The organism is Arsenophonus apicola, assembly GCF_020268605.1.
Lineage (GTDB): Bacteria > Pseudomonadota > Gammaproteobacteria > Enterobacterales > Enterobacteriaceae > Arsenophonus > Arsenophonus apicola.
The window spans coordinates 2,076,175-2,191,517 of the sequence record NZ_CP084222.1; the positions used below are offsets into that span (position 1 = coordinate 2,076,175).

Consider the following 115,343-nt stretch of genomic DNA (forward strand, 5'->3'; position numbering starts at 1 on the left):
TTGCGAGTACGGCTTTCTAGTTGAATGGTTAAGCTTTCAATGCGCTCGGCCATTTCTTTCGTTAATTTGGTTAACTCTGTATTTTGTTGAAGTAATACAAATAATTGCTCAGCGTTATATTCGGCAATAGCTTGCCTTTGCGCCGTTGCTTCAGCTAAATCTTCTCTATGTTGAGCATCAGCTATCGCATGTGCTTGATCACGTTCAGATTGCCGAGTTTGTGCAAGTAATATTAACGGCGCCGCATAGGCTGCTTGCAGACTAAAAGTTAAATTCAGTAAAATAAACGGATAGGGATCAAATTTAGTGATCCCTGTTATATTAAGATAGATCCATACAGCCACAACAACAGTTTGCCCAATTAAAAAACCAGGGGTGCCAAAAAAGCGCGCAAATGCTTCTGCCTTAAGAGCAAACCATTCATCACCAAATGTATGATTATGGCCTTTAAGCGGCTGATAAAAGCGAATTTTTTATGTTCCGACATAAGCACCAACTCCCCTATGATAAAAACCATTCTAATTATCTATTTGCAAATCTAGTTTAAAACTAAAAACAATAAAATTAGCAAATACAATATAAATAAAAAGTATAAACCAATTTTCTGTCATTGCTGAAAACAATGCTAACCCCGCTGATTATTATTTTATTAAAGTAATTTTGTTTATTATCAATTTTTTTAAATACTTTTATCATTATTTCATAAACTTTAATTTAATAATTTCTCTCTCAGAAATGCTATTCACAATTAACATTACATTACCTGATATAAAAGAAATAAAGTTACGAACGTTAATTAAATAAAAAAACATAAAAATTGATATAAAAAAAATAAATTTATTAAAAATATAATCTCATTATATTGTTAATTTTTAGTAACTACGTAAAAATAAAATATAATTTTTTAATTTATATGTTAAATTACAAAGAATAATATTAGTTATAACATAACTTTTTTTAATAAAAATTAATTCGTTAGATAACAAATAAACGAATATCATTCATTTTGTATATACATAGAGTGAAAGTACTTAATTTTTTTACAAAATAATGGAGCAATTTATATGAATCAACAAAATGATATCTGTCTAAATACCGCAGAATGGATCAAAGATGCTGCCTATCAAAATGGTATGCGAGTAAAATGGAATAATGCTATTTGGCAAGCAAAATGGTGGATCAAAGGCACTGAACCAGGATATCCTGAACCAGGCAGCGGTGAATTACCTTGGGAAAAAATAAAAAATTGTGATGCTGATTTATGTTATACAGCCACACCGTGGCTAAAAGAGGCAGCTTACCAGATCGGAGCTCAAGTCAAATGGAATAAAGCTGTTTGGGAAGCAAAATGGTGGAGTAAAGGCACTGAACCAGGCTTCCCAGAGCCAGATAGTGGCGAATTTCCGTGGAAAAAAATAAAAGATTGTTAAAAAAGCATTGTAAAATAAATCACAGTAATCTTCTGTTTTTTATTGGCTAAAATAGACTATTTTTAATCTGATCTAACAGATGTCAAATTATTACAAAACAGCTGTTAGATCAAAGGTAATTTATATTCTTACTATATTAACTTTACTATTTCAAATAACTAACTTGCATTATAATTAAAAATAGTATTTCATAAATTAATGATTGAAAAATTATTCTAATAACAAATAAAATAACTTTTTTATTTAGGCAACTTTGGCCATTTGATATTAGGCGCAATTGATATATCTATACGACTTAATAGCACGCGATAGGTTTTCCACTCCATCAATTTTTTATATTCTTCATCAGTTGCTATATTCAAATCAATGGCATCCTGTAAGGGAGCTATGATCCCCGCTGCATTTTGCATTAATTCAATTTTTGTATTTTCTGCATCTTTAATTAATTCATTTTTAGATTTAGGTGGAATATCAATCCAAATAGGTGCGCCATTTTGATCTGCACCTAACATTTTTCCATCAGGCGGCGCACAAAGTGCATACTCTTTATATATATTAAAAGGAATTTTAGTCGCTTCATCATCCCAAGTCCCAGCACTAATGTAACTATCTTTCAAAGATTCAGATAACCAACATAATTTTGTTGCACTAAAGTAATAAACATTATCTTCTTTCATTGTTACCATCCTATTGCAATCCATCTCATATCAACTAGTGGAGAAGCATTACTGCCATTAGTTACCTTGGTTTGGCGCATGGTAAAGCCACTATTATTGGCATCTAATATATTAGGCGTATACAATTCAGTTAGATTTGAATTAGAGTTGAAATTAGCGACCCCCATACTGGCCAAAGCATTAGGAAAAGTAATAGGAAAGAAATTTCTTGAACTATTTTTTCTAGGAACACGTCCCCATTGAATAATTATGCCCGTGTAAGGCTCTTTCATCCAACCATTTACCGCTTTTTTAGCGCTCCATTTAATACCAACTAATTTAGCATCAATCTGCTGCTTATTATAATTATCCTCTTGAATAGCAAATGTTCCTTGCTTTTCTGGTAAATAGATAACTTGATGGGTATTATTATTGCGGATAAAAAATTTATGGGTATTTCTTGCACAAACTAAGTCATAGTCAGCTTTGTCTGCACCTAATCTGATGACAGCATCGCTGGTAGGATGAATAGCGTTAAAACCATAAGCAGTTATATGATCTAAAGTATTAGTTGCAGCTAATGTACTTGAATAAGTAGGAAATGATATTGAATACTTAATGTTGTTATTACTATTTCTAGCCACTACGTTATAAGCACTATTACCAGAAATATACAAAGATACCTGCTGGACATTATTTTTCATTGACATACCAGCATAATGATCTGTTTTCACTAAATCTAAGGCAGAAAATTGCACAGCCCGACTATCTTTAACTTTAACAAATTGATTATCAATTTCCTTTTTTGTATATGAGTTAACAACAGTTTGTATCCAGGCACCAGCCTTTATCCCACCTGACGATACGGGTGTAGAATTTTCAAAAACCCGTTTTGGTAACTCACCTGCCCAGCGGTAATATCTATTTTCTTTCTCATATTGCAATGCATGATAACGGCTTGTTATTTCAAATCCTTTTTCAAATGAATCGACTAAAATATAATCAGACATGCCTGATTGATTAAGATCAAACAAGGTCGGTTGACCATTTTGATCAAAACCAAGCTGCTTATTTTTACGGTTTTTTGCATCAGGTAATGCAGGTATATCAATGTCATTAACCCGTATCGATCTAATCCATATCTTTTATAGCAGATTGCATTACGCCAAGGTTAACCGCATCATTATCATTTTTAGGTTGACTAATATTAGAAATACGATAATTCTTAGCATCAAAATAATTTGCTAGCTTACTTGGTTGCTGCAGCAGTAGCGACGCATTTTCTAACACTTGTTGAACTAACATCGTGAGATAATCAAATGCATTTTCATGTTGTTTGGCATGAAATTGTTTGCATTTTTCAAATGCTATCTCTTGTTTTGCTGGTAAACGTCTCTCTATCAATAAATGATTTCCATTAAATAAAGGGGATGACAAAATGATTTTGCCTCCTTCGTCACAATTAACACCGATTACTGTATAATCCTTATTTAATGTCTATCTTTGTGCATGATCACCATTGCCATCAGTCATAATGACAACTAAATGATGCTCACTAAATATTTTAAATTTATAATCAAATTCAGTTGTAGCGCAATCGCCAATATATTGGTTGGCACAAACCTCAGTAACTACCGTCATTATTGCTATCCTCCTTTTAACTAATAATGCAATAGCGATAATAAATCCTACACAGAAATAACTAAATGATCCTAAAACTATCACCGATCTATGCCTTTAGCTAACCTCAGTGCTTAGGATCGTTGTTACTATCTTTGTTCTAGTCAATATAGATGATAACCACAATAAATCTTTTAAGAAATAATCAAACCCAGGTGTAATACCGTTATTAATATCTTTATGTTAAATACAGTGATTAACTCATTACTACTATTTTGACTGTATATTGATTAATGAGATAGCAATAATATATTGTTAAAAAATGTTATATTTGATGGTAAAAATAACGACAGTGGTAGTATTATTAGTAACCATCATTTTAATAGCGAATAGCGATTAACATCGCAAAATTCAATGGGTTTGGGTGGTTGGTAGCTTTACAGAAATTTTTGCGATTATGCGTTATTTTATTATTAGGTAACAGCCTTCTTCAGACTGGTTTAGCGGGCTTATAAATAATAATTTTAATATATCAATGTTAACTAGTTCTTTTACTATAATGTTTCGCTAGTACCTGATAAAGACAGAAAATCATTGACGCTTTGTTTTTCCAGTCCAATTTCTTTTATTTCTTTACCTGAAGGAGAAACCAGAACGTAGATATCATAAGAACCACCACCAGATCTATATTTATGTTTATTAGCAATTATATAACCTTGATATTTACCACTTTGAATAATATAAAAAGAATTACCGTTTGTGATAAATTTTATATCATCAATAGTTATAGGAATATTATTAAACATATTGATTATCTTATTCCATGTTATTTTATGTATTGCTCCCGAGGTAGCCCATGCACTGGATAAGAAATAAACATCTTTTTTTATTAAAAAAACATCGACTTGTCTGATACTTTTAATATTTTTTTTGATATCCCTATTTGGCATTTCACCTAAAATTTTCACGACCTCACTCGGCGTTGCCAACATTAAAAATGAACCTGCCTTAGAGTTAGCAGCAAAGATAACTGTTTTATTATCCAATATGCGAAAACTGTTAATATTTAATTGTCGCTCTGATGCCATACTATCAATATAGTTTAACGTTGATAGACATAAATTATTTCCATATAGGTGAAAGCCTTCTTTATTTGACATAGTGCAACTCGCTGCTAATCCAATAGTAGGAAATAATATCATTAATATAAAAACATAAAATTTTTCTTTAAGCATACACCCTCTATTTATGCTTTTTTTGACGGTTTTTTATGGTAATAAATAAACTAAATTGATAAAAATAAGTGATGTATAAAATATATTTAATAATATAGGCTTGAAAAATTAATTAAACAACTCTTAAAGATATTTACTCGCTAATAAGTTTATGAGCAATTCACAGCAAAAATAACTAACTTAAAATGTTAAAAGTTCCAAGCAATTCCTGCCATAAACATATCTTGATCTTTATCATTAAACGAAACAACACGATTAAAGCGAAGATTAGTACTTAAATGACTAACTAATTGATAATTTATCTCTAAGCTAATGACGCCGGCAAAATCTTTTTTGTTCTTTATTTCATGCCTATCATCGTTATAATAAGGACCAATACCCGCACTAATATCCCAATGGGTTAATATCGGCATGACATACCAAATCTGGCCAACAACCCCTTGCCTATTAACTAGACCATTATCCCCTTCATAAAGGTAACTCACTGAATAAGCAGCAGCATCATTGATTAAATGCTTAAACTCTAGTTGGTGACCCATTTTTAATGGTAAATTTGCCCGATTAGTTTGCGAAGTCCCTAACCAATAACTTATCTGCATATCTTTAGTAGGAAACGAAGATGGTAGCTCATTTTGAAAGTTTGCACCAAAACCAACCATGACTGAATCTGTTGTAAAAGAATTAAGCATTTGCACATGATTATATTGGGCTTTAAGAAAGAATCCATCTGGAATAAGGTAATAAATAAACGCGACTGAACCATAAATGCCAACTCGTTTATCATTATATTCTTGTTTATTACGGCGAGTTGTATTCATACTAAAATAGGGACCAACTGAAAAATCTAACTGTATTCGTTGATTGAAATCAACTACGCCAGTGCCTATAACGGCAAAACCGTCGCGATGATTATTATTTGGATGGCCTTCATTGAGATAAACCAATGAAGCGAAAAAATTATCTGCTATTTTTTCACTAAAGCTTACCTGATAGCTTCCCCAATTCATTCCGCCACCTTCACTCGCCCAACCATTTCCATAAGCCAAATTGAAAATAAATTGTCGTGACTTTATATCTTTGTTTTCATTGGAAAGTGCAGAGGAAATAAAAAGAAACAGATGACCGATTAAAGCAATGCAAAAAAACCATACCTGTTTTTTCTTTATCATTTTACCTATCTTATACTTCAAGCAGTTAATTATTATTATAGACAAAATATGCCTGCTAACATTTTTCGCAGCACAAAGTAGCAGTATGCTGGCTTTTATATTTACTGTGATAAGCTATCAATTAAGACATTAATAATATCTGCAATTATTTATTTTGACTTTCACGTTATATCTCTGTGGTAATAACAAATGGCGATATAAAGAACTCATTGTTAATAGTAAAATTTATAAAATGATGACTTTAAGTGGGTAATTAAAAATATAAGAACATTTAACTCTGTCTTGCATTATCAACAAGTACAACACAATAAAATGCAAATATCACAAACATTAATTTTCATTTATTTAACATAAAGTAAATATTATTTTACAAATAAATAATTTTTGACTATCTTTTGTTACTGATAATTTATTCATACAAAAATAGATAAACAAACAACTTAGCATAAGGTAAATTATGAAAACATTATCTAAAGTTTTATTTATTACTGTATTGTTTTCTTTTGCTACTTTTAATAGTTCAGCAAAAGTTGATAATTATGTTCAAAATTATCATGGTAGTCACGTCGGCCATGGTGGTGGTCATAGTGGTCATGCCAGTCATAGTGAGCATACTGGTACACATGGTGAACATGGTCATTCTGAAGGTCATGGCGAACAACAGGAACATGCGGATCTTAGTAGCCCAGATCCCTCTTTTTATCCGCAATTTACTGATACTATAACCCCTTGTCAAAATGCACAACACGATATTTCTCTTTGTGATTCTTAAGATAATTATCAATAGAAGCCTCTATATCTGTTGCTGCCTAAACGGTAGCAACAGCCAGCTTTTGCTAAAAAATAACCATCCAGCAAAAAATGGCGCCAAAATAACACAACACAATATTGCTGAAAATAAAATTATTATCGAATATAGTTTTAACCATTTAAAGAGAACAAATTATGAAACAACTCGTTAAAATATTTACTATTACATCTGTTTTAGCTATCAGCTTGCTGGCTTTTGCTGATAAAAATAATTTATCAGATGCTGATAAAGATAATTCTTCAGATGAAAAAATAGCGACCGAAATGGCATGCGACACTCAGTTTGGAAATGGAGAACCACTAGGTTCAACAACTGAAAATGGTCAAAAAATAAATATTTGCTCTAGATTATAATAGTAAAATTATTTACCTCTTCTTAAATATTAATAAGAGATCAATATATTAATGACAATAAAGTAAAAGAAAAATCTAACTCTACAAAATACAAACAACTTCTTTATATCCATTATGGAATATATTTGGAAGAAGAAAAATGGAGCCATAGGTAGACGGAATAAAAAATATTATAAATCAACTAGTTTTAATAGTAATTGATTATTTAAATTTCATTCATTGCGCTATTTTTGAGTTTAGGGAACTTCAACCAATTGGTTAAAAATAGTAGTAGTAATAGTATGCAATAAAACTCACTGAATTACTGTAGCTCTATCCGTGATCAGCAGAGGTTGCTAAAAGCAGAAATGGCGGAGGAGGAGAGATTCGAACTCTCGGATGGTTTCCCATCGGCGGTTTTCAAGACCGCTGCCTTTAGCCGCTCGGCCACCCCTCCGCAATGTTCAAAACTATAAACACAGCTTGAGTAGTTGTAAAGCCTTATATAATTTAATCGCTTTATATTTATGCTATAAAGTGATTATTTGCTTAATTTATCGGCATTTTACGAATATACTTGGGTAAAAAGCTCAATTTTGCTAAATTAGCTATACATTTTTTTAAGCTTAGAAATATCATATGTTTATATTTGAAGGTAGTGAAATTAAAACTGATGCTGATGGTTACCTTAAAAATAGCCATGAATGGTGTGAATCCATGGTATATCTATTAGCTAAACAAGAGAATATTATATTAACAGAACAACATTGGGAAATTATTCGCTTCATTCGCGAATTTTATTTCGAATTCAATACTTCACCGTCTATTCGTATGTTAGTAAAGGCAATTGCTAAAAAATATGGTGAGGATATTGGCAATAGCCGTTATCTTTATGGCCTTTTTCCAAAAGGACCAGCAAAGCAAGCTACAAAACTTGCCGGTTTACCTAAGCCGGTAAAATGTATTTAACTATTACAATGAGTGTCGAATATGAAAATCGACTACCTCTTTTTCAACATGACACTCTTCACTTTTATAATATTCAATTTTAGCACCTACTGGCCCACCCGCTTTTAACCAATCCTCTAATTGTTGAATTTGCTCTAATGTACCGAAAGCTTTAATGTTGACACTACCATCATAGCGATTATAAACATAACCATATAATCCATGTTTTTTCCCCCAATGTAACGTATGATAGCGAAATCCTACACCTTGAACTCGCCCATATATATAGTAATTTCTACCTATCTTTCGCATTTTAGTGCTCTCTTATAATAAATAATAACTTCAACATATTGTTTTTTATGTAAACAACAGATACTCTCATAGTATAGAGTTTTTAATCTATATGGATTAGAGCTTTTAAGAAACTAGCGTAACAGAGTGACCTGCTTGAAATTTATATTATTACCCACATATCATTACCTATAGAATATGTAAGGCTTCTAGGAGGTAGCTATGATGACTACCAGTAAATTTAGTATTGGGCAACAAGTAAGGCACAAACTCCTAGGTTATCTTGGAGTAATAGTCGACGTTGACGCCGAATACTCGCTGGATAAACCACAGGATGACGATATTGCAGCTAATGCAGCTCTACGCTCTGCTCCCTGGTACCATGTCGTTATGGAAGATGATAATGGTGAACCTATTCACACATATCTGGCTGAAGCTCAGATTACTTATGAAACCTCTGATGAACACCCAGAACAGTCGTCTTTAGATGAGTTGTCGGAATCGATTAAAACTCAACTGAGAGCACCACAATTACGTAATTAACTAATTAAAGCAAATCAATGGAGATGATTAGTCTATCATCTTCCTTGATCTATTTCTCTAAACCTAAGCGAGGTATTTCTATTTTGGGGCATGCGTTCATCACAACTGCTAATCCAGCTCGCTCAGCTATTTTTTTAGCTTCTTCATTAATAACACCTAATTGTAGCCAAAGTACCTTTGCATTAATAGCGATTGCCTGTTGGCTAACTTCTAATGCTGCCGCTGAATTTCTAAAAACATCAACCATATCAATCGGATATGGAATATCAGCTAATTGAGCATAAACTTTTTGTCCAAGTAATTTTTTTCCAGCTAGTTTTGGACTAACAGGAGTCACATTATATCCTTGATTTATAAGATATTGCATAACTTTATAACTTGGACGTTCGACATTATCACTGGCGCCAACTAATGCTATAAATTTTATGTTTGTTAAAATATCTACCAGTTTTTTCTCAAGCATTTATGCCAACTCCATAATTTAAAAATAATAACCTACACTATGATATAAATCGCAACAAAGTGCTACTACACTTGTCGAATCTGTTGAGGTAACTCAATGAATAGTAGATAGTGATTTAGTTGCTATCTTAGCAAACATCTATCAATGTGAGGAGCTTTATGGAATTCGTTATTCGCCGATTAAAAAAAAATAAAAATATTGCGCTAGTTGCCCATGATCACCGTAAATTATCACTATTAGCATGGGTTCAAAAACATATTTCGGTGCTAAAAACACACAAATTATTTGCTACTGGTACCACAGGTAACTTGATCCACCAGCATACCGGATTAAAGATTATTAATATGCTCAGCGGGCCAATGGGAGGAGATCAACAACTTGGTGCGATGATTGCCGAACAAAAAATCGATATTTTGATCTTCTTTTGGGATCCATTAAATGCAGTTCCACATGATCCTGACGTAAAAGCACTTCTTCGTCTCGCTACTGTATGGAATATTCCTGTTGCCACTAATATAGCAAGTGCTGATTTTATTATCACCTCACCAGCTTTTGATCACGACACTGAAATTGAGATCCCTAATTATCAACAATACCTTGAGACACGTATTAACTAATAATTTTAATTTATTAATTACAAATATAAATTCTTCGCAGAAATTTAGTTAAGATAATAAAAAAGTGACAATAAAATAAGAATTATGGTCTTTTCTGTCGTAATACACCTAATTTTTTCAATTGCTCAACAAAAACAGACGGGGTTAATTTGTCATAAAGTAAATAAACTCGTTTTTTAGCTCGAGTCAATGCAACATATAATAATCGTCTATCTTGTCGATCAGGAAAAATAGCAAACTTTGGTAATAATACTTTTTCTATTGCAGACTCAGGTTGACAGATCGGAAAACCATCTATTCCATGCTGTAAGCCAAGGATGATAACATAATCGGCCTGACTCCCTTTTGCCGCTTGGATAGACATAAAATTAATGTTTAATTTTGGCCAACGAATATTAGCTTTTTTAATCACCGCAGGATGTAAATAAAAATAACGCGATAAAACGAAAATTGTCTCTTCTTCTGTAACATAACCACTCATTTTATTAAGTAAATTTTCCAGTTGTTCCTCTGGTAATAAAACTATCGATTTTTTATTTGCTTTAACCAAACTTCTTAATGGTCTAATCTGCTGCTCAGGATCCATTTGTATAAATTGATTAGCAATTTTAGCAGTGTAATCGTTAAAACGGTAAGTAGTATCAAGTGTACAGTAAACTCCGTTACCAAAATAATGTTCAAAAGTAGTCATTAAATTTAATTTTGCTGCCGAAAAACGATAAATTGCTTGTCCATTATCACCAACAGCAAACATGTGCGTTTGTCTATTCTGTTGGCGTAATGACTGCAGTAACTGCATTTCTAATGGCGATAGATCTTGGAATTCATCAATCAGAATATATTTCCATGGGCTTATAAATTTTCCTTTATGTAATAAATTAATTGCTTGATGTATAAGCCCTAAGCTATCAACCGCTCCCTCAGCTTTTAGCGTCGATTTCCATATTTTAACAATAGGTGCTACTAATCGCAGCTCCATTTGCAGTTGCTTGCTCTCTGCTGGCGTTGCTAAATCACTTATAGTTTTCTGGCTTCCGCCATGTCTACGTAGTAAATTAAGCCAATTATCTAAACGAATTACCACTCTTTCTGCTAATTGTTTGTCATGCCAAAACTCACCGCTAGCAATATTCCATCCTAATTCTCGCGTTAAATACTCACGCCAGCCCTTTGCCTGCGATTTTTTTTCATGACACTGCCTTTGCCATTCACTGATCAGCAACTTATATCTTTTTTGTTGGTTAACTTCTAATTCACTAATCGTGATATTTTTATTACTGCTAGTTTGAATAATATGCAGTACCAAGCTATTAAAGGTTTTTGTGTGAAATGCCTGCTGTCCTAAATTAGTCTGAACAAGTCCATCCATTTTTTTTGCGGTTTTATCATCGAAAGCAAGTAATAAAATCTGTTCAGTAATAGCCTGCTGCCTAAGTAAAAGCCAACCCATTTTCGCTATCAAAACAGAGGTTTTACCACTACCTGGCCCGCCCAATACTAAAATATTTTCTTCGCTGTTAACTACACAATTGACTTGAGATAGGTTTAACGGAGTAATGGTAAATCGCTGAAAAAATTCAGAGTACTGCTTAAGCAAACGAGCGACCCAATATTGATTAATATCATACAGTGACTGATGGCTCAAATTAAGCCAATGCTGGCAAACAGCAAAATTTTGGCGACAGTTTACAAATTCATTTAAACGTACAAGCGGTATAGGAAGGCTATTTAATCTGTTATTAATTTGGTTTTGCAACTGACTAAGTTGTGCCTGGGTAAACCAACTATCCTGAATTAAGTATTTTTCAATTTCTTGCACTTGTTCAGATAAAATATCTGCACAAATCAAACTCATTTCTTGGCTCCATTTTTTCCAAATATCCATAAGATAATGAAAAAAATATTCGGTTTCCTTCCATTCAGTACCGTGTAAACGAACCACCTGGTTGTCAGGTAATTCAAATTCAAGCTCTCCCCAAACAATACCTCGCTTACAACGTATATCAATAAGTTGATTAAAAGGAATGAGATACTGATGGTTTTCACCACTCACTTCAACACCAGCATTTAATAGGCGAACTCGATTATAAGGATGTTGAGCTAAACGCTGACCTACATGTGTCGATTTCAATTCCATTACACACTACCTTAGCTAAAATATGTTAGGCCATGGCAAGAAAAAGTTTTTTCTCTTTAATAAACCTTATAGGTTATTATGGATGCTTTATATTATTAATTAGTACGCTGACAAATTAGGGGTTATTGTGCTCACTATGTTCTCTGGCTTTCGCCACATATTTTATAATAGCAATATCCTTTATTATATCCGAATACTAATTGCGCTCTCAGGAACAGCATTAATTCCTTGGATTTTAGGTGAGCAGCTTAAAATAACTATCCCTTTAACACTGGGTGTCGTTGCCGCTGCATTAACAGATCTTGATGATCGATTTATTGGTAAGCTTCGTAATATCGCCATCACGTTATTATCATTTCTGATTGCCTCTATCTCTGTTGAGTTACTGTTTCCCTATCCCTGGTTATTTCTTATTGGATTAGCGATATCGACTTTCAGCTTCACATTCCTTGGTGTTTTGGGACTACCCTATGGAACAATTGCTTTTGGTGCACTTCTGGTCGCAATCTACACCATGCTTGGAACGGCTATTTTTACAATTTGGTATCAACAACCAATATTGTTACTTATAGGTGCCATTTGGTACTATTTATTAACAATTATCAGCCATATTTTTTTTCCTATTCAGCCCTTACATAATAAATTAGCCCAATGTTACCAACAACTTGCTATCTACCTGGCTAATAAAGCCAATCTATTTGATCCTGAGGTTGAAAAAAATTATCAACAATCAATCTTTGATCTTGCTATGGCCAATAGCAAGCTGGTCAATACGCTGAACCAAATGAAAGTAACCTTGCTAAGCCGCTTAAAAAATAATAAAAACCAAACAGGGACTAACAATAGCTTACATTACTATTTTATTGTCCAAGATATACATGAACGAGCTAGTTCATCTCACATTAAATATCAAAACCTAAATCAAGATTTTCCCCATAGTGATATTCTGTTCCGGTTCCAGAAATTACTATCGATGCAAGCTGAAGCATGCCAATTGGTTGCTCACTCCATTTTATCGCACACAAGGTATCAGCATAATACAAAATTTAAAGATGCATTTGCTAACCTAGAAAATTCGTTGCAACACCTTACACAACAATATCCTAACAACAAACAAATAAACACTCTTTATAACCTATTAGTTAATCTCAAAGAGATAGATACTCAACTTAATAGTATTGCTGTCGAGCAAATAGAAATCTCATATAGTCAAACATTGACTGAAACACAACTTTCTGACAATTCGCTATCTAACATTGGCGATTTTTGGCTCACAATTACTAATAACTTAACACTTAATTCAACCCTATTTAGACATGCTATTAGAATGTCAGTAGTATTGTGTACGGGTTATATTATTGTTCAATGCTTTAATCTACCTCAAGGTTATTGGATATTATTAACCAGCTTATTTGTATGCCAACCAAATTATCTTGCAACTAAGAATTGCTTAATATTGCGTATTATTGGAACCATTGCCGCTATTCTAATTGGCTTACCACTACTCTATTTTGTCCTCTCGATAGAAGGGCAACTCTTGCTCATTATTATTAGTGGCGTGCTTTTCTTTACCTGCCGCAATAGTCAATATGCCCAAGCCACCTTATTTATTACTTTGCTGGTTTTGCTTAGTTTTAACTTATTAGGCGAAGGTTTCACCGTTATGCTTCCCCGAGTAACGAATACATTCATTGGCTGTGGCATTGCTTGGATTGCAGTAAATTATATTTGGCCTGATTGGAAATTTCGACAACTGCCTAAAGTACTGCAACAAACATTACACAGTAATTGTCGTTATCTTGCCGCTATTTTATTTCAATATCATCAAGGCAGAGATAACAGTGTCAATTATCGCATTGCTCGTCGCGACGCCCATATTAATGACGCAGAACTGGTTTCTGTGTTATCCGATATGCTTGCCAGAACGAAAACTAACACTCTTTCCCCAGAAAAAATTTTTAGATTACTCTGCCTTAATCACAGTATGTTGAGTTATATTTCAGCCTTGGGGGCACATCGGGAACAACTTAATAACCAGACTGTTTTATCTATTCTTGATAATACAATTGCCTATATTGAATCGGCGTTGAACTTTGCCTTATTGAATAATCAAGTAGTCAAAGAGTTAAATAACCCATTAATTCAACGCTTCCAAACAATACAATTAGGAGAAAATAACAAAGAACAACTTATTGTTGAGCAATTATTATTATTAATTAATCTGTTGCCAGAAATCACCTCTCTAATTGTTTTTATTAACCAACAAGAGCCAGACTAAAATCGTTTTAATTAGTAAATTTTTAAACATAAAACCATAAAATCATTTTCTTGGTGTATTTCTTTACGTTAAGCTATTGTACCAAGTAATTAATTCAATTTTTATTGACTCAGGAAGTACCGCAATATGATAACCTTCGATAGCACCCGCTAATTCAAACAGTAATTTAATACTCAAATTCACTTTCTTCTGTCTTAATTTTAAATAGCAAGCTTTAGCACCTAACATTTTCAAATAGCCTACATCGCTAATGCCTACTTTTCCCAATGCCCTTTCTATCGACATATTCATATTAGGCAAATCTTTGATCCTAATATGTAAAAGCTGTTTTTGAGATAATTCTTCTACTGCTGCTTTATAAGCGAGATCAATGTAATAACATAAAAGTAAATTATCATTCCAAAGCATCTCATTGATAAAAAAATATTTTAATATAAGAGGAACACCTTTCTTGGTATAAACCAATTTTTGCAACCCAGATACTTCAAATTGAAGTTCAGCAAATAAACAACCTCGTAGATAAAACTTGCCATCCAATACCTGCCCAATAATGACATGATTGACTAGAATACGATAACCACCGAAATGCGGTTTCTGTTTTATATGGCCATAATTTTCCATTAGCCTTTGCAAACTAGAAAAACAAGAATCAAATAAAAGCATAATTGCCACTCTCCATGTGAACGCTCACAAATCTAATATTTTTATACTTCTCCATATTTAAATCAGTTAAAATAGCAAGAAAATTTATTAAGTTATTTCTCCCACTTTAAAAACCTCTATGTTATTGCAAAACCTCATATACAAAAGGCGACGAACAAAACCTTAAGCATCGTTTAATATTCAATTAAATATAGCCAAATAAATATCTTACCAATTACAAAACCTAACTTAGCTACTACCGTTTATATTTAATACTTATAATAAATAAATCGTATCCTATATCCACTTAAATCATTAATAGTTAATAAAAATATTCTACTTAAAAGGTAAAATAGAAAAATACGCCATCTTATCCAAACTGCAACAATTAAGTGTTCAATTAAGCGGAAAAGTTAATTTTTTGCGAAGCGCTTTGTAAAAATTGGCTTGATATTGTATGAATATACGATTACTGTATGCATATACAGTGTTAAGCTGAGGTCAATATGAATAACGACACATGCAATTATCCAATAAAAACAAAAAATCAACCTAATAATGTTCAAAATTTACTATTACCAAATTATAGAAATGTGCCAGTTTATTTAAACGGCGCAGTTAATGAATGGGTATATAATGAAAATAATCCTATGGTTGAAGTACTCCTAACATCACTATTACACCGACTTAGCGATGAATCTCGTTGGCTATTATGGCTAAATCCTAAGCGAAAATTAAGCCGCAATTGGTTGTTTAACTCAGAGTTACCATTGAATAAAACCATACAGATAAATTCGCTAAGCCCAGAAATGAGTGTTGTTGCCATGATAAAAGCATTATCTAGCGGCAACTGCAGTATTGTCTTAGGATGGTTACCAACTTTATCACCATCATGTTTACAGCATTTAGAGCATGCAGCACAGATAGGAAACAGCATCGGCTTTGTTATGCGGCCTGAAAATACAAATTGCCAGCGCAGACATCCTAATCAACTAAAAATTCATTCTAATTATTATCACTAGTCTAGATTAGGATTATTCCTAATCTGATTGATGAGTTATAAACCACAATAGACAAAAACAAAAAAACATAATATAAATCATTTGGTTAATTGATTAATCATGGCAATCTAGTTATAAACTATATCTATAATTCACCAATTGCCTTTTAAAAAGTTAATGAGATTAATGTTTCCTCTACTTGTAACTTTTGAAGTTCGTTGTAGACTTTACAACGTTAAGGTAGTGCTTTGATTCTACTTTTTATTTGAATGATTCCTTAGACAGATAAAGTAGAGACGAAGATAGTAGAGCGTAATAACTTAACAAGCATTTTAAACCATACGGCTTATAAAAAAGCTCAAGAAGCTGATGCCTATATTGGATGATAACGAGGCGTAAAATGAAAAAGATAGCTATCGCAGTAGCAGTGGCAGCTTTCGCAACTGCAGCCCAAGCAGCACCCAAAAATAATACCTGGTATACCGGTGCTAAATTAGGTTGGTCACACTTTGAAGATACCGGCTTTCATCCTTACGGTGATAATGTTGGTAGTGGTAAAACTAAGCGCGATCAACTAGGTGCTGGTGCCTATCTTGGTTACCAACATAATCAATATCTCGGTTTCGAATTAGGTTATGACTGGTTTGGCAGAATGAGATATTCGGGTCAACCAAATAACGGTAGTCTGAAATCGATGGGTGTTCAATTAACCGCTCGTCTAAGCTATCCAATCACAGACGAATTAGATGTCTATACTCGTCTTGGTGGTATGGTATGGCGTACTGACGCAAAAGCAAACGTAGAAAATCAACCCTCTTTTAAAGAGCATGACACTGGTGTTTCTCCAGTTTATGCGCTAGGGCTTGAATATGCTATTACCCCAGAATGGGCAACTCGTTTAGATTATCAATGGGTTAGCCATATTGGCGATAAAGATTCACTGTCTGTTCGTCCAGATAACGGAATGTTGAGCGTTGGTGTTGCATATCGATTCAATCAAGAGCCTGCTCCTGTAATTGTACCAGCACCAGCTCCAATCGAAAACAAACGCTTTACTTTACGTTCTGATGTTTTGTTTGAATTCAATAAGCATACATTGAAACCAGCAGGTAAAGCTGAACTTGATAAGTTGTATAGTGAACTGACTAATCTTGATCCAACTCAAGGGCGTGTTATGGTTCTTGGCTATACAGACCGTATTGGTTCACCATCCTACAACAAACCTTTATCTCAAAAACGTGCACATGAAGTTATGAGCTATTTGATTTCTAAAGGTATCCCTGCGAATGCAATTAGTTCACAAGGCCGCGGGGAAGAAAATCCAGTAACCGGTAGTACTTGTAATAACGTAAAACCTCGCGCTGCATTAATTAACTGCTTAGCGCCAGATCGCCGCGTTGAAATCGAGATCCAAGGTTCTACAGAGGTAACTCCGCAACCTTAATATCGCTTTAAGAAATTAATTATTTCCAATAAAATAACCCTTTCTTCTAGGGTTATTTTTTTGCTTAAAATTTTTTGCCAGAAGACTAAAAAATTGCATTTAAAATTATATCTTTTGCTCTAGTCACCCAGTATGTTTTGTAAATCCTGTTTAAATGTTGACATTTGGTTAGCATACTGGTCTTTTCTTTCAGCCTCTTCTATAAGATGCACAATAGTTTCAGATAGTGTACGGCCTTGTTTTCTTGCTAGAATAGAGAGCCTTTGCCACACTAGGAAATCTAAATCGATAGATTTTTTGCAAGAGTGTTGATGCTCGGCATTAAAATGTCGCTTTCTACGAGCTCTAATCGTCTGCTTCATTCGATTAGATAAATCTGGCGACATATGATTTTTTATCCAGTTTATCACTTTTGTTGGAGTGTTTTCTAATTTCAACAGTTGTTCAATCGCATCCTGAGCGGCGCTTTTTTCAATATACTTAGTGATATTTTCACCATCCCGATACTTTTTAACCAGGTAATCCCATTTCCAACCACATTCAAGATTTTCAAGCTGTTGATATTTCATAATCATCTCTGTGACAACGTAACTTATGTAATTATAACCACTTTTAGAAATAAAAACGTTTGGTTTATTTAACCAATTTAGTAAAATCTTAGTAAGAAATCACACTTATATTGAAATGTTAGCAAAAAATATAATTTTTCCTATTTATGCAAGTCAATTAACAAAAAATCATAATTAATGCGATAGAATATAATTATTCTCATTGATAGTTTGTTATTTCCACTGTGTTCTGAATTGAAATGATACATTATATCTACTGTATTAGTGGTTTCAGAGCGTAAGTCATTAGCGTACTACTTGAAAATAAAATTATATTTAAAATATACAAAATTAATAGTGGCATAAATTTAAACAAACGTTAATATAATCATTCATCGTAAAAATTTTATAATGCTGGAAACAGATATCTTGTTTTCATAGTAAGATGTACCCTGTTTCTCTAACTACAAACAATAGCGTGTTTCTAAAATATCTTCTATCTTGACGCTATATAATCAGGATATTGAGGATAATTTATAAACTTTTTATTTAAATTATAAGTTGAAAAATAGCGTGATTAGTAACGAATTAATATGGCAGAATTTAACACCTGATTATGAACCTTATCTTAATCTTTTTGCTTCTGCAGATAAACTAGATAATGCCACTTTGGCCAGCATTCAACCCAGATTGTATAATAGTCTTAAAAGGTTTTTATCAACATCAGCCTATTCCCCCTTTGCTGTCATTAGAGCAGTAGAATGCCATAGCTACTTATCTGAATTAGCAAAATGCATTAAAAATATTAATCCATCCTCAGTGACTATCACTGGCGATTATCAACAATCAAATGGAAGATTTCATTGGCAAGCAGATACTAAAGGAGCATTCACGCCTTGCCACTCAGTCTATTTCTGTAATTGGATAGAAATGCCTCAATTATTTGGTAGCGTCCATCAACATCAAAATAGTGTTCACCTAGAGCCTGGACTATTACATAAAATCAATGGTGGAGTATTATTACTTTCTGTTAGTACATTATTAACGCAGCCATTGATGTGGCAGCGTTTAAAACAGATGGTAATGCAAAAAAGATTTGAGTGGCTTCCAGCCAATGATAATCAATTTTTACCCTATCCAATTGATTCAATGCTACTTGATATTAAACTTATTTTGGTTGGCGATGATTTTAGTCTTGAGCAACTTGAAGTAAAAGAGCCTGAACTTTTTTCGCAAGCTACCTATGGCGAATATGAATTTGAATTGGATTTTGAACATAGTGGTCAATTATCGCTATGGATGCAATTTATTAAACAAATTCTTGCTGATCACCAATTCCCTGCTTTAACTACTGATGCGTGGCCAATCTTTATTACTCAAGCAATTCGATATACTGAAGACAAATCAACCCTACCGCTAGATAGAGTCTGGCTCATTCGTTGTTTAACTGAAGCAAATCAATTTCAACATGATAATCAACTAACAGCAAAATCATTTCAAACAGCAATGCAACAACGCGAGTGGCAACACGGTTACTGCGCAAAACTTAATCTAGATGATATTCTGCAAAGGCAAGTTTTTATCAAAACTGAAGGTGAAATGGTTGGCCAAGTCAATGGATTATCTGTTATGCAGTATCCAGGACATCCAGAGCTTATCGGTGAACCAGCACGAATTACTTGTGTTGCACACTTTGGCGATGGTGAGTTTACCGATGTAGAACGTAAAGCTGAGCTAGGTGGTAATATTCACGCTAAAGGCATGATGATTATGCAAGCTTATCTCAATTACGAATTAAAACTTGAACAGCCTCAACCCTTTTCTGCCTCAATTGTATTTGAGCAGTCTTACCATGAAGTAGATGGTGATAGCGCATCATTAGCTGAGCTTTGTGCATTAATTAGTGCACTTTCTCTTCAGCCTATCGATCAGCAAATTGCTGTTACAGGTGCTGTAGATCAATTCGGCTATGTACAGCCTATTGGTGGTATTAACCAAAAAATTGAAAGCTTTTTTGATGTCTGTTTCCAGCGCGAATTAACCGGCCAGCAAGGTGTTATCATTCCTATGGCTAATATTCGCCATTTATGTTTAAAAGCCGATCTAATTGAAGCAGTCAAATCTGGCGTATTTCATATCTGGCCAGTTGAACACGTTTCTGAAGCAATTTCAATTTTGACAAAGCATGCTTATTATAAGCAACAGTATGATACAAATAATTTACATCTGTTAGCTTTAATACAAGAACGAATTACTCAAGCTAATAATCAAGAAAGACCCAAGTTTATGGGCCTTCTAAAGTGGCTAAATTAAATAAAAAATAGCTGATCGGACTTGTTCAGCTTACAAGCGTACGCTATTCTTTAGCCTTATTATTTATAATAAGGCTATTTAGTATTATGGTTGATAAACACAGCTCCTATAGTAAAGAAGATTTAGATGCTTCCGGTAGAGGCGAACTTTTTGGCGAAAATGGACCGCCATTACCTTCCGGTAATATGCTAATGATGGATCGCATCATAAAAATGACCGAAACCGGCGGCAAGTTTGATAAAGGTTTTATTGAAGCCGAATTTGATATTAAACCTGATTTATGGTTTTTTAGCTGTCACTTTACCAATGATCCCGTTATGCCAGGCTGCTTAGGTTTGGATGCAATGTGGCAACTGGTCGGTTTCTACCTAGGATGGCTGGGTGGTAAAGGTAAAGGGCGAGCACTGGGTGTAGGTGAGGTCAAATTTACTGGGCAAGTTTTACCAACTGCTAAAAAAGTAACTTACCGTATCCATTTAAAACGTGTTATTAATCGAAAGTTAATTATGGGTGTGGCTGATGGTGAAGTCTTGGTTGATGATAAGTGTATTTACACAGCAAAAGATTTGAAAGTCGGTTTATTTCAAGATACTAGCAGCTTTTAAAGCCAAAGCTTTTTCGTCAAAACCCCTTCTGTTATCTAGTTGAAGGGGTAAATATATTATATTTTACTGTCAAGATTTTGGTAATTGGTTGGCAATAGATTGCCCAACCTGCGTCCAACCTCTTGCTAATGTTCTGACTAACGCCGGATAACCATTTTCATCTTGATCAAGTTGCAGATTAAAATCTCGCTTGATAATGCCTTTATCACTTTTATAAATCCAGTCTCCTTGGATAATCACCTTACCGTCATAGCGGCCATGAAAAGCAGTCAAGATGACATTAAGACTATCAGGTCTATTTTCTAATGGTTGAGCCGATACCAATCGATTAGGCAACGTTATCGATAACTCATTGACTAAATTTTGCATCAACTGTTGTTCCAACGGGCTTGCCCAGAGATGATTGGCTGCATTAACATAATTAACATCGCTAGTTTGATAAGTAATACCATTAGCCGCCAATATTCCAGACAGTTGCACTGTCTGTACCCATAACTGTTTTTGCGTTAGCAAATCACTTTTTTTAGTCTTTAAGCTCGGCGTCGTTGGTAATTGATAATAAGATTTTTCAATACCAGTACTACAACCGACAAGTAAAAAACAAACAATCCATGCCAAATATCTCATTATTTAGTCACCTTCTTCGGTTCTGGATCCTTCATCGGTTTTGCTTCAAAAATAAGCGCATTACTCTTATTATTTAATGTCTTAATCACGGGTTGAATATCTCTTAACACCTGATCAAGACGCTGCATATTACCGATCATTCTATTATAAGCTGGAGAACCTGGTTGCATACCTTGCATAACTCGATTCAATTCAAGCAACGTCTGTTGCAGATCAGCAGGAATATTTTGAAAATCTTTGCTAGTCATCAGTTTATTCAATTCAGATAAGGTACGTTGTGCTTCTCGAATAGTTTTCTGACTTTCTGCTAGCGTATTAGTCGCTTGACTTATCATAGGCTCAATCGGCATACGATTGATTTTATCCAATGCCTCAACCACTTTTTGCTGGATCTGTGATAATCCTGCACTAACCGTTGGGATAATATCGTAATCAGCCACTTTTAATGGTCCTTTCCATTGGCCTTTATCGGGATAGAAATCCAAATCGATATATAGTGCTCCGGTGATTAGGTTAGCTGATTTTAAAGCTGCTCTTAATCCTTGTCTTAAAGCCACCGCAAACTCTTTTTCTAGATCAATATCGCTACTGACACGACCTGGCTCAATATGAATTAAAACTGGAATACGAAATTCATTATCCAATTTTTGCCGCAATTTTTCAGAATCAAAGGGCACCTCCATCACTGTTCCTAAGCGAATTCCTCTAAATTCAACCGGCGCTCCAGGTTGTAATCCACGAACTGAATCAGTGAAAAATAGGACAAAATCTTTATGCACAGTATATAAAGAATTCTGAATACTTTTTTGATCTTCATAAAGTCTGAATAGGCTTTTATCTTCTACTCGCTTACCTGGTTGCCAGCCTTCCACAACATCAAAACTAACCCCACCACTAAATAGTGTGGTTAAAGAGCCCATCTCCAAACGAACACCTTGCGCTGACAAATCCAAAGCAATACCGCTATCTCGCCAAAATCGAACATTTTCCGTTACCAGTCCATCGTAAGGCGCATTAATAAAAAGCTGATAATGCATATTGCGGCTTTTAATATCAAACGAACTAGCTTCTACCGAACCAACACGATAACCATGAAACAGTACTGGTGCACCCATATTCAGCCTACCAGCCTGATCGCTGGTTAAAATCACTCGAATACCTTTAGCATCAGGTGAAGCTAATGGCGGCGAACCCAATAAGTCAAATTTATCAGCATGCTCTTCACTATTGCCAGGTTGTACTTCAATAAAAACACCAGAAAATAGCGTGCCTAATCCGGTTATTCCCTCCTTGCCAATAGCGGGTTTAACAATCCAAAATGCGGTATCTTTCTTTAACAGATCCCTCATGCCGTCATTTAAGCGTGCTTTAATAATTACACGCTTAAAGTTCTTATCAAGGGAAACATTCTCCACCAACCCTATATCCACACTACGACTTTTAAGTTTGGTTTTTCCTGCTTCTACGCCTTCTGCATTGTAAGTAATCAATTTGACTTGAGGGCCTAAATGACTAAAATAATAAATTAAGATCCAGGCACCAATAAATATGGTGATAATGGGAATGATCCAAATCGGTGACCAGCTTTTTAGTTTACTGATCTTTGCTTGCACATCAGTGTTATCTTTATTAGCCACCTTGCAACCCCTTTTCTAACCGAATTCTACTTTGCGATACAACATTACAACGATCCCAAGTTAAACGCGGATCAAAAGTCATGGCTGCAAACATAGTTAAAATTACAACAGCAGCAAACAAAATCGCCCCAATTGCTGGTGAAACGCTCATTAACCGACCCATTTGCACCAGTGACGACAATACAGCAATCACAAAAACATCAATCATTGACCAACGTCCAACCCATTCAACAAGTTCATAAATAAAGTGCATCCTCGCCGGATCCCGATTGCCATAACCCTTAGCATCAAGACATAACCAGCCTATAGCTAGTATTTTTAAGCTTGGTACCATAATGCTAGTAATGAAAATAATAATGGCGACCGGATAAGAACCATCACCCCATAATAAAATAACACCAGACATTATAGTAGAGTCTAGTCTACTGCCTAATGTATTGGTGACCATAATAGGTAAAACGTTTGCGGGAACATAGAGAATTAAAGAAGAGATTAATAACGCCACCGTATTTTGTAAACTATTAGGGCGCCTCACATAACCCTTAGCATGGCAACGAGGACAGTATTTGCGTTCGGCTGGTAAAATTGCCATACAGATATGACAGGATCTGACGCCTTGACTAATACCACTTTTACCTTCTTGCAGCGAGATTTCAAGCTTTGGCACTTCTCCTATCTGCTGCCATAACCAATAACGATCTAAACATTGAAATGCCCTAACTTGCAACAAACAAAAAAAACAGTAAGGAACAAAACTGATACCCAAGCTAATATCACCATAGGCCATTAGTTTAACAAAGCTAACCAACACACCGGCTAGTAAAATTTCTACCATGCACCAGGTTTTCATCTGAAATAACGTCCTGGCAAGATTTATTTTTAACCAAAGCGGCAGATTAACTTTTTGACATAATAAAATAATGGCAACCATGCAAAAAGCCGGTACCGCAATAACAAAAAGGATAAAAAACCAGCCAAGACTAGCATAATTTACGTCAAACATGGCATGGGCAATATTCAACAGTAAAATCTGACTTTCAATACCCATGACACTCATTTTAACGTAAGGAAATAAACCAGCAATAACTAACATTACTAATGCACTAATCGCAATTGCTGTTGGTTGATTAGCGGGATACTTCCACTTGGCAGATAAAACCGTATGACAACGTGGACAACTGGCTTTAGTACCTTGTTCTAAAACCGGTAATGCCACCAATAAATCGCATTGTGGGCAGAGTATCTTATTATGACAACTGTCATTAAGATGATTATGAGAGCACAACTTTTCTCTCCTCTATACAGGCATAATGCAAAATTATTGGCTATCCTTGAATGATTCTAATTCTTGCCAACGCTCAAATGTCATTTCCATTTCTGCTTCTTTCTCGGCTAACGTTTTTAATACTGATTCAGTAACAGCATGAGGCTGATTAAAAAATTCAGGGGCACTAACTTGAGATTGCAATATGGCAATTTCAGCTTCTAAGGCTTCTAGCCGTACCGGTAATTCTTCTAGTTCCCGCAATAAATGATAACTAATTTTATTACTTTTTCGTTTTGGCTGTTCTTTAGTTGTTTCTGCGTCCTTGATATTGGTTTTACTAGTAGTTGAATGCTGCGATAAAGAAACTTTTTGTTCACGCTGCGAAGAGGCGTCATAAAAACCCCCTACATAGCGCTCAACTTTACCATGATCTTCAAACATCCAGCACTCGGTTACGGTATTATCAACAAATTGACGATCATGGCTAACCAATAAAACTGTCCCTTTATAACTATCAACGAGCTCTTCCAATAGTTCAAGTGTTTCAATATCCAAATCGTTGGTTGGCTCATCAAGAATCAATAAGTTACTAGGTTTTAAAAACAAACGTGCCAATAATAATCTATTTTTTTCTCCACCGGAAAGGGCTCGTACCGGTGTCATTGCCCGTTTAGGATGAAATAAGAAATCTTGTAAATAGCCAAGGACATGACGCGACTGTCCATTAACCATCACTTCCTGTTTACCTTCAGCTAAATTATCCATCACTGTTTTATCGGGATCTAACGTTAATCTATGTTGATCAAAATAAGCAATCTCAAGTTTGGTACCGCGATAAATATTGCCGCTATCCGCCTCAAGTTGGCCTAACATCAATTTGAGCAATGTCGTCTTGCCACACCCATTGGGCCCGATTAATGCTATTTTATCGCCACGTTGTACTTGCACACTAAAATTATCAATTAACACTTTCTGACCAATACGATAATTGACATTTTCAAGCTCAAACACGAGCTTGCCAGAACGACTGGCATCAGAAACCTGCATCTTTGCTGTGCCAAGTACCTCACGCCGTTGCGAACGTTCCTGCCGTAAAGATTTTAATGCTCTTACTCTGCCTTCATTACGAGTACGGCGTGCTTTTATTCCCTGGCGGATCCAAATTTCTTCCTGCGCCAATTTGCGATCAAACTCAGCATTCTGTTGATCTTCTACTCGTAATGCTTCTTCCTTGTTAGTCAGATAATCGTCATAATCACCGGGCCAGGAAGCTAATTTACCCCGATCAAGATCAATGATGCGCGTTGCCATATGGCGAATAAAAGAGCGATCATGCGAGACAAACACGATACTACCTTGGAAATCTTTAAGAAAATTTTCTAACCACAAAATAGTAGTAATATCCAGATGATTGGTTGGTTCATCAAGAAAAAGCACGCGTGGCCCACAAACTAAGGCACGCGCCAACGCAGCTTTGCGTAACCAACCGCCGGACAAAGCAGATAACGGGCTATCAGCTGGTAGCTGCAATTGCTTAATCACATCATTAATTTGTGTATCGAGTAACCACAAATTATCGCGATCTAATATCTCTTGCAATTCCGCTAACCTATTAAGATTCTTTTCACTGGGATCTTGCTCCACCATTTTGGTTATTTTATGAAAGGACTTAATATAATTTGCCTGCTCTTTAGCACCTTCAGCGACAAAATCAAAAACCGTACCACCGGTATCACGCGGTGGATCTTGTTGTAAACGAGCTACTTGTAGATCCTGTTGATAAACGACCTGTCCATCATCAAGCGGTTGTTCTTTGGTCAATACCCGCATTAGAGTTGATTTGCCAGCACCATTACGACCAACCAGGCAGACCCTTTCATTATCTTCAATATGCAACTCTGTATTATCTAATAATGGTGCATCACTAAAAGCCAGATAGGCAGCTGACATATTAATTAATGACATAAATTACTTTTCCTCATCTGCATGACCAATCAACCAGCAGTTATGGATCTGGCGATTACGTATAAAATCAAGTGAAACAGTTTGCTGAGTGATTTCCTTGGCAGTTAATCCTAATTGAGTAATGCCTGACATATCCATTTTAAAACCACGCTTATTATTAGAAAATACAACTGTACCACCAGGACGCAACAAGCGCTTAATCTGCATCATTAAGTTGATATGATCGCGTTGCACATCAAAGGTAGTATTCATGCGTTTTGAATTGGAGAAAGTGGGTGGATCAATGAAAATCAAATCAAATTTATCTGTCGTCTGTGCTAACCAACCTAAACAATCGGCCTGAATAAGCCGATGTTGCCGTCCGGCTAATTGATTAGTTTGTAAATTTTTTTCTGCCCATTCTAAATAGGTACGCGACATATCAACGCTGGTGGTTGAACTTGCTCCACCAAGACCCGCGTGTACCGACGCTGACGCCGTGTACGCAAACAGATTCAAGAAATCTTTTCCTTTACTCATGTTGGCTAACATTTTACGCACCAAGCGATGATCTAAAAACAATCCTGTATCCAGATAATCGGTCAAATTTACCCATAATTGAGCATTATATTCATGGACTAATAAAAACTTACCCTGTTGGGATAATTTCTCATATTGTTGCTTGCCTGATTGACGCTGACGTGTTTTTAACACCAATTGGGTGGAAGTTAACGCTAATACCTTCATAGTTGCACTAATCACATCATACAGGCGTTGTTTCGCTTTATGGCTATCTATACTCTTTGGTGGAGCATACTCTTGAATAACAATATGTTCGCCATAACGATCAACGGCAACATTGTATTCAGGTAAATCAGCATCATAAATTCGATAACAATCAATTCCTTGTTGCTTCGCCCATTTATTAAGTTTTTTTTCATTTTTTTTCAATCTATTAGCAAAATCTTCGCCAACCATGGCCTGAACGCCAACTAATTTAGCGGATAAACGATAATTTTTTTGCAGGCAATTTAATGGTCCATTTTTAGCTTTAAATTCACGTTCTGCCCGCAGTCCTAAGCAAGCTAATAGTTCAGGCGAACCACTAAATAATGACAAATGCCAACCAGGAAAATGACTTTTTACTACCCTGCCCAATAGACTATAGAGTGCGATTAATGCCGGTTCACTTTGCAAACGCTCGCCATAGGGTGGATTGCTGATGATAAAACCCGTTTGGGCAAATGTTAATGGATTTTCCAACTTCGCCGCATCAGCATGTTGGAAATTTATTAAGGATTGAACACCCGCTTGTTTGGCATTCTTTTTGGCGACGGCTAAAATGTGGCGATCAATATCATAGCCATAAAAAAGTGCAGTAGCTTGCTGGATACCCGTTTGAAAACGTTTTTCCGCTTCAGCAATTACCTTAGCCCAAAGCGTAGCATTATAACCTGACCAATGCTGAAATCCCCAAACTTGACGTGCTAAACCAGGTGCACGATCACAAGCCATCATTGCAGCTTCAATTAAAAGTGTACCCGAACCACACATAGGATCGACCATTGGCGATCCAGGCTGCCAACCTGAGCGTAAGACAATCGCTGCGGCTAAATTCTCTTTGATAGGCGCTTGCCCTGCCAAACTACGATATCCACGGAGATGGAGCGGATCACCACTTAGATCTAACGATATTGTGGCATTATCTTTATTTAATTGGACGTTAATGCGTATATCGGGTTGTTGTTTAGCAATATTAGGCCGTTGATTCATTTTACGCTGGAAGCTATCGACAATAGCATCCTTCACTCGTAGCGCCCCATACTGGCTATTGCGGATAACTTGGTTGGTTCCATTAAAATAAACAGCAAAAGTATCATTAACGGTAAACAAATCTGGCCAAGCAATTGTTTGTGCGGCAAGATAGAGATCAAGATCATTAACAATCTGGCAACGAGCTAAGGGTAATAAAATTCTTGAGGCTAAACGACTCCATAATAGACTCAAATACATACCATGTTCGTCAATTTGAAAATGCACGCCACCGGGTGCAATATGACACTGCTTTGCGCCTAATACTTCTAATTCACTTTTAAGTAATTCTTCCAGTCCAAATGCCGTAGTAGCAAACAGAGCTTTCATATCGCTGTCACCTAAATAAAAAATTGCTGCACATTATAGCTAACCCTGTCGACATATCATAAAGTTACTAGCAAAATTATTGCGCTTAAACAGGAGTTAAGAATGATCCGGTTGTCTCGTCTTTATATCCATCCCGTTAAATCAATGAAAGGCATTCGTATGCCACAGGCCTATGCAGAAAATAGTGGCCTGGTTTTCGATCGCAATTTCATGGTTACCAATGATCAAGGTGGGTTTATTACTGCGCGGCAATATCCACAAATGCTGTTATTTAAGCCAATAATACTTGATAATGGTATCCAAATACAGGCACCTGATAATCAAACAGCAACTATTTTATATAAAGACTTTATTAATGATCCCTTGCCAACAGAAGTATGGGGAAATCATTTTACCTCCTTAGCCGCACCAGCAAAGATAAATCAATGGCTGTCGCAGTATTTTAGTTTTACCGTTCAATTAAGATGGTTAGGTGATATACCCAGCCGCCGAATAAAAAGATTTCCAACCATCCCGCTCTCATTTGCAGATGGCTATCCTTATCTTCTTATTAATCAAGCCTCATTTAAAGCAGTTCAACAATTATGCCCTGCTAAAATCAACATAGAACAATTTAGAGGCAATTTGATCATAATAGGTGCAGAAGCTTTTGCTGAAGATAGCTGGCAAACAATACAAATCGGTGAGGTTATTTTTGAACTGGTCAAACCTTGTAGCCGCTGCATTTTGACGACAGTAAACATTGATAATGGCGCGCAACATCCAACTGGAGAGCCGTTAACCACACTGCAAAATTTCCGCACTGACGAGAACGGAGAAATTGATTTTGGCCAAAATGCTATTGCCCAAAATAGCGGTCTGCTCCGCCTTGGTGATGTGGTAAAAATCTTAACTAAAAAACAGCCGAAGCAATATAAAAGCGTAAGATCAACCAAGTCGCAGATAATCAATCCAGAAAAGGAAACAACAGTATTAATCAATGTTAATGGCACAGAGTATTTAGCTAATAATCAAAGGGTTATTTTGGAGCAATTGGAAAAGCATGGCTTAAAAATTCCTTATTCATGCCGAGCAGGCATTTGTGGTTGTTGTAAAATGAAACTAATAGCAGGTGAAGTGATCCCATTAACAAAAACAGCAATCAAAGATGATGGAGTTATCTTAAGTTGCAGTTGCATTCCTAAAACAAATATTAAATTATTATTATTAAACTAATCCTTATCCATCATTCGTCATCAATGAATGATGGATATTACTATTGGTTAAAAGATGCTTTGTAATTTAGTTATTATATAAACCTTGAATATTGATTAATTCAGGTTATGTTTTATGAAACGGCCCTTTCATATATTAAACTACTGGCTGGTGGTTGATAAATCATTAAGCGATTATTCATAATCTTAATTGGGTCACAAAACCTCATTAACCGATCTTTCAATACTAATCTAGGTTCGATTAGTAAACATAAGCTGGCATATTTGCCTGCTTCTGCCACTAAAAACAACGCTTGCTGTCCACTATCTTCAATATGAACCTGAACAACATCCCCTAACACCAAATCATCATGGCAATTTACTGGCAAAAAATACCAGCTTCTAGGCATCTGCGGCTTTAAAAAACGAAAAGCAACTAATGCATTTAAAATTAATTCCGCACTATGCTCATTAGAAAGTGATAACTTTTGCACCTGTTCTTCAATACAATGGTATAACCCCGCATCATCAATATTGAAAGTCATTTCTCCATAAGCAGATGCAACCAACATTTTTGCTGGAAAACATGAACGAAATAACATTCCATTAGCTAAATCTAACATCATCCTTTCATGTTCATCATCGTAATACCAGCGCCACTGATTATTGGGTTTTATTTTCATTTATCACCCCTCAATCTGATCACTCTATTTACTAGCTTAAAATCCATACTAATTAGAATTAAGATAAAAAAGTATTGCTATAAAATAAATAATAGAAATAATAAAAAAAATTTCGAGTTTTTATGTAAAGATATTCAAAGAAGATCCTGAATTTAATAAATTATCAGATTACAAACAAATATTAATAAATAAAAAAAACTGCTTACTTTTTTATGCTCTAAATAAAGATTAAATATAATTAACAATATTTTTAATTAATTTAGGTCCGTGATAAATAAACCCAGAATAAACTTGTAATAATGATGCTCCTGCAGCCAATTTTTCTCTGGCCGCAACCAAAGAATCAATTCCACCTGCACCAATAATAGGTATCTGCCCTTTTAATTCTTTTGTCAATAAACGAACAATTTCAGTACTTTTTAATTGCACAGGTCGGCCGCTTAAACCGCCCGCTTCCTCTGAATATCTTAATCCTTTCACTAAATTCCGATCTAAAGTCGTATTGGTCGCTACAACACCATCAATCTGGTGACGAATTAAACTATCGCTAATTTGAATAATCTCTTCTTCTGTTAAATCAGGCGCAATTTTTACTACCACAGGAACATACTTTTGCTGTTGTTCGGCTAACAAGTGTTGTTTATTTTTAATTGACCGCAATAGATCATCCAATGCTTCACCATATTGTAATAATCTTAAATCGGGCGTATTCGGTGAAGAAATATTGACCGCAATATAACCTGCATAAGGATAAATTTTTTCCATGCAAATTAAATAATCCTCTTTACCCTGTTCAATCGGCGTATCTTTATTTTTGCCAATGTTAATGCCAATAATGCCGTCGTATTTGGCTTTTTTAACATTCTCAACCAAGTTATCAACACCTAGATTATTAAAACCCATGCGATTGATCAGTCCCTCAGCTTCAACCAGGCGAAATAGCCGAGGCTTTTCATTACCAGGCTGGGGACGAGGTGTGACCGTTCCTATTTCTACGAAACCAAATCCCATTGCACCAAAAGCATCAATACATTCACCATCTTTATCAAGACCGGCCGCTAATCCCAATGGATTTTTAAATGTTAGTCCCATGCAAGTCGTAGGTTTAAAATTGACCGACTGCCGGATCATAAACCGGAGCGGTGAATGCATGATGTATTTAAGCTGTCGGAAGGTGATTTCATGGGCTTGTTCAGGATTTAAACGAAATAGCGCCTTGCGGATAAGGGGATAAAACATTAGTTGTACCTTTTTTTGATAGATAATGTAAATTATTTAGTCGTAGAAACCATTTGCCGCTTTTTACTCTATAAAACAGTCTACTGCTAAATTTATCAGTAAACTCAAATGGTATGTACAGATGATCATGATAATTTAAATATGCCTAATATGACACTGCTTTTTGTCATTTAAGTTTTCAAAAATAATAGGTAAAAGCAAACTGATAGATATCCCCCCCAAATAATCTTGCAAAAGAAGGGATATCTTATTTGACTAATCGTTTTGATTAAGGAAAACGTTAGTAGCTTAGCAAAAAATAAAAGGCTATTGCTTTTCCAACGCCTTAGTAATTTTTTCAAATAGATCAGCACAAAGATCGGTTAATCCTTGCAACTGTTTTAACGCCTGATACATCCGATTTTGCCGTGTTTCGTCATAGCGCTTTAGACGAATCAATGGTTCAATTAAACGCGAAGCAACTTGCGGATTGCTGCTATTTAAAATAGTTAACATTTCCACTAAAAATTGATAGCCAGTGCCGTCTTCGGCATGAAATGCCGAAGGATTTTGTGCAACAAAAGTCCCAATCAGTGCACGTACTCGATTAGGATTTTCCATGCTAAATGTTGGATGAGTCAGCAAAGAACGTACGGTTGTCAGAACATTTTTAGCTGGACTGCTAGCATGCAGCATAAACCATTTATCTATTGTCAAACCATCATGGCGCCAGCGCTGTTCAAACTCTGCCATAAGCTGTTGACTACTTGGTAATTGTGCCGCCACTGCTGCATTTAATGCCGCCATCGCATCAGTCATATTATTAGCCTGATAATACTGCTCGGATACATACTTATCCGCTTGGGGCTTATTATGGCCAAAAGCCAGATAAAATAAGCATCTATTTCGCAAGGAACGTTTGGCAATATCCCCATGATCAATCCGATACTCAGTCACTTTATTAGCATGATAAACGGTAACAAATTCCGCCGTCATTGCAGTGGCAAATTTTTGGCTAATAAAGTTAATAACATCGTGAATGGCTATCGGATCGATGATCTCAAACCACTCGGCGACTTCATTTTCTGAAGGCAAAGTAAATAGTTGTGCTTTTAAAGCCGGATCACAGGCTTTATCAAGTAAAACCGCTCAGAATGCATCAATAATATGCAACGGTAATATTAATTCTTGCCGCTGCTGTAGGCGTGCCACATTTTGTTTAATATAAATTGCTAGTAGCGATTGCGCCGCATCCCAACGAGCAAACTCATTACTAGCATATTGCATCAATAATGCTAATTGCTCATCTGTGTATGAATAATCCAATTTCACCGGTGCGGAAAACTCACGCAGTAATGAAGGTATTGGCCGTGAATTAACTTGATCAAAAATAAAAGTCTGTTGTGCCTTAACTACATTAAGCACTGAGTGTACAGCGTGACCATTATATTGTAATGGAATAACATTACCTTCTGTATCATACAGCTCAATATCTAGTGGTATATGTAAGGGTAATTTTTCTGCTTGATCTGCCGTTGGCGCTGTGGTTTGGCTAATATGCAGTAAATATTGCTGCTTATCCGCTAAATATTCATCTCTGACCGTCACTAAAGGTGTACCCGATTGGCTATACCAACGACAAAATAGCGTCAGAGAGATATTAGAGGCATCTTGCATAGCTTGGACGAAATCATCACAGGTTGCTGCACTACCATCATGACGAGCAGTATAGAGTTTCATACCCGCCTGAAACCGCTCCTCACCTAACAGAGTATGCAACATTCGAATAACTTCCGCCCCTTTTTCATAAACGGTCAAAGTATAGAAATTATTCATTTCAATTACTTTTTCCGGCCGAATAGGATGCGCCATTGGACTGGCATCTTCAGCAAATTGGTGCGCGCGCATCAGCCGAACATTTTCAATCCGATTTACGGAACGAGAACCCATATCCGAACTAAACTCTTGATCACGAAAAACCGTTAAACCTTCCTTAAGACTTAATTGAAACCAATCACGGCAAGTAATACGATTACCCGTCCAATTATGAAAATATTCATGACCGATCACCGCTTCAATATTCAGATAGTCCTTATCCGTTGCCGTTTCTGTTTTTGCTAACACATATTTAGCATTAAAAATATTGAGTCCCTTATTCTCCATGGCTCCCATATTAAAGAAATCAACGGCAACAATCATATAGATGTCTAAATCATATTCGTAACCAAAACGTGTCTCATCCCACCGCATGGCATTTTTCAACGACACCATTGCCCAGTCGGCACGATCAAGATTACCCTTATCGACAAAAAGAGCTAACGTTACATTACGGCCACTTTGACTAACAAAATTATCGTATAGAACGTCAAAATCACCTGCTACCAGGGCGAAAAGATAACTCGGCTTAGGAAACGGATCTTGCCATTTTACCCAATGACGGCCATCTTCCTTTTCTCCTTTATCAATTTGATTGCCATTAGAAAGCAAATAAGGATAACGGCTTTTATCAGCGGTAATAGAAGTAGTAAAACGCGCTAATACATCTGGTCGATCTAAATAATAGGTAATATGACGGAAACCTTCTGCCTCACACTGAGTGCAAAGGACATCAGCTGACACATAAAGCCCCTCTAGCGCGGTATTTTTTACTGGGTTTATTTCATTAACGATCTTAAGAACAAAACTATCTGGCACTGACTCAATAATCAGTTTCCCAGCCTCTTCACGATAGTCGCTCCACGGTTTATCATCAATATGGATCGTGTGCAAAATCAAGTTTTCACCATCGAGTATCAGCCGATTAGCTTGTAAATTTAATCGTTTTACGTGGCTAATAGCGGTAACGATAGTTGTTGCCGGATCAAGCTGAAAATCTAATTCAATATCTGTAATGGTATAATCAGGCGCCTGGTAATCCTGACGATATTTCTCTTGTCGCTGTTGCGTCATAGTAAATTTTTACCTGTATCAATTATTCTAATGTCTCAATGTGGTCAATTATTTGGCAAAAATGATATCTTAAAACTTGTTTCTTTTGATCATAAATCATTTACCTATGATTAATGTTCAAGCTTGCCAGTCCTGTTTAATGGGTTATTTATTGCGGCAAAAAGCGCTGCCAATATAAAAATAAGTTGATAATATCAAATAGATGATTAGAATTTTTTATAACTACGCCAGAAATATATATACAACAGCCTTCACTCTTACTAGCATCAACAGGTATACTCTGGCATATTTTATCTTTAAGTCGAGAGTAATGCTTCCGCGAGGAAAGCTAACGCATTATGAATTTAGATGCACCACCTATCATTACATCACTACTAGATACTGATGCTTATAAACTGCATATGCAACAAGCCGTTTTTCATCGTTATAACCATGTGTCAGTAGTGGCAGAATTTCGTTGCCGTAGTGATGAGCGACTTGGTAACTATGCCCAAGCTGTACGCCAACAAATAGATTTAATGGCACACGTTGCATTAACACCAACTGAATACCACTATCTGCAAGGTCTGCCTTTTTTTAAAACAGATTATCTCGATTGGTTGAAGGATTTTCGCTTCAATCCCACGCAGGTTAACGTTTATACCACACCAGAAAATCAATTAGCACTCAGAATTAGTGGCCCATGGCGTGAAGTCATTCTTTGGGAAGTCCCTCTATTAGCCTTAATCAGCGAACTGGTTCATCGCTCCCGCTCGCCCAATGTAACAGCCGAAGATGCCATTGAACAGTTACATAAATTGATTAAGCATTTTTACCAAGACGCAAAAATGCAAAATATCGATTTAGCAAACTTCAAATTAATGGATTTTGGCACTCGTCGGCGTTTTTCTCGTACAGTGCAATCCGCTATTGTTAATGAACTAAAAAACCATTTTCCTTATTTTTCTGGCACTAGTAATTATAAATTAGCCGAACAACTACAACTCAGACCGGTGGGTACCCAAGCTCATGAGTGGTTTCAAGCTCATCAACAAATTAGTACTGAACTGGCTAATAGCCAACGCGTTGCGCTGCAAAGTTGGCTAAATGAATATCCCGATCAACTAGGCATTGCACTAACAGATTGTATTACGATGGATGCTTTCCTACGTGACTTCGATATTAACTTTGCTAATCGTTATCAAGGATTACGGCATGACTCGGGAGATCCGTTAGAATGGGGTGAAAAAGCAATTCGTCATTATAAAAAATTGGCCATCGATCCGATGAGTAAAACCCTGGTTTTTTCAGATAACCTTGACCTACAAAAAGCGTTGATCCTTTATAAACATTTTTATAAACGTATTAATCTTATTTTTGGTATTGGAACCCGGTTAACCTGCAATATTCCTCGGGTAAAACCACTTAATATTGTGATTAAATTAGTGGAATGTAATGGTAAGCCAGTAGCTAAGTTGTCTGATAGCCCAGGAAAAACTATCTGTGATGACGATGAATTTGTCGATCGCTTGAAAAAAGCCTTTGATATTCCCAATATAACTAAGCAGGTTAATGACAAACCTAACTGATTATTATGGCAAGCTATTTTGTTAATTGGCGCATCAAGCTAAATTAAATTCTTATTACAAAGGTCTTTTCATCTGGTTATTCCCATTTTAAACTTGCTATTTTTACTTGTTTCCTACGTGTGGACAAGTAACATAAGGCCTTTCCCAAACGGGATCAAACAACTTTAAACAACTAAATAACAAAAGAGAGTATTTTATGAACATAGCGCCTGTAGTTGAAGTACTGCAAGGCCGTGTAGCGGTAGGCGAAGAAGTAACCGTTCGTGGCTGGGTACGTACAAGGAGAGATTCAAAAGCCGGTTTCTCATTCCTCGCCATCTATGACGGTTCCTGCTTTAATCCATTACAGGCTATTGTAAATAATCAACTAGATAATTATGAAAACGACGTTTTACACCTGACCACCGGCTGCTCAGTTGAAGTAACCGGCATTGTGAAGCCATCGGAAGGTCAAGGACAAAAATTTGAATTATCTGCCACTCAAGTTGTTGTCGTCGGCATGGTAGAAAATCCTGATAGTTATCCTATGGCTGCCAAGCGTCATAGTGTTGAATATCTACGCGAAGTGGCACACCTGCGTCCGCGCACCAATCTTATCGGCGCTGTTGCCCGTGTTCGTAATACGCTAGCACAAGCTATTCACCGTTTCTTTCATGATGAAGGCTATCTCTGGGTCTCAACACCCATTATCACCGCCTCCGATACCGAGGGAGCCGGTGAGATGTTTCGTGTCTCAACATTAGATTTGCAAATTATTCCTCGCACAGAAAAAGGTGATATTAATTTTGATAAAGACTTTTTTGGCCGAGAAGCATTTCTAACTGTATCCGGTCAGCTAAATGGCGAAGCTTATGCTTGTGCCTTAAGCAAAATTTATACCTTTGGCCCAACGTTTCGGGCAGAAAATTCGAATACCAGCCGCCATTTAGCCGAATTCTGGATGGTTGAACCGGAAGTCGCTTTTGCCGATTTGAACGATATCGCCTCGCTGGCTGAGAAAATGTTAAAATATGTTTTTAAATCGGTTTTGCAAGAACGCCATGATGATTTAACCTTTTTCGCTGACCGGATCGATAAAGAAGTGATCAGCCGGTTGGAAAAATTTATTGCCTCAGATTTTGCCCAAATCGACTATACCGATGCCATCAAAGTGCTGGAGCAATCGGGTCAAACCTTTGAAAACCCAGTGGCTTGGGGTATCGATCTCTCTTCAGAACATGAACGTTATTTAGCTGAGCAACACTTCAAAGCACCCGTAGTGGTTAAAAATTATCCAAAAGATATTAAAGCTTTTTATATGCGTCTGAATGATGATAATAAAACCGTTGCTGCCATGGATGTATTAGCGCCCGGTATTGGCGAAATTATTGGTGGCTCTCAGCGTGAAGAGCGATTGAATAAATTGGATGCTCGCATGGAAGAGATGGGGCTTAACCAACAAGATTATAGTTGGTATCGCGATCTGCGCCGCTATGGTACTGTGCCCCACGCCGGATTTGGGCTCGGATTTGAACGCCTAGTCGCTTATGTCACTGGCGTACAAAATATTCGTGAAACTATTCCCTTCCCGCGTACTCCACGTAATGCGAGCTTTTAAATATTTAATCCCATAAAATGAATAAATATTTTAATCATAACTGGCCAGTATACCGCTGGCCTTTTTATTTCTAATTATGATAAATATTAAAAAGTTCCCCTTTATTTACATTTTGAAACATATTATTTCTTTTTGTTACAAATATTGTATTTTTGTATCATTTTCAGGGTAGATAAAAATTTTTACCAATGGAACACTGGACGCAGAAACGAGACGACACTAAACTCTTAGAGATAGTTCCCAATGGTTGGGAATTTATTTTTGGCAGTGGCAGGTGTCCGAATAACACCAATGAGGGTAATAATAATGATGAAGCGCAATATTCTTGCAATAGTTATCCCGGCGTTGATAGCTGGAGCTGGTACAGCAAACGCAGCTGAAATCTATAACAAAGACGGCAACAAACTGGATCTATACAGTAAAGTTGACGTTCGTCACTTCTTTGGCAAAAGCAGTGGTGGCGATGAAGGCGATGATTCGCGTGTTCGTCTTGGTATTAAAGGTGATACTCAAATCTCTGATCAACTGACTGGTTTTGGTCGTTTCGAGTGGGAAACTAAAACCAACAAAAGTGAAGCTGAGAACGAAAACACAAACCGTCTAGCTTATGCCGGTTTGAAAATTGCTGACTTTGGTTCAATAGATTATGGTCGCAACTACGGTGTTCTGTATGATGTCAACGCATGGACTGACGTTCTGCCTCTTTATGGTGCAGACTCTATGTCTCAAGCTGACAGCTACCTGACTGGCCGTAACCGTAACCTGTTAACTTACCGTAGCACTGATTTCTTTGGTCTGGTCGATGGCTTGAACTTCGCCCTACAGTATCAAGGCAAAAATACGGACAGCAATAAATCAGGCAGCGATAAATTCCTGAAAAATAACGGTGATGGCTTCGGTCTGGCCGCCAACTACGATATCGGCTGGGGCGTGGCGCTGGGCGCTGGTTACGCCAAATCTAATCGTGGCCTGACTGATCAGCAAAAAAATGACAGTGGCGCTGGCGGTAATAGTGCTGAAGGCTGGAACGCAGGTATCAAATATGATGCCAACAACCTCTATCTGGCAGCCATGTACGGTGAAACCCGTAATATGACTCGTTTCGGTAAAGAAACAACTCTTAATACAGATGGCACTCAAGTCGCTAACAAAACTGAAAACTTCGAAATCGTTGGTCAGTATCTGTTTGACGAAATTGGTCTGAAACCATCTATCGCCTATGTGCAGTCTAAAGGTAAAGATTTAACTGATGCTGCCTACTCGCAGAAGCAAGACTTAGTGAAATACGTTTCTTTAGGTGCTTTCTACTATTTCAACAAAAACCTGACCGCAGTTGTTGATTACAAAATTAACCTAATCAATGGCAGCAATGGCTTTGCTGATAAATATGGTATTGGCAGAGACAACCTGGTTGGTTTAGGCTTAGTTTACCAGTTCTAATTATCGCTTAGCGGTGATTTAGCAGTAAAAGTGAAAACGTAAATCTAAAAAGCAGCGCATAAGCGCTGCTTTTTTTAGTAGTCCATGTTAACTGTTAAAATATTGTTACCTATCAGACAATACCAACCTAAACTAATATCACAAGTTTGCCTTATTTTTAGCGCAGAGTGTTGGCAAATCATTTTCATCGCGTTAACCTGAGATCCCTCGATTATCAAATCACAATTGAGTTACTGGAATTATAAATATGTTGGAAAATATTATTGCAGCTCCTGCGGATCCTATTTTAGGCTTGGCAGAGAGTTTTAATGCTGATCCGCGTAAACAAAAAATCAATTTAGGTATTGGTGTTTACAAGGATGAGTCAGGGAAAACCCCCATTCTTACTTCTGTCAAAAAAGCAGAAAAATATCTGTTAGAGCAGGAAGTGACTAAAAATTATCTTGCTATTAGTGGGATAGCGGAATTTGCCACCGTTACGCAAGCATTACTTTTCGGCAACAACCATCCGATTATCGCCGAAGATCGCGCTCGCACGTCACAGGCACCAGGCGGAACCGGTGCATTGCGTATTGCGGCTGAATTTATTGCTAAACAGACCTCTGCCCAACGCGTCTGGATCAGCCAGCCAACCTGGCCAAATCACGAAAATATATTTAAAGCGGCCGGACTGACAAGCTGTTATTACCATTACTATGATGCTAATCAGCATAATCTAGACTTTGCTGGCATGTTAACCAGCTTAGAAGATGCGAAGCCGGGTGATGTCCTATTACTACATGGTTGCTGTCATAACCCTACCGGTATCGATCCAACGCCAGAACAATGGGAAATTCTATCTACCCTGGCAGCAGAGAAAAACTTACTACCGGTTTTTGATTTTGCCTATCAGGGCTTTGCAAAAGGCCTGGATGAAGATGCACAAGGTTTACGTATTTTTACCAACAAAAATCCAGAAATTATCATTGCCAGCTCCTATTCGAAAAATTTTGGTTTATATAATGAGCGGGTTGGTGCCTGTACAATTATTGCCAATAATAGCGAGCAAGCCGAGCGAGCGTTTAGTCAAATAAAATCGATTATTCGCGCAAACTATTCTAATCCCCCTGCCCACGGTGCAGCTATTGTTACCACCATTTTATCTGATGAATTACTAAGGAAAGAGTGGATCGAAGAGTTGACAACCATGCGGCAACGCATCCAACGGATGCGACAATTATTTGTAAATACCTTACAAGAAAAAGGCGCTAAGCAAGATTTTAGTTTTATTAGCAGACAAAACGGCATGTTCTCTTTTAGTGGGCTTAATGAAGAACAGGTAACTCAGCTACGTGAAAAGCATGCAATTTATGCAATTAGTTCAGGTCGAATTAATGTGGCTGGCTTAACGTTAGAGAATATGGTTCCTCTTTGCAAAGCTATCATTGATGTATTATAAAGAAACATATAGTTAATTCAGATAGTTACCGATTAGGACAATGCCCTAATCGGTTTTTTATTAGTCACAGCCAACAGCAAAATGGTCGTAGCCGCATAAAACTACTCTTGTAAGAAGGGGTTAAATTGCCGCTCAGCAGCCAAATTAGACATTGATCCATGGCCAGGAATAAATTGATAATCATCACCGAGGGGCAAAATTTTTGTTTTAATTGAATGGATTAATGTTGCATGATCACCTTGCGGAAAATCAGTGCGCCCAACACTACCCTGGAAAAGCACATCTCCCATCGAAATTAGCTTATCGGCATGATTAACAAAGATAACATGTCCAGGCGTATGCCCCGGGCAATGTAAGACAGACAATTTGATATTAGCAAAACGAATTTCATCTCCTTCTTGCAAGTAGCGATCTGGCGTAAAGTCTGGACATTTTGCGACACCAAACATTTGGCTTTGCACTGCTAATCCTTTGATCAAAAATTCATCTTCTTTTTGCGGGCCATAAATTGGCACCGAAAAATGTGCTGCTATCTCGGCACAACCACCTACATGGTCAAAATGACCATGAGTTAGCAAGATATAGTGTAAATTTAATGAACGCTTTTCAATTTCAGCAATTAATTTTGCTACTTCGCCACCAGGATCAACAATTACGGCATCTAAGCTCTTTTCATCCCAAATTAGCGTACAATTCTGCCTAAAATCGGTTACAGGAATAATTTCAAATTTCATATAGTAGTAAATCCATTATTTAAATAAAAATTTATTTAATATCTAATAGATTACCATCTTCTGACCGGTCCTGTATCAATATGTACAAAATTACTATTAGGATAATAACCTACTCCTCCCGCTCGCATCTTTAATGCAGCTTTGCGGATATGGCTAAGTTCGATCCCTTTAATATGAAAATCCATTGCTCGACCATGGGTATGATAGCTATTTTTAGCAACCCCACTACTTTTACGTCGTAAAGCATTATTGGTTTCAACAGAACGATAACCAGAAACGAGTTGAACAGGTTTATTGGTTCCCATTAACATTTGTAACAAATAAATCTGATCAAATAATTTCGGATCAATGGTTTTAATTTTATTATTACGATGATCACGGAATAGGTGATTCAATCTGGTCAATTCAGCGTTATTATAACGACGACCATCAAAAAACTCAGTTTTAAGAAACTCACCAGTATGAAGATTTTCAAAGCGCAGAATTTTGGGTCGCGGGGTGGTTAATGCCGCAAAGACATAGCTAGGTAATAAGCTAAAACCCAGTGTTATTGCGCCATAACCTAACCATTTTCGTCGATTCTGATCAATATTGTCCATAGCCACTTAACTCAAATAAAAAGAAAAAATAATAATCAATATGTACGATAATTATACCGAATTTATTTCACTACTTTTGTATAATTATGTAAAAAATATCTATCTAACGCTATAGAATATCACTTTTAATACATGTTAATTATAAATACAAATAACATTATTATAACCTATTATGGCAATAAGCACATCAAATTGTTCAATATTTATACAAATCATGCTTAAATTAGGCTAGTTTATCAATCAATCTTATTAGTATCTGCATTTAGTCGATTATATTAAACAAGGCATAATTTATCACAAATAGCGATATTTATGCATCTATACTAAATAGTTAAAAAATAATCCGCGATTGAAAAGTAATATAAAAGAAGTTTTTGCCTCTTTTATATCATTTTATTTATTCATTAAGGGTGGCTCTTATTTCATTTAAATAATTTATCGCCCCATAAATAACTTTGTCATAGCCATAAATGTCATCGCGAAAATTAGCGCTATTCTTGTTATCAACCCAGGCAGTTTGGTAATAAAGATAAATAGGTATCCTACCAGGAATATTAATATAACGTGTCTCACCTTGCTGAAGTGCAGCGTCAATACGCTTTTGATCCCAACTAGCACGCGCAAGTAAAATTGATGCTAATACTGATGCCTTATTCACTCTCACACAACCAGAGCTAATTGAACGATTTTGCCGATTAAATAAACTATGGTTAGGGGTATCATGTAAGTAAATTGCATCAGTACTTGGCATGTTGAATTTATAACGGCCTAAGGCATTGGCTGGCCCTGGTGCCTGGCGTATACGATAGGGAAAGGATGAAGATGAGATGGCATTCCAATTTATCGAGTAAGGATCAATAGGATAGGCATTACGCTCCCAACCAGATAAAACCGTAAAACCTCGGCGAGCAAAAAAGCCCGGATCCCTTCTGGCTTGAGGCAAAATATCTTTACGAACCATGCTAGTAGGAACATTCCAGGGTGGATTAATAACGACATTATTAAGTTCACTACTCATTATTGGGGTTTTACGATCAGGGCGACCCACAATAACTTTAGAATCTATAATTAATTGATTATTTAGATAAAAATGTAAAGTATAAGCAGGAATATTAACTAAGATGTCAGAACCACTTTCATTAGGAATAATTCTTAAACGCTGGATATTAATCGCCAGTAATCCGGCCCGCTCGGTAGGTGAAGTATTTAGCCATTTTAATGTTGCGTTACCAATAATACCATCCGGCTCTAATCCATACATTCTCTGGAATTGTTTAACCGCATCTACTAATAATCCACCATAATTACGAATATCTTCATCCTTTACCGCATCCTGGGTTAACAACCCATTGCGAGTTAAAATTTCACTTAAGGAAACAAGATCGTTGCTTGCTTGCCCTGGCTTTAATAGACTAACCGTATTTATTTTTGGCCATATTTGTTTATCAGCCAAATAAGCCAACATTTTCGTCCTCATTGGTAAATATGAGGCGTGTTGCGGCGCTAATGTTTTGATCCAACTAGCTAATTGTTTAGCGTTAATCGCGCTTTGCCACTGAGAAACACTACCAATCGTTGGCTCACGAAGTGGATAAGGCGTTTTCTGATATAACCAATCTTTACCATTATATTTTACATTACATATAAAATATAAATAACCTAACATCGCATCTGATAAAATAACATCTCGTTCCATCTGATTGAGTTGTTTATTTTTTACTAATAGTGATAGCCATTTACCAAACTGCGGCTGAAAACCGGCCAGCGCCAATTCGGCTAATTGCTGTTTGAATTCTATTACCGCAGCTTCATTATCCCATAAAGGTTGCATATTATTTTCAGCATAGAGCTTCGCTAACCTGTCCATATAGACTAAATTAATACCAGGTGATAACCAGCCCTGCAGTTGCTGACGGCTTTTTTGCATCTCTGGCACAGTTATATTTTTCTGCTCAGTAACCAAATTTGTTAAAGGGACTTGGGTATTTGTGATCGTGTCTATTTGCGCCAACTCAGCACATGCTGGTGTTATTGCCAATATTACACAGCATATTAGTGAAGCACGCAAAGTGTTCACTCTTTTATTCGCCATAATATCACCTTTTTATTTCATTTTTATTGTTTTAATAGCAGAGTAAAAAATTTATCTTTAGCCAGGTTAAAATTAACTAATTTATTGTCTTTTATTTGCTACAAAAATAAATAATTTTTATATTTAAAAAATAATCATGTTTATAAATTAATTTAAACCTGTATTGACAAAGTAAATTTTCATTTAAAATAAAATCCCATAAATTTTAGATTTAATGCTTATTAAAAATTAAATTACCAATCCGCTATATTTAAAATATAATCTTCGATCACTTTATTTTCAATTGCAATACTTAATTTACTTTTAAAACAAACCATTTATAAAAAAACCGCTATCATGAAATAGCGGTTATTAAAATATAAAAATAATTTTTTACTACTTGAGTTTAAGTAACAGCAGATGATAGTTTTAACCGCTCATCTTCTTGACCAAAACCTTTTAAACCAACAACATGCACATGCTCTTGTTGGCCAAATACCTTACGTACCAGCTTATAAGTCGTCCCTTTTTCTGGACTGATATTTTCAGGTGCCGCAATAATTAATTGCATTTTTAATCGTTCACAGAGTTCAAACAGGGTTGCAATCGATTTAGCATCCAATCTAGCCGCTTCATCCAGGAATAAGAACCGACATGGTAAAATATCTTTACCTCTTAATCTTTGTGACTCTTCTTCCCAACTTTGTACAACCATCACTAAAATTGACATGCCTGTACCAATCGCTTCTCCCGTCGATAGCGCACCACTTTCTGCTTTTAGCCAACCATCTGAACCACGATTAACTTCAACATCCAGTTCCAGATAATTACGATAATCGAGTAACTCTTCGCCAATAGTTTGTGGCAAGCGTTGCCCAATATCTAGTTGCGGGTTTAAACGTTGATAAAGTTTTGCCATCGCTTCAGAAAATGTCAGACTTTTATTTTTAAACAGATCTTGGTGATGTTCGTGCTCTTCTGACAAGACATCAAGTAATGATTCATGACTTTGTCGAATATTAACATTGAGTCGAACCCCATTTACCTGGCCAAATGCAACTGACTGTAGCCCTTGATTAAGTAAGCGAATTCGATTTTGCTCACGATGGATCGTTTTACGGATAATATTTGCCACACTCTTAGCACTGATAGCTAATTTTTGTTCCCGGGCGGTCAGTTCTTCTGTTAGACGCGCTAATTCAATTTCCATCTGTTCAATGGCATCAACCGGATCATCAGTGCGAATAATATCTTGTCGAATCCGTTCACGTAAATGTTCATAAACCGCAATAAAGAACGCTATTTTACGCTCTGGCCGTTTAAGATCTTCAGAGGCACGCAATACATCGCGTAAATGTTCATTATCCGCGACCGCTTGTCTAAGCGCTCCTAGCGCTTTATCTGACATCGAACGTAAACTATCACCATCCATATAAGCTAATTCACGTCGATGTAAACGACGCTCGACACCGTTCTCCCTAACCATTTGCATAACAGCACACCAACCGGATTTACCTGACACAACCTGCTCGCGAAGTTGGTAATAGTCCCGCTCCAATTTTCTTAATTTTTTTTGCCAATTGTCCATTTCAGCTTCACAAAATGCGATCTGTTTCTCCAATTGATTGATGCGCGAGCGATTAGCATTTACTGCTTCATAAAGTTGGTCACGGCGTTCACGTGCCCGTTTTTCTGCATTACTATCTGCCTGAACGCCAATCGCTTTTATTTCAGCCTCTAACTCTCTTAGCATATCCTGCTTAGTGTCAAAAGAGCTGCGTAATGATGCTAATAGTTGATTCAATTGTGCAGTTTTAGTTTGTTGCTGTTTTAGTTGTTCTCGTACCTGACTACGCTCTTTTTCAGCCTGTTGTAAACGCTGACGGAGTTTATTATTTAAATCAGTATCTTCTGTCAGCATCTCCGTCGAGTCGCTATAACTAAAATGGGCACGACGTTGTAAAACTTCAATTAAAGCGAAAGTTTGCTGTTTGGATTGTTGCTGTAACTGTTTGACTTGTTCATATTCGTGGCGTAATTGCTCATGTTGTTCAGGATCACTTTGCAAAACGTTAGCTATCGGTTCTAGCTTTGCCAACGATTTTGCATGTTTATGCAAAAAGTGCCCCGCTTCTTCGGCCTCTGCAAGCGCTGCTCGGATCTCTTCGATGCGATCCACTAACGTTTCATCCATTAGCAAATTCACTTGTGGCAACAAACGGTTCAAACTGGATAACCGCGCTTTGATCGTAGTATGTTGCTTTTTTTGTTGTTGTGTCTGAGCTTCAAATTGTGCTAACTGGCGTTCTAGTTCATTTCTACGTTGGTTTAAAGAACGAATCTCAGCCTCTGGATCAGGGTCAAAAACCACCGCAAGATGCTTGCCAATGAAACCACTAAAGGCATGATGAGCTCGTTGTAATTTCTGCATATCAAAAGAGAGGGTTGCATAACGCTCAGCTAAGCTATCTCTCTGCTGGTTCAACATTTCCAGTTGATTTTCACGCGCTGCCCGACCAAATAACGGAACTTCAGGATAACGAGAAAAACGCCATTGACGCTCTGAAGATCGAACTAATACTGCCTGGTCAAATTCTTCCGCATTAAATACACTATCATCAAAAGATTGCGGATCACCTTCAATAAAATAGACATCATCTGGACATTCAGCTATCAATTCACTTAGTTGTGGCTGAATTTTTGCCAGCTCAGGAACCACAATGCCATGTCTTGCTGGACCATAGAGCGCTGAAAAATAGGGCGCATCATCGATAGTAATATCATCATAAATTTCAGATAACAAAACACCACCAAGACGTTCAGCCAAACCAAGTAGCCGATTATCATCTGCGCCGCTCGGTTGACTAAGATGGGCTATCTGTTGCTCTAATTCACGCTTTTGACTGGCGACTTCATCACGTTCAACGGTAATTTCACGTTCTTGTTCTAATAATTGCTGTAGATGCTCGGTAATTTCATGACTCTGGCTAAAACTATCATCAGCCTGTACAGTTAATTGATTAAGTGCATCTTGTGCCGCCAGCCAAATAGGTGCTTTTTGAGTTAGCGTTCGAATTTGCTGTTTGATCTGCTCAAGCTCTTGACGCATTAACATGCGATGCTCACTACTTTCATTAACAGAAACACTTAGTTCTTCTTGCTGTGCTTCTAATTGTTCCAGTAATGTAGTCAGTTGATCTGGCTGATATTGCTGTTCAGAATATTGACAAAATTCAGCTAAAATACGTTCAGCATCCTGCCGGCTATTAAGTTTTTGCTCCAGTTCGGCTAATTGCATTTGTAGCGGCTCAATACGCTGGGCAAGATGTTGCTGGGAAGCCCAGTCGCGCAATAATTCACGAGCTTTTTGATAAGCTTTATCTCCTTTTACCTCACCAGCAATATTTTTAACTAAGCTATAAGCCTGGTCAAATTGGTTAGTGGCCGCATCAATCACACTGATTTTCTGTGCCAATGCAAGCAATTTTTCGGTATGTTGTTGCTCTGTTTCTTCAAATTTGGTCAAAAATTGCTCGACATTATTTGGCGTTAGTTTAGCCAATTGGCAAATTTTCTTTGCTCGTTCTAGTGCTTGCTGAGCTTTTTGATATTGGATTGCGCGCGTCTGCTGAACATCTAACGCTTGCTGGTAATCAGCCAGTTGACTTTTTAGCTCATCAACTTCTAATTCAGCCGCTTCAACGTTGGCTTCAAGCTCAGCTTGCTGTTCTACGGCTTGCTCAACGACTTCAGTCTGTTCTTCCAGACGATAGGTGATCTCTTCAATATCGGCCTGATAGCGATCAATTTTTTCCTGTTGGCGTACCGCTGCTTGTACAAGACCTAAATGATCGCTGGCTGCCTGAAAATCAGCCTCTAAATCTAGCGAAGAACCATTTTGTTCGTCCAGCTCACGTACCATTTCAACATGACGGGTCTGGGCAGCAATCAGTTGTTTACGGCCGTCAAATAATTCAGCCCGAACAGCAAGTGCACTATCTAGATGCACTCGGCGTTCATTCGCATGACGCATATAATCAGCAGAAACGTAATCTGTTGCTTCATTAATTAAACGTCTAAATAAATCACGATCAGACTGAGTGACCCTGATCGCTTCAAGGGTTAATCTATTTTCTCGCAAAGCCGCTTCCATATCCTGAAAGGCTTTTCGAACACCACTATTCTCAGGCAAAAGATAATCACGTAATGAACGCGTAATGGCACTAGAAATTCCACCGTATAAAGAAGCTTCGATTAAGCGATAAAATTTGCTCCTGTCACTGGATGATCTCAATCGTTTAGGAATAATACCCAGATCAAATAACTGGGCATGATAATCAATAATTGAATTAAATTGTTTAAACTGCACACCTTCAATTGCATCGACGTGATCTTTTAAATCATTTAAACCAATCACTCGCGCTTGACGTTCTTCAACTTGCTCAGTCAAGATATGCGTTGGTAATATTGCGCTAGGTAATCCTTGGATTATAAAAGGTTTTATATCGACTTTTTTATCACGACCGGCAATTTGTTGTAAGCGCACACCGACTAAAATACGTTGATGGCGGGAATTGATTACGTCCAAAATTGAATAACAGACCCCTGGACGTAATTTTCCATGTAACCCTTTATCACGTGAGGCTGAAGTTGCACCCGCTTCGGTGGTATTACGAAAATGCAATAAGGTTAAATCAGGGATCATGGCGGTAATAAATGCCGCCATAGTGGTCGATTTGCCGGCGCCGTTACCACCAGATAACGTCGTTACTAACTCATCCAAATCAAACGTTCTGGCAAAAAAGCCGTTCCAATTGATGAGCGTGAGTGAGCGAAACTTGCCTCGTTCTAACATAGCTATTCATCCTCCGCTTCATCTTCAACACTATCATTACTTTCGTTATCGGTTAACCCTAAGTTATCTTTTAACGACATCGCTTCGCCATCACGGATCATGCGTAATTGGGCTTGTTGTGGATCATCGCCACTACGCACATCAGCACCAAAACGAAAGACAGATTCGGCGATCATAAAACGCTGACTGTCATTTTGCAAAAAATGAACCATTCCTAATCGGCGTAGACGATTAAGCGAAGTGCGCAGCTTTTCTTGTAATTTTTGTTTATCCAAATCCGTACCTGTCGAACGCTGATTAACAAACTTAAGTAGTTTGCTTTCATCCGCTAGGGACAATAGCTCTTCAAACAGTTCCTGCGCAGTAAAAATGCCCTGATTAGAAAGTCTTTCCGGACTTAAATAGAGATAACAAAGAATTTTGCCAACCATCATATCTAATTCAGATAAAACTGAGCGAGGAATCAATGTAGTCGAACGTGGACGTAAATAGAAAAAACCTTCTGGCGCACGGATCAACTCAACATTATAGCGAGCATAAAAGGCGGTTAACTCCTGTTCAAAATCCATCAAAAAAGCGTGATTATCCAGATCATCAATGCCAACATGGCGCCCGGCTCGAAGCTGGCTATCCAATTCAGGGAAAAGAGAGCTGACTAAAGCTTGTGCCAATTTTACTGGCATAAATTGTTCAATATTTGTCGATGACATGTGCCTGTACCTTGGCTCCGTAATCATTAATCGCTAACCATTCAGGATGGATACCTGAGAAATCCGCTTCTGCTATACCTAATTTAACAGCTTGATCGACAATAATACGCGCCACATCAAAATGCCGTTTCTGTGGATATTTTGTCAAGTAATCACGCAAAATTAAACCAATATCAAGTGGATGCTGATCTTTCTTATAACCTGCTAATGCCTGCTCCATTATCTCAATCAGTTGTTCATTAATCTGATTAAATTCTTCATATTCCAGTTCAGTTGGCAACTCACCCGTCGCTTCTTCATTACTCAATACCAGATCTTCATCACGCACATCAAATAAACGTTCAGCATTGGCTACCGTTAACGCCCAAGGATCGGTAAAATAATTTTGCACCGATAGACGTAAGCGCTGCGAGAATATCCTATTTTTATCCATATCAATGGCGGTACGAATAAATTTATGCACATGGCGATCATAACCAATCCAGAGATCAATCGATTGTTGACCCCAACTAATAATTCGATCAAGCTTACTTTGTAGATCAAATACTAGCTTATCAACCAATTCTGAACCACCTCCATTCATATTTGCCTCTTGGATACGTAACAAATTGGACTGTAATTTATCACCCGCCGCTTCCAGCGTATCTTGTAATTCACGTAATGTGCCTGAAGTTTCCGTTAATAGTTGTTCACAATTGGCAATCGCTGCTTGCCAATCCTGACTAAGTAATGCGGAGATGTCTTCCTTTACACTATTTTGCTGTTCATCCATTACACGCTGCGACATATCAATACTGTCAAAAATTTCTGCCACTGAATATTTTAATGGTGCAAAGACATGGCGATGCCAGTGAAATTCATCGCCCCCTTCTTCTGCCGCATCCGCCGCTCGACTTAATTCACCAGCTACAATCGAAAGTTGCATCGATAAACGTAGGGAAGAAAATTCCCGCTGGCGAATATAATAATCACTGATCCCAATACCAAGTGGCGTTAAACGGTAAATGGCATTACCTTCAATGATTTCATTAGAAAAACGATTAAATAATTTCTGTCGTACCATATCATTAATTGCATTATTTGCTCTGGCAGTAACGGTTTCGGCGGTCTGCTCGAATCCTTTACTAACTTCACGAAAAGCATCAATTAATTCACCTTCACTCATTTCGCCATCAAACCGCTCGCTATTAAGGACAGCCACCGCCAATAAAAAAGCCAAACGCTCAGCAGGTAATGATATTGAAAAATCATTTTTCCGCGCCCATGATACCAATTCCGGCACAGTCTGGGAAAACTCACTCATAATTCATCCTTTCACATAGACTTGCATGCCATAACATGAATATAGCGCCCCAGATTAATATAGGGTTGTTGTCGACAATAGCGCTGCTCCAAAGCAAGCAACGCCGGAAAATCTTTATGTTGTAACTGACGGCTTTGTAGATAATCATGAAAAACCCGTACACCGGTTTTACCAACTATTTTAAAGTCAAATTCTTCTAACCATTGATATACTGTTTCTGGTAATAACGGATTAAGAGGGGTAAGTGAACGTTTGCGGCGACGCTGAATATTAGGTGTCGCTAAATGGAAGTTACCTAATACAGCATTTCTCATCACCAACCCATTCGCATTATAAAACATGATAGAAAATGCGCCACCTGGGTTAATTATATCCGCTAGGGTTTTTATTGCCGATTTTTGTTCATGGATCCATTCAATCACTGCATGAAACAACACTAAATCAACGGCTCCCGTTGCTGTTAAATATTGGGCTATATCCTGAAAGGTAGCGTGAATAAATTGCATGTTCTGGCTTACTTTTTTTTCATCAGCCAACAATCTGGCGCGTTCAAGCATGGCTGCCGAAATGTCACAAACAATAACTTGATGTCCCATCGCAGCCAATTTGCAAGCAAAAAGGCCTTCTCCTCCACCCGCGTCCAATATCTTTAACGGCTTACTGGGTAATAAATTAAGCAGAGTGTTTAGATCCTGCCACATAACCGCTTCGCGTATTTTTCCCTTAGTTGTGCCATAAATATTCTGTGTAAACTTATCTGCAATGTCATCAAAATTGCGACCTACCATGAAAAAATACCTCGATAACAACTATTATAAAACTTAATCGCCATTGCTGATAAAAAATACCTATTAACCAACAGTTAGATAATAAAAAATAATAGCAATCTTTGTTGAAAATAATTTTTATATTAACAATTCATTAATCTAGTATCTATATGATTGAATATACCACACGCTCGATAAATTCATTAACTAGGGTTGAAATATGTTGTTTATATTGAAAAAATATCTTGGTGCGCTTCTAATGCCATTACCTCTCATCATTTTAATAAGTTTTATCGGATTATTACTACTTTGGTTTACTCACTGGCAAAAAAGCGGCAAATGTTTAGTCTCTGTTAGTTGGTTGGCGTTGTTATTACTTGGCACACAGCCTATCGCCGACAAATTGCTACTGTCAACGGAAGGTAACTTTAGCAAACGCTATGAACTATTACACCCTAAACAAACAATCCAGTATATTGTTGTACTCGGAGGCGGATTTACTTATAACCCTGATTGGCCACCAAGCGCTAACCTTATTAATAATAGCCTTGCAAGAGTGACGGAGGGAATTCGTCTCTATCTTCAACATCCCGGTGCCAAATTAATTTTTACTGGCGGTCGCGGCAAAAATATGATCAGTAATGCGGAAGTGGCTGCGAAAGTCGCACTATCGTTAGGTGTACCTGAAACAGCTATTATTACCTTAACCAAACCCAGAGATACAGAAGAAGAAGCCCTTGAAGTGAAAAAAATCGTTGGCAGGCAACCTTTTCTATTAGTGACGTCAGCAAACCATATGACACGCGCAGAACGTTTCTTTGTTGCTAAAAATTTGCGTCCGATTACAGCACCAGCTAATCAACTTGCCATTACCTCACCATTACAACCTTGGGAAAGATTTTTTCCTTCTGCTTACTATTTTTCCCACTCGGAACGCGCTTGGTACGAATTTCTTGGTTCAATATGGCAAGCAATAAAAATTAACAATAATCAACCTCTAATCCATAGTTTTAATGTAGAGGAATGAACCGTTTCAAATAGCTAATAGCAGTATAATTTTACCCAGGAAAAAATGCTTTCCGAACAGCATCAAGATCCTGCTGATTATCTACTCCCGGCCCTGGTGTTTTAACTGCTAGGGCAACATGAATTTTTTCGCCGTACCATAGTACACGCAACTGCTCGAGCATTTCTATTGTCTCTAACGGACTAATCGGCCATTGAATATAACGACGAATAAAACCAGCCCGATAAGCATAAATACCGATATGACGTAAAAAGTGCTGCCCAATCGCCATTTTGCTAACTGCAAAGCGATCACGTTCCCAGGGAATAGCTGCTCTGGAAAAATATAAGGCATTACTCTGTTTATCCGTCACTACTTTTACTATAGCCGGATCAAATACGTCATCTGGATTATTGATGGCCGTCGCTAAGGTTGCCATACCGACATTATTTAGCATTAAATTACTAGCTAACTGATTAATTATTTCTGGTGGGATTAAAGGTTCATCACCCTGAACATTGATAATGATTTCTTCATCAGAAAATTTATATTTTGCAATAACTTCTGCTAATCTTTCTGTGCCTGATTGATGATTAGCATTAGTCATACAGACTTCACCATTGGCCGCTTTCACCACATCAAATACAGCCTGATGATCAGTCGCCACAATAACACGCTTTGCATCTGACATTCGCGCTCTTTCCATTACTCTAATAATCATAGGTTTTCCATGAATATCAGCTAACGGCTTGCCTGGTAAGCGATTAGAAGCAAAACGCGCTGGAATAATGACTGTGAACATGTTACTTCTCTTCATCTAAAGGCAACTCACGAGCTTCTTCCCTTAATAATACAGGTATGTTATTGCGCACAGGATAAGCAAGATGATCAAATTTACAGATAAGCTCTAGATTTTGTTTATCATAGATTAGTTTGCCATGGCAAATAGGACAAGCAATAATATCAAGTAGGCGGTGATCCATACATTCCTCATCAAAAACATAATTTTAGATGAAACCAGAATAGCACAAGCATGTATCACCGTTAACTTTAATCTCTGCTCTAATAAATATTTGTCAATTTTTTGACAAATTGGCAGCGAATAGTGGTTTAAACTTCATAAACGATAACATCAGCGGCAGAAATACCATAAGCGTTACGCGTAACTGAATATTCAACACACTGGCCTTCTTTAAGCCACTTATTTTTGGTGTTCGCAATAGCTCGACGATTAACATAGATATCTTGACCGCCATTGACAGGGGAGATAAATCCATAGCCCTCTTTTACATCAAACCATTTTACGCGACCCATTTGTAATTGAAATGTCATGATAAAAACTCCTTTTGTTCACTAGGTGACAAAATTTCATTTTGCCTAGTGCTCCCTACTCTTTTATTAAGCCTTCGATAAAAACCTCATTTTTCTTTTACCAAATACCCTTAATGTCAGAGTAGTATTATTATACTAAAAAAACACTAACTCATTAGTGTCTATTGCTATCTAGCATTTATTTAAATGTTAAACAACATTACAATAAGCCAAATTATTCATTACTAAAATTTATCAATCAAACTTGATACTAAATAAAATTAAAGGATTTTGTATTAATGAAATAATAGCTGGCGTGGTATTATTGAAATGATGTCACTACATTCCTAACTAGATTTGACTTATAAATAACATGATAATGTTATCATTTCAAGCATTTTTGCTAAGCTCCGCCAATTCACTGATGGTTGAAAGAATTTTTCCTGCACCAGGTTGTGAAAGATTAGCATTGACCGGCAGATACCACCAATTTGATTGAGCAAAATGAAAACATTTCACTGCGTCCTTTTCAGTCATTAATAATGTTTGATGATCAGTCACTAAGGATATTAGGGTAGAAAATTCATAACACTGGTGATCAGAAAAAGCATGTGTGGCAATTAATGGTACCCCTTTTTGCTCAAGGCTTGAAAAAAAACGTGCTGGGTGCCCAATTCCTGCAATTGCAACAACTTGTCCTAATTCACAGACCGATCTTTTTTCGCCAGTCAACATATTGATAGCAATATCGCCTGTTAACTGCATAGCAATCTCTCCATGCTTAGCTATACCACCATTAAGAATAACAGCATTAACACTATTCAAGCGATATTGACACTCACGTAATGGACCTGCCGGCAGCAAGCAACCATTACCAAAACGACGGATACCGTCAATAACTACGATCTCAAAATCCCTTTGCAGTGCATAATGCTGAAGACCATCATCAGTAATAATAACATCCAGCTCTTGTTGCTTCAGTAGCATTTTAACTGCTGCTACTCGTTTAGGGGCAACCGCCACTGGCACACCGGTTCGCCGATAAATTAAAGCTGGCTCGTCGCCACTTTCCTTTATTGATATATTTTTATTAACCAATAACGGATAAGAAGTTGCTTTACCCCCATAGCCACGAGATACAACTCCAACGCGATAGCCTCGTGATAAAAGCTGTTCAACTAACCAAATGACAACCGGCGTTTTACCATTACCGCCAACCGTCAAATTACCCACAACAATAATAGGTATCGGTGCTTTCCAACTAGGGAAAATTGCCAAATAATAGCAAAGCCGTCTTAAACCAATAATCATGCCATATAAAAATGACAGCGGCAGTAGTAAAAAAGACAACCACGAACAACCTGACCAGATTTTTTCAATCATTATTTAAATTGCATATTATAAAGTTGAGCATATGCACCATCACACTTAAGTAAAGTTTGATGGTTGCCTCGTTCAATAATTTTACCTTCCTGAATGACCAAAATTTCATCTGCATTTTCTATCGTTGAAAGACGATGGGCAATAATAATAGAAGTCCGATTTTTCTGTAATTCATCCAATGCTGCTTGAATGGCTCTTTCTGACTCAGTATCAAGTGCAGATGTAGCTTCATCAAGAATTAATATAGATGAGTTATGTAATAAAGCACGCGCAATGGCAATTCGCTGTCGCTGCCCGCCAGAAAGCATTACACCATTTTCGCCAATAACCGTATCTAGTCCATTATCCAGTTTTTCAATAAAGTCCATTGCATAAGCAGCTTTAGCAGCTTTTTCGATCGCTTTTCGACTAAAACGACCATCGGTTGCATAAGCAATATTATTTGCAATAGTATCGTTAAAAAGATAGACATGCTGCGAAACGAGTGCGACTTGGTTACGTAGAGAGGTTAAAGTGTATTCACGCAAATCACGATCATCAAGCAGTATTTGACCTTCATTAACCTCATAAAAGCGGGTAATTAGATTCGCTATTGTCGATTTTCCTGAACCGGATCGTCCGACTAAAGCAACAGATTTTCCAGCCGGAATTTTAAAACAGATATCCTGTAATGCCGGATGATCTTTTGTTGGATACTTAAAGGTAACATGTTTAAATTCTATTTTACCTTTAGCTTTTTTCAAGGTTAATTTACCCTCGTCTTTTTCCTGCTCCATATCTAAAATGCTAAACAATGTCTGGCAAGCAGCCATACCTCGTTGAAATTGTGCATTAACATTTGTTAATGACTTTAATGGGCGCATTAATGCAAACATGGATGAAAAAACAACACCGATAGTTCCTGCGGTCAATGTTTGCATTACTTCAGGAAAACTCGCAATATAAAGCGTGAATGCTAAAGCAAGAGAGGCAATCAGTTGGATGATAGGATCAGAGATCGAAGATGCGGTTACCATTTTCATCGTTTGCCGACGCATATGGTTACTTACTTTGCTAAAACGCTCTGTTTCAACTTTTTGTCCACCAAAAATCAATACTTCCTTATGGCCTTTTAACATCTGTTCCGCGCTAGCCGTTACTTGCCCCATGCCAGTTTGCATACTTTTACTAATATTCCTAAAGTGTTTGGAAACCGAACGAATGGTTAACGTGACAATAGGAGCAATTACAATTAATATTAGTGAAAGCTGCCAACTATAATAAAACATCAGCCCAAATAGACCGATAATATAGGCAGTTTCTCGAACAATAGTGATTAAAGCGCTAGAAGAGGATGAGGCGACTTGCTCAGAATCATAAGTGATACGAGAAAGTAAGGTTCCTGTTGACTGTTGATCAAAAAAAGCGACCGGCATCCCCATCATATGGCCAAACAAACGCCTACGCATATTCATGACAACTTTACCAGAAACCCACGCAATACAATAATTGGAGATAAAACTCGATATCCCTCTTATCAGCATTAGCCCCAATATAGCAATGGGTAACCATTTTAGTGTGGTGTTATCCGCTTTGCCGAAACCTTCATCAAGCAACGGTTTTAATAAGGAGATCATGAATGCATCACCTGCAGCATTAATGATTAACGCAACAGCAGCTACACTTAATCCCAGTTTAAATGGCAAAATCATTGGCCATAGTCGACGAAATGTTTGCCATGTGGAAAGATCTTTATCATTCATTATCATTGTCTTATTAAATACCTATAAAAATAAGCCTTTTATTCTACTCGGGAAATGTCTAAATACCAAATTGCTGATGATACCAACGAGGATAAAGCTCCTGCCTATAACGCATTATTTCAATTTGATCAGAATAAAACTGCGCTATAATTTGCCCTGATTCCGCCGTATTTAACCAATTTACACCCAGATTCACATATCGTTGTCGTACTTTATCAAAAGGTAAACTCCAACGGCTATAACGAGCAACAGAAGTCAGTGCATATTGCGGTTTAATTGCTTGAATAAACGCCATCGTTGACGAAGTATTGCTACCATGATGAGGAACTTGTAATAAATTAGCCGGCAAATTTGCTATTGCTAAACGCACCAGTTCCTTTTCCGCTGCTTTTTCAATATCGCCAGACAAAATAACTGCATGATGGCCATCACTAACTTTTACTACACACGATTCATTATTGTGTGATTTTTTTTGATCGACTATTGGCCATAATACTTCAAAATGTAATCTCTGCCATTGCCAATGAATACCTCGATGGCAAGGAAAATGGTTTTCTTTATCAAAATGACTTCTGACTACTAATCCAGGATAGGTTAATAATAAACTGGCTACCCCACCTGTGTGATCGATATGATTATGACTAAGTATAACGCCTTCTGGTATTAAACGATGATATCGTAAATAAGGCAAAATAGTACTATTAGCAATACTGTTCTTGTTCCATACAGTACCCGTGTCATAAATTAACACTTTTCCCTGTTGCTCAATAATAATCGCTAATCAATGCCCTACATCTAACATAATCAATCGCCAAAGCACTAAATCGCTCTGTTTCAGGCTGGTCATTGACCAATAGATTAATAATGTTATCAGCAACTTATACTGGACAAACCAACCAAATTGCCAACATACGATAATAAGCCAACTAACCCCGGTTATGATAATTGGCAGATGGCCCGTATCAAGCCAATAACGCTCAATATGAGGTAGGAGCCATAGTACTAAACTAATGCTTTTATCGATTATATCGAATAATAAATTTTGTACTGAGTGCCAAAAAATACAAATATATGAAAGCATAATTAGCGGTACGGTTATAAATGAAATAATTGGTACTGCCCATAAATTAGCCCAAAAACTAGCAATATTAATACCTTGAAATAAAATCAATTGAATAGGAATTAACAAGATAAGCATGCCAAGTTGTAAATGAACCAATTTAGCTAACCAATCAAGCCAACTGTGTTGAAACTGGACACTCAATTTAACAAATGAAAACCAAAATATTAATGCCGCAACCGCAAAACTCGAGAGCCAAAAACTATCAGCCAGTATTGCTAAAGGTTCAACGACTAAAATTAAAGTGATACTCCATAATGCCCACTGCCAGGGAAAACAGACAAAATTTTGTTGACGAATATAAAGCCATAACGACAAGGCAAATACAGCCCGCATTGCAGGTATCGCCCAACCAGATAACCAGGCATAGCCTAAAGCAAAGCACCATCCCACTAACATTGGGATACGAGGCTCGATAAAATAAGTAGGTAATAAAAACTGTACTAAACGAGATAGCCAAAAACCAAAAAAGTAAGCCATGCCAATATGTAAACCAGAGATAGCCATTAAATGCGCGATACCTGTTTGTTGTAATTGCTGCCTAAGTACCGAGTCTAATAATCCACGCTCACCAAACATTAAGGCATAAATGACAGCTTGATTATGATATTTACTGATCACACTAGCCGACATTGCAATTATCTGTTGTCTTAAAGAACAATGTTTACTCAATATAGTAAAGTTTTGAACTTTAAACGTACCTAGTAAACGTTGATTTATTGCATATCGTTGGAAATCAAATCCACCTTCATTTAATAAACTATGAACAGGTTTTAATTGCCCAGAAAAAATGAGTTTTTGCCCGGCACAAAAAAAATTATTTTTTGACAGAGCATTAGGCTTAAACTGAATATAAGCATACAATATAGGAAATGATTGTTTATTATTATTGATTAGCAACCTTACTTTTATGCGGTTATGATTGTCTCTATTCACTAAACTATCTTCAATAACGGCCACATAGCGTTGTTGTTGGCTAAATAATTTCATTTTTTCTAATAAATAATTTCCCTGCCAGCATCCCCACAAAAAGCTTATACCTAAAATAGCAACAAATTTAGTCAAATAGAATGGAATAAACCAAAATAAACAGAATATAACAGACAAGCACAATTGGAGTGATTTATTGGGTAATTGTGCTAAAAAAAGTAAAGGTAATAATCCCAATATAACCGCTACTGATGCTGAATTAATATTTATTTGAACCCGATTTATATTAGCTAACATTTTTTTCATGTAGCGCTTTCCTGACCAAATCGATATCAGGAAATTAGTCATATTATTAATATAATTCAAAAAGATAAATGACATTGCCCATAAAAAGCCGAAAAAATATTTATTTCTTTTTTACTATTTTCATTTTTTTGCGAGATGATTCCCAACTAGTTTTAGTTAAGAAATTTTATTTTTTGATTATAAAATTTTATTATTATTTTTTAATAATGAAAAATTAAGCGTCTTGTAACAACCAAGAGAGGTTTTAATTATGCAAAAAATGGGTATTGGGAAGATTTTCTATCAATAATAAAAATGGTGTCTTAATTAAGACACCATTTTAATAGAATAAATAAATTAAATCTGTTAATTTTTATGCATAAATATTAACGCGATCACGTAATTCTTTACCAGGCTTGAAGTGAGGAACATGTTTTCCTTTCAAATCAACTTTGTCACCCGTTTTCGGATTACGACCGATGCGCGGTGCACGGTAATGAAGAGAAAAACTGCCGAATCCGCGGATCTCAATACGCTCTCCCTTAGCAAGTGTTATTGCCATATGATCAAGCATTTCTTTCACAGCTTCTTCAATAAGTTTTGCTGGTATATGAGCTAATTGGTTAATAAGTCTTTCAATTAATTCAGACCTGGTCATAGTACCTCCCCCTAAACTACCGTTACGAGGCAACAAAATGTTGCCATATGATTAACTTAATTTATTCGCCTTTCGCTGCTTTGAACGCTTCAGCCATAGCATTATTTGCAAAATTGCTATCTTCCTGTTTGTTTACAGAAGCAATAGCATCTTTTTCATCTGCTTCATCTTTTGCACGAACAGACAAGGTAATGATACGGTTTTTACGATCAACGCCAGTATATTTGGCTTCAACAGTATCACCAACGTTCAATACTTGAGTAGTATCTTCCACGCGATCACGTGAAGCTTCCGATGCACGTAAGTGGCCTTCAACACCAGCAGCCAACTCAATTGTTGCTCCTTTGGCATCAACAGCGACTACTTTACCAATAACGATAACACCTTTTTTATGAGCAGACAGATAGTTATTAAATGGATCTTCCGCTAACTGTTTAATACCCAAAGAAATACGTTCACGTTCAGCGTCAACTTGTAATACAACAGCAGCAATTTCATCGCCTTTTTTGTATTCACGAACCGCTTCTTCACCTGCAACATTCCAGGAAATATCAGACAGATGAACTAAGCCATCAATACCACCTTCTAAACCGATGAAGATACCAAAATCAGTAATAGATTTTATTTTACCTTCTACACGATCATTCTTATTGTGCGTTTCTGCAAATTGCTGCCATGGATTTGGTTTACACTGTTTCAAACCTAAGGAGATACGACGACGCTCTTCATCAATATCCAGTACCATAACTTCAACAACATCACCCACATTAACAACTTTAGATGGATGGATATTTTTATTAGTCCAATCCATTTCGGAAACGTGTACTAAACCTTCAACACCTTCCTCAATTTCAACAAAGCAACCATAATCAGTAAGATTAGTGACTTTTCCTGTCAGTTTGGTGCCTTCTGGATAACGCTTAGCAATAGCTACCCATGGATCTTCACCAAGCTGCTTCAGGCCTAAAGAGACACGTGTACGATCACGATCAAACTTCAATACTTTAACATTGATTTCATCACCAACATTTACAATTTCACTTGGGTGTTTAACACGTTTCCAAGCCATGTCAGTAATGTGTAGTAAGCCATCAACACCGCCCAGATCAACGAATGCACCATAGTCAGTTAAGTTCTTAACAATACCCTTAACTTCCATGCCTTCCTGCAAGTTTTCCAGTAAGTGATCACGTTCTGCACTGCTTTCAGATTCAATAACGGCACGACGCGAAACAACAACATTATTGCGTTTCTGATCCAGTTTGATAACTTTGAACTCAAGCTCTTTACCTTCCAAGTGAGTTGTGTCACGAACTGGGCGAACATCAACCAGTGAACCGGGTAAAAATGCACGAATACCTTTCAATTCTACTGTGAAACCACCTTTCACTTTGCCATTGATAATACCCATAACTGTTTCGGCATCTTCATAGGCTTTTTCTAGCATCAACCAAGCTTCATGGCGTTTCGCTTTTTCGCGCGACAGGATAGTTTCACCGAAACCATCTTCTACTGCGTCTAAAGCAACATCAATTTCGTCACCAACCTGAATTTCTAGCTCACCTTGCACATTTTTAAATTGTTCTACTGGGATCGCTGATTCTGATTTCAGACCGGCATCAACTAACACGACATCTTTGTCGATAGCAACAACAACACCACGAACAATAGCCCCTGGACGGGTTTCGATACTCTGTAAAGATTCTTCAAAGAGTTGAGCAAAAGATTCTGTCATAGTAAGATCTTCAAAAATTTTAATTTTAACTTCCATTCAACATCCTGCCAAATGGGATTATTTTACATACCTCGCAACACTCCTTGTTACAAAGCTTTACTTAACTGAACAAAAATTCAGCTACACCAAATAGGTGTATTCACTTATTATATGTCAAGATTAAGCATATTATATAGATAATATTTGCTTTTTTTTCACATAAGCAAGTGCCTGCTCAATGACTCCTTCAATAGATAACTTTGTTGAATCCAGAATCAACGCATCTTTTGCAGGCACCAATGGCGCAATCAGCCGATTACGATCACGATAATCACGCTCTTTAATATCAGCTAAAAGATCGCTTAATTTAACATCAAAGCCCTTTTTCTGCAACTGCTGCATCCGCCTTTGAGCGCGCTCTTCCGGCGTGGCATCGAGAAAAATCTTTACCGGTGCATCTGGAAAAACCACCGTTCCCATGTCACGACCATCAGCAATCAGACCCGGTTTAGTGCGAAATGCCCTTTGCCGACGTAATAATGCTTCTCTCACCCGAGGAAAAGTTGCAGTAAGAGATGCCGTATTACCAACAACTTCACTACGTATTTCATTACTAACATCCTCCCCCTCAAGCATAACAGCTAATTCTTTTTCTCTTGGTTCAAAACGGACATCAAGATTAGCCGCTAATGGAACTAATGCTTCTTCTGACTCAATATCAACACGATGATGTAATGCCGCTAAAGCCAGAACTCGGTAAATTGCACCAGAATCAAGTAACTGCCAACCCAACTTATTTGCCAATGCTTGGCATAATGTACCTTTACCTGCACCACTTGGACCATCAACTGTGATAACGGGGGGTAAAACCGCCATTATACTCCTCCTTTTTGATAGAATTGCATTTTTTGCAAATACTCTCTATCAGGCTAATAAGTACCCTATTATACTCAATTCATTCTATTAAGGAAAACAATGAGATATTTAGACCAAATTTAGTCCAATAAGCATGATACTGGTCGTTCAGTATTATGCTAATGTTGCTGTTACATGCTAGTCGCGATAACTTAATTTTTCTAGCTGATTAAAATAGTCGGGAAAAGTCTTGGCGGTACATTTGGGATCCAAAATGGTGACCGGAGTATCTGATAAAGCGACCAGTGAGAAACACATCGCCATACGATGATCATTGTAAGTTTCAATTTCCGCATGCTGCAATAATTTAGGCGGTATAATACGTATATAGTCACGTCCTTCTTCCACTTTAGCACCAACTTTTGCTAATTCGGTCGCCATCGCAGTTAATCTGTCAGTTTCTTTAACCCGCCAGTTATAGATATTGCGAATAATCGTTTCACCTTGTGCAAAGAGTGCTAAAGTAGCAACCGTCATCGCCGCATCTGGAAGCGCATTCATATCCATATCAATACCAATTAACTCACCCCGTTGACATTCGATAAAATCTTTCCCCCAACGTATTTTGGCGCCCATTTTTTCAAGTACCGCAGCAAATTGGGTATCACCTTGCAAGCTATCTTTGCCAATACCCGTTACCCTAACGGTACCGCCTTTGATTGCCGCTGCAGCTAAAAAATAAGAGGCCGAGGAGGCATCACCTTCAATAAGATAATTGCCTGGTGAAATATATTGTTGTCCAGCTTTAATATGAAATTGACAATAGTGCTGATTGTCCACCTCAACGCCAAAATTACGCATCAGTGCTAGAGTAATGTCAATATACGGTTTAGAGACAAGTTGGCCTTTTATTTGTATTGTCGTATCATTGGCTGCCAACGGTGCGGCCATTAAAAGAGCGGTTAAAAATTGGCTAGAGACACGTCCATCTACCGTGATATTGCCACCTCGAAAGCCACCTTTTATCCTTATCGGCGGATAACCAGGTTGTTCAAGATAGTCAATAATTGCTCCGCCTTGCTGTAGTGCATCAATCAGATGACCGATAGGCCGCTCCTTCATTCTAGGCTCGCCGGTTAAAACAATATCATTGTCCGCCAACGCTAAAACCGCACTTAAGGGGCGCATAGCGGTACCCGCATTACCGAGAAAAATCTCTAAACCCTGTTTATGGCTAAAATAATGCCCACCGCCTTTTACAATACAGGTAGTAAGATCTTGGGATAATTGATATTCAACCCCTAATGCTGTCAGAGCATTTAGCATATGACGAATATCATCACTAGCAAGAAGATTAGTTAATACGGTTTGGCCTTGCGCTAATGCAGCTAACAATAGTACCCGGTTAGAAATACTTTTTGAGCCACGAAGATTGATAGTACCTTCAATGTAAGAAATGGGTTGTATGGTTAGGGCTTGCATTAACAGTAGACTCTCCAATAACAAAGTTGGATATATTATTTAAATCACATTTATATTCATTTGATAGGGTTAAACGATATCGTTACCAATCTAACCATACAGGATTATTTAAATTATTTATTCCGCTGTTCAAAATCAATCATAAAATCAACTAGCTTCTGCACCCCAGCCAAGGGCATCGCATTATAAATTGAAGCACGCATACCACCTGCCGCTTTATGTCCTTTCAGAAAAAGCAGTCCTTGCTGCTCTGCCGCTTGGATAAATTCACTATCTAAGTGAGGTTTTTCCATTTGGAATGGAACATTCATTAGCGAACGATTAATTGAATCGACTCGATTAATATAAAACTGACTATTATCTATAACATCATACACTAAGCGAGCTTTTTCTTGATTGCGTCTTGCTATTTCTTGTAACCCACCCTGTTGTTTTAACCATTTAAACACCATACCAGATAGATACCAGGCAAAAGTCGGTGGTGTATTGTACATTGAGTCATTTTTAGCCAAGATCGTGTAATCAAGGATAGAAGGCGTTGTTTTTCTCGCTTGGCCTAATAAATCTTCCCGAATGATAACCAATGTGATACCGGCTGGACCAATATTTTTTTGCGCACCCGCATAAATAACACCAAATCGGCTAACATCAAGTGGTTGAGATAAGATCGCTGAAGAGTAATCAGCAATCACGATTTTATCGGCGGCAAAATCAGGTAGTGTGTGGATTGCAATTCCGTCAATCGTCTCATTGGGGCAATAATGCAGATATTTGGCCTGGGTCGTTAATGGCCATTCTTCCATCGGTAGCATGCTCAAATAAGCTGATTTTTCAAGCCGAATATCAATCTCATTAACGGTACAATATTTTGCTGCTTCTTGCGCAGCAGATTTTGCCCAATAGCCACCAACAATATAGTCAACGGTTTCATCAGCCTGAAATAAATTCAATGGTAATGCAGCAAATTGACCTCTGGCACCACCATGACAAAAAAGGATTTTATAATTATCAGGTATTTTGAGAAGTTCACGTAGATTTTGTTCAGCCTGTTTAACTATCTCCATAAATGCGTCACTACGATGGCTTATTTCCATCACCGAAATACCGAGACTATTCCAATTACAAAGTTCTTGCTGTGCCTGCTGCAAAACGTCTACCGGTAACATGGCCGGACCAGCGCTAAAATTATATATCTGACTCATTACCCACCCTTATTGACCTAATTAAACTTTTACTATTATTTAATCTCTGGTTAGGTTTTAACATTACCGTAAAACAGCTGCAATCATTTAATTTTTAATTGCATAAATAAAAAATCTGGCCGGCAAACAGCATCTTTAGATAACGACTTAATACTTATCAAACATCGCTTGAATTTTTATTGGATCATCGGTTTGGGTCAAGGCTAATTGGAGTAAAACCCGCGCCTTCTGTGGATTCAAACGTTCAGCCGCGACAAATCCATATTTACTATCATCAACTTCTGCATCACGCGTTATAAAACCGGTCGGCACACGACTCGCGCGAACCACTCCTATTCCCTGTTTTACTGCATCAGCCAGAACAGTAAAAATCTTATTATACATGTTACCGTTACCCACCCCCGCACTGACAATGCCTTGATAGCCATGATAGATAAATGACTTGGCTGGCAGTGCCGATGCATTTGAATAATTATAAACAATGCCAACTTTAGGTAATTTATCTAACTGACTAATATCAAAAATAGCCTTATCTGCTCTTGGTTGCGCCGCGCCTAAATAGTGCACCTTGCCATTGTAGATAAAACCTTCCGGGCCCGCATTAACCGCTTCGAATGCTTCAACAAAGTTGGTATTCATTTTAACCACATTACGACCGCTAATCACTTTATCGTCCATGGCTAATAAAACTCCTCGTTTGCCTGCCTCTTTGTCAGTGGCAACAATAACCGCGTTATAGAGATTTAACGGCCCATCAGTCCCTAATGCTGTGGCCGGCTTCATCGCTCCAACCATTACAATAGGTTTATGACAATGAGTGGTTAAATCTAAAAAATAAGCGGTTTCCTCCAGTGTATCAGTGCCATGGGTAATAATAAAACCTGCTGTTTTGTCACAATCAGCATTAATTTTCTTTGCCAAAGTCAGCCATACCTGATCATTCATATCTTGTGAACCCATATTAACAATTTGTTCACCATTAAGATGGGCAATTTTCTTTATTTCAGGTACCGCATTAATTAATGCATTAATACTAACTTTACCGGCTGTATATTGGGATTGCGTTGCTGAATCACCGTCACCAGCAATGGTACCTCCCGTCGCCAGTACCGTAATGCTTGGTAAGGCAGAAACTGCACTGTTAGTTAACAACATAGCGCCAGCTAATAAAGAAATATTTAACTTCTTCATAATAAAATCCCATTTTAAAATTTTGTAAAATTATATAAATTACAAAATATATTTCTGTGATTACCAGCAAAAACAGCTATTAATTTCAATATTGCATTTTACTACTGTGGCTTAGTGAATAGAGAAGTAAACAAAAATGCCGTATTATTGCCTTTTAGTTATTAAACACAAATAAGTAACCTAATTTATGAGCCAAACTTTTATTCCTGGCAAAGATGCCGCATTAGAAGATTCTATTAACACTTTTCAACAACAACTTAAAAAACTCGGTTTTCATATTGAAGAAGCTTCGTGGTTAAACCCAGTGCCGAATGTTTGGTCAGTTCATATCCGCGATAAAGACTGCCCTTTATGTTTTACTAACGGTAAAGGCGCCAGCAAAAAAGCGGCCTTAGCCTCTGCATTGGGCGAATATTTTGAACGTTTAGCCACCAACTACTTTTTCGCTGATTTTTATCTGGGCGCTAAAATTGCTAGTGGCAAGTTTGTCCACTATCCCAATGAAAAGTGGTTTGCATTAACGCCTGACGATCATTTACCTGATGGGATTTTGGACGAAAAATTACGTACTTTTTACGATCCTGATAATAGTCTGTCTGCTAGCATGCTGATTGATTTACAATCAAGTAATAAACAACGCGGGATTTGTTCATTACCTTTTATCCGCCAATCTGATCAGCAAATTGTTTACATTCCGATGAATATTATTGGTAATCTGTATGTATCGAATGGCATGTCAGCCGGTAATACACAACATGAAGCGCGAGTTCAGGCCTTGTCAGAGATCTTTGAGCGTCATATCAAAAATCGTATTATTGCTGAGCGAATTAGTTTGCCTGTTATTCCTGAGCCTGTTATGCAGCGCTATCCTGGCGTTGTTGAGGCAATCGCTAAATTAGCAGAAGAAGGTTTTCTTATTTTCTGTTTTGATGCTTCTCTCGGTGGCAAATACCCGGTTATCTGTGTGGTACTTTTCAATCCCAATAATGGCACTTGTTTTGCTTCTTTTGGTGCCCATCCTGATTTTGGTATCGCCCTCGAACGAACAGTCACCGAATTACTGCAAGGCCGCAGTTTAAAAGATTTGGATGTGTTCAATATGCCAACATTCGATGATGATGAAGTTGCAGAGCATACGAATCTAGAGACCCATTTTATTGATTCCAGCGGTTTAATTAGTTGGGATCTCTTTAAGCAGGATGCCGATTATCCTTTTGTCGATTGGAACTTCAAAGGCACGACCAGCGAAGAATTTGCTACGTTGATGGCGATTTTCAATCAGATGAAGGCGGAAGTTTATATTGCCGATTATCAACATCTAGGTGTCTATGTCTGCCGTATAATTGTGCCGGGGATCTCAGATATTTATTCCGTTGACGATCTGCATATAGCCAATAACGCCATGGCGATAGATTTACGCGATACCATTATGTCGCTAGCCGATAGTCAATGGCCAAAAGAGGACTATCTGCGATTGTTAGCGCGGCTTGATGATGAAGGTTTTGATGATTTTACTCGCATCCGTGAATTATTAGGCATTGCGGTCGGTAGCGGCAATGGTTGGAGTCACCTGCGGATCGGTGAATTAAAATCGATGCTAGCGCTAGCCGGTGGTGATTTTGCCCAAGCACTGCTGTGGGTTGAATGGACGCTAGAGTTTAATTCTTCGCTATTTACTGCTGAACGAGCCAATTATTATCGTTGTCTACAAACATTACTGCAATTAACGCAACAAGCTGAGCGTCAGCCTGATCAATACTATGAAGCTTTCAATAAAATGTATGGCCAACAAGCGGTTACTGCCGCATCAAGTGCCATTGCTGGCGAAAATTGTTTTTATGGCCTATGGTCAATTGATTCTGAGTTAAAAACGCTACCGACTCATCAAGCGTTACTCAATGTTTATCATAAACTGCAAACCGCTAAACAAGCTCATTTTAGTTAATGGATCACTACTAAAAAATAAATATCAGGTTAATCTTTATTAGACAAAAACCCTATTTCAACGATAATTTAACCTGATTATTTATTGCTTAATTATTTTTATAAAATTTTTTTATAAAAATTAAAAAAAATTTTCCAATATAAATCAAATGGTTATTATAATTTGTTAGTTTTATAGCTATTTGTTAACCAAATAATAATGATCTATATCAAATTTATTTGATGTCCCCTTTGTTAATATTGTTGGCGCTATAATTCCTTAACTTCATAAGAGCATGTTGGTTATGAAAGCTAACAACTTGTCCAATTTATTATCACCAGCTGCAATGGCGCAACTTGCGGATAATACCGGGGCATATAAAGTTAACAAGCATCCTCGAATTACTTATTTATCTGCTATTACGGCGGGTATCTTTATTTCAATTGCTTTTGTTTTTTATATTACTGTCACCACAGGCATTGCAACCGTTCCTTTCGGACTGGCTAAACTTGCAGGTGACCTGTGTTTTTCATTAGGACTTATGCTGGTGATTGTCTGTGGGGCTGATCTTTTCACTTCTACAGTATTAACCATTGTGGCCAAAGCAACCGGTAAAGTCTCCTGGAAACAGATGTTTATTAATTGGTTTAATGTTTATATTGGCAACCTTATTGGTGCCCTGTTCTTCGTTGCATTAATCTGGTTTGCCGGACAATATATGGTGGCCAATGGCCAATGGGGGCTTAATGTTTTACAAACGGCGACCCATAAACTTGATCACACTTTTCTCGAAGCCATTTGCTTAGGTATTTTAGCCAATTTAATGGTTTGCTTGGGTGTCTGGATGAGTTATTCAGGCCGTAGCTTGCTAGATAAAATTTTTGTATTAATTTTACCAATAGGCATGTTTGTTGCCAGTGGTTTTGAACATAGCATTGCCAACATGTTTATGATCCCGTTAGGCATCGTGATCAAAAATTTTGCATCACCGGACTTCTGGCTGATGACCGGAGTAAATGAAAACCAGTTTTCTCATTTAATTGTGGCCAATTTTATTACAGATAATCTTATACCTGTCACTATTGGTAATATCATCGGCGGCGCTTTGTTAGTCGGTATGACATATTGGTTAATATATTTACGCGATGGCTGTCAACATTGATCCATTGCGTACAGATTGTCAGCATTTTATTATTTAAAAAATAAAGGTAAAAATATGATGTCCAAGTTAAATGAAAAATTCTCTGCTGCATGGCAAGGATTTACTCAGGGGAACTGGCAAAAAGACGTTGATGTACGTGATTTCATTCAAACCAACTATACACCTTATGAAGGTGATGAATCATTTTTAGCAGGTGCAACCAAAGCGACTGATAGCTTGTGGGAAAAAGTGATGCAAGGGATCAAGATCGAAAATCGTACCCATGCGCCTGTAGACTTTGATACTGATGTTGCCGCTACCATTACTTCCCATGATGCCGGTTATATTGAAAAAGAGTTAGAGCAGATTGTCGGTCTACAAACTGACGCGCCACTTAAGCGCGCGCTGATCCCCTTTGGCGGCATTAAAATGGTTGAAGGCTCATGTAAAGCCTACAATCGTGAACTGGATCCGGCTCTGAAAAAAATCTTTACCGAATACCGTAAGACCCACAATCAAGGGGTATTCGATGTTTATACCCCAGACATTATGAAATGCCGCAAATCAGGTATTTTGACCGGACTGCCAGATGCCTACGGTCGGGGCCGGATAATTGGTGATTATCGTCGAGTAGCGCTTTACGGTATTGATTTCTTGCGTGATGACAAGCTAGCACAGTTCAATTCTTTGCAAAGTAAGCTAGAGCAAGGTGAAGAGCTGGAAATGACCATTCAATTACGCGAAGAAATTGCCGAACAACACCGCGCGTTAGGTCAAATGAAAGAGATGGCAGCAAAATATGGCTATGATATTTCAGGTCCGGCAACCAATGCGAAAGAAGCGGTTCAATGGACCTATTTTGCCTATTTAGCCGCGGTTAAATCGCAAAATGGCGCCGCTATGTCTTTTGGCCGTGTTTCTACTTTCCTTGATATTTATATCGAACGCGATCTAAAAGCCGGTCACTTAACCGAGCAACAAGCACAAGAACTGATCGACCATTTAGTCATGAAACTGCGTATGGTGCGTTTCCTGCGTACTCCTGAATATGACGAGTTATTCTCAGGTGATCCTATTTGGGCAACCGAGTCACTCGCCGGTATGGGCGTCGATGGACGAACCCTAGTGACGAAAAATACTTATCGTTTCCTCAATACGCTATATACTATGGGCCCTTCGCCTGAGCCCAATATGACAATTCTTTGGTCAGAGAAGCTGCCACTGAATTTCAAAAAATTTGCCGCCAAAGTTTCTATTGATACTTCTTCGATTCAGAATGAAAACGATGATTTGATGCGGTCCGATTTTGATAATGATGACTATGCTATTGCCTGCTGTGTCAGCCCGATGATCGTCGGTAAACAGATGCAGTTTTTTGGCGCGCGTGCAAACTTAGCCAAAACGTTGCTATATACCATCAACGGCGGTATCGATGAAAAATCTAAGCTACAAGTTGGCCCTAAAATGCCAGCGATTAGCGATGATGTGCTCAATTTTGATGTCGTGATGGACAGAATGGATCACTTCATGGATTGGTTGGCTACCCAATATGTTACCGCTTTGAATATCATTCACTATATGCATGATAAATATAGCTATGAAGCCGCCTTGATGGCGCTGCATGATCGTGATGTTTATCGTACCATGGCGTGTGGTATTGCGGGACTTTCCGTTGCTGCTGACTCACTATCAGCAATTAAATATGCCAAAGTTTCGCCGGTTCGTGATGAAGATGGTATTGCCATTGATTTCAAAATTAAAGGTGAATATCCACAATTTGGTAATAATGATAACCGTGTCGACGATATTGCTTGCGATTTAGTTGAGCGCTTCATGAAAAAGATCCAGCAATTGCGCACTTACCGCAATGCGGTGCCAACTCAATCAATTCTGACCATTACCTCCAATGTGGTCTACGGCAAAAAAACCGGTAATACTCCTGATGGTCGTCGCGCTGGTGCACCTTTTGGCCCAGGCGCTAACCCAATGCATGGCCGTGATCAGAAAGGAGCAGTAGCCTCGCTGACTTCGGTTGCCAAATTGCCGTTCGCTTACGCCAAAGATGGTATCTCTTATACTTTCTCAATTGTGCCTAATGCATTGGGTAAAGATGATGAGGTACGTAAAACCAATCTGGCAGGATTGATGGATGGTTATTTCCACCATGAGGCCAATATTGAAGGTGGTCAACATCTAAACGTTAATGTTATGAATCGTGAAATGCTCTTAGATGCGATGGAAAATCCAGAAAAATATCCTCAACTGACGATTCGTGTTTCCGGTTATGCGGTGCGTTTTAATTCTTTGACCAAAGAACAACAGCAAGATGTTATTACCCGTACATTTACGGCAACTATGTAACAATTTGCCGTTGAACTAAAATAGCAGTAGATAAAAGCCCCGCTTAAGATGGGGCTTTTTAACTGCCATTAATTTTGGAGATGTTATGTCGCTAGTTGGGCGAATTCACTCTTTTGAATCTTGTGGTACGGTAGATGGGCCGGGGATTCGCTTTATCGTTTTTTTTCAGGGATGCCTGATGCGTTGTCTGTACTGCCATAACCGCGACACCTGGGATACCCATGGTGGTAAGGAAATTACCGTCGAAGAATTGATGAAAGAAGTGGTTAGTTATCGCCATTTTATGAATGCTTCGGGCGGTGGCGTGACAGCTTCCGGCGGTGAAGCCATTTTGCAGGCTGAATTTGTCCGTGATTGGTTTCGTGCCTGTCAGCAACAAGGCATTCATACTTGTCTTGATACTAATGGTTTTGTCCGCCGTTATGATAAGGTGATTGATGAATTATTAGATGTCACCGATTTAGTGATGCTAGATTTAAAACAACTAGACGACAGTATTCATAAAAATCTGGTTGGTGTTTCTAATCACCGAACGCTTGAATTTGCCCGTTATCTGGCTAAACGTGGGCAGAAAACCTGGATCCGTTATGTGGTAGTACCCAGCTGGTCAGATGATGACCAATCCGCCCATCTATTAGGCCAATTTACCCGTGATATGCACAATATTGAAAAGATAGAGTTGCTACCCTACCATGAGTTAGGCAAGCATAAATGGCTAGCGATGGGTGAAGAGTACCAGCTAGCCGATATCAGACCACCAACCACCGAAACCATGGAGCGGGTAAAACATATTCTGCAAGGTTATGGCCATAAAGTGGTTTATTAAATTTTGCTATGGTTTATCTGGCTTTTAGTTAATTTATCGATTTGAATTAAGTGGGCTTTTCTGCCGATGTTACTGACAGAAAAATCCACTATTTAAAATATAATACGCTACTTATTAATCAATTCGGTTAAGTTTATTAAACTCAGCAACCGGCTTTGGTTTGCTGTTTTTCCTCCATTACTATCCAAGCGGCCTGAGATTTTATTTTTTAATAACGGTTACTGACCATGGACTTAAATTGCTCTTGGCGGCTACTTTTTTTAGACGCTGAATAGGCTAATAATTGAGTAGCATATGCAAAGGAATCTGCATTGTTATATGGCAGCTCGTAATAATCCTCAAATTTTAAATGCTTCAAACTACTCTTGCTGCTAATAAATTTGTCAAAACTATAAACTAATGCACTTGTATTATTGAAAGTTTTATCAGTTGCTAAAATCTGAAGCGCATGTATATTTTGATGAGCACTGCCACCTGTACTTGAATAAGCAATATCAAGAGTACCTAATACTATATGGGAAAATTCGTGAATCAAAGTTATCTCTACTACATCCTCCGCTCCGCGATTTTGATATTTAAACCATGTTTTCTCAAAAACCTCTTAATATTTCTCATTCTTAAAAAAATCAGATGCTTCTTTAAAAATTTTTGCCTTAGAAATTTGATTTTCGCCAGCAGACATAGCTTTATTGTAATTTAATTTTTTCTTCTCAGGAAAAAAATATGCTGTTTGTGCTATTACATCTGTATCACTTTCAGGACCAACGTGTTCAATTATATTTTTATTAACATCAAATGATTTCATCAGGTTCTGAATTGCGGTTAAATCCTGACGCCAAGTTTCTTTAAGTTCGTCAGAAGCATGACCAAAAAAAGTACTCATTACTTGATTAACCGCATTATTATTACTCTGTAGTACATTTAGCGCCTTATCAATAGTTTTTATCGTGTGCTTAACCGTTTTATCGACATTTTTCTGCAACGCTGACGGCGCCATTCCTTTTTCATCCACTAAGGTAACTGGGTTATTTCTACACATGCGATAGAGGTTCAATCCATCAACGGTTCCAGCTGGATCAGCACTTAGCCAACGTCCCACCCATGGTTGGTAATAGCGATAACCGTAATAGTAGAGACCACTAGCATCCAGTTCTTTGCCTGAATAACGAATGGTTTTATAATTGACTTCTAATTGACTGATAGCCAGCAATACCGAGGTGCCACCATAGGGATAATACTCTTCCTGACTAATCAGCAGGCCATTCGCATCGACCTCTAACCGACTACTACCTAGCTGGTCATCATAACTATAGCGTAACTGATCATTAATGATCTGCGCCGGCCTGCCCATTTCCCAATGCAGCGCCCGTACCTGAGCCCGTCCGGCCTCACCAATCAGCGTGATCTCCAGCAATTCTTTCACTGTATTATCATTACTGCTGGTACGCAGCTCAGCACCGGCCAGATAAATTACTTGCTGAGTTTGGCTACTATTGCCATTTTGTCTATCGGTGGTTTTTACTACTCGTTGACTATTGCTATCGTAACGGTACCATTCAATGTCCGCCGGTTGATCACTGTGGCCTGCTAATGTGACTGTTAACAATTCCCCCCGTGGCGTCCAGGTCAGCCCTTGCCCAGATAATAATTGCTGTTGCTGCCCACCTGCGGTAAACAGACTGTCTACCTGGGTGGGATCTTCAGTTAATGTACTTAACACCGCCCGATTGCTGCGATTGGATACGGTAATATTAACGGTGTAATTATTGTTACTTGCTGGCGCACTATGGCGTATTTGCGATAAATTACCGCCAAAATCGTAAGTGTAATTTCGAGTATAATTGGTATAGGTATTGCTATCGAGAGGGGATGCTGGCGGTAATTGCTGTGTTTGCTGACCAATATTGGCCATTTCTCGCCCGGTGGCTTGAACCAGACGGTAGAGACTATCATAGTAATAGTGATTTTCAGGTACAATTTTTTGATTACGCCAGAAGCGCGTTGCCTCAGCATCATTGCTAATGCGTAGCACATTGCCGACCGGATCATACTCATAACGCAAATCTTGTAATATTTTTGCCCCTGCCGGGTGGCTAGCTGGACGTTCGGTTTTTATATTGATTAACCGCTGCGTCTGGGGTTCATAAATATATGAAGTCACTATTCCATTGCCATGCTCTTCGCGTAATTTCTGCCCATTGGCGGCGTAGGTTAATGACTTGACAATCACCTGTTCACTGCCGGCTTTTAGCGTCAACCAGCTGGCCATCAACATACCGGCAACATCATAGGCCTGCCGCTGCATATTGCCCATCGCATCGGTACTGGTCAATATCGCACCGCTGGCATCAACGCTATAGTGATTAGTATAAACAGCCGGCGATAACAGTGTATCCCAGGCGGACTCATCTTCTCCCTGCCAGTTAGCATCCAGTTCATCTTGTAATAAGCGACGCGAAGTCGATAACATGGTACCGGTTAGCGCGAGACTATGCGTTTGCTCAAGCCCGGCAGTATCATAGTGACGAACACAGGCCCCGACTAAATTCCAATCTTTCTCCGTTTGGCTATTACCCGCCCAGACAAAACGTTCGGTGATCTGCGCTGCTTCGCCTGCCGGCTGTTCCGAAATCGCCAACAACCGCCCAAGTGAAGCCTTATCTTCATACTGCCAGTAACAGGTGTGCGCCGTTGCATTGACAGCGAAATAAGGACGCTGAGCAACATCCTTCATCGTTACTGTCATTCCCGCATCCACACTCTCAACCGACAATACTTCACCACTGAGTGAGGTTAGATAGCTAAAATTGTCTTGAATAGTATCATCGGTTTGCTGTTGTTGATATAACCGTGGATCAATACTGTGCGCTAAAAAACCCAATGCATTATATTGATAGCGGGTAATAAATTCATCACGCTTATCGGGCGTATCCGGATGGCGGAGATATTGAATTTGTCTGACCGTCTGACCGCGATTATCTTGCACTGTTATAGTGGGGGTATTGTTAAATAATGATGTTTGCATACTGCCTCCTTTCGTTGTTGAGTCTTATTTTTACTCAGTAATCAGGAAAACGCATTTATTAAACATATTCAATGGATATTTTTTTATTTACAAAAGCATTATTAAACAAATAACTCATTCTACCCAACTAACGGAAAGTTATTTTCGCTATCATCACAGATAAAGAGCAAATTAACGATCAACTTAACAATAGACTTAATTAGAACTTAACCATTTTTACTAACATCTGTTTATTCATTTATGAAAAAAGATGCTTTGTCTGTTTTTCAACATAATAAATTAATGAATTGCTAGCACTCTAGAGGAAAATAATCAGAATCCGATCAATTTTTTTGATAGGTAATTCAAATTAAATTAACAAAATTAAAAAAAAATAATAAATATATTACAAGATAGAACTTCGACTTATACACCAGCGTTTAATGCTGTTAATTTACCTGTTAAAAACTTAGCCAATTATTATTAAGAATATTTTGATTTGGCAAATTTTTAAAATAAGTTTTTGTGATAGTGGTTATCACATGAGAATTTAACAAAAAATTTTACCCTATTTAACCGTAAATTTTTTAAGAGTTTTTCCAACATATCGTTAACATCAGCCAAGCCGTTCATCTTCTTTTTTTTCATCGCCATCGGTGACATAAAGTCGTTTGATTTTATAAAATTGAGTTATAAAGTATCTTTTTTATTTATATAAATTAATAAGTTAGATGAACTATTGAGATAAATAAATGAAGATATCGAATAATAATTTTAACCATCATTATTATGTTGCAAAAGATAAAAAAAGTGATGACAAAACCGTTGCTGATGAAAAAACTGACAATAATAAACCCCCTGACGATGAAAAAATAGATAACCGTAGTAGCCTTGATTATTTAATAAATAAAGATAGGGATAGAGCCAGAGCGCTGTTGAAACAACAAGACAAGCCAAAGATAAGAAACAAACGTGACAGCAATGACCCCAATATAATAACGGTAATAGCGAATAAACAACCTGAATGGCTTTCTAGCAGAGAAAGTAGTTATGCATCTGATTCGCTCCAGCAGGCAATTCTTGCTAGCAAAAAACAGGCTGAAAGATCAACATCAGCCGCCATAAATGATGATTTAGTTAAGATATTAATCAATGAGCAGCATGCTCGCAGCCTGCTAAAAAAAGCTAACTCACTCGCTATTATTGGCGGTGCAGTAACGCCAGCGGGACAAATGGCGCCAGTGTTCTCTTCATCTGGTGTCGGGAGCCTGGTATTTAACAACAGCACCGGAGTTTCCTTAATTACTCAACTTAACCAGGTGTCACCGATCATGCAAAACTGATCCACTAACGATCATCTAAAACTGATCCACTTGGTATTATTCGCACATTTTTGTACGGGTAATTTATGTTAACCAAGGAGATATTTGTGGATATTCATGTTCGCTTTGCTCAAGGACAAAGCCTTCGAAAAATTGCCAGTGAATTGGGCATTTCGCGTAACACCGTAAAACATCATTTACAACAACAGACAATGCCAACTTACGCTAAAAGAAGTCAACCACCGACTAAATTAGCACCGTTTAAAACTTACTTGCTTCAGCGAATTGAACTGGCTAAACCTGATTGGATCCCTGCAACAGTCTTATTTGATGAGATAGTTGAAAGCGGCTATCAAGGTGGTATTGCTCAATTACGCCGATTTGTTTGTCAATTTAAACCAAACATTATTCCTGAAGCTGTCGTCCGTTTTGAAACACAGCCAGGTCAACAAATGCAAATAGACTTCACCAGCATACGGCGAGGTAAAAAATCTCTGAAAGCGTTTGTTGCAACGCTAGGCTATTCGCGTGCGAGTTATGTAAAGTTCTTTGATAATGAACGAGCAGAATCGTGGCAACAAGGTTTACGAGAAGCTTTCGACTACTTTGGTGGTGTACCACAGGAAGTATTGTGTGATAACGCAAAATCCCTCATCATCGAACGGGATGCTTATGCAGAAGGTGAACATAAATTACATGTTGAAATGCTTCAAATGTCGAAAGATTACGGCTTTAAATTGAAGGCTTGCAAACCCTACAGGGCAAAAACGAAAGGGAAAGTAGAGCGCTTTAACCACTATTTAAAAACAGCTTTATCGTGCCATTAAATACCAACCTTCGTGCTCATAATCTTGAACTGGATATTGAGATAGCTAATGCAAAAGTAGGTCCATGGTTACAACGCGTTGCCCATCAGCGGATTCATGGAACAACGTTAGAGAAGCCAGCAGACAGACTAGCTAAGGAGGTTAAGTATCTTCTACCCTTACCAGCAAGGGTTTGCCAATCTATCCCGCAGACTAATACGCTTAATATCCGTATCGTACCGCCCCTTGAATCTGTCAGTTTGCAGCACTCAATCAGCGTATACGAAGCATTGCTGGGAGGTGAACATGTTATTGCATGAACAAATTGAACACCTGTGTGAGTCATTGAAATTAAATTCTATTCCGACTCATTGGTCATCACTTGCCGAACAATGCATTGCCCAAGACAAAAGCTACGGAGAGTTTTACTGTCCCTATTAAAATGTGAGCAACAACAACGAGATGAACGAACTCGTAATCTTTTGAGTCGGATGGCAGGATTCCCAGCACATAAAGAACTTAATACGTTCGATTTTAAGTTTGCAACGGGGATCCCCAAACAACACATACAGGAATTAAGCGCATTAACTTTTATTGAACGTAATGAAAATATCGTGTTGCTTGGCCCAAGCGGTGTAGGCAAAACCCATTTAGCTATTGGGTTAGGATTAAAAGCAGTACAGGCCAAGAAGAAAACCCGTTTTACCACGGCAGCTGAACTGATGTTGCAACTCTCAACTGCCAAACGACAAAATAAGCTCAAACAATATCTATCACGTTCGGTGACGGCACCAAAATTGTTGATTATCGATGAGATTGGATACCTGCCGTTTGGGCGAGAAGAAGCAAACCTGTTTTTCAATGTGATTGCCAAGCGTTATGAGCATGGCAGTGTCATATTGACGAGTAACCTATCATTTGGGCAATGGCCAAGTGCTTTTGCTGATGACGCAACATTAACTGCCGCTATGCTTGATCGTTTACTTCATCATTCGCATGTACTGCAATTAAGCGGTGAAAGCTACCGATTGAAAGATAAGCGGCGCTCAGGAGCAATAACTGAGTAAAACAGTGGATCAATTTTGATTGATCGGATTTAGCTAAAAAGTGGATCAGTTTTCGGTGATCGTTGACAACCAGGCTGTGAATGCATTAACAAGCATGGCTGCTGAGGTTGCCTTAAAGGCCATTTCTAAAGGTTTTGTCATTGCCTCAATTTTTTATTCACCCAAAGCCGGCGAAGGTAGTGATTTAGCTCAAGGTCGAACCCTTGAGCAATTTCTTTCATTGTCAGTGCCTGCAAAAACCATGGGACTAACCAACAAGCAAGCGTTGCAACAAGCGGCGAATACATCAGGTCAAATTGCCATGCCAATAAGAGGCAAACTTGTGGTAACAGATGATAAAATTAACGTCATGGTGGTTAAGACTGATGAAATCAGACCGGTTAAAGTCATTAATGCCGTACAGGATGCTAAAACCGGATTATATATCCACTCACTACCTAAAAATAGTCATCAAACCTCTACTATTAATGTTGTCACGGCCCCCGCAAAAGAGTTGTTGCTAACAGGGCAGCCCCCCTTAATACCCAAGCTGCCTTCTGTGCCAGTCACCGTCCGTAATAACCCAACCTCGTCGCAGTATGCGCCAATCCCGCTATCCGTAACAACTGAATTCCAGGATGTTATTTTGGTTTATCCTGAAGCGGCAAAAATGGAGCCGGTTTATATAACCTATGGCTCAAAAACTCAGAGCATGGTTGACCAAGCAGCACAACAATTAGATAGCGCCAACAAATCCTTTGCGGCGATTGATAAGCAATATCAAGCTGAATTATTAGTTTTAAATAGCTTATAGACAACGCCAGAAGGGTTAGCTCTCTCTAACCCAGCAAAATATCCATTGATATATCAGCAAACGGTTGAACAACGAAAAATGACAGATAGAGAAATTGCTGTCAGGGATATGTCATTGATTAAGGTTTTACAACAACAAGGAATAAAAGCCTATATCCTTGAAGCACTAAAAAAAGAATCTCAGCAAAAAACAATCCCGGGTTTGGCACCTATATTAGTCGCGGCGCTTTATGAAACATTAGGTCATCGTTTACTTGACGCAGATAAAAAAATAGCCCAACAGCAGAAAAAATTGCAGCCTCTAATGGCGAGCCGCAAAACGGCGGAAGAAAATAAAAAAGCCGCAGCAGGTAAAGTTGAAGCGGAAATCAAACGTCTTTTTGTCTCTGAGCAAAACCTTAAAAACGTCAATAATCATTATTATCCGGCACCTGCAACTAAATTACTGGCAGATTATTTAGGTTTACAGGTAAGTCAGGCAAAAACGCCGGCAGCAGATGGCATAAACCAAAAACCGCGTTGGATGGATGCGAAAGGCGGCCAGTTATATGAATGGAATACTTTTACCGGCAAAATGGAGACTTATAAACCTGGACACTGGGAAACAGAATTAACCCCTAGTGGTAAAGCAGAACCGGTCTGGGTAGTTGAAAGTGTAATCGACCCGGTAACTGGACTTTATGGCATTACCCTACCAGATAAAGACGGTAAACAAGGCAGAACAGTTTTAATCAGTCCGCTAAAAGCACCGGGTGCCGATGGCCTAGGGCATTTACTGCACCCTGAACAACAGCAAATTATTATCCTTAATACTGGCAATAACGAACCGATTATAACACCTATTGTCCGGGTCTACCCCAACCTCATTCCGCCTGATATCGAAACACCGGTAAACGTGCCTCCCCTTGAAAACGGTTATCAACCCCTTTATGTGATGTTTAATTCTCCATTAGATGTCTTCCCATTTACACGAAAACAATTAGATAAAAAATTTAAGCATGCAAGTGATTTTGGTATTAATGATACCCAAAAGAATAGCGAAACCTTAACTAAATATCGTGACGCAATTGCAGCCCATTTAAATGACAAAGATACAATAGAAAAAGGCACTTATCCAAGAGAGAAAAATTCAAAAGTATTTTAATCAAAGAACTCATAATGTTGTAATCCTTGACAAAGATGGGTTATTTGTGTCTGGATGGAAACTTTCAGTTGGTGAGCCACAATTTAATAATTATATTGAAAAAGGGGTTTTGCAATGAGTATGAAACTAATCTCTTTAGCTATACATTTTATTGAATCTAAAATTAGCGAAGATGATTTTGTTGATAAATATATGGAACAATGGAAAAAAGAAAGAGATTCTGGCATTTCAAAAAAAGACCCAGATAAATTATCGGAATGTTGCTCTAGTGTTTTTATTTTAGCTGATTGTTATGATCCCGATCCTGATAGAAGAGAAAGTGAGTTAGATTCCGATGGATTAAAGAGAGAGGTTAAGGAAACATTGGAGAAATTTAATTTCATTTAAATAATTTATATACAATTGAGGCTGAAGTGGCATTTCACAAAGCAGAGTAAAGTAAGTAGTGTTAGATCTTGGAGATATTTATAGCAGGAAATGGGTAGGAGGTAACGGGTAATTGGTTAAATAAAGCAGGAGTAGAACTTGGTGCTCCAATACCCCGTCAGATTGCTGATAAGTTAAGAGGGAAAAAATTTGCCAGTTTCGATCAATTCCGTCAGGCTTTTTGGCAAGAAGTGGCTAAAGATCCTGAAATTAGTAAACAATTTATTCCAGCCAATAAAACCAGAATGAGTCAAGGTTTAGCTCCTCGAGCTAAAAATAAAAATACTATTGGAGGCCGACGCTCATTTGAACTTCATCATAATATATGCATTAGTAATGGTGGTAAAATATACGATATAGATAATCTTAGTGTAACCACTCCAAAGAAACATATCGAAATTCATAGAGGAACATAATAGTGAAACTAAAAAACAATATTAGTGATTACACCGAAGCTGAATTCAAAAAAGTTGTAGAAGCGATAATTAATTGTGAAGGAGATGAAAAAACCCAAGATGATTACTTGGAAAATTTCATTAGCGTTTCAGAACATCCAAGTGGATCAGATTTAATTTATTACCTAGAAAATAATAATGATGGAAGCGTAAATAATATCATAAAAGAAATAAAAGATTGGCGCGCTAAAAACGGTAAACCAGGTTTTAAACCAGAATAACGATAATCTGCATTGCTGTTACTGAAAATCATAAAACTCCAGTAACAGTAATACTTAATTGGCAGTCTAAGCCGGAACTGGTGAAATTTCCGGCTTAGTCCAGACCATGATAAAATTTATTATTTTAAATATAAAAATATTACCAAAATTTATATTACAGATTACAGGCTACTTCAATCTTACAGGTTAATTAATCATCATCTTATAATCCGTGATCCATGCACTTTTAATTGGCGGGCAATCGCCGTTACTCCCATTCCCTAAGAACACAGTTGACGAATTTTTCCCCAATCAATACTGCGCTTGCGTCCAAATTGAACAGCTTTTAAAGCCCGGGTGCCGATGGCCTGGGACATTTACTTGAGTCATAAAAGCAATAAATTGTGGCACTATTGAAAAGTTTGTTAAAAATATCAATGAATTATGAGTTGCAATTTGCAGCCTATGCTTTTGAAAAATTGGCATTGCAACATAAGTACATATATCTGTACTCATGTTGACTATTGGTTTATTATTGTTCAATGATTAGTTCTGACGTAGCAATCAAGGAGTCATAATGAAAACAGTCAATTATACCGATGCAAGACAAAACTTAACCTCTATCATGAATGAAGCGATAGATGATCGGATCCCAATTTTAATCACTAGACAAAAAGGGATCCCTTGCGTTTTGTTATCACATGATGAATACCAATCTTTAGAAGAGACGGCCTACCTGCTGCGCTCGCCAGCTAATGCTCGTCATCTATTGGATTCAATTGATGAACTCAATGCCGGTAAAGGAATTGAAAGAGATATTCAGGAATGAAATTAATTTTTACCGAACAATCTTGGAACGATTACCTTTATTGGCAGCAGATAGATAAAAAGGTAATTAAACGTATTAATGAATTAATTAAAGATATTAAAAGAGAACTTTTTTCTGGTATCGGTAAGCCCGAGCCTTTAAAACATAATTTAACCGGTTTTTGGTCGCGCAGAATAACTGAGGAACACCGTTTAATTTACCGGTTAACAGATAAGAGCTTAGAGATAGCTTCATGTCGTTATCACTATAATTAATACAATCAAGGGAAGTGCTAAGTATTATTTAGCATGCAACCTTGAGCCGCTTTAAACAATTTATTTTTCGCCTTGGACGGATTATCTATTGCCTAAATTAATCCGTTTGCTCCAGCCATCGATTATGTGACGTTTTAGAGTTATCCGTTAAGGAGTCAGGTTTACCTATTTCCAGCCATCGATTATGTGACGTTTTAGGGCACTGTTGCAACAGTGCCTCATGGTCTGTGCTATTGCAAAAATATCTTACCATTGCATTAACCAATATAGGCTAAATCCTTCATATATGGTCGCAAAACTTCAGGCACTTCGATTCGTCCATCAGCTTGCTGATAATTTTCCATAACGGCAACCAAAGTACGACCAACCGCCAAACCTGAGCCATTTAAGGTATGCAGCAACTGCGGTTTTTTATCCTCTTTATGACGGAAACGTGCTTGCATACGACGCGCCTGAAAATCCCAGGTATTTGAGCAAGAAGAGATTTCGCGATAAGTATTTTGTGCCGGCAGCCATACTTCCAAATCATAGGTTTTACAAGCGGCAAATCCCATATCGCCCGTGCACAAAATAATTTTACGATATGGTAATTTTAGTAGTTGCAATACTTTTTCTGCATGGTCGGTTAATTCTTCCAGTGCCGCCATCGATTTGTCTGGCTCTACTATCTGTACTAACTCAACTTTATCAAATTGGTGCATCCGGATCAGACCACGGGTATCGCGGCCATAAGAGCCCGCTTCAGAACGAAAACAGGGAGTATGCGCTGTCAGGCGGATCGGCAACCTTTCCGCCGCTATAATCTCATCGCGGACTAAATTAGTTACTGGCACTTCAGCAGTTGGGATCAACGCATATTGTTGATTTGATGCTTGCTCTGCCAGCGGTTTAGTATGAAAAAGATCTTCGCTAAATTTAGGTAACTGACCAGTACCATAAAGGGTGGCATGATTAACTAGATAGGGAACATAAGTTTCTGTATAACCATGTTGTTCGGTATGTAAATCCAACATGAATTGTGCCAACGCCCGATGTAAACGTGCAATCTGGCCTTTCATGACCACAAAACGGGAACCGGTAATTTTTACCGCAGCGGGGAAATCCAGTCCATCAGTTAATTCACCTAATGCCACATGATCTTTGATGGCAAAATCATACTGGCGCGGTTCACCCCAACGGCTTATTTCAACATTATCGGTTTCATCTTTACCGTCTGGTACACTTTCATCGGGTAAATTGGGTAACGTTAAGGCAATATTGCGGATCTGATCTTGGATTTGCGTTAGCTTATTTTTAGTGTTATCCAGCTCTTCAGCCAACTGGTTAACTTCCTTACGTAAATCGTCAACATCTTCACCACGTGCTTTTGCTGCACCGATAGTTTTCGAGCGGGAGTTTCGTTCTGCCTGCAAGGTTTCCGTTTTAATTTGTAAATCTTTGCGTTCTTGCTCTAGTTTACGCAACTTATCTACATCAAGAATAAATCCCCTACGAGCCAGTTTTTCAGCAACTACGTCTAGCTCATTACGCAGTAAATTTGGATCGAGCATGCTTAACCTGTAAAATTATTATTGTTTAAAAATAAAAACAACCTGTCAGTATTCTCTGATGGTTAATAGTTTCTTAGTCTGATTTGGCTACCTTACTCCATTGAGATTTTTAACGATAGCGTTTTATTGAGCTATTTTGATCCAATTCTGCCAGCCAGGATAATTTTTCGCCAATTTTGCCTTCTAACCCACGATTTGATGGAGAATAATAACGTGTTCCTTGCATCTGTGCTGGAAAGTAATTTTCACCAGCCGCATAAGCATTAGGTTCATCGTGAGCATAGCGATATTCTTGCCCTAAGCCCATCTCTTTCATTAACTTAGTCGGTGCATTGCGTAAATGGCTAGGGACATCGTAATCTGGCTTCTGTTGGGCGTCATTTATGGCGGCCTGGAAAGCATTATAGACCGCATTACTTTTAGCGGCACAAGCTAAATAGACAATTGCTTGGGCAATGGCACGCTCGCCTTCTGCTGGCCCAACACGCGTAAAACAATCCCACGCTGCTATCGCAACTTGCATCGCCCTTGGGTCGGCATTACCGATATCTTCAGAGGCAATGGCCAGCAAGCGACGAGCAACATATAACGGATCGCCACCAGCAGTGATAATTCGGGCATACCAATACAGCGCCGCATCTGGGGCAGAGCCACGGACCGATTTATGTAAGGCTGAAATTAGATCATAATAACGATCACCTTTGTTATCAAAACGCGCACTTCTTTCACCACTTACTTCCTTGAGTAAATTTACGGCTAATATTCGCTGATCTTTATCATCGATTTCAGCCATATCGACCATCATTTCCAGTAAATTTAATGCTCGTCTGGCATCACCATTGACTAACTGAGCGATCATGTCACGGGTATCATCGGGTAAAATAATTTTCTGGCCACCATAACCACGTTGACTATCCGCCATGGCCTGCTGTAAAACCATGGCAATTTCTTCATTCGCCAATGATTTCAACAGATAAACACGAGCACGTGAAAGTAAGGCTGAGTTGAGTTCAAAAGAAGGGTTCTCTGTCGTGGCACCAATAAAAGTTACCGTACCATCTTCTATATGAGGTAAAAAGGCATCTTGTTGACTCTTATTGAAACGATGAACTTCATCAACAAATAAAATCGTTCTGCGCCCTAATTGGCGATTTTGACGAGCGATTTCAATCGACTGACGGATCTCTTTGATACCTGATGTTACTGCTGAAATCTTTTCAATCGCTGCGTCCGCATAGTGACCAATAATTTCAGCCAGGGTCGTTTTACCGGTACCAGGTGGCCCCCACAAAATCATGGAATGCAGTTGACCGGCACGAATAGCACGTGCCAGAGGTTTTTCTTTAGCTAATAAATGTTGCTGACCAATATATTGCTCTAAGTTGATTGGCCGCATTTTTGCGGCCAATGGTTGAAATTCATTCGATGAAAAATCAAGTGGCAAATTACTCACCTCACCTCCTTGATCTCTGATCATCAAGGGTTACACCTTGTGGCGGCACAAATTTAAATTTATCGTCATCAACATGACTATTTTGCTGACCCTTGAGTTGATATGAACTCATCTGGCCATCTTGCTCTACCGCAGTAAACTGTTGAATAGTACCATCAGGCTGGACAGTAATGGAAAAATGTTTCAGATTTCCCTTATTTTTTGTCGCAGTTAACAGGAAATCATCACCATTTTGGCTGATGTGATAACGTTTCCAGTCCTGCGGATCGTTACGGGTGATCAACATAAACGGCGTATCGGTCGTTGCCTCACTCAATAAAGTTACCGTAACCTGCTCAACAAAAGGATTGTAGAACCAAAGATTGGTGCCATCAGAAACTAACCAACTTTCATCCGGTGATACCATATGCCAGTTAAATAAATTTGGCCGCTTGATCCAGAGTTGACCTTCACCTTGCTGTATTAAATCACCATCAACACTGGTTACCTTTTGCGCAAAATTAGCATGAAAACTATTTATTTTATTTAGGCGCATTTGCAATTGTGCAGCCGCATCCGCCCAAACCTGGCTAATATGAAAACTTATTACTAACAAGCCTAACATTATCAGTTTTTTCATCAAGTCATGACCTTTGCATTTATCATATTTATTAGTTTTTGAAAAATATTTTTCCATCAATATTCTGCTGGTGGTGGTGTTAAAACTTCGCGATTACCATTATGGCCCGGCTCACTAACAACCCCCCGAGCCTCCATCTGCTCAACAATTCTAGCCGCTCGATTATAGCCAATACGAAATTGTCGCTGCACGCCCGATATAGAGACACGCTGCTTTTCCGTCACAAACTCAACCGCTTGATCAAATAAGGGATCTAGCTCTTCATCACCATCATAACCATTACTACCTTCACCCTCTTCACCACCCTTAGTGATGTTATCTATATATTCAGGTTTACCTCTCGCTTGCCAATCTTTGACCACATCATGCACTTCCTGATCGCGAACAAAAGCACCGTGAACACGAATTGGAATAGAGGAGTTTGGCGGTAAGTAAAGCATATCGCCCATGCCTAATAAAGATTCGGCGCCACCTTGATCAAGAATGGTGCGAGAATCTATCTTACTTGATACAGTAAACGCAATCCGAGTGGGTATGTTAGCCTTAATTAAACCAGTAATAATATCAACCGATGGCCGCTGGGTCGCCAAGACTAGATGAATACCGGCTGCTCGCGCCTTTTGTGCCAAACGCGCAATTAGCTCTTCCACTTTTTTGCCGGCGGTCATCATCAGATCAGCAAATTCATCGACCATAACAACAATATAAGGCTCTTTCTTCAGTACTGGATGGCTACTATCCATACTATCGCCTGGTTTCCAAAATGGATCAGGTATTGGACGTCCCATGCGCTCAGCGGCATTAATTTTATCGTTATAGCCCGCCAGATTTCTTACGCCTAAAGCTGACATAAGTTTGTAGCGACGTTCCATTTCATTAACACACCAACGCAGTGCATTCGCCGCATCTTTCATATCGGTGACAACTTCGGTCAGCAAATGCGGAATGCCTTCATAAATAGAAAGTTCCAACATCTTAGGATCGATCATAATAAAGCGAACATCCTCAGGTTTTGCTTTATACAAGATACTGAGGATCATGGCATTAACCCCTACCGATTTACCCGAACCGGTGGTACCGGCAACTAACAAATGCGGCATTTTTTCTAAATCAGCAATAACAGGTTCACCTTCAATATCTTTACCTAATACAATGGTTAATGGTGATGAGTTACGGCGAAATTTATCACAATCAAGCACTTCACGTAGATACACCGTCTGGCGCTTTTTATTGGGTAATTCTAAACCTACATAAGGTTTACCCGGTATCACCTCTACAATACGTACCGCAGTTGCCGATAAAGAACGTGCTAAATCTCTAGATAAATTAGAAATACGTGCCGCCTTGACGCCAGGGGCTAAGTCCAACTCAAAGCGCGTAATAACTGGCCCAGGTGAAAAACCAACCACTTCCGCTTTTACCCGATAATCGCTTAAACGTGCTTCAATTAAACGGGATGTTTGTTCCAACGCAAACATATCAACCGGTTCGTTGTGGTTTGGTGGGCTGGCAAGCAGATCTAATGAGGGCATTGGCGTCGTGGGTTTTGGTAATGGTTGATCATTACGTACCAGAAAAGGATGAAAAAGACTTCCCTGCTCAGGTAATGTCTGCGCTACCTTTTGCTTTTTATCCTCAGGCGCTAATGATGTTTGACTACTATCTTGTGCTACTTGCTGCTGCAATATCTCTGCCTCTTCTTCCAATGGCCATTTATGTTCAACTTGTGGTTGGCTGTCAACGAATGCATTTAATTCAGTTTCATCTGCTGCAATGGGCTTGTCATCCACATCAATGTTAGCTGTTGGTTGATTTAGGTTATTAGTTATGTTGGTGTTGTAACGCTCATTTTGCTGTTGCAAAAACTGATCACGTAATTTATCTTCATTCCAATCATCAATAGTAAACTCCGCACTATCAGACTGAGTGGCGGGATTTTGAAAAGCTTTTTGCTCTGCATCCAATTCCTGTTCTTTCTGTGTTGTTAGACGATTACCATAAAGCTCGCGCCGTGTTGGTAAACGAACAGGATTAGGGCGCGGAAATTCGGGACCAATACCTTTTTTAATTTGTGACTTTACCGGTGTAAAAGCAGTACTAGCGTCAGCTTCCGCATCTTTTTTTGTTACTGAGAAAATTGACGGGTCAGCCAAATTTGGGGCTTCTTTTTGATCGCTAACTTGAGTAACCTGATTAGGATCTATCCGTTGATTGAGATCAATCTCATCATCCATTGGAACGGGGATATTTGACGGTTTGCTAAAGATATCTTCATCATATTTGTCTAGTGTTTCTGCCTGAATATCAAGGGCGCCTTTAGCTTCAGCAGGCGTCAAAGACTGTACCTTATCTCGATAAAACTCATCGTTTTTATTATTACTCAATCCTTCTTTCGCTAACTGTTTAATTGGAGCGGTTGAAAAAAGCACATCATCTGGATCGATATAATCTGCTGTATCTGATGTGCCATCGTATAATTTAGCCGGATGAGGTGAGACATAAGCTTTTGTTGCTTGATGCTTGTTATTACTACGACTACGATTAGTGATAAGCGTTATTGTCGCTAACACCAGTGCTCCAATCTTTTCCGCAATCGTTAACCATGACCAACCTGTAAATAAGGTGAAACTAATAACCCAAATACAAAGTAACGCTAATGTGGTTCCTAATATATTAAACCAAGGCAGAATGGCATTACTAAAAACACTACCAATAATACCACCGGAGGAAAAATTAGGTAAATCATCAATATTAAGTGCTGCCAGGGCACACGAGGTAATTATTAACGCTAACCCACCGATCAGGCGTAAGGAAAGAACAAAAAAATCCAGGCAATCCTGATTATCGATATCTTTAAATACATTCCAACACCCTAATAACATGACTAATGGTATAACATAGGCTAAGATGCCAAAAACAGAGAAAAGAATATCGGCTGACCAAGCACCGATGCCGCCAGCTAAATTTTTAATCGGTTCATTCCAAGTCGTCTGTGACCAGCTAGGATCGGAAGGATGAAAGCTTATCAGAGCCACCATTAAAAAAATCGCCCAGATAGTAATTATCAGTAAAATAACCTCTATCAGTATCTTGCCATTACTAATCTTTTTTAACTTAATGTTTTTGTCTTCTGTATATTCCTGGCCCAAAACTAACACTCCAGGTTTTTCCTGTTGATTGAAAGGAACAACGCTGAGTAATGCTCAGCGTTGAAACTGTATGCATAAACAGGAGTGTACCTAACTTTTTCCGGTTTTGCATCTATTTGATTAACGAGTCTTAATGACCAAACGATTACTCTGTTTCACCTCTTCCATTACTACATAAGTCCGCGTGTCATTGACACCAGGGAGACGAAGCAAAGTCTCGCCTAATAATTTACGATAAGCAGACATATCGGGAACCCGTGTTTTAAGTAAATAATCAAAATCCCCAGAGACTAAATGACATTCCTGAATCCCTTCCAGTTTTTGCACAACAGCATTAAACTGTTCAAAAACATCTGCAGCACCACGGTTTAAGGTGATCTCAACAAAAACCAATAAAGATGCATCGAGATAGTGTGGATTTAATAAAGCGGTATAACCTGAAATAAAACCTTGACGCTCCAAACGACGCACACGTTCCAAACAAGGGGTCGGCGATAACCCTACTCTCTTAGAAAGCTCTACATTAGAAATACGACCATCCTTTTGTAATTCATTAAGTATGTTCCTATCGATACGATCAAGATCTTTTCCTGGACGCTTTTTGTTATCAATCATTTCGTTATCTCTCTTTTATCTATTTTTATACCCATTACATTCCCTATTTTCTTTTCTTATTATTGAATTGGAAAAGATGCAATAAGGTTAAACTCCGCCTGACCATTAGTATTTGTAGTATAATTCATCTTGTAGATAAATCATCTGGTTAGTTTTCAATTTGATAATGAAAAGTAGGATATTTATCTATTTGTTTAAATGATGTTCAATTTCAATTAATCAAATGAGGTAATTAATCCTATAAGATGTTTTCTCAAATACACAACCGATTGTCAAAGATTATGAATAAAAATCAGAACATCATAGGGAAATGAATTCATTATTAACTAATTGTCAATAAGACATAAGAAAAATTCTCAATTTAAATCGTTATTTCACCAAAAATAATCTTTTTTCATGACTTGCCTTAATAAATAAAATGTTAAAACAAGTCAACAAAGAATGACTATTCCTTATCATCTTTTCATTCAATTTACTTTTTTTAATTTTACTAATCTCCTACAATCGCCACATTAAATATATATTCTTACAAATGGAGCAATTATGAAAACCAACAATCATAGTAAGGTTATAATTCTGGGATCTGGCCCAGCTGGCTATACAGCAGCTATTTATGCCGCCCGAGCAAATTTAAATCCGGTATTAATTACTGGCATGCAACCAGGGGGGCAATTAACCACCACTACCGAAGTTGAAAATTGGCCAGGAGATCATACCGAGTTAATGGGCCCGGTATTGATGGAACGCATGCTGCAACATACTAAAAAATTTACTGCACAAGAAAATATTATTAATGATCACATTTATGCGGTTGATCTGCAGCAACGGCCGTTCAAGCTCACCGGTGATAACGGAATCTATAGCTGTGATGCGCTTATTATTGCAACTGGCGCCTCAGCTCGCTACCTGGGTTTACCGTCTGAAGAAGCCTTTAAAGGTCGTGGCGTTTCAGCCTGTGCTACCTGCGATGGCTTTTTCTATCGCAACCAAAAAGTGGCGGTAGTGGGTGGTGGAAATACCGCTATTGAAGAAGCACTTTACCTATCAAATATTGCCGCAGAAGTCCATGTCATTCATCGACGTGACACGTTTCGTGCCGAAAAAATTCTCATCCAACGGATGATGGAAAAAGTAAAAACTGGCAATATTGTGTTACATACCAATTTTACCCTTGATGAGGTATTAGGTGACAATAGTGGTGTCACTGGCATCAATTTGCGTTCAACCGAAAATGACAATCTAAAGATGCTTGCTGTGACTGGCGTGTTTATTGCTATTGGCCATACCCCCAATACCAGTATTTTTGCCGATCAGTTAGTGTTAGAAAATGGCTACATTCAAGTGCAATCTGGCACTAAAGGCAATGCAACCCAAACCTCAGTTGAAGGTGTTTTCGCTGCTGGTGATGTCATGGACTATGTCTATCGTCAAGCCATTACCTCAGCAGGTACTGGTTGTATGGCTGCCCTTGACGCCGAACGTTATTTAGACGCGCTATACCGCAAATAAATGTTACAAATTATAATAACCTGATAAATTTCTTTAACAGGCGCGGTCGAAATAGCGCCTTTTTATCTGTAACATACCTATAAAAGTTGATATTTGATAAAATTAAAATCAACACATTGTCATAATTAACTTATCACCGGTATATAAAATCATCATTATGGATAAACAAAAACAAACTGAGTTGGTTAATTGGTTGAAACAACAATCAGCTCCAGCAAAACACTGGCTACGCTTATCCATGTTACTGGGAATTATTAGTGGCTTACTAATCGTTATGCAAGCCTGGCTTTTAGCTTCCCTTTTACAAGCATTGATTGTAGAGAATCTACCTCGAGAACAACTGCTAGTTCAATTTGTTTTACTTATTTGTGTATTTACTTCAAGAGCGATAATTAACTTTATGCGGGAAAGTGTTGGATTCGTTTGTGGCAAAATTGTTCGTCAGCAGATCCGTATCATGGTGCTAAATAAACTTGACCAATTGGGGCCTGTTTGGGTTAAAAATAAACCCGCCGGAAGTTGGGCAACGATCATTTTAGAACAAATTGAAGACATACAGGATTATTATGCTCGCTATTTACCGCAAATGTATTTAGCCGCTATGATCCCGATTATCATTTTGATTGCAATTTTCCCAATTAACTGGGCTGCTGGCTTAATTTTATTTATCACCGCACCTTTAATTCCCTTATTTATGATATTAGTAGGGATGGGTGCCGCTGATGTCAATCGGCGAAATTTTGTGGCGTTAGCCCGATTAAGCGGCAGATTTCTCGATCGTTTACGTGGACTTGATACCTTACGACTTTTTTTGCGGGCTAAAAAAGAAGTAAAAGATATTGAACAAGCAACCGAAGAGTTTCGTCAAAGAACGATGGAAGTCTTACGTATGGCCTTTCTCTCTTCGGCAGTATTAGAATTCTTCGCATCAATTTCTATTGCCATTGTCGCAGTTTATTTTGGTTTCTCTTATTTAGGAGAATTAGATTTCGGAAATTATGGCATACCAGTTACCCTTTTTGCTGGCTTTTTGGCCTTGATACTCGCTCCGGAATTTTTTCAGCCACTACGGGATTTAGGCACTTATTACCATGCTAAAGCGCAAGCAGTAGGTGCAGCAGAATCTTTATTTACATTATTAGCCAGCATAGAACAACCATCGCCACAACCACAAAATAATCAGCTAATTGCGCCGGTTAAACCACTAACGATTACTGCGCATCAGCTAGAAATTTTTTCTCACGATAATGTACGCTTGGCTGGCCCGCTAAATTTTACCCTACTGCCAAACCAGCGGATTGCTTTAGTCGGCCAAAGTGGGGCTGGCAAAAGTTCCTTGTTAAATGTGCTACTCGGTTTTCTACCTTATCGCGGCTCGCTAATGGTTAATGGAATCGAACTTAGGGATCTCGATATGACTGATTGGCGCAAACAACTTAGCTGGGTTGGTCAAAATCCCCATTTACCCGCACAAACCATTATTGACAATATACGTCTCTACTCACCGGAAGCTTCCGCAGCAGCAATCAATACAGCAATGGAAAATGCTTATGTAACTGAGTTTACCGAGCATTTACCCGCGGGTCTTGATACTCAAATTGGCGAAAATGCTGCTCGCTTATCCGTTGGACAAGCGCAACGAATTGCAGTCGCCCGCGCACTATTAAACCCCTGTCATTTGCTTTTACTCGATGAACCTGCTGCTAGCCTTGATATGCAAAGTGAGCAACGTGTGATGACCGCACTTAATATGGCTTCTACTAAACAAACAACTTTGCTGGTTACTCATTTGTTAGAAGAAGCTGCCACATACGACCAAATATGGGTCATGGAAAATGGTTTAATTATTGAACAGGGCACTTATAACAAGCTAAGTCAGACTACAGGGGCTTTTAGCCGCCTGTTAACTTATCGCGCAGAGGAGATATAATATGCGTGTACTACTCCCTTTTCTTGCGCTTTATCGTCGTCATTGGGTACTGCTTAATCTTGGTATTTTGTTAACCATTGTTGCGGTACTGGCGAGTATTAGCCTACTGACTTTATCAGGTTGGTTTTTAGCCGGAACGGCTCTTGCTGGTGCTGCCGGGCTTTATACTTTTAATTATATGCTACCAGCAGCAGGTGTTCGTGGTTCAGCCATTATCCGCACGGCCAGTCGTTACGCCGAACGATTAGTTAACCATGATGCAACTTTTCGTGTTTTAGCCCATTTAAGGATATTTACTTTTCAAAAACTATTCCCACTATCCCCTGGCGCTATCGCACACTATCGCCAAGGAGATATTCTTAATCGTCTGGTCGCTGATGTCGAGAGCCTTGATCATTTGTATCTACGGGTGCTTTCTCCCATATTCGCTGCTTTGGTTATTACTATTTTGCTCACCCTAGCATTAAGTACATTAGACTTACAGCTTGCCCTTACTTTGGGCACAATTATGCTCTGTTTGCTGATTACTTTACCCTTTTTCTTTTATCAAGGGGGAAAATCTATCGGGCACGATATCACTATATTACGTAGCCAATATCGCGCTTGTTTAATCAATATTATCCAGGCACAAGCAGAGCTAACTGTTTTTGGTGCATTACCTCGCTTTCGACAAGTATTGACCAATCTAGAATCCAACTGGTTAAAGCGCCAGCAGCAGCAAGCTAACTTAACCGCGCTATCACAATCTATTATGATTTTTATCTCCGGCTTTACCGCAACCCTACTAATGTGGATGGCAGCAACCGGAGTTGGTGAGCAGCATAAACCTGGTGCACTTATTGCCCTATTCGTTTTCTGTACCTTAGCTGCTTTTGAAGTTCTTGGACCAGTAGCTGTTGCATTTCAATATTTAGGACAAGTTGTTACTTCGGCAAATCGCTTAATGGAGTTAATTAATCAAAAACCAGCAGTGACATTTCCGGCTTCAGGCATATCAACGAGTGATAAAGTTGAGATCAAATTGCAACAAGTGCATTTCAGTTATCCCCAACAACTGCAACCAACATTAGAAAATATCTGTTTGACACTTAATGCAGGTGAACATGTTGCGCTACTAGGTAAAACTGGTTGTGGTAAATCTACACTGTTACAATTATTAACGCGTGCCTGGGATGTTAGTTCAGGCCAGATCTTGATAAATGGTCAGCCAATTAATCACTATAATGAGCATACATTACGTAAATTAATGGCGGTAGTACCACAGCGAACCCATATTTTTAGTGATACCTTGCGTAATAATCTGCTAATAGCAAAAGATGATGCCAGTGATACTTTACTGACAAAAGTATTAAAACAAGTCGGTTTAGATAGCCTGATTAAAAATCAAGGGCTGGATAGTTGGATCGGTGAAGGAGGTCGACAACTCTCAGGTGGTGAACAACGGCGATTAGGTATCGCAAGAGCCCTACTTTATGATGCACCTGTTATTTTATTAGATGAACCTACTGAAGGATTAGATGCAAAAACTGAAAACCAGATCCTGCTTCAGTTGCAGCAACACTGCTGCGACAAAACCTTGTTAGTGATTACCCATCGCTTACAAGGATTGGATAAAATGGATCAAATATATGTAATGGATGATGGAAAAATTATTGAGCAAGCAACGTATAAGGAATTATTACAATTGCGAGGGCGCTATTTTCAATATTATCAAGCCAAAATAGTACTAACATAATTATAAAATTAGCTAATAGGATGGTTATATGTTTCAGCTTGATGAGAGATCTTATATCTTTCCAGCGCCAGAATATGCTCTAAGTGAACCCAACGGCTTACTCGCCATCGGCGGTGATCTGGCGGTCGGTAGATTACAAGCTGCCTATTATGAAGGGATTTTCCCTTGGTTTAATCCAACGGAAATTCCATTGTGGTGGTCGCCAGATCCACGTGCAGTTCTCTTGCCAGCAGAAATACACATTAGTCGAACAACTAAAAAAAGAATGCGAAAAACGCCTTATGTCATTACGTTAAATCATGCCTTTGAGCAAGTTATCGCCGGCTGCGCACAACGACAGGAAGGAACTTGGATCACTCACCAAATAATAGAGGCATATACTGCTTTGCATCAACTAGGTGTTGCGCATTCCGTCGAAGTTTGGCACAACACAAAATTAATTGGTGGACTGTATGGCGTTAATGTTGGTAAAATTTTTTGTGGTGAATCGATGTTTAGCCGTGTTAGTGATGGTTCTAAATATGCACTTATTGCTTTTTATCACCATTTCCTGGGTTTTGGCGGTAAACTGTTTGATTGTCAAATAATTAATGCATATACCGCCTCTTTAGGTGTGAGAGAGATCCCTCGGGTACAATTTTTAAATTATCTCTATCAATATCGCGACCAACCTATTGATAAAGCATGTTGGCTAAAGCAAACTATAAGTTTACCTAGTGCAGAAGAAACTAATCATTTCGGATAATTAACTAGAAAATATTTCTCTGCCTAAACAAAGATATTAGATAGCTGATTAAGCACTAATTTAAAGATATAGGTAGCAGAATGATTCATACTATTGCAAACTAAGTTAGATAGTTTGCTGTGACATTGTTGCATTTTATTTTTTTATCGTTCGCGTTGTTCAAACCGTATACTTGTTGTATATTTTTGTACAATTAAGCTTTAATGCCGTATTTTTCGTATCTTGATAAAAAGTAAAAGTGACTTTAAACTCGACATTCCTTTACATAAGGATGGTTTTTCGGCATTATCTTGCCCGTAAAAAACTTGGTGATTAACTTAGAGGATTAGATGGCCAAAGAAGACAATATTGAAATGCAAGGTACAGTACTAGATACTCTGCCCAATACCATGTTCCGTGTTGAACTAGAAAATGGACACGTAGTTACTGCGCATATTTCTGGTAAAATGCGTAAAAATTATATCCGTATTCTAACGGGCGACAAAGTGACTGTCGAGTTAACACCTTATGATCTGAGTAAAGGCCGCATCATCTTTCGTAGCCGTTGATCGCCTCTTCTCTCAAGCTCTTGCCATAGACGATTGGAATATCGTCTATGGTTATAAACCATCTGTAATTAAATTATTGCATCCTCTGGTTTAGTTTTGTGCATACCTTCAAAATGATAGGTTAATTTTTGCGTTTTCTTATTTAGATCGATCTTAACAGCACCACCACGACTCAACTGGCCAAATAATAGTTCATTAGCTAAAGGTTTCTTTAGATTATCCTGGATAACCCTTGCCATCGGCCTAGCTCCCATCGCCTTATCATAACCTTTAGTACAAAGCCATTGACGTGCCGCATTACTAATTTCAATTGACACACCTTTTTCATCTAGTTGAGCTTGTAACTCAACAATAAACTTATCAACAACTTGAGCAATAACTTCGGTTGTTAAAGCATTAAACCAAATAATACTATCCAATCTATTACGAAATTCCGGCGCGAAAATTCGTTTTATCTCTGATAATGCATCAGTACTATTATCTTGCTCAGTAAAACCAATCGATTTACGTTGTGTCTCTTGTACACCCGCATTGGTAGTCATCACCAAGACAACATTACGAAAATCAGCCTTACGGCCATTATTATCGGTTAATGTTCCATTATCCATCACTTGTAATAAAAGATTGAATACATCGGAATGTGCTTTTTCGATTTCATCTAATAAAACAACTGAATAAGGATGTTTTATAACCGCATCTGTCAATAAACCACCTTGATCAAAGCCGACATATCCTGGTGGGGCACCAATTAGCCGACTAACTGTATGGCGTTCCATATATTCAGACATATCAAAACGCAATAATTTAATATCTAATGCTTTTGCTAACTGTACGGTGACTTCTGTTTTACCAACACCTGTTGGCCCAGCAAATAAAAACGCACCAATAGGTCTATGACTACTACCTAATCCCGCTCGATTCATTTTGATCGCTTCGCTAAGGGTTTCGATGGCTTGCTCTTGACCAAATACTAGCATTTTCAATCTATTATCTAAATTTTTTAATCGCTCTTTATCGCTAGAAGAAATAGTTTTTTCAGGAATACGGGCAATTAGGGAGACGACCGATTCTATCTCTTGTACCCCAATTGTTTTTTTACGTCGGTTTTGTGGCATCAAACGCGTTCTTGCACCGGCCTCATCAATAACGTCGATGGCTTTATCCGGTAAATGGCGATCAGTAATATACTTTACTGATAAATCAACCGCAGCTTTAATCGCTTTTGAACTATAACGAACATTATGGTGAGCTTCATACTTAGCCCGTAATCCGTTAATGATCTGTACCGTTTCGTCAGCAGATGGTTCAACGATATCAATTTTTTGGAATCGTCTAGCCAGTGCCCGATCTTTCTCAAAAATATGACTAAATTCTTGGTAGGTCGTTGAACCCATCACACGGATCCGGCCACTTGATAGTAATGGCTTAATCAAATTAGCCGCATCAACTTGTCCGCCTGATGCCGCACCTGCACCAATAATCGTATGAATTTCATCAATAAAGAGAATACTTTTTTCGTCTTTTTCTAACACATTTAATAATGCTTTAAAGCGCTTTTCGAAATCACCACGATACTTAGTACCGGCTAGTAATGAACCGATATCCAAGGCATAAATAGTGCAATCTTTCATCACTTCCGGGATATCATTTTGTATAATACGCCATGCTAGCCCTTCCGCAATCGCAGTTTTGCCCACTCCAGATTCACCCACTAGTAGTGGATTATTCTTTCGTCGACGACAAAGAACCTGGATCGTTCTCTCCAGCTCAAGCTGACGCCCAATTAAAGGATCAACTTTACCGGCTTTTGATAATTGGTTAAGGTTGGTGGTAAAGCTATCCATCCGTTCTTCAACGCCAACAGCTTCTTCATTCTGATATGCGGCATTAATAGAATCTGACTGACGATTGTCCGCCTCACTACCTTTGATCATGCCATGAGAAATAAAATTAACCACATCAAGCCGACTGACATCATGTTTACGCAATAAATAAGCAGCTTGAGATTCTTGTTCGCTAAATATAGCAACCAATACATTGGCACCCGTAACTTCATTACGTCCTGATGACTGGACATGAAACACAGCACGCTGTAATACGCGTTGAAAGCTCAACGTGGGTTGCGTATCTCGACTATCATCCTCAGGCAATAATGGCGTTGTTTGTGAAATAAAATGCTCCAATTCTTGTCGCAATATCACAAGATCAACTTTGCAAGCTTCTAAAGCTTCCCGGGCGGATGTATTACTGAGCAACGCCAGCAATAGATGCTCAACCGTCATAAATTCATGCCTGTTATCTCTTGCCTTGGCAAAAGCTACATTAAGACTAAGTTCAAGTTCTTGGTTAAGCATAATCACCTCCCTATAAATTAGTCTAATCAGACTTCTTCTATCGTGCAAAGTAATGGATATTCATGTTCTCTTGCATAAATATTAACTTGCGCGGCCTTTGTTTCTGCAACTTCAGCAGTATAAACCCCACAGATCCCTTTTCCATGAAAATGAACATCTAACATAATTTGTGTGGCTTGCTCTTCATCAAGAGAAAAGTATTTCTTTAACACTTGTACTACAAAATCCATTGGTGTGAAATCATCATTATTCAAAATCACCTTATACATCGAAGGTGGTTGTAAAGCGTGTTCCACTTGTTCCTTCAGCCTGACATCCGTCTGATAATCTGATTGGCACTCACTCATTATGTAAAAATCCAGTTAAATATTTTTAATTATACATTCTTCTTGAATATTCTTAGTTTATCACTTTGATCCCCTTTGTGACCAATCATCCTTAAAAAAGTAAATAATAAAAAACAGTGACCTATAGCGTTATCTAAATCAAATTTCAGCAACAGAACTACTTTCTGGGAATATAGTACACTTGACGCCATATATCTTTTTAATACAGTATATTTTATGAACAAGCAATTTTTAGTTCGCTTCAATATGAAATGAGCTGTTCACAGGCACTTGTTTGATAAAACCCTATTATGAAGGATGATGTATGGAGACAGGTACAGTTAAGTGGTTTAATAATGCTAAAGGTTTTGGCTTCATCTGCCCCGAAAATGGTGGCGAAGACATCTTCGCACACTATTCCAGTATCCAGATGGAAGGGTACCGTACATTGAAAGCTGGACAGAAGGTTAATTTTAGTTCAACTAAAGGGCCTAAAGGTAACCATGCCTGCCTTATTATTCCTGTAGAAAATGAATAGGTAGGTTTTCATTGCCTTTAATCATCATTTACAATTTTAATTATTGCTCCCAATCTTCTTTTGGGAGCATATAAATCCTTATTTTTCATTCTCTTGCCAACGCATCAACTGGATTCAATTTTGCCGCATTGCGGGCAGGTAAAAAACCAAAAATGAGGCCAATAACGGTTGAGCAAAGCAAAGCACCTAGTAGTGGCATTAGACTAAAAGTAAACTGCCAATTTGGTAATACCAAGCGGGCTATAATTGCCACTAAATAAGAGAGCAAGATCCCTAAAAAGCCACCAAACAAACAAATAAAAATCGATTCTATCAAAAATTGTTGCATAATATCGCTATTTCGCGCGCCGATCGCGATGCGAATACCAATTTCTTTCGTCCGTTCGGTTACTGAAACCAACATGATATTCATAACACCTATACCACCGACTAGTAGGGAAATAACAGCGACTAATGTTAAAAATAACTGTAGCGTATTGGTCGTTTTTTCAATCGTTTTAATCAAGGTATCGAAATTGTAGGTAAAAATATCTTTTTTTCCATGTAATACCGTCAACAATCGCGTCAATTGTTGTTCTGCTTCTGACGAGCTATAACCCTGTTTGATCCTAATATCAAGATTATCAAAATACGAGCGATTCATCAGACGACTACTCATGGTGGTATAAGGCATCCAGATTTGTAGCATATCGCTATTGCCATAAATAGACTTTTGCTCTGCGGCCACACCAATAATAGTAACCGGTATATTGCCAACTAGCATTATTTCACCAACAACCTGTTTCTGCTGAGGGAAAAACATATTTTTGGTGTTTTGATCAATAACAATAACCTGTGCATGGTGCTTAACCATATCGCTGGTCAGTATTATCCCTTCGCTCATTGGCATAGCATAAACATCAAAATATGACTCTCCAATACCAGATGCTCTTGCAGCAGAATTTTGACTGCCATAACGTAATCGAACATCAGTACTCATTTTACCCGATATGGCAGAAACATATGGCTGCTCCTGTAGCGCATCTACATCGCTTACTTTAAGTGCCCTTCTATCTTGTGGGCTCATGTTACCAAAGCCCTTGCCAGGGAAAACAGTAATAGTATTGGTGGCAATTGACTGAATATCGGCTAATACAAGCCCTTTGGCCGCATTGCCAATAACAAGAATACTAACTACCGAGGCTATACCGATAATGATGCCAAGCATGGTGAGTAATGTACGCATTTTATTAATCAATATCGCTCGCCAGGCCATCAGTAGCGCTTCTCTAAGCTGATTAAGCCATTTGGTCATTGAAATTTGCGATTTTTTAGCAGAAAAAATCGGCGGTAATCGTTTTGCTGACTCACGTTGCACGCAATTACGGATAATTTCGCCATTTTTAATTTCAATTATCCGTTCTGCCTGCTCTGCTATCTGCATATTATGAGTAACCAGAATAACGGTATATCCCTGTTCGCATAACTGTTTAAGAATAGCAATAACTTCATTACCTGAGTGACTATCCAAAGCGCCGGTTGGCTCATCAGCTAAAATAATCTGCCCACCATTCATCAATGCCCGAGCAATACTGACTCTCTGCTGTTGGCCGCCAGACAACTGTGTCGGATAATATTTAATTCGGTCATTTAAACCAAGACGCGTTAATAAGGCAATTGCTCGCTTACGACGTTCTTGTTGGCATGCGCCAGCATAGATAGCTGGAATTTCAACATTCTGTTCGGCCGTCAAATAGGGTAACAAATGATAACGCTGGAAAATGAAACCAAAATATTCGCGACGTAAAACAGAAAGTTGCTCGTTATCTAACTCATCAATATTCTGTCCAGCCAAATAGTATTGGCCATAACTTGGTTTATCTAAACAACCAAGAATATTCATTAAAGTTGATTTCCCAGAGCCTGAAGCGCCAACTATAGCTACCATTTCGCCAGCATTAATGGTCAAAGAAATATTTTTTAGTACCGCTACTTGCTGTTCGCCTGAGCGATAATTACGACCTATATTACATAATTCAAGTAATGCACTCATTCCTTTATCCTTTTGAAGTTTCAGGGTTGGTAATGACCAAATCACCTTCAGCAAGACCGGAAACAATTTCAGCATCGATATAATTTCGTGTAGCAACTTCGACTTTTTTCTCCACCTGGTAGCCATTTTGCAGAATCGCAACAGTATATTGATTACCCGCAATGTTTTCTCTCAATGCAGATAGCGGTAAAAGCAATACATTTTTATGTAATTCAAGTTGAATTTTAATTTGCGCAGTCATTTGTAGTTTTAAAATATGCTGCGGATTGGGTACCTCAAAGCGCGCATAATAAAAAATTGCATTATTAACTTCTTCCGGCGTAGGTAATATATCTTTCAAAACTCCTTTAAAAGTGGTATCCGGTGCACCAAGAATAGTAAAAGAAGCTTTTTGCCCCGGTTTAAGATTAATAATGTCGGCTTCGGAAACTTGCGCTTTTACTAACATTGTATCCAAGTCTGCTAAAGTCATGATGGTTGGCGCTTCTTGGGCAGCAATGACAGTTTGTCCCTGCAAGGTTTTAATGTTGGTAACAATCCCACTCAATGGCGCAGTAAGATGGGTATACTTCAAATTGGTTTTAGCCGTATTTAACGAGGCTTGATTACGATTAATTTGGGCAATATAAATTTTTACCCGCGCTTTTTTAACCTCAACATCGGTTTTAACTCGATCAAACTCTTGCCTTGAAATAGCCTGATGCTTCGCCAAATCAATATGGCGTTGATAAGTCATTTCTGCTAATTTCAATTCTGCACGGGCTAAGGCTAAATTAGCTTGACGTTCACGCAGAATTTCCTCGGATTCTTTCACCACATTTTGCGCGTTTTGGGGATCGATTACCGCTAATAAGTCCCCTTTTTTCACCATATCCCCCTCTTTGACATAAAGAGTTTGTAACTGGCCACTAACCTGAGCACCAACATCTACCTTACTAACTGCGTCCAGCTTGCCAGTTGCCAGTACATACTTTTCGATATTCCCTCTAATAACGGGTACAGTCTGATAAGTTACCTTTTTAGGTAAATTAATTACATACAACATCGCAGCAGTGACGACAATAATTAATAGCAACACGAGAAAAATCAATAACCGCTTTTTTTGATTGCGAAGAAATTTCATACTAAAAATACCTTTTTTAATATGGAATAGGTTAAAAACTGGATAGCGATCTATTATCTGCCTTGACTAAACCGGCAGACAAATGCCGCAATATATTTATTGCTTACCTGTTTACTAAGATTTCCCTCTTGCTAGCCAAGCAACACGTGAAAACATATTGCGTAGTAACGAAGGTATTGAATTAATGCCTTTTTCTGCCGCTCTGTTGGCAACTTCAATTGCTAAGTCAGGTTTAGAAGTTCGATGAATTGCTTTAATAATGACACGGCGCGGTAAAACTTTACCATTATCCGGGATACCTGCAATTTGGTGATAGATCTCCCTGAAACCTTCATGATAAAGAAAATGCTCCATATCTGACGCAGGCAACATGGTTAACCTATCTCGGGCCGTATCATTGTTCTTCTCAGCATAAGCGATGGCTGCTCCTGCATATTGTCTGCCGGCATTATCACCATCGACTAACGTATGCCACTCAATCCCCATACTATTAGCAAACTTCAATAATGGCTTAATACCACATTGCGCAAACTCAATTACTTTAACACCTTCCGACGCAAAATGATAATTATACTGGCGTGCCAATTCATTCATCAACCAAATTTCGGTCTCTCCTTCAACTAATAACCAACAGCGCGCAAATAGTGCTGAAGGACGATTAAAGCGGATATGAAATGAGAGACGTCTCATATCTTCTAGTGATAACTTATTAGTCTTTAGTCGATAAGCAGCTACTCGACTTGAATTACGCACTAAACGGCATACATTTTCCAAAGGAACTTGTGAAAGTAATTCGCCTGAATTAGTTGAACTAATGCGCTGTAATGGAAAAAGATTTAACAGTCGCCAAGCAATCGACAGCATAATAGGGTGTAAACGCGTTTCGGGATCTTCAATAATTAGGATAGGCTTGGCATTGCGAGCTAGTTGCAGATCACCTTGTAATTGCAGAAATGAGGAAAAAATCTGCCAAATAATTAATTTAATATACTGCTGTTCAGGTTTAGCCACGATACGATTGATATCCTCCAGCACCTGCCAGCCTCTTCTATGGGATAAGTTATAGGCAATATTGGCCTGATTTTGTCGATGAGATAAATGGGTGCTGTGTTCGGCAAAGTAATAACCCAGCAACTGCTGCAATACCACAAAACCTTCCTCTGTCTCTTCATGAGACAATTTTCGTGATGCTTGCATTAAGGCTTGAGCCAATTGCTCTAACTGGTTGGCAAATTTAACAGCTAGTTTTTTATAACCAACATCATTAAATTTAGTAGTGGTAGGATAGTAAAATCGGGCATCTCTTAGACGTAGTACTGGATATAGTCGAATAATCTGCTGGATATATTTACTATTATCATTCAATACAAGCTTATTACCCTGCTTATCTAAAAAACATCGTTCCGTCACCACAAGATTATTCTGTTGTTGTGCACTGACCCGATAATAAATACGCCTGTATTCATCATCTCCGTCAATCCATAATGGTGATAAAAGCTTAAAACGAGTTGCTTTATGGCTATTGGGCTGATTTTCACAGAAAACTAAAATTATTTGTAGGTTATTGATTTGTTCATCTGTATCTACCAAGTGATGAAAATCATGCTGATTAAATTGATATAATGGCTGCCTTGGTGATAATAAAATAGTCAAGGCATCTAATAAGCTTGATTTACCCCAAGTATTTTCACCAATTAACACGGTTTCATGATCCAGTGTTAATGAAAGCCGATTTATGCCACGAAAACCGGCAATTTCCACTTGTTGCAAATACATGATTACCCTCTTGTTATGTATATTAGCAATAGCTCCTGAATTATCCTGTGAGCAATGAATTTTGTCTAAATATTATTCTGTAATATTGCGTCTATTTTTAGTCTGTTATAAAATATTTATCATTATTTTGCCTGTCTTTTTCGTATTATTCCCACAAAACCACCGCCATAAAAGCGTTAATTGTAATAAGGATGGACCATGTATTCAGGACTGCTTATCATTCTTTTACCGTTAACAGTAGGCTATTTATTTCGCTTCAAAAATAAGAAGATTTTAGCGTTTACACATCGCCTATTAGGCGCTATGGTTTACATTATCTTATTTTTAATGGGCATCACATTGGCGTTATTAGATAATATTAGTACGCATCTTACGTCAATTTTTATCTATACAATGGTTTTCTTTTGTTGCACCTTTGCCGCTAACCTGATGGCTTTATTCTTATTAGATAAATTCTTGCCGTGGAAAATTGCTAAACGTGAAACCAATAAGCCACTCTCTCGCTTAAAAATGATTTTAAGTTCACTACCACTGTGTGGCGCGTTAATACTTGGTTTCTTGCTAGGATTGACAAAGTGGCCATTTTTATCCTATGCCAAATATGGTACTGAAGTTACACTTATCTGTTTATTATTATTGGTGGGTTGCCATCTGCGAAATAGTGGGATGTATCTGCGGCAAATTTTAATCAATTTCAGAGGGGCGACGATTGCGGTGACTGTTGCCAGCAGCGCGCTGCTTGGTGGTATTTTGGCTGCATTTTTATTAGGTTTACCGACTAAAGTGGGATTAGCGATTGCAGCCGGTTACGGCTGGTATTCACTAACAGGTATATTACTTACCGACGCTTATGGACCGGTCATTGGTAGTACGGCTTTCTTTAACGACCTAATGCGGGAGTTAGTGGCTATTATACTTATTCCCATTATTATCAACCAATTTCGTTCTACTGCGTTGGGGATTTGTGGCTCAACATCAATGGACTTTACACTACCTATATTGCAACGTAGCGGTGGGGTGTCTATTGTACCTGCTGCCATTGTCCACGGTTTTGTACTAAGTCTATTGACGCCATTACTGATAGCCTTCTTCACCTAATAAATAGCTAGATTTTCTGGCCAAACACTCTGGCCTCGATAGGTAACTATATGGGTAAAAAACGGATCCTAGTGCTAGGTGCTAATGGTTATATTGGTCAAAATCTGATCCCAGTGTTAATTAAGCAAGGTCATATGATCACAGCAGCAGCGCGTCGACTTGATTGGCTTGAAGCACAAAATTGGCCAAATACTCAATGTCGTTATGTTGATCTACTTGCACCGAAAACCTTACACAATATTATGACAGATATTGATATCGTCTACTTTCTGGTTCACAGTATGGCAGCTAATAATAATCTTATCGAACAAGAATGCCTGGCTGCTGATAATGTTAAACATGTCCTTGAGCAATCTGAAGTAAAACAAGTTATCTATTTAAGCGCCCTACAACACCCTTCCTGTCATTCACAACATCTGATTGCTCGTAAACTGACCGGAGAAATCTTACGTGAAAGTAAAATTCCGGTGACAGAAATTCGGGCGCCAATTATTATTGGTGCGGGCTCAGTGCCTTATGAAATAATTCGGGATATGACTTACAACTTATTAATTCTTACTCCTCCACACTGGGTAAGGTCAAAATCTTGCCCTATTGCTTTAGAAAATATTCTCTACTATCTGAAGCAATTAATAGCCCATCCAACGAATGAACATCGCATCCTTGATGCGGGTGGGCCTGAATATATTGACTATTAAACACTATTCAAGCGCTTTATGAGTATCAGCGGTAAGTATCGACGAATCATCCCGCTACCTATTCCAATTCGAATAATTTCTATTCATTTCATTAGCCTAATAACTTCAGTATCTCCCTTTATTACCAAAAGTTTAATTCAGGGGCTACAGTACAATCTGCCCGCCAAGGATTAAGCGTTAAGACAGCTTATCCCGCAAAAATTACTTAGTATTGATGAGGCAATCAAACATGCGTTTACGCACTCGCATAATGCCATTAATAAAGCAGATTGGGGGCCAGATCCAACGCTAAAAACACATTGGTGTGCCAAATATAGCTATTATCCAAAAGATGCCGGTTTCACGTTAATAACCACCGCCACTAGCGCTACCATTTGGCAAACCTTACAACAAATTGGTGGCAATAGAGGATATTTCTACGCCAATATTTTATGGCAATTACGCGCCTTTATTGATGATTTAATGCTCAACAAAGTAAAATATGGCCGGCCTAAACGTGAAACATTATATTTAGGTGACATGATTGATAGCTGGAAAGTCATTTGTATTAAACCTAATCATCAATTAACACTCTTATTTGGTATGAAAGCGCCTGGACTGGGCCGTTTAACCTTTACTATCCAGGATTGTGGCACACATCGAACGCTAGATGTCAGAGCGTGGTGGCATCCTGCCGGTTTTTGCGGTCTAGTCTATTGGCTAATTATGACCCCAATTCATCGTTTTATTTTCAAAGGAATGGCCAAAAAAATCAATAAATTCGCATTAAAAATGAATAAAAATGATTGAAATCATTTTGCAAAGCAAAAATATCTCTGAAATATAGCAATTTTAGACTATTTCAAAAACAATATATTGCATAATTATTCTATTAAGATTACCATTACCTCAATCGTTTATTTATTCAGATTTTTAGCATGAGTATTCAATTAAACCAAATTAATTGCTTTTATGGTGAGCAGCAAGCATTACACGATATCAATTTGACATGCGGCACGGGTGAAACAATGGTATTACTTGGTCCAAGTGGTGCTGGCAAAAGCTCATTATTACGGGTATTCAATTTACTTGAGATGCCCCGCTCTGGTCAACTGGACATTGCAGGCTATCATTTCAATTTCTCTCGCCAACCTAAAAGCAATGAAATCCGCGCCCTAAGACAAAAAGTTGGTATGGTATTTCAACAATATAACTTGTGGCCCCATTTAACCGTAATGGAAAATCTGATTGAGGCGCCTTGTTTAGTTTTGGGTTTAACTAAAGTAATAGCCAAAGAAAAAGCAAAAAACTTATTGAGTCGCTTGCATTTAACTGAATTTGCTAATCGCTTCCCGTTACATCTTTCTGGTGGTCAGCAACAACGAGTGGCTATTGCGCGAGCATTAATGATGGAGCCTGAAATCTTATTATTTGATGAACCAACCGCGGCTCTCGATCCTGAAATCACCACTCAAGTGGTTAATATTATACAAGAATTATCAAAAACGGGCATCACTCAACTGATTGTGACTCATGAAATTGATTTTGCCCGTAAAACAGCGAGTAAGATTGTGTATATGGAAAAAGGAACCATTGTGGAACAAGGCGATATTGATCGTTTTGCTAAACCACAAACTAAAGGCTTGGCAAATTATCTATCCCATTCATCTAATTGAGAATACCGTAATGAAAAAATTACTGTCAGTTATTACCTTATGCAGCCTATCCTTACCAGTGCTTGCCGCTGCAAAGGAGACGATACGCTTTGCAACTGAAGCAACTTATGCCACATTCGAATCAATTGATGCCAATAATAACATTGTCGGTTTTGATATTGAACTGGCAAAGGCAATATGTCAAAAACTCAATGCCAACTGTACTTTTACTCATCAATCTTTTGATAGCTTAATCCCCAGTTTAAAAATGCGCCGTTTTGATGCATTGATAGCAGGAATTGATATTACGCCAGAACGGCAAAAGCAGGTTGATTTTACTGATACTTATTACAATAACTCCGCAACATTTATCGCGGTAAAAAATAAAATTAATAAAATATCATTATTAAAAGGTAAAAAAATTGGCGTGCAAAATGGCACCACCCATCAAAAATATATCATGCAACAACATAAAGAGATGCAAGCTGTGCCGTATGACAATTATCAAACGGCTATCCTCGATTTAAAAAATGGCCGGATAGATGCGGTGTTTGGTGATACGGCTGTCACAACGGAATGGCTAAAAACAAAAGGTAACGAAGACCTTGCTGCTGTAGGTGAAAAAGTAACCGATGCTAATTATTTTGGTGTAGGTCTGGGTATTGCGGTACGTAAAGGAAACAAAGTGCTGTTAGATAAATTAAATAAAGCATTGGCACAAGTGAAACAAGATGGCAGTTATGATGTAATCTACCAAAAATGGTTGAAGAAATAGTCGATTATAGCAATGAATAATCTGTTATTTCTAATAAATGCTGCCGGCTTGACACTGACTCTCGCCGGTGCTGCTTTGATACTCGGGCTGTTATTAGCCGTGTTATTCACTGCTTGGGAATCTATTCGCTGGAGGCCTGTGGCCTTACTGGGTTCTTGCTGGGTGACTTTAATTCGCGGATTACCTGAATTGCTCGTTGTCCTGTTCGTTTACTATGGCACATTACAATTTATCATGTTGTTAGGTGATGGCATTAATATTAATTTCATTTTCTGGCAAACAACCTGGCAAATTGATCCTGAATGGTTCTTTCCACAAAATAGTGAATTCGATTTTATTCCTTTTTTTTGTGGTGTTTTTGCCCTTGCTCTACTCTATGCCGCCTATGCATCCCAAACCTTAAGAGGTGCACTAAAAGCAATACCATCCGGCCAATGGCAATCAGGACAAGCCTTGGGTCTCAATCGGAATGTTATTTTTTTGCGGCTGATTATGCCACAAATGTGGCGTCACGCTTTACCTGGCTTAGGCAATCAATGGCTAGTATTGCTAAAAGATACCGCTTTGGTTTCTCTGATCAGCGTAAATGACTTAATGTTGCAAACCAAAAGTATTGTTAATCGTACTCATGAACCTTTCACTTGGTACCTAATTGTGGCTTTGATCTATCTAGCCATCACCCTAGTAAGTCAATTTATCTTACGGCGGATTGAAATACGCACAACCCAGTTTGAACAGGGAGTAACAAAATGATCAATTTAATCATTTCATTACTGCCTGGCCTGCCAACCAGTTTATCACTGACAATATGCGCAATACTTATTGCCTTTTTATTAGCGCTATTTTTGACTATCATTTTATCGTTAAAAACAGCGTTTTTTTCATCCCTAATTCAAGGCTACATTACGCTATTTACTGGCACTCCTTTGCTGGTTCAATTTTTTCTGATTTATTATGGATCCGGTCAATTTCCCGCGCTAAGAGAGTACCCTACTTTATGGGCTTTAATTTCTACTCCATGGATTTGCGCCTTGCTGGCATTAGCACTTAATAGTGCCGCCTATTCCACTCTATTATTTCATGGTGCCGTTAAAGAAATTCCTAAAACTAGCTGGCAAGCATGTCAGGCGCTAGGTATGTCAAATCATCAAACCTTGAGAATTATTTTACCTTATGCGCTTAAACGTGCGCTTTCATCCTATTCCAATGAGGTAATTCTTATATTTAAAAGCACATCACTGGCTAGTACCATAACGCTATTAGAGATTATGGGATATAGCCAACAAATTTTTGGCCAAACTTATAATGTCGATGTTTTTATTGCCGCAGGAATTATATATCTGAGCGTAAATGGCATCTTAACCTTATTGATGCGTTGGCTTGAACAATACGCTTTATCTTTTGAAAAAAACTAACCATATAAATCTCGCTTTCTACTAAAGAAAACGAAATTTATCATGATGTTAACTAATAAAGCTAATGCTATATTGCCTTCAAAAAGGGTTAATCTTTTAATGTCTAAAATCTATGATATATAGATATCAATAACATTGAACACCACTTAATAAACCCGGTTCTATTTAATGTGATATAACCATTGAATGACTATGGGATTTCACAATTATGCTAGCTCCATCTGTAAGATAGTAGCCTGCGTGTGCTGTAAAGAATAAATTATGACAATATTTACGCTTTGTTCATTTCTTAAGTCAGGTGAAGAGATTATTTTTTATACTATACCTCTTCTGTATATTTCATTTGTATTGGACATATTTCAGCCCTTGTTTTTCCTTGAGCTAATTTAGCGTCTAATTTATCTGGATCAGGTAAAAAATCAGGAAAAACTTTTGTTTCAATTCCTTTCTTAGCCGCTTCTTCTAATTCACTTAGGGTAACACTACCGCCACCAAAAGCTAAAAAGCAGCCATTCTTACTTGCCGCATATATCATATAAGAAGCACCTGAATCATCCAAAACTTTCCAGCTGTTATTCGGATCCTTAATTTGAATAACACTGTCACAATTTTTTGCTAAGCAATCTGTTGAAGCGTGTTCTGAAACAATCCCCAAAGTATTTACAGCTAGATTTTTAGCAATATCATAGACACAACCAATACCTTCAGAAGTGGCACCAGCAACGATAAGTAAATTATGGATCCCATACTTATCAATATGTTGTTTTATCTCTTTTTTTATATCGTTTTGTAATTTTTCAGTATCTTTATATCCCATTCCAGAAAACCCACTAAAAACCAATACAAATTTACCATCAATTTTTTTATCAATTTCTGTTTTTATCGGATCATGGTGATGTTCGGAAGTAGCAGAAGATTCAATATTCTTGACACTAGTAGATTGCGATAAACTGAACATATTCTAATTCCTTTTGGAAAGCAGCTATTATTGGAATATTGTTTGGTGGATAAAGTGCAAATGAAGGAGTTAACAAGAATAATAAAAAGAATCCAGCAAAATAGTTATGTTCTGTAAGGTAATAAAAAGACTGAACTTTATTGTTATTCCTGCCATATTTGTAGATAAAAAGCAGGCAACGCATTAACCATTCACATGAATGGTAAATGCCTATTGAATCTATTTTTATAATTTAATGTAACAGAAAGCGGGCAGGCAAAGTTTGCTCAGATAGCTCTTCATCGTCAATATCTTCTTGACCGCTATATAGCAAATCATTGTTATAAACTTCAAAAATAATAGCCGCCATCTGTTCTTCTGCTTGCTGAAGAAAACTGGAGAATTGGTTACAAGTCATTCCTGCCAACAACGGAAAAGATTGACTAACGACTAATTTAGGCAAATTTTCATCATTAATTTCCATAAATGCTTTCGCCGTTAATGAGCTAGCATTAATTTGGCTTAAATTTGCCAATAAGGTAATAATCGATGTCGGTTTCAGTTCAGCCAAAACCGAGAAAACTAATATGTTTTCAACAATATCCACTTTAGCATCAAAAATACCATCAATATTTTGCATATGTGGCAAATGTAATGCCTGGCAATTATCACATTCAAAATACGATGTTTTGAGTTGAACAAGCCACTCTCGTAATTTAGCTATGTCAGGGAAACAAATCGAATCCATTAATTAACCTTATTTGCACAAAACAGCAACAATTTTGCCTATGAAAATTCGCTATCTATCGTCTTAAACCAAAAATAAACCATATTTTATCATGTTAAATCATATTTAACGAGCCATTCTAACTTATAATTTAATCCATCTTACGATAATTACGCAGCTTAGCTTTTATCTTGCGTTGCTTATTTTGCGAACTATTTTTCTGTTGATCAATGCCGAAAAAATTGAGCTTAGGCAGTGCCCGCCAAACAATATTAATGATAGCCGGTATCATACAACCTATTGCTAGCATAATCATAGCAAGCAAAACACCTTTTTTCATAAATAAAGCAGCTAATTCAATATAGTTATTTATCACTAAATAGACCAATAACAATATTAGTATGCCAATAACTTCGAGTATTATCACAATTTTTGGCATATCAGCGAAAGAACGCATAGCTGATAATTTTTTTTGCTCAAAACAATCTATGTTTCCTTTTAAAAACGCTATCCTGTTATATTAGGTCATTATTAACTTCTTAAATAACAATAAGAATAAATTGTGCTTTTTTTTATGCTGACTATAAGCATAGTAATTGATATTGTAGACAATAGATAAAAATTTAATTGAAGGAGATAGGATGTTTACTGTCATTTTCGGTCGCTCTAGTTGCCCCTACTGTGTCCGTGCAAAAGCCTTAGCAGAAAAATTAAAACATCAACGTGATGATTTTGATTATAATTATGTTGATATAGAAGCGGAAGGGATCACTAAAGCTGATTTAGCTAAAAAAGTGGGTAAACCTGTTAAGACAGTTCCTCAAATCTTTATTGATGAACAACATATTGGGGGTTGTACCGAGTTTGAAGCCTACGCCGAAGAACACTTACTTTCTTAACTAGCTGATTTTATTAAAATTATTAATTACTTTAATTTTATATTTTTAAGTTTCAGGCACAAATCATTAAAGCATTTTTTGTCAAAAAATGCTTTTTTTTCTTTTATAAGAACTTTATGAATAATAAATAGTCATAACTTATGCCACTGCTTTTCTTTGAATGTCCCCAAATTATTGAGGAATCCGATAGTTTAAATTATGTCCTATTTAAACTATCGGTTTTTTATTGATCACTATCTAATTGACCATGCAGTGTTACTATAATCTGGCGTTCACCACCATGATTGCGGTGTTCACAGAGATAAATGCCTTGCCAAGTTCCCATATTTAATTGGCCATTGGTAACTGGAATAATTAAACTACTTCCTAGTAAGCTACTCTTCAAATGAGCTGGCATATCATCACTTCCCTCACAAGTATGCTGATAATAATATTCATTTTCTTTAACAATTCGATTAAAATAGCTTTCAAAATCAGCTCGAACACTTGGATCAGCGCTTTCATTGATGGTTAATGATGCAGAAGTATGTTGAATAAAAAGATGTGCAATACCGACTTCTATTCGACTAATATCAGGTAGTTGTCGTATAATTTCTGCTGTTATCAAATGGAATCCTCGAGGACGAGCATACAGTTTAATTTGCTTCTGGTACCACATAGTATCTCCCTAGCAAAAAAGCCGATGACATTATTTATATCTCATAAATGAATAAGTTCTATAAAAAAATTACCAAGCTTACTTTACCCTATATAAAAGACATTTTACCCTTGGCTATCTAATATAAATGATCATGATATCTACTCAATGAGGGCTCTACCTTGCTAAACGATATTAACTTAAGTTTGTTTAGTTTTATCAATGCCACCCCAATTACATCAATTAGTACACTAACACTGGCAATTTTTTTGGCTAAACGACTCATTCTCATATTTCCCTTAATTACTACTGCTTGCTGGTTTTGGGGTAAATCGGAAAATTTAGTCAGCCAAAGAGTCTTTGTCTGTAAAACTGCGCTTGCGCTTATTATAGGTTTAGCTATTTCTGGTTTTATTGGCGTAATTTTTCCCCAAGAGCGACCTTTTATGTTGGGAATAGGTCAACATTTTCTTGCTCATGCGCCGACTCCCTCTTTTCCCAGTAATCATGCTACTATTGCTTTTACTTTTGCTTTTAGCTTTTTATTCTGGTTAAGAAATTGGATTGGATTGTTATTTTTAATACCGGCTTTCGCTATTGCGTGGGCAAGAATTTTTCTCGGAGTACACTGGCCTTTAGATATGGTAGGCGCATTTTTAGTTGCTATTATGGCTTGTGGAATTAGTCAAACAATTTGGGAAATAGTTGGGGATAAATTACTACCATATATCATAAAAGCTTATCAAATCTTATTTGCGCCTTTTATTAAGAAAGGTTGGATTAAAGGTTAAATACAAAAATAATTTAAATAAATCTATAAATAGCCTCTGTTAATTGAAAAACCTGCCAATTTTAAAGAGGCTATTTTATTATTCAATATTTTAAATATCTTAAATCAACAGATAATTATTTATGATAAGTATCACCTAAATAAAATAACATGATCGGATTACACTAAAATAGAATTAAAGATTGCCAGATTTAATATTTATGCCATTTAACATTTAAATTTACGGCATTAATTTATGATAGTTATATCTTAAAAGGAAATTATTTCTTTATGAAATAAAAATAACGCGTTAATAAAAATAAACTATTTTTTGTACAAAAGTAAAAAAATAATAATATGATGTTTAAAATGAAATCAGCAAAGAGCAAACAATAAATCAATTAATAATTTTAAATAAGTGAAACCGCTAAATATTATTAGTAAATTATCCGTTTATTTATATACATTACCAAAATTAATAAAAATTTTTTATCAAA

The 115,343-nt window shown here is 37.8% G+C and carries 94 protein-coding genes, 1 tRNA gene and 6 pseudogenes (1 of these 101 running past the window's edge); 45 read left to right on the forward strand and 56 right to left on the reverse strand.

Features of this window, described 5'->3' with window-relative positions:
• Nucleotides 1–470, reverse strand: the 5' portion of a protein-coding gene (locus tag LDL57_RS09935) for a DUF1003 domain-containing protein (protein ID WP_180561007.1). It extends 4 nt beyond the left edge of the window; the window shows 470 of its 474 coding nt (coding positions 1–470); it begins with the start codon at nucleotides 468–470; its stop codon lies off the left edge, out of view.
• A 594-nt stretch (nucleotides 471–1,064) separates the two neighbouring features.
• Between LDL57_RS09935 and LDL57_RS09940 the strand changes: the two genes are divergently transcribed.
• The gene (locus tag LDL57_RS09940) at nucleotides 1,065–1,430 is read left to right on the forward strand and encodes a hypothetical protein (protein ID WP_225505535.1); all 366 of its coding nucleotides are present in this window, start codon (nucleotides 1,065–1,067) and stop codon (nucleotides 1,428–1,430) included.
• Nucleotides 1,431–1,669: 239 nt separating this feature from the next.
• Here LDL57_RS09940 and LDL57_RS09945 read toward each other — a convergent pair whose 3' ends face one another.
• The 6 genes from LDL57_RS09945 to LDL57_RS09970 form a co-directional block, all read right to left on the reverse strand.
• Nucleotides 1,670–2,107, reverse strand: coding sequence for a tail fiber assembly protein (locus tag LDL57_RS09945; RefSeq protein ID WP_225505536.1), 438 nt, complete (start codon nucleotides 2,105–2,107; stop codon nucleotides 1,670–1,672).
• 2 nt (nucleotides 2,108–2,109) lie between these two features.
• Complete coding sequence (locus LDL57_RS09950; protein ID WP_180560902.1) at nucleotides 2,110–3,120, reverse strand: gp53-like domain-containing protein; 1,011 nt, start codon at nucleotides 3,118–3,120, stop codon at nucleotides 2,110–2,112.
• Between the two features lie 97 nt (nucleotides 3,121–3,217).
• Entirely contained in the window at nucleotides 3,218–3,490 is a 273-nt protein-coding gene (locus LDL57_RS09955) for a hypothetical protein (RefSeq protein WP_180560903.1), read from the reverse strand.
• Between the two features lie 93 nt (nucleotides 3,491–3,583).
• On the reverse strand, nucleotides 3,584–3,727 hold the full coding sequence (locus LDL57_RS09960) for a hypothetical protein (protein ID WP_225505537.1): 144 nt from the start codon (nucleotides 3,725–3,727) through the stop codon (nucleotides 3,584–3,586).
• Nucleotides 3,728–4,260: 533 nt separating this feature from the next.
• Entirely contained in the window at nucleotides 4,261–4,941 is a 681-nt protein-coding gene (locus tag LDL57_RS09965) for a hypothetical protein (protein ID WP_180560905.1), read from the reverse strand.
• Between the two features lie 188 nt (nucleotides 4,942–5,129).
• Entirely contained in the window at nucleotides 5,130–6,110 is a 981-nt protein-coding gene (locus LDL57_RS09970; protein ID WP_225505538.1) for a hypothetical protein, read from the reverse strand.
• Nucleotides 6,111–6,567: 457 nt separating this feature from the next.
• On the opposite strand from LDL57_RS09970, the gene LDL57_RS09975 reads away from it, so the two are divergent.
• Nucleotides 6,568–6,882, forward strand: coding sequence for a hypothetical protein (locus LDL57_RS09975; protein WP_180560907.1), 315 nt, complete (start codon nucleotides 6,568–6,570; stop codon nucleotides 6,880–6,882).
• A 173-nt stretch (nucleotides 6,883–7,055) separates the two neighbouring features.
• Complete coding sequence (locus tag LDL57_RS09980; RefSeq protein WP_180560908.1) at nucleotides 7,056–7,274, forward strand: hypothetical protein; 219 nt, start codon at nucleotides 7,056–7,058, stop codon at nucleotides 7,272–7,274.
• Between the two features lie 348 nt (nucleotides 7,275–7,622).
• On the opposite strand, the gene LDL57_RS09985 is transcribed toward LDL57_RS09980, so the two are convergent.
• Nucleotides 7,623–7,710: transfer RNA gene (locus tag LDL57_RS09985), tRNA-Ser, on the reverse strand.
• Between the two features lie 182 nt (nucleotides 7,711–7,892).
• On the opposite strand from LDL57_RS09985, the gene LDL57_RS09990 reads away from it, so the two are divergent.
• Nucleotides 7,893–8,222, forward strand: coding sequence for a TusE/DsrC/DsvC family sulfur relay protein (locus LDL57_RS09990; RefSeq protein WP_180560909.1), 330 nt, complete (start codon nucleotides 7,893–7,895; stop codon nucleotides 8,220–8,222).
• 3 nt (nucleotides 8,223–8,225) lie between these two features.
• Here LDL57_RS09990 and yccX read toward each other — a convergent pair whose 3' ends face one another.
• On the reverse strand, nucleotides 8,226–8,513 hold the full coding sequence (gene yccX / locus LDL57_RS09995; protein ID WP_180560910.1) for an acylphosphatase: 288 nt from the start codon (nucleotides 8,511–8,513) through the stop codon (nucleotides 8,226–8,228).
• A 201-nt stretch (nucleotides 8,514–8,714) separates the two neighbouring features.
• Between yccX and hspQ the strand changes: the two genes are divergently transcribed.
• Complete coding sequence (hspQ, locus tag LDL57_RS10000; RefSeq protein ID WP_180560911.1) at nucleotides 8,715–9,035, forward strand: heat shock protein HspQ; 321 nt, start codon at nucleotides 8,715–8,717, stop codon at nucleotides 9,033–9,035.
• 49 nt (nucleotides 9,036–9,084) lie between these two features.
• On the opposite strand, the gene LDL57_RS10005 is transcribed toward hspQ, so the two are convergent.
• Nucleotides 9,085–9,498, reverse strand: a complete 414-nt coding sequence (locus tag LDL57_RS10005) for a CoA-binding protein (RefSeq protein WP_180560912.1) — start codon at nucleotides 9,496–9,498, stop codon at nucleotides 9,085–9,087.
• Nucleotides 9,499–9,656: 158 nt separating this feature from the next.
• Here LDL57_RS10005 and LDL57_RS10010 point away from each other — a divergent pair, with 158 nt between their 5' ends.
• Nucleotides 9,657–10,115, forward strand: a complete 459-nt coding sequence (locus tag LDL57_RS10010; RefSeq protein WP_180560913.1) for a methylglyoxal synthase — start codon at nucleotides 9,657–9,659, stop codon at nucleotides 10,113–10,115.
• A gap of 82 nt (nucleotides 10,116–10,197) precedes the next feature.
• Here LDL57_RS10010 and helD read toward each other — a convergent pair whose 3' ends face one another.
• On the reverse strand, nucleotides 10,198–12,252 hold the full coding sequence (gene helD / locus LDL57_RS10015) for a DNA helicase IV (RefSeq protein WP_180560914.1): 2,055 nt from the start codon (nucleotides 12,250–12,252) through the stop codon (nucleotides 10,198–10,200).
• Between the two features lie 127 nt (nucleotides 12,253–12,379).
• On the opposite strand from helD, the gene yccS reads away from it, so the two are divergent.
• A complete protein-coding gene (gene yccS / locus LDL57_RS10020) occupies nucleotides 12,380–14,530 on the forward strand; it encodes a YccS family putative transporter (RefSeq protein ID WP_180560915.1) in 2,151 nt (716 codons plus the stop codon).
• A gap of 63 nt (nucleotides 14,531–14,593) precedes the next feature.
• On the opposite strand, the gene LDL57_RS10025 is transcribed toward yccS, so the two are convergent.
• The gene (locus LDL57_RS10025; RefSeq protein ID WP_180560916.1) at nucleotides 14,594–15,193 is read right to left on the reverse strand and encodes a TfoX/Sxy family DNA transformation protein; all 600 of its coding nucleotides are present in this window, start codon (nucleotides 15,191–15,193) and stop codon (nucleotides 14,594–14,596) included.
• Nucleotides 15,194–15,678: 485 nt separating this feature from the next.
• Between LDL57_RS10025 and sulA the strand changes: the two genes are divergently transcribed.
• Complete coding sequence (gene sulA / locus LDL57_RS10030; RefSeq protein ID WP_180560917.1) at nucleotides 15,679–16,194, forward strand: SOS-induced cell division inhibitor SulA; 516 nt, start codon at nucleotides 15,679–15,681, stop codon at nucleotides 16,192–16,194.
• A 379-nt stretch (nucleotides 16,195–16,573) separates the two neighbouring features.
• Nucleotides 16,574–17,617: a porin OmpA gene (gene ompA, locus LDL57_RS10035; RefSeq protein WP_180560918.1), complete on the forward strand. Its 1,044-nt coding sequence runs from the start codon at nucleotides 16,574–16,576 to the stop codon at nucleotides 17,615–17,617.
• Between the two features lie 119 nt (nucleotides 17,618–17,736).
• On the opposite strand, the gene matP is transcribed toward ompA, so the two are convergent.
• Nucleotides 17,737–18,186, reverse strand: coding sequence for a macrodomain Ter protein MatP (gene matP, locus LDL57_RS10040; RefSeq protein ID WP_180560919.1), 450 nt, complete (start codon nucleotides 18,184–18,186; stop codon nucleotides 17,737–17,739).
• Between the two features lie 552 nt (nucleotides 18,187–18,738).
• On the opposite strand from matP, the gene LDL57_RS10045 reads away from it, so the two are divergent.
• Nucleotides 18,739–20,478 (forward strand): AAA family ATPase, encoded by a 1,740-nt coding sequence (locus tag LDL57_RS10045; protein WP_180560920.1) that lies wholly within the window; start codon nucleotides 18,739–18,741, stop codon nucleotides 20,476–20,478.
• A gap of 86 nt (nucleotides 20,479–20,564) precedes the next feature.
• A complete protein-coding gene (fabA, locus tag LDL57_RS10050; protein WP_180560921.1) occupies nucleotides 20,565–21,083 on the forward strand; it encodes a bifunctional 3-hydroxydecanoyl-ACP dehydratase/trans-2-decenoyl-ACP isomerase in 519 nt (172 codons plus the stop codon).
• A 69-nt stretch (nucleotides 21,084–21,152) separates the two neighbouring features.
• Here the strand turns inward: fabA and pqiC are convergent, their stop codons facing one another.
• Genes pqiC through rlmKL form a run of 5 tightly spaced genes read right to left on the reverse strand, consistent with a single transcriptional unit; the run spans nucleotide 21,153 to nucleotide 28,700 of the window.
• Nucleotides 21,153–21,710, reverse strand: coding sequence for a membrane integrity-associated transporter subunit PqiC (pqiC, locus tag LDL57_RS10055; RefSeq protein WP_180560922.1), 558 nt, complete (start codon nucleotides 21,708–21,710; stop codon nucleotides 21,153–21,155).
• A complete protein-coding gene (pqiB, locus tag LDL57_RS10060) occupies nucleotides 21,710–23,347 on the reverse strand; it encodes an intermembrane transport protein PqiB (protein ID WP_225505545.1) in 1,638 nt (545 codons plus the stop codon). Before pqiB ends, pqiC begins: the two co-directional genes overlap by 1 nt.
• Complete coding sequence (gene pqiA / locus LDL57_RS10065; protein WP_180560924.1) at nucleotides 23,340–24,632, reverse strand: membrane integrity-associated transporter subunit PqiA; 1,293 nt, start codon at nucleotides 24,630–24,632, stop codon at nucleotides 23,340–23,342. The genes pqiB and pqiA overlap by 8 nt, the downstream gene beginning before the upstream one ends.
• Nucleotides 24,633–24,665: 33 nt before the next feature.
• Nucleotides 24,666–26,579, reverse strand: a complete 1,914-nt coding sequence (locus LDL57_RS10070; protein ID WP_180560925.1) for an ABC transporter ATP-binding protein — start codon at nucleotides 26,577–26,579, stop codon at nucleotides 24,666–24,668.
• Nucleotides 26,580–26,582: 3 nt separating this feature from the next.
• Nucleotides 26,583–28,700: a bifunctional 23S rRNA (guanine(2069)-N(7))-methyltransferase RlmK/23S rRNA (guanine(2445)-N(2))-methyltransferase RlmL gene (rlmKL, locus tag LDL57_RS10075; protein ID WP_180560926.1), complete on the reverse strand. Its 2,118-nt coding sequence runs from the start codon at nucleotides 28,698–28,700 to the stop codon at nucleotides 26,583–26,585.
• A 102-nt stretch (nucleotides 28,701–28,802) separates the two neighbouring features.
• Here rlmKL and LDL57_RS10080 point away from each other — a divergent pair, with 102 nt between their 5' ends.
• Nucleotides 28,803–29,915, forward strand: a complete 1,113-nt coding sequence (locus LDL57_RS10080) for a YcbX family protein (RefSeq protein WP_180560927.1) — start codon at nucleotides 28,803–28,805, stop codon at nucleotides 29,913–29,915.
• Nucleotides 29,916–30,027: 112 nt separating this feature from the next.
• On the opposite strand, the gene LDL57_RS10085 is transcribed toward LDL57_RS10080, so the two are convergent.
• The 3 genes and pseudogenes from LDL57_RS10085 to pepN form a co-directional block, all read right to left on the reverse strand.
• Nucleotides 30,028–30,576: a cell division protein ZapC gene (locus LDL57_RS10085; RefSeq protein WP_180560928.1), complete on the reverse strand. Its 549-nt coding sequence runs from the start codon at nucleotides 30,574–30,576 to the stop codon at nucleotides 30,028–30,030.
• Nucleotides 30,577–30,804: 228 nt separating this feature from the next.
• Nucleotides 30,805–31,815, reverse strand: coding sequence for a quinone-dependent dihydroorotate dehydrogenase (gene pyrD / locus LDL57_RS10090; protein WP_180560929.1), 1,011 nt, complete (start codon nucleotides 31,813–31,815; stop codon nucleotides 30,805–30,807).
• 306 nt (nucleotides 31,816–32,121) lie between these two features.
• A pseudogene (pepN, locus tag LDL57_RS10095) lies at nucleotides 32,122–34,743 on the reverse strand (aminopeptidase N).
• A 338-nt stretch (nucleotides 34,744–35,081) separates the two neighbouring features.
• On the opposite strand from pepN, the gene pncB reads away from it, so the two are divergent.
• The 4 genes from pncB (at nucleotide 35,082) to LDL57_RS10115 (ending at nucleotide 40,786) form a co-directional block, all read left to right on the forward strand.
• Nucleotides 35,082–36,311, forward strand: a complete 1,230-nt coding sequence (pncB, locus tag LDL57_RS10100; protein WP_180560930.1) for a nicotinate phosphoribosyltransferase — start codon at nucleotides 35,082–35,084, stop codon at nucleotides 36,309–36,311.
• Nucleotides 36,312–36,507: 196 nt separating this feature from the next.
• Nucleotides 36,508–37,908 carry an asparagine--tRNA ligase gene (gene asnS / locus LDL57_RS10105; RefSeq protein WP_180560931.1) on the forward strand — a complete coding sequence of 467 codons (1,401 nt, stop codon included), beginning with the start codon at nucleotides 36,508–36,510 and terminating at the stop codon, nucleotides 37,906–37,908.
• 306 nt (nucleotides 37,909–38,214) lie between these two features.
• Nucleotides 38,215–39,348: a porin gene (locus LDL57_RS10110; RefSeq protein ID WP_304488599.1), complete on the forward strand. Its 1,134-nt coding sequence runs from the start codon at nucleotides 38,215–38,217 to the stop codon at nucleotides 39,346–39,348.
• Nucleotides 39,349–39,595: 247 nt separating this feature from the next.
• The gene (locus tag LDL57_RS10115; RefSeq protein WP_180560932.1) at nucleotides 39,596–40,786 is read left to right on the forward strand and encodes an amino acid aminotransferase; all 1,191 of its coding nucleotides are present in this window, start codon (nucleotides 39,596–39,598) and stop codon (nucleotides 40,784–40,786) included.
• A 101-nt stretch (nucleotides 40,787–40,887) separates the two neighbouring features.
• On the opposite strand, the gene LDL57_RS10120 is transcribed toward LDL57_RS10115, so the two are convergent.
• The 7 genes from LDL57_RS10120 to cmoM form a co-directional block, all read right to left on the reverse strand.
• Entirely contained in the window at nucleotides 40,888–41,520 is a 633-nt protein-coding gene (locus LDL57_RS10120) for an MBL fold metallo-hydrolase (protein WP_180560933.1), read from the reverse strand.
• A 50-nt stretch (nucleotides 41,521–41,570) separates the two neighbouring features.
• Nucleotides 41,571–42,119 carry a peptidoglycan L,D-endopeptidase MepK gene (gene mepK, locus LDL57_RS10125; RefSeq protein WP_180560934.1) on the reverse strand — a complete coding sequence of 183 codons (549 nt, stop codon included), beginning with the start codon at nucleotides 42,117–42,119 and terminating at the stop codon, nucleotides 41,571–41,573.
• 397 nt (nucleotides 42,120–42,516) lie between these two features.
• Nucleotides 42,517–44,211: a L,D-transpeptidase LdtD gene (ldtD, locus tag LDL57_RS10130; RefSeq protein ID WP_225505547.1), complete on the reverse strand. Its 1,695-nt coding sequence runs from the start codon at nucleotides 44,209–44,211 to the stop codon at nucleotides 42,517–42,519.
• Nucleotides 44,212–44,596: 385 nt separating this feature from the next.
• Complete coding sequence (mukB, locus tag LDL57_RS10135; protein ID WP_180560936.1) at nucleotides 44,597–49,045, reverse strand: chromosome partition protein MukB; 4,449 nt, start codon at nucleotides 49,043–49,045, stop codon at nucleotides 44,597–44,599.
• A 2-nt stretch (nucleotides 49,046–49,047) separates the two neighbouring features.
• A complete protein-coding gene (mukE, locus tag LDL57_RS10140; RefSeq protein ID WP_180560937.1) occupies nucleotides 49,048–49,755 on the reverse strand; it encodes a chromosome partition protein MukE in 708 nt (235 codons plus the stop codon).
• A complete protein-coding gene (gene mukF / locus LDL57_RS10145; protein WP_180560938.1) occupies nucleotides 49,736–51,058 on the reverse strand; it encodes a chromosome partition protein MukF in 1,323 nt (440 codons plus the stop codon). The genes mukE and mukF overlap by 20 nt, the downstream gene beginning before the upstream one ends.
• Before the next feature lie 11 nt (nucleotides 51,059–51,069).
• Nucleotides 51,070–51,846: a tRNA uridine 5-oxyacetic acid(34) methyltransferase CmoM gene (cmoM, locus tag LDL57_RS10150; protein WP_180560939.1), complete on the reverse strand. Its 777-nt coding sequence runs from the start codon at nucleotides 51,844–51,846 to the stop codon at nucleotides 51,070–51,072.
• A gap of 199 nt (nucleotides 51,847–52,045) precedes the next feature.
• Here cmoM and elyC point away from each other — a divergent pair, with 199 nt between their 5' ends.
• Nucleotides 52,046–52,852 carry an envelope biogenesis factor ElyC gene (gene elyC, locus LDL57_RS10155; RefSeq protein ID WP_180560940.1) on the forward strand — a complete coding sequence of 269 codons (807 nt, stop codon included), beginning with the start codon at nucleotides 52,046–52,048 and terminating at the stop codon, nucleotides 52,850–52,852.
• 31 nt (nucleotides 52,853–52,883) lie between these two features.
• Here elyC and kdsB read toward each other — a convergent pair whose 3' ends face one another.
• The 12 genes and pseudogenes from kdsB to ansB form a co-directional block, all read right to left on the reverse strand.
• The gene (kdsB, locus tag LDL57_RS10160) at nucleotides 52,884–53,633 is read right to left on the reverse strand and encodes a 3-deoxy-manno-octulosonate cytidylyltransferase (protein ID WP_180560941.1); all 750 of its coding nucleotides are present in this window, start codon (nucleotides 53,631–53,633) and stop codon (nucleotides 52,884–52,886) included.
• Nucleotide 53,634: 1 nt separating this feature from the next.
• Complete coding sequence (locus LDL57_RS10165; RefSeq protein ID WP_026822372.1) at nucleotides 53,635–53,814, reverse strand: Trm112 family protein; 180 nt, start codon at nucleotides 53,812–53,814, stop codon at nucleotides 53,635–53,637.
• Nucleotides 53,815–53,941: 127 nt separating this feature from the next.
• Nucleotides 53,942–54,163, reverse strand: coding sequence for a cold-shock protein (locus LDL57_RS10170; protein ID WP_180560942.1), 222 nt, complete (start codon nucleotides 54,161–54,163; stop codon nucleotides 53,942–53,944).
• A 369-nt stretch (nucleotides 54,164–54,532) separates the two neighbouring features.
• Nucleotides 54,533–55,525, reverse strand: coding sequence for a tetraacyldisaccharide 4'-kinase (lpxK, locus tag LDL57_RS10175; RefSeq protein WP_180560943.1), 993 nt, complete (start codon nucleotides 55,523–55,525; stop codon nucleotides 54,533–54,535).
• Nucleotides 55,525–57,270 (reverse strand): lipid A ABC transporter ATP-binding protein/permease MsbA, encoded by a 1,746-nt coding sequence (gene msbA / locus LDL57_RS10180; protein ID WP_180561009.1) that lies wholly within the window; start codon nucleotides 57,268–57,270, stop codon nucleotides 55,525–55,527. The genes lpxK and msbA overlap by 1 nt, the downstream gene beginning before the upstream one ends.
• Before the next feature lie 55 nt (nucleotides 57,271–57,325).
• Nucleotides 57,326–59,698, reverse strand: a pseudogene (locus LDL57_RS10185) (DNA internalization-related competence protein ComEC/Rec2).
• 277 nt (nucleotides 59,699–59,975) lie between these two features.
• Nucleotides 59,976–60,260 carry an integration host factor subunit beta gene (gene ihfB / locus LDL57_RS10190; RefSeq protein ID WP_026822377.1) on the reverse strand — a complete coding sequence of 95 codons (285 nt, stop codon included), beginning with the start codon at nucleotides 60,258–60,260 and terminating at the stop codon, nucleotides 59,976–59,978.
• A gap of 61 nt (nucleotides 60,261–60,321) precedes the next feature.
• Nucleotides 60,322–61,995, reverse strand: a complete 1,674-nt coding sequence (gene rpsA / locus LDL57_RS10195; protein WP_180561010.1) for a 30S ribosomal protein S1 — start codon at nucleotides 61,993–61,995, stop codon at nucleotides 60,322–60,324.
• A 168-nt stretch (nucleotides 61,996–62,163) separates the two neighbouring features.
• Nucleotides 62,164–62,850, reverse strand: a complete 687-nt coding sequence (gene cmk / locus LDL57_RS10200; RefSeq protein WP_180560945.1) for a (d)CMP kinase — start codon at nucleotides 62,848–62,850, stop codon at nucleotides 62,164–62,166.
• Nucleotides 62,851–63,027: 177 nt separating this feature from the next.
• The gene (aroA, locus tag LDL57_RS10205) at nucleotides 63,028–64,311 is read right to left on the reverse strand and encodes a 3-phosphoshikimate 1-carboxyvinyltransferase (RefSeq protein ID WP_225505549.1); all 1,284 of its coding nucleotides are present in this window, start codon (nucleotides 64,309–64,311) and stop codon (nucleotides 63,028–63,030) included.
• A 113-nt stretch (nucleotides 64,312–64,424) separates the two neighbouring features.
• The gene (gene serC, locus LDL57_RS10210) at nucleotides 64,425–65,513 is read right to left on the reverse strand and encodes a 3-phosphoserine/phosphohydroxythreonine transaminase (RefSeq protein ID WP_180560947.1); all 1,089 of its coding nucleotides are present in this window, start codon (nucleotides 65,511–65,513) and stop codon (nucleotides 64,425–64,427) included.
• 147 nt (nucleotides 65,514–65,660) lie between these two features.
• On the reverse strand, nucleotides 65,661–66,704 hold the full coding sequence (gene ansB, locus LDL57_RS10215) for an L-asparaginase 2 (RefSeq protein ID WP_180560948.1): 1,044 nt from the start codon (nucleotides 66,702–66,704) through the stop codon (nucleotides 65,661–65,663).
• A gap of 187 nt (nucleotides 66,705–66,891) precedes the next feature.
• Here ansB and ycaO point away from each other — a divergent pair, with 187 nt between their 5' ends.
• The 4 genes from ycaO (at nucleotide 66,892) to pflA (ending at nucleotide 72,956) form a co-directional block, all read left to right on the forward strand.
• Entirely contained in the window at nucleotides 66,892–68,649 is a 1,758-nt protein-coding gene (ycaO, locus tag LDL57_RS10220; protein ID WP_180560949.1) for a 30S ribosomal protein S12 methylthiotransferase accessory factor YcaO, read from the forward strand.
• A gap of 283 nt (nucleotides 68,650–68,932) precedes the next feature.
• Nucleotides 68,933–69,790 carry a formate transporter FocA gene (gene focA, locus LDL57_RS10225; RefSeq protein ID WP_225505551.1) on the forward strand — a complete coding sequence of 286 codons (858 nt, stop codon included), beginning with the start codon at nucleotides 68,933–68,935 and terminating at the stop codon, nucleotides 69,788–69,790.
• Nucleotides 69,791–69,847: 57 nt separating this feature from the next.
• A complete protein-coding gene (gene pflB, locus LDL57_RS10230; protein WP_225507518.1) occupies nucleotides 69,848–72,130 on the forward strand; it encodes a formate C-acetyltransferase in 2,283 nt (760 codons plus the stop codon).
• Between the two features lie 85 nt (nucleotides 72,131–72,215).
• Nucleotides 72,216–72,956, forward strand: coding sequence for a pyruvate formate lyase 1-activating protein (gene pflA, locus LDL57_RS10235; RefSeq protein ID WP_180560951.1), 741 nt, complete (start codon nucleotides 72,216–72,218; stop codon nucleotides 72,954–72,956).
• A gap of 208 nt (nucleotides 72,957–73,164) precedes the next feature.
• Here pflA and LDL57_RS10240 read toward each other — a convergent pair whose 3' ends face one another.
• Complete coding sequence (locus LDL57_RS10240; protein ID WP_180560952.1) at nucleotides 73,165–73,491, reverse strand: hypothetical protein; 327 nt, start codon at nucleotides 73,489–73,491, stop codon at nucleotides 73,165–73,167.
• Nucleotides 73,492–73,557: 66 nt separating this feature from the next.
• On the reverse strand, nucleotides 73,558–75,981 hold the full coding sequence (locus LDL57_RS10245; RefSeq protein ID WP_180560953.1) for an RHS repeat domain-containing protein: 2,424 nt from the start codon (nucleotides 75,979–75,981) through the stop codon (nucleotides 73,558–73,560).
• 731 nt (nucleotides 75,982–76,712) lie between these two features.
• Here LDL57_RS10245 and LDL57_RS10250 point away from each other — a divergent pair.
• The 10 genes and pseudogenes from LDL57_RS10250 to LDL57_RS10295 all read left to right on the forward strand — a co-directional run bounded on the left by LDL57_RS10250 (nucleotide 76,713) and on the right by LDL57_RS10295 (nucleotide 83,255).
• Nucleotides 76,713–77,303 carry a hypothetical protein gene (locus LDL57_RS10250; RefSeq protein ID WP_225505553.1) on the forward strand — a complete coding sequence of 197 codons (591 nt, stop codon included), beginning with the start codon at nucleotides 76,713–76,715 and terminating at the stop codon, nucleotides 77,301–77,303.
• Nucleotides 77,304–77,368: 65 nt separating this feature from the next.
• Nucleotides 77,369–78,408: pseudogene (istA, locus tag LDL57_RS10255) on the forward strand (IS21 family transposase).
• Nucleotides 78,395–79,155: pseudogene (gene istB, locus LDL57_RS10260) on the forward strand (IS21-like element helper ATPase IstB). The pseudogenes istA and istB overlap by 14 nt, the downstream one beginning before the upstream one ends.
• Before the next feature lie 40 nt (nucleotides 79,156–79,195).
• Entirely contained in the window at nucleotides 79,196–79,948 is a 753-nt protein-coding gene (locus LDL57_RS10265; RefSeq protein WP_225505555.1) for an S-type pyocin domain-containing protein, read from the forward strand.
• A 45-nt stretch (nucleotides 79,949–79,993) separates the two neighbouring features.
• Nucleotides 79,994–81,091, forward strand: a complete 1,098-nt coding sequence (locus tag LDL57_RS10270; RefSeq protein WP_310740110.1) for a colicin E3/pyocin S6 family cytotoxin — start codon at nucleotides 79,994–79,996, stop codon at nucleotides 81,089–81,091.
• Between the two features lie 114 nt (nucleotides 81,092–81,205).
• Nucleotides 81,206–81,478 carry a colicin immunity domain-containing protein gene (locus LDL57_RS10275; protein WP_180560955.1) on the forward strand — a complete coding sequence of 91 codons (273 nt, stop codon included), beginning with the start codon at nucleotides 81,206–81,208 and terminating at the stop codon, nucleotides 81,476–81,478.
• Between the two features lie 110 nt (nucleotides 81,479–81,588).
• A pseudogene (locus tag LDL57_RS10280) lies at nucleotides 81,589–81,933 on the forward strand (pyocin-S2/colicin E7-DNase domain-containing protein); the annotation flags it as partial.
• Between the two features lie 2 nt (nucleotides 81,934–81,935).
• Complete coding sequence (locus tag LDL57_RS10285; protein ID WP_180560957.1) at nucleotides 81,936–82,193, forward strand: bacteriocin immunity protein; 258 nt, start codon at nucleotides 81,936–81,938, stop codon at nucleotides 82,191–82,193.
• Nucleotides 82,194–82,749: 556 nt separating this feature from the next.
• Entirely contained in the window at nucleotides 82,750–83,001 is a 252-nt protein-coding gene (yefM, locus tag LDL57_RS10290; RefSeq protein WP_180560958.1) for a YoeB-YefM toxin-antitoxin system antitoxin YefM, read from the forward strand.
• Nucleotides 82,998–83,255, forward strand: a complete 258-nt coding sequence (locus LDL57_RS10295; RefSeq protein ID WP_180560959.1) for a Txe/YoeB family addiction module toxin — start codon at nucleotides 82,998–83,000, stop codon at nucleotides 83,253–83,255. The genes yefM and LDL57_RS10295 overlap by 4 nt, the downstream gene beginning before the upstream one ends.
• Nucleotides 83,256–83,512: 257 nt before the next feature.
• Here the strand turns inward: LDL57_RS10295 and serS are convergent, their stop codons facing one another.
• From serS to lrp, 5 genes are all read right to left on the reverse strand, one after another.
• Entirely contained in the window at nucleotides 83,513–84,805 is a 1,293-nt protein-coding gene (gene serS / locus LDL57_RS10300; protein ID WP_180560960.1) for a serine--tRNA ligase, read from the reverse strand.
• 109 nt (nucleotides 84,806–84,914) lie between these two features.
• Nucleotides 84,915–86,258, reverse strand: coding sequence for a replication-associated recombination protein A (locus LDL57_RS10305; protein ID WP_180560961.1), 1,344 nt, complete (start codon nucleotides 86,256–86,258; stop codon nucleotides 84,915–84,917).
• A 1-nt stretch (nucleotide 86,259) separates the two neighbouring features.
• Complete coding sequence (gene lolA, locus LDL57_RS10310) at nucleotides 86,260–86,877, reverse strand: outer membrane lipoprotein periplasmic chaperone LolA (RefSeq protein ID WP_180561012.1); 618 nt, start codon at nucleotides 86,875–86,877, stop codon at nucleotides 86,260–86,262.
• A gap of 56 nt (nucleotides 86,878–86,933) precedes the next feature.
• The gene (locus tag LDL57_RS10315; protein ID WP_180561013.1) at nucleotides 86,934–90,026 is read right to left on the reverse strand and encodes a DNA translocase FtsK 4TM domain-containing protein; all 3,093 of its coding nucleotides are present in this window, start codon (nucleotides 90,024–90,026) and stop codon (nucleotides 86,934–86,936) included.
• A gap of 120 nt (nucleotides 90,027–90,146) precedes the next feature.
• The gene (gene lrp / locus LDL57_RS10320) at nucleotides 90,147–90,641 is read right to left on the reverse strand and encodes a leucine-responsive transcriptional regulator Lrp (RefSeq protein ID WP_026822393.1); all 495 of its coding nucleotides are present in this window, start codon (nucleotides 90,639–90,641) and stop codon (nucleotides 90,147–90,149) included.
• Nucleotides 90,642–91,184: 543 nt separating this feature from the next.
• Here lrp and trxB point away from each other — a divergent pair.
• The 5 genes from trxB to infA all read left to right on the forward strand — a co-directional run bounded on the left by trxB (nucleotide 91,185) and on the right by infA (nucleotide 97,108).
• Complete coding sequence (trxB, locus tag LDL57_RS10325) at nucleotides 91,185–92,150, forward strand: thioredoxin-disulfide reductase (RefSeq protein WP_180560962.1); 966 nt, start codon at nucleotides 91,185–91,187, stop codon at nucleotides 92,148–92,150.
• Between the two features lie 157 nt (nucleotides 92,151–92,307).
• A complete protein-coding gene (gene cydD / locus LDL57_RS10330; protein WP_180560963.1) occupies nucleotides 92,308–94,080 on the forward strand; it encodes a heme ABC transporter permease/ATP-binding protein CydD in 1,773 nt (590 codons plus the stop codon).
• Nucleotide 94,081: 1 nt separating this feature from the next.
• Nucleotides 94,082–95,815: a heme ABC transporter ATP-binding protein/permease CydC gene (gene cydC / locus LDL57_RS10335; RefSeq protein ID WP_180560964.1), complete on the forward strand. Its 1,734-nt coding sequence runs from the start codon at nucleotides 94,082–94,084 to the stop codon at nucleotides 95,813–95,815.
• A 28-nt stretch (nucleotides 95,816–95,843) separates the two neighbouring features.
• Nucleotides 95,844–96,560: a leucyl/phenylalanyl-tRNA--protein transferase gene (gene aat, locus LDL57_RS10340; protein ID WP_180560965.1), complete on the forward strand. Its 717-nt coding sequence runs from the start codon at nucleotides 95,844–95,846 to the stop codon at nucleotides 96,558–96,560.
• Nucleotides 96,561–96,889: 329 nt separating this feature from the next.
• Nucleotides 96,890–97,108 (forward strand): translation initiation factor IF-1, encoded by a 219-nt coding sequence (infA, locus tag LDL57_RS10345; RefSeq protein ID WP_004244560.1) that lies wholly within the window; start codon nucleotides 96,890–96,892, stop codon nucleotides 97,106–97,108.
• Between the two features lie 68 nt (nucleotides 97,109–97,176).
• Here infA and clpA read toward each other — a convergent pair whose 3' ends face one another.
• Both clpA and clpS read right to left on the reverse strand, forming a co-directional pair.
• Complete coding sequence (clpA, locus tag LDL57_RS10350) at nucleotides 97,177–99,462, reverse strand: ATP-dependent Clp protease ATP-binding subunit ClpA (RefSeq protein WP_180560966.1); 2,286 nt, start codon at nucleotides 99,460–99,462, stop codon at nucleotides 97,177–97,179.
• A gap of 26 nt (nucleotides 99,463–99,488) precedes the next feature.
• Entirely contained in the window at nucleotides 99,489–99,809 is a 321-nt protein-coding gene (clpS, locus tag LDL57_RS10355) for an ATP-dependent Clp protease adapter ClpS (protein WP_180560967.1), read from the reverse strand.
• Nucleotides 99,810–100,113: 304 nt separating this feature from the next.
• Here clpS and cspD point away from each other — a divergent pair, with 304 nt between their 5' ends.
• Nucleotides 100,114–100,326: a cold shock domain-containing protein CspD gene (gene cspD, locus LDL57_RS10360; protein ID WP_180560968.1), complete on the forward strand. Its 213-nt coding sequence runs from the start codon at nucleotides 100,114–100,116 to the stop codon at nucleotides 100,324–100,326.
• A gap of 85 nt (nucleotides 100,327–100,411) precedes the next feature.
• Here cspD and macB read toward each other — a convergent pair whose 3' ends face one another.
• The 3 genes from macB to LDL57_RS10375 form a co-directional block, all read right to left on the reverse strand.
• Entirely contained in the window at nucleotides 100,412–102,358 is a 1,947-nt protein-coding gene (gene macB, locus LDL57_RS10365) for a macrolide ABC transporter ATP-binding protein/permease MacB (RefSeq protein ID WP_180560969.1), read from the reverse strand.
• A gap of 4 nt (nucleotides 102,359–102,362) precedes the next feature.
• The gene (macA, locus tag LDL57_RS10370) at nucleotides 102,363–103,481 is read right to left on the reverse strand and encodes a macrolide transporter subunit MacA (RefSeq protein ID WP_180560970.1); all 1,119 of its coding nucleotides are present in this window, start codon (nucleotides 103,479–103,481) and stop codon (nucleotides 102,363–102,365) included.
• Between the two features lie 114 nt (nucleotides 103,482–103,595).
• On the reverse strand, nucleotides 103,596–105,257 hold the full coding sequence (locus LDL57_RS10375) for an ATP-dependent nuclease (RefSeq protein WP_180560971.1): 1,662 nt from the start codon (nucleotides 105,255–105,257) through the stop codon (nucleotides 103,596–103,598).
• 198 nt (nucleotides 105,258–105,455) lie between these two features.
• Here LDL57_RS10375 and LDL57_RS10380 point away from each other — a divergent pair, with 198 nt between their 5' ends.
• The 6 genes and pseudogenes from LDL57_RS10380 (at nucleotide 105,456) to artM (ending at nucleotide 110,877) form a co-directional block, all read left to right on the forward strand.
• Nucleotides 105,456–106,355: a LysO family transporter gene (locus LDL57_RS10380; RefSeq protein ID WP_180560972.1), complete on the forward strand. Its 900-nt coding sequence runs from the start codon at nucleotides 105,456–105,458 to the stop codon at nucleotides 106,353–106,355.
• 50 nt (nucleotides 106,356–106,405) lie between these two features.
• Nucleotides 106,406–107,842, forward strand: a pseudogene (locus LDL57_RS10385) (DUF2867 domain-containing protein).
• 128 nt (nucleotides 107,843–107,970) lie between these two features.
• Nucleotides 107,971–108,708 (forward strand): arginine ABC transporter ATP-binding protein ArtP, encoded by a 738-nt coding sequence (gene artP, locus LDL57_RS10390; RefSeq protein WP_180560973.1) that lies wholly within the window; start codon nucleotides 107,971–107,973, stop codon nucleotides 108,706–108,708.
• Nucleotides 108,709–108,718: 10 nt separating this feature from the next.
• Nucleotides 108,719–109,462: an arginine ABC transporter substrate-binding protein gene (gene artJ, locus LDL57_RS10395; RefSeq protein ID WP_180560974.1), complete on the forward strand. Its 744-nt coding sequence runs from the start codon at nucleotides 108,719–108,721 to the stop codon at nucleotides 109,460–109,462.
• A gap of 12 nt (nucleotides 109,463–109,474) precedes the next feature.
• Nucleotides 109,475–110,215, forward strand: coding sequence for an arginine ABC transporter permease ArtQ (gene artQ / locus LDL57_RS10400; RefSeq protein WP_180560975.1), 741 nt, complete (start codon nucleotides 109,475–109,477; stop codon nucleotides 110,213–110,215).
• Nucleotides 110,212–110,877, forward strand: a complete 666-nt coding sequence (gene artM, locus LDL57_RS10405) for an arginine ABC transporter permease ArtM (protein ID WP_180560976.1) — start codon at nucleotides 110,212–110,214, stop codon at nucleotides 110,875–110,877. Before artQ ends, artM begins: the two co-directional genes overlap by 4 nt.
• A gap of 319 nt (nucleotides 110,878–111,196) precedes the next feature.
• Here the strand turns inward: artM and LDL57_RS10410 are convergent, their stop codons facing one another.
• The 3 genes from LDL57_RS10410 to LDL57_RS10420 form a co-directional block, all read right to left on the reverse strand.
• The gene (locus LDL57_RS10410) at nucleotides 111,197–111,835 is read right to left on the reverse strand and encodes a hypothetical protein (RefSeq protein ID WP_180560977.1); all 639 of its coding nucleotides are present in this window, start codon (nucleotides 111,833–111,835) and stop codon (nucleotides 111,197–111,199) included.
• 232 nt (nucleotides 111,836–112,067) lie between these two features.
• A complete protein-coding gene (locus tag LDL57_RS10415) occupies nucleotides 112,068–112,562 on the reverse strand; it encodes a type III secretion system chaperone family protein (RefSeq protein ID WP_180560978.1) in 495 nt (164 codons plus the stop codon).
• A gap of 130 nt (nucleotides 112,563–112,692) precedes the next feature.
• Complete coding sequence (locus tag LDL57_RS10420; protein WP_180560979.1) at nucleotides 112,693–112,998, reverse strand: DUF1418 family protein; 306 nt, start codon at nucleotides 112,996–112,998, stop codon at nucleotides 112,693–112,695.
• Nucleotides 112,999–113,182: 184 nt separating this feature from the next.
• On the opposite strand from LDL57_RS10420, the gene LDL57_RS10425 reads away from it, so the two are divergent.
• Complete coding sequence (locus tag LDL57_RS10425) at nucleotides 113,183–113,440, forward strand: GrxA family glutaredoxin (RefSeq protein WP_180560980.1); 258 nt, start codon at nucleotides 113,183–113,185, stop codon at nucleotides 113,438–113,440.
• A 223-nt stretch (nucleotides 113,441–113,663) separates the two neighbouring features.
• Here LDL57_RS10425 and LDL57_RS10430 read toward each other — a convergent pair whose 3' ends face one another.
• The gene (locus tag LDL57_RS10430; RefSeq protein ID WP_180560981.1) at nucleotides 113,664–114,098 is read right to left on the reverse strand and encodes a secondary thiamine-phosphate synthase enzyme YjbQ; all 435 of its coding nucleotides are present in this window, start codon (nucleotides 114,096–114,098) and stop codon (nucleotides 113,664–113,666) included.
• A gap of 161 nt (nucleotides 114,099–114,259) precedes the next feature.
• Between LDL57_RS10430 and ybjG the strand changes: the two genes are divergently transcribed.
• The gene (gene ybjG / locus LDL57_RS10435) at nucleotides 114,260–114,868 is read left to right on the forward strand and encodes an undecaprenyl-diphosphate phosphatase (protein WP_180560982.1); all 609 of its coding nucleotides are present in this window, start codon (nucleotides 114,260–114,262) and stop codon (nucleotides 114,866–114,868) included.
• The last annotated feature ends 475 nt before the right edge of the window (nucleotides 114,869–115,343 follow it).

Coding starts and splice junctions, on each gene's coding strand:
- pflA (WP_180560951.1), top strand. CDS start 72,216: ATGTCGCTAGTTGGGCGAATTCACTCTTTTGAATCTTGTGGTACGGTA.
- LDL57_RS10115 (WP_180560932.1), top strand. CDS start 39,596: ATGTTGGAAAATATTATTGCAGCTCCTGCGGATCCTATTTTAGGCTTG.
- cmk (WP_180560945.1), bottom strand. CDS start 62,850: ATGGCGGTTTTACCCCCCGTTATCACAGTTGATGGTCCAAGTGGTGCA.
- aat (WP_180560965.1), top strand. CDS start 95,844: ATGTTTCAGCTTGATGAGAGATCTTATATCTTTCCAGCGCCAGAATAT.
- LDL57_RS10110 (WP_304488599.1), top strand. CDS start 38,215: ATGATGAAGCGCAATATTCTTGCAATAGTTATCCCGGCGTTGATAGCT.
- LDL57_RS10275 (WP_180560955.1), top strand. CDS start 81,206: ATGAGTATGAAACTAATCTCTTTAGCTATACATTTTATTGAATCTAAA.
- LDL57_RS10380 (WP_180560972.1), top strand. CDS start 105,456: ATGTATTCAGGACTGCTTATCATTCTTTTACCGTTAACAGTAGGCTAT.
- macA (WP_180560970.1), bottom strand. CDS start 103,481: ATGAAATTTCTTCGCAATCAAAAAAAGCGGTTATTGATTTTTCTCGTG.
- sulA (WP_180560917.1), top strand. CDS start 15,679: ATGAATAACGACACATGCAATTATCCAATAAAAACAAAAAATCAACCT.
- infA (WP_004244560.1), top strand. CDS start 96,890: ATGGCCAAAGAAGACAATATTGAAATGCAAGGTACAGTACTAGATACT.
- yefM (WP_180560958.1), top strand. CDS start 82,750: ATGAAAACAGTCAATTATACCGATGCAAGACAAAACTTAACCTCTATC.
- cydD (WP_180560963.1), top strand. CDS start 92,308: ATGGATAAACAAAAACAAACTGAGTTGGTTAATTGGTTGAAACAACAA.
- mukE (WP_180560937.1), bottom strand. CDS start 49,755: ATGTCATCGACAAATATTGAACAATTTATGCCAGTAAAATTGGCACAA.
- serS (WP_180560960.1), bottom strand. CDS start 84,805: ATGCTCGATCCAAATTTACTGCGTAATGAGCTAGACGTAGTTGCTGAA.
- ihfB (WP_026822377.1), bottom strand. CDS start 60,260: ATGACCAGGTCTGAATTAATTGAAAGACTTATTAACCAATTAGCTCAT.
- pflB (WP_225507518.1), top strand. CDS start 69,848: ATGTCCAAGTTAAATGAAAAATTCTCTGCTGCATGGCAAGGATTTACT.
- lolA (WP_180561012.1), bottom strand. CDS start 86,877: ATGAAAAAACTGATAATGTTAGGCTTGTTAGTAATAAGTTTTCATATT.
- artP (WP_180560973.1), top strand. CDS start 107,971: ATGAGTATTCAATTAAACCAAATTAATTGCTTTTATGGTGAGCAGCAA.
- LDL57_RS10295 (WP_180560959.1), top strand. CDS start 82,998: ATGAAATTAATTTTTACCGAACAATCTTGGAACGATTACCTTTATTGG.
- trxB (WP_180560962.1), top strand. CDS start 91,185: ATGAAAACCAACAATCATAGTAAGGTTATAATTCTGGGATCTGGCCCA.
- LDL57_RS10120 (WP_180560933.1), bottom strand. CDS start 41,520: ATGAAATTTGAAATTATTCCTGTAACCGATTTTAGGCAGAATTGTACG.
- pqiC (WP_180560922.1), bottom strand. CDS start 21,710: ATGAGATATTTGGCATGGATTGTTTGTTTTTTACTTGTCGGTTGTAGT.
- LDL57_RS09965 (WP_180560905.1), bottom strand. CDS start 4,941: ATGCTTAAAGAAAAATTTTATGTTTTTATATTAATGATATTATTTCCT.
- LDL57_RS10250 (WP_225505553.1), top strand. CDS start 76,713: ATGAAGATATCGAATAATAATTTTAACCATCATTATTATGTTGCAAAA.
- LDL57_RS10025 (WP_180560916.1), bottom strand. CDS start 15,193: ATGCTTTTATTTGATTCTTGTTTTTCTAGTTTGCAAAGGCTAATGGAA.
- hspQ (WP_180560911.1), top strand. CDS start 8,715: ATGATGACTACCAGTAAATTTAGTATTGGGCAACAAGTAAGGCACAAA.
- cmoM (WP_180560939.1), bottom strand. CDS start 51,846: ATGGTAGGTCGCAATTTTGATGACATTGCAGATAAGTTTACACAGAAT.
- LDL57_RS09980 (WP_180560908.1), top strand. CDS start 7,056: ATGAAACAACTCGTTAAAATATTTACTATTACATCTGTTTTAGCTATC.
- clpA (WP_180560966.1), bottom strand. CDS start 99,462: ATGCTTAACCAAGAACTTGAACTTAGTCTTAATGTAGCTTTTGCCAAG.
- clpS (WP_180560967.1), bottom strand. CDS start 99,809: ATGAGTGAGTGCCAATCAGATTATCAGACGGATGTCAGGCTGAAGGAA.
- LDL57_RS10375 (WP_180560971.1), bottom strand. CDS start 105,257: ATGTATTTGCAACAAGTGGAAATTGCCGGTTTTCGTGGCATAAATCGG.
- LDL57_RS10415 (WP_180560978.1), bottom strand. CDS start 112,562: ATGGATTCGATTTGTTTCCCTGACATAGCTAAATTACGAGAGTGGCTT.
- LDL57_RS10420 (WP_180560979.1), bottom strand. CDS start 112,998: ATGCGTTCTTTCGCTGATATGCCAAAAATTGTGATAATACTCGAAGTT.
- LDL57_RS10245 (WP_180560953.1), bottom strand. CDS start 75,981: ATGCAAACATCATTATTTAACAATACCCCCACTATAACAGTGCAAGAT.
- ompA (WP_180560918.1), top strand. CDS start 16,574: ATGAAAAAGATAGCTATCGCAGTAGCAGTGGCAGCTTTCGCAACTGCA.
- ycaO (WP_180560949.1), top strand. CDS start 66,892: ATGAGCCAAACTTTTATTCCTGGCAAAGATGCCGCATTAGAAGATTCT.
- focA (WP_225505551.1), top strand. CDS start 68,933: ATGAAAGCTAACAACTTGTCCAATTTATTATCACCAGCTGCAATGGCG.
- yccX (WP_180560910.1), bottom strand. CDS start 8,513: ATGCGAAAGATAGGTAGAAATTACTATATATATGGGCGAGTTCAAGGT.
- helD (WP_180560914.1), bottom strand. CDS start 12,252: ATGGAATTGAAATCGACACATGTAGGTCAGCGTTTAGCTCAACATCCT.
- pncB (WP_180560930.1), top strand. CDS start 35,082: ATGAATTTAGATGCACCACCTATCATTACATCACTACTAGATACTGAT.
- asnS (WP_180560931.1), top strand. CDS start 36,508: ATGAACATAGCGCCTGTAGTTGAAGTACTGCAAGGCCGTGTAGCGGTA.
- pyrD (WP_180560929.1), bottom strand. CDS start 31,815: ATGTTTTATCCCCTTATCCGCAAGGCGCTATTTCGTTTAAATCCTGAA.
- LDL57_RS10425 (WP_180560980.1), top strand. CDS start 113,183: ATGTTTACTGTCATTTTCGGTCGCTCTAGTTGCCCCTACTGTGTCCGT.
- LDL57_RS09960 (WP_225505537.1), bottom strand. CDS start 3,727: ATGACGGTAGTTACTGAGGTTTGTGCCAACCAATATATTGGCGATTGC.
- LDL57_RS10005 (WP_180560912.1), bottom strand. CDS start 9,498: ATGCTTGAGAAAAAACTGGTAGATATTTTAACAAACATAAAATTTATA.
- artQ (WP_180560975.1), top strand. CDS start 109,475: ATGAATAATCTGTTATTTCTAATAAATGCTGCCGGCTTGACACTGACT.
- LDL57_RS10080 (WP_180560927.1), top strand. CDS start 28,803: ATGATCCGGTTGTCTCGTCTTTATATCCATCCCGTTAAATCAATGAAA.
- kdsB (WP_180560941.1), bottom strand. CDS start 53,633: ATGTTCACAGTCATTATTCCAGCGCGTTTTGCTTCTAATCGCTTACCA.
- LDL57_RS10010 (WP_180560913.1), top strand. CDS start 9,657: ATGGAATTCGTTATTCGCCGATTAAAAAAAAATAAAAATATTGCGCTA.
- serC (WP_180560947.1), bottom strand. CDS start 65,513: ATGAGTCAGATATATAATTTTAGCGCTGGTCCGGCCATGTTACCGGTA.
- matP (WP_180560919.1), bottom strand. CDS start 18,186: ATGAAATATCAACAGCTTGAAAATCTTGAATGTGGTTGGAAATGGGAT.
- LDL57_RS10070 (WP_180560925.1), bottom strand. CDS start 26,579: ATGTCATTAATTAATATGTCAGCTGCCTATCTGGCTTTTAGTGATGCA.
- elyC (WP_180560940.1), top strand. CDS start 52,046: ATGTTGTTTATATTGAAAAAATATCTTGGTGCGCTTCTAATGCCATTA.
- LDL57_RS09970 (WP_225505538.1), bottom strand. CDS start 6,110: ATGATAAAGAAAAAACAGGTATGGTTTTTTTGCATTGCTTTAATCGGT.
- LDL57_RS09945 (WP_225505536.1), bottom strand. CDS start 2,107: ATGAAAGAAGATAATGTTTATTACTTTAGTGCAACAAAATTATGTTGG.
- ansB (WP_180560948.1), bottom strand. CDS start 66,704: ATGAAGAAGTTAAATATTTCTTTATTAGCTGGCGCTATGTTGTTAACT.
- artJ (WP_180560974.1), top strand. CDS start 108,719: ATGAAAAAATTACTGTCAGTTATTACCTTATGCAGCCTATCCTTACCA.
- LDL57_RS09940 (WP_225505535.1), top strand. CDS start 1,065: ATGAATCAACAAAATGATATCTGTCTAAATACCGCAGAATGGATCAAA.
- cspD (WP_180560968.1), top strand. CDS start 100,114: ATGGAGACAGGTACAGTTAAGTGGTTTAATAATGCTAAAGGTTTTGGC.
- lrp (WP_026822393.1), bottom strand. CDS start 90,641: ATGATTGATAACAAAAAGCGTCCAGGAAAAGATCTTGATCGTATCGAT.
- lpxK (WP_180560943.1), bottom strand. CDS start 55,525: ATGATTGAAAAAATCTGGTCAGGTTGTTCGTGGTTGTCTTTTTTACTA.
- LDL57_RS10165 (WP_026822372.1), bottom strand. CDS start 53,814: ATGGATCACCGCCTACTTGATATTATTGCTTGTCCTATTTGCCATGGC.
- mukB (WP_180560936.1), bottom strand. CDS start 49,045: ATGTTAGAACGAGGCAAGTTTCGCTCACTCACGCTCATCAATTGGAAC.
- LDL57_RS09975 (WP_180560907.1), top strand. CDS start 6,568: ATGAAAACATTATCTAAAGTTTTATTTATTACTGTATTGTTTTCTTTT.
- artM (WP_180560976.1), top strand. CDS start 110,212: ATGATCAATTTAATCATTTCATTACTGCCTGGCCTGCCAACCAGTTTA.
- mukF (WP_180560938.1), bottom strand. CDS start 51,058: ATGAGTGAGTTTTCCCAGACTGTGCCGGAATTGGTATCATGGGCGCGG.
- cydC (WP_180560964.1), top strand. CDS start 94,082: ATGCGTGTACTACTCCCTTTTCTTGCGCTTTATCGTCGTCATTGGGTA.
- aroA (WP_225505549.1), bottom strand. CDS start 64,311: ATGCAAGCCCTAACCATACAACCCATTTCTTACATTGAAGGTACTATC.
- LDL57_RS10410 (WP_180560977.1), bottom strand. CDS start 111,835: ATGTTCAGTTTATCGCAATCTACTAGTGTCAAGAATATTGAATCTTCT.
- rpsA (WP_180561010.1), bottom strand. CDS start 61,995: ATGACAGAATCTTTTGCTCAACTCTTTGAAGAATCTTTACAGAGTATC.
- ldtD (WP_225505547.1), bottom strand. CDS start 44,211: ATGGCGAATAAAAGAGTGAACACTTTGCGTGCTTCACTAATATGCTGT.
- LDL57_RS10170 (WP_180560942.1), bottom strand. CDS start 54,163: ATGACATTTCAATTACAAATGGGTCGCGTAAAATGGTTTGATGTAAAA.
- LDL57_RS10430 (WP_180560981.1), bottom strand. CDS start 114,098: ATGTGGTACCAGAAGCAAATTAAACTGTATGCTCGTCCTCGAGGATTC.
- fabA (WP_180560921.1), top strand. CDS start 20,565: ATGGTTGATAAACACAGCTCCTATAGTAAAGAAGATTTAGATGCTTCC.
- LDL57_RS10085 (WP_180560928.1), bottom strand. CDS start 30,576: ATGAAAATAAAACCCAATAATCAGTGGCGCTGGTATTACGATGATGAA.
- macB (WP_180560969.1), bottom strand. CDS start 102,358: ATGAGTGCATTACTTGAATTATGTAATATAGGTCGTAATTATCGCTCA.
- mepK (WP_180560934.1), bottom strand. CDS start 42,119: ATGGACAATATTGATCAGAATCGACGAAAATGGTTAGGTTATGGCGCA.
- LDL57_RS09990 (WP_180560909.1), top strand. CDS start 7,893: ATGTTTATATTTGAAGGTAGTGAAATTAAAACTGATGCTGATGGTTAC.
- rlmKL (WP_180560926.1), bottom strand. CDS start 28,700: ATGAAAGCTCTGTTTGCTACTACGGCATTTGGACTGGAAGAATTACTT.